This window comes from Pseudomonas sp. NCHU5216 (assembly GCF_052156495.1).
In the GTDB taxonomy this organism is placed as follows: Bacteria; Pseudomonadota; Gammaproteobacteria; order Pseudomonadales; family Pseudomonadaceae; genus Aquipseudomonas.
This window is the reverse complement of the sequence record NZ_JBQLIX010000002.1, coordinates 54,675-161,804: the sequence shown is the minus strand read 5'-3', so window position 1 is coordinate 161,804 and position 107,130 is coordinate 54,675. Positions and strand designations below refer to the sequence as shown.

Genomic DNA, 107,130 nt, shown 5'->3' with positions numbered 1-107,130 from the left:
GACAATCGCCATAGCCCCCATCTGTTCATGCAGGGTGATGTCCTTCATTAGCCCGCCTTGGCCACGATGGCGGCGAATGCGCGCTCATTGGCGATGGTCGCAGATTCGATCTCGTTAACGGTGCTGGTGGCGGACTCACGGGCAGAACGGATCAGTCCGACCATGTCGCTTTGCAGCTGAACGACAGCTTCACCGAGCATTTTGACAGGATGAGCGCTGAGTGCCGCGCCGTAGCCTGCGCTGATAGCGTCACGTACGGCTACCTGGGAGGTCGTTGCGAGAGACTCGATTGCTGCTTCGGTACCGGCCTTCTGTGCTTCCAGAACCTTAGTTGCAGCGGCAAGGCCGTTGCCTGCAGTGAAGGCCACCGAAAGAGCAGTGAGCACGCTTTCTTGCCCGGCGAAGAAAGAGATCATGCGGGCGTGAAGGCGGTCTTTTGCAGTGGCGACCTGCTCGAGGTGGGCCATGATGACGCGCGTGGTGCTCTGCCCAACCTTGAGGTCTTCAGAGATGTCCTTGCAGATCTGGTAGGACTTGTCCTCCACCTGGTAGGCACGCAGCGCTTCTTGAGCCACAAGCTCCAGCTGGGCGATGGCTACACCGTTCTGACCAGAGGCCTGGGCTGCTTCCAGGGCCTTGTTTGCATCGTCCAAGGCCGCACGACGACTGTCGAGTTGCGCTGTCGCGATCTGCAGCAGCTCTTCAGCAGCGACCTTTACCTGCCCCATGGCGAGATCGAAATCCTGATAAGCAGTTCGGATCACTTGCTCCCGTTCGATTTCTTTACCTACCGTGGTAGTCGCCTGCAGGTAGTTGAGTCGGATAGTGTCGAATCGCTCCGGGATAGACCCCCGGCGCAGCTTCATGAACCCGATGGCCAGTTTCTCCTTCCAGTCGAGTTGGCCATCAGCGACGTAGCCCGCCATCTTCTTTGCGTCTTCGCCGATCGAGCCGAAGGAATCAGTGATCGCCTGGTAGTGGCGACTGACATCCAGGCCGCCGAGTTGCTCGCGAACGGTCTTATGGAACGCAGAGCTTTGCTGCATGGCAATCGCGATCTGTGTGACCTTGGTTTCGTCGTACTGACGCAGCTTTTCAAGCAGGGCCAGAACGGGCGCCGGCTCAGCTTTGCGGTCAAAGTTGATGCCGATCGCGCTGAGCGCGGCGGTAGCGCGCTCCAGGTAGTTGATAGTGATCTGCTGCTGTTGCGCCATTTGGGGTGTCCTCTACGAAGTGGAGTGGCGTTAGAGGTGGCCAATATAACGACGTCGCAGGGGGTGACCAGTCAAAATGAAGGCCGCAATTTCAGTAGTAGAAGGCTTCCGCTGCACTTCCTCCCACCAGTTCTGGTTGCAAGCTCAGCTCGGGTTTGTACGCTGTAACACCGGCCGATTACGGAATGACCTGCATGCTTCCTCGATTCCGCTCCATCTCGATCATGAGCTTTTCCCCGATCAAAGGGGTGCGTAGAGCAGTCTCAACCACCCAAGCAATGCTGGATCTCATTGATCGCAAGGGACACGAATACCGTGACCAGGTTGAGCAACTGACAAAACTGACCCGCCAGCCTGACACTCAGCTTCGGTTAGTTTTCGGCCTGTGGGCGATCGATCAGGCACCGAGCAAAGACCTCGCGGAGATGGTTCCACTGGAGCTGATGATTCTGCATCGAGCCCGGGAGCTATCTGCATGGGAGCAGATCAAACAGGCGCCGGCGCTGAATATCGTGCTTCTGGATTGGCCGGTGCCTGACAGCTACGAGACCCGCATATTCTTGGTTGGAGCTGATGATTCGATGCCGGTTGAATCACTCCCGTACTTCTATGAAGCCCGCCGTGATGAAGCCGCTAAAGCTGGGCGAATTTCTATGCCGGCAATCTCAACTCCGGCCTGGGAAGCTAAAGGCTCCAGTGCCCAGTAGTGGCCAACTCTTGATGAGGCGTTATCTGTTCTTTTGAAGTTCTGTGCCGACAGCTCACTGTCGGCCAGCCGATAGCGGCTCAGGTGCGGAGTGTGTGATGAAGACAAACCTTAACGTTGGCTTGCTGATCGGGCTGCTACTCATGGTTGGCGGCTGTACTGGGATTCAAACAACTCAACCAGGGGTCGTCGGAGTTGACCGAACCCAGTACATGTTCGATCCCCTCCCAGCCCGGGAGCTGAATGGCTCGTATGCGATTGCCTACCGCAACGCCATACGCAGCGCTGAAAAGCAGGGCAAGCTGGTAACCGAAACCCCGGCCGGGCAACGAGTCATGCGTATTGCCGGCGATCTAGTCGCGCAGGTTCCGGCGTTTCGGCCAGGCGCTGAGCGCTGGGGTTGGTTTGTGAATCTTATCGACGTCGACATGGTGAATGCCAACTGTGGCCCGGGCGGGAAGATCATCGTTTATACCGGCCTTCTGAACAGACTGAGGCTGACTGACGATGAACTGGCGATTGTTCTGTCGCACGAGATCGCGCATGGAATCCGAGAGCATTCTCGAGAGCAGCTCTCGAGCAAGGCTGGATTTGAAATTGCGGGCACGCTTGGGGCTGCAGCGCTTGGCGCAGGGTCAGTTGGGAAGACAGTCATAAGCAAGGGCTTGGATGCTGGAGTGGGCCTGGCATTTTCTCGCCGTGACGAGAGTGAAGCGGACCTTATTGGGCTGGAATTGTCCGCTAGAGCGGGATATGACCCGAGGGCGGCACTCGTGCTCTGGAGAAAAATGGCTGAAGAAGGAAATGGTAATGGCAGTGACCTCCCCCAGTTCCTCAGCACGCATCCGTCTGACGAATCGCGGAGCAAGAGAATCCAGGAGGCGCTCCCGAAGGTGCTCCCTTTGTACGATGCTGCCAGGCTAGCTGCGCTAAGGGCGCAGCAGTAGCCAGCCACTCCCTTCATCGCACTTCAAGAGGCCCGGACTAAACCGGGCCTCTGTGTATCAACGACATCCACCTTGTAGGCAAGCCGTCTGACCGGTTTGCACTTCCTTCAGCCCTAGTCTTACCTCTCTTACTGGGTGGCACTCTGCCACCTAGCCAGCACTCCAGGGATGGTGTGAAAGCCGCCTTGGTATGAAACCGGCCAGCATGGAGCTGGTATATGGAGGTGGTTCGTATGAGCGTCATCAGGTTGATGTTTGGATTGATAATTGCGGTTGTACTTTCTGGCTGTTCTTACAACGTCAAGGTCATAAATAGCTTTAAAGACAGTTCGACTAGCTTTGCTAAGAGCTATGGTGAACTTGTGACCAAGACAAACGAGTATTGCTATGAAGGTATGCGGTACCACTATTACGCAGATGACAAGTACACCGGGGAGGAAGGTGTAAAGGATCAGCTAGCAAGGTGCGATAAATATAGTGAGGGGCTAAAGAGTGTTGCGATAAGCAAGACGATCGTTAGTGGATATGCTGAAGCTCTCGCCCTTACTGTCGGAATAGATCCTGCCTACCTTGATAGTGATTTATCCAAAATGGGCGATGTCGTCAAAAAGCTTCAAGGCCGCGACGGTACTTCATTGTTCACTGATGCCGAGGTGAATCTAACTACTCTGCTTGCACAAAACCTTGCGCAGATTTACGTCAGTCATGAAGTAAAGGAAAAGACATTAAAAATCATTCGGGACAATAAATCACTTATTGCTCGGCATATCGCAATAATGACCAGTTTTGCCGATGATTATTATGCGAAGGAGAACTCATTTGTTGACGGCGCATATCAGGCTGTTGAGTCAGAGTTGGTTTTTGCGGCCGTAACACATGGTCCGACCTCCGAAAGGACTGTCTGCAAGCTCAAGGGATCAAAGCCAGACGTGTGCAAGAATGAGAAGCTACCACTTTCGTACTTCATACCCCACCGTCTTCTGCTGCACGATATCGTAGAAAAAAGGAAAGGTCTGAAATCAGGCGCCAATGCAATTAAAGAGTTGAAAACAGCGGGCTCAGCGCTTCTGGTTGCCAATGCTGAGCTTGACGACAAGTTTGAAGACCTCGATAAGGACGCAACGCTTCAGAGTATCGAAGAGTTTGCAAGCAAAGCTAAAGCTTTGGCTGACGCCGTTGATAATGTGAAGGGAGAAGAATGAGATGGCAAGTCAAACCATGGTTTCAGAATTGCAGGCAGCTCAAGCAAACCTTGCCGACACCTGCTTAGAACAAATCGCAGATATCAATGTTGCGCTTCGGACGCACCCTGAGGGTAATGAAAAGGACGCTTTAAGAGAGAAGCGCCGTCAGTTGATCAATGAATTTCGTCAGTTCCAGGAAGACCGTATTGTCATCATAGGTGCCAAGAACGCCCAAGATCTGGAAACAATCAATGCTGTCAGTAAAGATGTTCAGGAGTTCATCCGGCGAACAAAGCAGGTGGCCAAGACCATCAAGGTCGTGACGGCGTTGATCGTGTTCATTGGCGCATGCATGGCCAAGAACCCCAAGACAATCGCGGATGCAGCAGCTGCCCTCTATAAAGCGGTCAACGAGAAGATCGCCACAGAAGCCAAGAAGGGAGACAAAGCTGCAGTGGTCATGCAGCCGGTCAAGCCGCCGGCTCATATCGGAGCTCTTCTGGCGCCACCCAAGAAACCAGGTGGTAAGGCCAAGACCGCCGCGAAGAAACCGCCGAAGAAGGCGGCGAAACCCTAACAGGCGACTGTCCAACCCATCCCCGCTCCGGCGGGGATTTTTCTTCCTCGCAATCTCGCCAGGCTACCCGAGTTTGACAACGTTCCCAGGCCTACACGGCTGGATTTGGTTGCATGGTTTTGGCTCGCAGCGTTGCTTTAGGCGCGAGAGAATGTCGGCTTGTTATGCGCCAGGCCTGTCCTGGTCCTGATCATCTCCTCGAGCAGAGCCGCCAATGAACACTGCAACCTTGAGCGTGGATTCGTCCGACAGATCGACTGTCAATATCAAGCGCACCACCCTGACCGCGGTTTTGGCCATGGTCATTATTGTGCTGGCCGCCCTGACGACCATCGCCCTGTATGCGTCGCATCTTGCGCTTGATGCTGCAACGGACGTGGACAGCAAGTGGCAGGTTCAGGAGGCTCGCTTGCTCGACATCGAAGCGAAAGCCGTGCACGCAGCAAGCCTGTCGGAGAACGCGAAAGAGCAGCAGGGCACTATCCAGCAGGAGTTGCTGGCAATGCGAAAGGACGTCCAGACGATGAGCAATGCACTCGCCCAGGCCAATTCCTACAAGGCTGCCCGTGAGTCGCTGGATGCTGAGCAGGCCGCCAAGGATGCGCGCATAGCTGAGCAACAGTCAGAGCTCATGAAGCAAAACGCCGAGCTTGAACTGAAGGGCGTCGCGAACTTTGATCGTGTCGTGACTGAGCGCTTGATGCGTGTTTGGGAGCCGCCGGTTGAACTGCTCAGCGGTGAGGTTGCTCAGCTGCAGCTTACCTTCTCTCAGGATGGGGTCATCACCAACGCCGCAATCGTGAAGGGCTCTGGTGATGACGCGGTCGACAACTCTGTGTTGAAGGCCGCGTCTGATCTACGGCAGATCCCCGAGATGGTTACTGTGCACCCCGGCATCTATCAGAAGTACCTGAAGCAAAGAGTGCTGACCCTTCGTGCCGAATAGCACGCCCAGGCTTTGACTTCCCGCCATAGTTTGCGGGCCTAGCTAGGCCCGCAATCAGCCAGCTCACCGGCTCTCTACTGAGGGCGGTTCGGCAAAGAGTGATACGCCATCGTTAGCGGTTACCCCGGTAGGTAACTCCCACCTCAGCGATTGATAAAGGCGTTCAGCCTTTGATGGGCCGATTCCGTGAACTTCCTGGAGCTGGTCAGGTTCAGCGTTGACCACCGCATGCACTGAACGGAAGTGTTGAAGGAGCTTTCGGCTGGTGCTGGGGCTGACTGCCGAGAACCCTTCAAGCGCATAGAGCGCATGCCCCAACCCTGAATCGACCTTGCCCCGCCGGAATGTTGATTCAGCAGGTTTGCCCTCCTGGGCGTGCTTGGCCATCCGGAAGATCAGGGCCGCAGTACGGTGTGGTGATCGAGTGTGGAATACACTGCAGCCAAGCAGAACGGTGAGGCGACTCATGGCGCTGTCGAGCATTTCGGGCATCACGGCCTGCGAGGTGCTGTAGATATCACCGTCAACCACGAGAATCACGACCCGACCAAACTGGAGCCTGGCCTTGCTCGCTTGATTGAACAGGCGTTCCTGCAGCACTCCCTCTACAAACTCGTTCGCCGTCCGCCGCAAGACCACCGTGTCATGTGAAAGGACATAGTCGCCTACCTCCAGGTTGGCGAGCTCAATTGAGGCAGACTCTTTCAGCACCTCGGTGACGCGCGAAGAAGCCTCGCGCGCATCCACATAGATCTTGATCATCGCTTTCTTACCATCGCACCAGTAGCTCATTCACTATAACGGCGGTGCAGCTGCTGCCCATTCGAAACGCCGTAACGGAATTTGGTTGCGCCGTTTTCAGTGGCCAGCTGGCCCCAGGTCGTTACCCTATCGACCACCAACCAAGGGGGACGACATGAGTGAAAAACAGGTAGCGTTGCTGGCATCCGTAGTGGCGCTGGTGTTGGCAGCAGTCGCTGCGCTGGCGCTGGTAGTAGCCTTTGCAGCTCAGGAAGCTGCGACAAAGGCGGTAACTGACGTTCAGGTGCAAAAAGACCGTGCGGATCGGATTGAACGCCAGCTCGCCCAGCTGACCACCAATCTGATTGCGCTTGGGCCAATCCTGGAGGTGGCGACTGGTACCGGGCCGGCTAAAGCAGAGAGCGCTGAAGATCCCGCGTCGGTCCTATCGGTAGGTGCGCCTGCCACAGAGGCACCAGCGAGTGTCGGCCCCGAGGAGTCTGTGCCTGCCGAGATTGCGCCTGGTGGAGCTGAGCCGGTCAAGCCGAATGCCGATATCCACAACCAAACACCTGCTCCTCAGGTCGAGCAAGCAAGTCCAGCCGCGCCGGCGGCAGAATCACCGGCCGTGTCCAAGCCGGTCGCACAGGGAAATCTTGATGAGGTCCTTGCACAACGCATCATGGCCAACTGGCAGAAGCCGACTTCAGCAAAACCTGGGATGTCTGTAGATATCCTGATCAAGATTGGGCGTGACGGTACCGTCAACGAAGCAACCGTGGTCAAGTCGAGTGGCGATGTGCCGTTCGATAGCTCAGCTACGGACGCTATCCTGGGCGTTAAGTCGCTGCCAGAAATGTCGCAGGTAAGCGATAAAACCTACAACGAGTTGTACAAGGAGCGCCGTGTCAGCTTCGCTCCGCTTCCTGGCTGATGCCAGTTAGCCCGGGGAGCTCTTGCTTCCTGGGCTGCCTCTTGGCTGTGGCGAGTTTAATCAAACGACTCGCGAGCATTGCCCACTTGAGGTAGGCGTCTAAACGAAGACGGTACTGTTGGCCTGGCCTAGGGTGTGTTCGATCAACTGCGGCGATCGAGCAGTCAAGTGAGCATAGGTCTAGTCGGAGCGTTAGGCTTTCGCGGATACCCCGGACTCTTGCCTTTGCTGCCTCTTGATCGAGGCAGGCTAAATCGAACAGTGGAAGGTCCTGATAGCGTTGGCTCCTCAGGTTGTTAGCGTTCCACATAAGCGACGCCATCCAAGGCTCTCGCTGCCCTTCCCCACTCACATGACCACATTTACAGCTTACGACCCACCAGGTTCGGTTTCTCACTCGAGCTGTTACGTGAGGCGATTCGGGGGTGTGCCCGCAGCGGTCACAGTTGGCCAAGGCCACAAGGAACGGGTTGTGGTCACCGTAGTTAAACGCCTCGGACGGACGCCGGCGATCGGTGCTGGAGAGTTGAGTGAGGATTTCGGTACGACGTTGAATGAGTGAAGCTAAAGAAGCTTCCTGGTTTCTGATAGACATCCATGACTTCCTGAACCTGCCGGCATCCACCAGCGACGACTTGAATTGCCCCTCCTGCGCTCACCCTTTCGCACGTTTGCGAGCCCTCTACGGGGCGTGACTTGCGTCACATTCTCTGAGGGCGACCGAAGCTTTAACACACGCGCCGTTGGTCGACAAACGGACGTTTCATTTCCTCAGTCGGGCTGTGATGCTTTTCTCAGACGTGACGGCGATGTAATATCACCGCCGAAGCCAAGAATTTGGCTCATAAAGTCTGGCGTGCAGGGAACTATCCCGCGGCCGGGCACAGTGTAGAGGGGGAGACTAGGTCTCTCTGCCCAAGCAGTAGCTGGCATTGAAGTGGACCGGGATCTCTCCCGCGCTACTCATCTTGCAGCTCGCTCGCCTTCCACGGGGTGCAGCGCCTGCAATAGAAGCCTTCCACTGCGCAGTCCGAACTCGGGCCCCCCTCTCAAACCACAGTAGAGGGGTGTGTTCATGTGCAGTTCACTGGTCGTGAGCCCTGAGCTCGCAGAAAAGGCAAAGCAAGCTGAGAATGCTGCTTTGCAAGATTTCTATCGCAAGATCGAACCGCTATGCGGGCGCTATACGATGAAGGAAGCAGCCCGGATTGTCGGCATCAGTGCCGGGCGACTGCGGGATATCTCTGTCGAGCAGGGCTTCCACTTTCTTGCTGCAAGTGAACGTGATGACGCCGATCGCCGGCGGATTCGTAAAGACTTTGCAGTTGCACGCCAGACCCGAACAGTTCGTAAGGTTGAGCGTCCTGCACCAGTCATACAACCAGGCCAACTTCGTGTGACACCGCGTCAGGAGCTGGAAGGACGCAAGCTGCTTTGGCAGCGACAGAACGCCTTCTACGAGAAGGTCTGTGCGTTGAGTGAAGTGTTGACCCTCAAGGAAACAGCAGAGCGTGTCGGCGTCTCCGTCCGGTTTTTGAAGAATTTCGCCTATGACTGGGATGTCGACTTCAAAGACGAGCCACGGACCTATTCAGTAGGCAAGGCTGATCAAATTTCACCGGATTCTGAATTCTTCACCCTGGACAGTGGAGATCATCCGGTAAAAAAGCGTAATTCCGCCGGTGGCGAAGAGGTCACTTTCGCTACCCTCGCGAATACATGGCCAGGCCCGTTTCAATCCACGCTGAAAACTGCACCCGCTGCGCGAGACAACCGCGTCAGCCACTAAACGGCGCCCCTATTCCGCCCCTTTATAGACGCTCTTGGCGTCAGGGGGCGGAGGCCTCATCTGGCACCCTTACCTCCCTTCCAAGCTGGCCGTTACTAGAACCTGACTCTGCCGAAGCGCATTACGGCGATTGCGGAGCATTGACAGTCGGTGTTCTCACTGAGAATTTGCCTTCACATTTCTCACGGTGAGCCCACATGTCGCGCAAGGATCTCGAGGCTAAGAAGCGGCATCACTATGTCTGGGCCCACTACCTGGCCCGGTGGGGGCGCGGCACCAAGAACGTGTTCTACAGCACGAAGAATGGGCGGATAGCTCACGACAGCGTTCGAGCGCTCGTGGTCGAGGACTACCTGTACAAGGTAACGCCGCTGACCAAAACCCAGATTGAGGTGATCCGAGGATTCTCACGGCAGAGCCCTAGCGATCTGCATCAGCTCCACATGTCCTACCTGAACGACTTTCTGAAGCTGCAGCAGGTAGAGACCCTCTACTTGAACTCGGGAACTAGGAATCGGGAGGCAGAGGAACGCATCCACGCCCTGAAATGCAACCTGGTCGAGAACCTTCACTCTGTGCACGAGCGAAGCGCTCGTGACGTTCTGGACGCATTGGCAAATGAAGATATCAGTGTGCTGCAGAGCGATCGGAACATGATTGAGTTCATGATCTTCTTCGGCCACCAGATCTCCAGGACGAAGACCTTCAGGGACAGTATTCGGCGAGTCTTCCCGCGCGGGAACCCGACTGAGATCGCCATTGCAGATACCGTTGAGCACGGCTGGTGGTTCATCAGCTACATGTTTGGCATGAGCATCGGCCGCAACCTTTATGCGAGCCGCCGGCATGAAAGGTATGCCCTCCTAATCAACAACACCCAACAGCCATTCATCACTGCGGATCAACCGGTAGTGAACGTGCACGCCTGTGTTTCTGAGACTGAGTTTGTTGCACCTGAGCATGCAGACTTCTTCTACCCGATATCGCCTCGGGTGGCTTTGATGATCTGTGAGTCAGAGAGATTCAAGCCCGGGAAGGTCGAGGTCGACGAGGCGACGGTCATTGAGCTCAATGCTAAGTTAGCGTCCCAGGCCATGGTGCATCTTATTGGCGACAGCGAAGAGGCGATTCGTCCCTACATGAAGCATCTTGGACGTAGACACCAGAAGCCTGTTAAGTGCTAACGATCGCTGCTGTCTTCACAATCCGTACGCCGGCGGCGCTTGGTCACGATCTTCACTGCGGGCTTACTGTCGGCTGCGCCTGCAGGTACAGGAGCAGACTTCGGCTTGGCCGGTTTTGGAGCGCGCGGCTTGGCCGCACGAGGTTGTCTCACTACGCCGGTACCGGCCTCAGCATCCTTTCTGGCTTGTGCTGCCTCGCGCCTGCCGCGCTTTCTGGTGAGATGAGTTCCCTTGCCGCGGTACTCGAGGAAGAGCGGAAGGATCTCTTCGGCGCGGATCAGACTGATATATGACTTGGCGATGAAGCGCACGTCCTTGTTCGAGCGCTTAGGCCCGAGCATGAGCGCCTTTCTATCGTGCTCAACCACCATACCCTGCAGGGCCAGGCCGGATTCCAGGATCACGGTAACCAGGCACTTGTTGCGCTGACAATAATCGAGAAAACGGTCTTGTTCGTTCGTCGATCTGTCGTACTGCGGAGTATATGGCCGCACCTTAGGCGGTTCTGTTGTCATGCGACCGTCCTTGGCGCTGGTCTCATCTGGCATTGTGATAGCTGTGGCTGCGTATTTAGTGGTGAGCGCTATTGCACACATTCTACGGACGAACGCGGTGCCTATGTAGTGCTCGGCGGCGTATCAAGCTGAGCGGTGCCATAAGGATCACGTTGTCAGCAGCCCACGCGGCGACGTTATAGGGGCGCGTGTCGGTCAGGCCAATCCCTTGAGCGAGTCAGATATCCGTCAATATACCCCTAATTGTTGCGCACTTGGTGCAGGGGTCATTGTGGTGTTACGGGAGACATCTGGCAATTTGCCTGTATTGATTTCATATCAGGCAAAGGCAGGATTCGTGCCCGAAGAAGGCAGATATATATCAACCACCGTCAATTGCCGGTCGGTTTCTGCCGACGAGGACACCTGCCGCTGGTAAACCGTCGCAAGTGCTGAAGGATGCCCAGGGCCATTGTCGCATCGGCCAGTGAGCGATGTGCACCTGGTTGGTCGACGCCACAGGCCTTGGCTGCGTCCTTGAGCTTGAGCCAGCGCCAAGACTGCCGGTCTCTGTCCCATTCACCATGCCAGCTCGCGTACAACAACATGGCGCAGGCCGTAGAAAGCTGTGGAGCACGCAAACCGTGCAAGGCATGCGTCTGCTCGATAAGGCGTTTGTCGAATGCCACGTTGTAGGTGACGACTGTGCGATCGGCGACGGCCGCGGCGTAGCGTGCAGCCACCTCTTCCCAAGTGGGCGCCGAGGCGACCATGTCATCGGTGATGCCGTGAATAGCGCTGGCTTCTGCAGGAATCGGCCGGGATGGGCGCACCAGGGTGTCGAGCAGGACGCGCCCGGAAGCATCGAGGACTGTGATCTCGCAGATTTCGTCGCCGGCGCCGAGACCTGTGCTCTCGACGTCGAGTACGGCGCAGTCGGCCTCGAGCAGCTGCAGCGCCTGCGTGGCCACCGCCTGGCGGCGAAGCTGAGCTGGACCAGGCTGCCAACGCCACGGCACGCACTCGGCGGGGTCGTAGACCTGATAAGCGCCCTGCCCTTGCCAGACGCTGCCGGCGGGCTTGGTGTGCGGGCCCGGCATCAATCTATCGGCCTTCAGGCTGCTCCTGCAGAGCAAGCCTTTCGCGGCAGCCTCTGCCGGCGTCAGGTGAATCCTGGTTCGCGCCACGGTGCCTCCTTCTGGCCGATGCCTTCCCTTACCCGGGGATGAGTTTGCATGCACCCTGCGGCCGCTGGCCAGAGCAACAGCCCTTGGTCGAACCGACTTCATTCCTAAACATCAGGCCGGGACCTACCGTCTACAGCATCCTCAGGGGTCATACACACATCATAACGAAGGGTGTCCCGAAGACCTCGCACCCCTCCTGATACCCCCTCGCCCTGATCAACCCCTTTAAGAGCGGCCCCGCTGCCCTGGCCAGCCGCCCGCGCTTGGAAAAGATGGGGAAAAGAAAAGCAAAAGAGGTTGAACAAGGTGTCCGTGCGGGTTTTCAGGTCAACGCAGATCCAACTCGGGCGGTTCGGTGGGTAGGGAGTTTCAGGGGGGAGGAGTCGAGTCCAGATAGTGCTTGGTTATGATGTGTGTATCGCTGGTGGACGTCGTCCGCCGGTGCCGCCCCGTCCATCTTTCGCCTACCCTGTGATTCGGGTTGGCTGATCACGGTGGTCAGCCTCGAACGCGCGCTGCGCGAAAGACGAGGGAACGTTTCCATGTATAGAGTCGCAATAGCCCTGTTCGGACTGGCCCTGATGCAACTGTGGGGCCTGGCCGCGGCATCGACACACTCAGAGCAGGACAGCAAAGAAATAATCGCCGACAACGTCGGACAGTGCGGAAATCGCCCCAGCTTCGGTTGTGAAAGGGGCGCCTGGTCCCTGAACAACAATCGGGAGGCTACGATCGCTTCGTTGAAAGAGGTCGCCACCTATCGTGTGTGCGCCTGGGACGCGAAGAGCACAAATGATATTGCTCTGAACGTACTGGTAGATGGTGAGGTAGCCACCATTGGCGCCCCCAAACGGCCTCTTGTGCTTATGCCGGTGCTGGACACGGTGGCCGAGCCAAACAATGGGGCATCGTGTGTGCTGCTGACCGGGAAGAAGATCGTCTTGCGCGCTGCCGATGGATCTAATCCTTCTCGCACCCCGCGGGGATTTTATGAGCGACTGGGTCCTCAGCCCTTCACCGGTCAGCAACGGCTTGAGGCCCAACCGCCCGAGAGCGGAAGCATTCTATTCCCCATCGCCGTTGCACAATCTACCGGTACCGAAGGCCACCGCCTCTACCGTGTCTGCATAGGTCGATTTATTGGGCCCGCTGATGACACCACAAAGTTTGTTCGCTCTCAGATCGTGGTCGACCAGACCACCATCCAGATGACTACGTCCAGTTGTGTCGATGTGGAAGGCACAACAGTTTCGGGCGAGGCCTGGGGCCCTGGTGGCTCATCACGTGAGCCCGCTGTATCCGGCTTACTTGTCTACTGAAGCACCGGCGGTTGCCAGGCGCCTTCCGCTGCAGACTCGGAACTTCGCGTGGATGTTTTGGCGCAACCGCAGTAATGGTATGTGGGAAACTAGCGGCCTGGTCTAGAGGCAAGCTGCAAACCCGTTATCCTCGCTGAGCACTCAGAAGCTGTTCCGTTCGGAACAGCTCTGCCCAGCAGCTACGGCCAATGCCAAGCCGTCATTAAGGTAGAGAGAATGTCTTTGAAGCGATTGTTCATTACTGCGGCCTGCGCGCTGCTGTTAAGCGGATGTGGTTCCGAGGAGCATGCGGAACGAATTGACACCTTCACGGCCCTGGTTGATGAGGGCAACAGCCTCATCCAGCTGGTTGGAGAATTCCGCGAACAAGCGGCGGGCACTGATGACTTCAGCGCTGCTCACGAAGCTCTGAGCCAAGCAATAGTGCGCAGTGAACACTGGAGGCGCAAACTTGAAGGTCCGCTTTTTGCGGGGGTGAGCCCTCAGGCGATGGCCCCTCTCAAGAACGTGGCCATCTCTCTGCAAGAACAAGTGGACGCTGCAGCAGAGCAGCGAACAGCCTTAGTAGTGGATTCAGCTAAGGCGGGTAACGAGCAAGCGCTGGTGCATCTATTTGGCGATACCTCGCCTCGCGGTTTGTTCGAGTTTGATCTCGATCGCTCGCGCGAAGTGGTTGCTCCAGTTCTCTTGCAGCTTGCACAGAAACCCGGTGCTTCAGCCCAGGTACTTTACCTAGCCGGCAGCCTGGCCCTTGAGGGCAAGTTCGTGCAGCAGGACTTTGGCCTTGCCTCCGCAGCTCTTGAACAGGCATGGAGCACCGGCAGCCTTGCAGCACCTGCGAAACTCGCACAAATATACCTGGCTACGGGCGACGCCCAGAATGCATATCTCTGGGCGATTCGTTGCGTGTCACCCTGTGAAAATGAGCCAAAACTCGACGGCTATCTGAAGCAGGTGAAGCCCGGTGAAATCTTATCTGTGCAAGAACACGCTAATGACAAGGCTTTCCTTCGCTTCTAACCTGAGACCAGCAGCATGCCCATAAGAAAGCTCATCAGCCCTGAGCGAGCCCAGGCTCTTAGCGACCCCGTTGTGATCGGCCTGGCTTTGAGCCTTGCCGTTGTATGCCTCGCGCTGATTTGGACCGTCTTCAGCACCCTCGTGGATTCGGGCCACATTGTGACCTCGATCCTTGTCATGCTGCCCCTGGCAAAAGGCCTCAGCCACTACAGCGAGGTGACCCTTCGCTATTTCCGGCCAGGCTGGTTTATCCCAATTCCCGGCGATGCGCCATCCTCTGATATTCGCGATGAGGGTCCTGCTGCCGGCGCCTGAGAGGCAGCCAGCACTGACGTCCATTGACCCAAGTAAAAGACCTACAACACCTAAGGAGCCCAGGATGAATACCGCCCAAACATTGGCAGGAGACCTGTTCAACCAGCTGAAGGCTGCGATCGACCAGGCAGTTGAACAGGGTAATTTTGCGGTGGCCACCGGCGTAGCAGAGCGCGCCGGTATGCAGGGCGGTCGTAAAGACCCCAGCATCATGGCCTTGGGCTTCACCTACGAGTTTTCAGACGCCACTGACGCCACTGTTACGTTGGTGGTGAAGTCCTGGGATACCAGCTCTCCGTTCCAAATTAAGCCTGACCGGAACAAGATGACTGTCGAACTTGTTAAGAACGGCCAGAAGGTCGACTCCTACACCAACTCTTACGAGGACTGAACAGTCTCTGACTAGCTTCAAGGCTGCACTTGCAGCCTTGTACACACATCTACCAGGGCAACTCTTCAGTCACGCCATCACAACTAAGCTATATACAGCATATATAAGCGACGCCGGCCTCCTCTCCCTGGCTCTGAACTCTAACGAGCCCTTCAAATTCTCTCCATTTTGCTCTATCACTGATACTCTAATTTCCTATCTCAAACGGGCCTCGGAGGCCAGCATGACCCATGAACCCTTTGTAATGAGTGGTGTCGACCGGGCTCAGACATGGGTGAGCATTTGCTCAGCGTCGTGCCAACTATCCGCGGAAGAGTCTGCTGAAATTCTGGTTTCGCTCTGCGGCTTTGGGTCCTGGGAAGTGATGGTCTATGCCATCAACAACCTCCCGCGCTCTCGCTTCGACGACGAGTTACCTCCACAGCAGTTGCAAGCCAGGCTGCAGCGCTACGTCAATATCCTGATCCAGGATTTTGAAATCATTCCACCGGTTGCTCTAGTCATACTCCAGTGCTTGTCCCCATCAAGTCGTGGGGCGTTTAATGAATTCGACCTGAGCGAGCTTGGAAGTGAGGAAGAGCAAGATGATGACTTTGAAGATGAAGTTGACGTGGATGCGTTTGCACAAAATGAAATGTCAGTTGCTCTAGCATTAGGTGCTGAATGTTCAAACGATAGAGTTGCTATTGCGGCCTCACTAACATTACAGGCCAATTGGGAAGGCTGGCTTAAGGTCTTGGACTACTTGGGGTGGAATGCTCAAGAGATCGACTACGAAGATGTACCCATTGGCGAGCCATCTTTGTTAATCCAGGATCACTCTGCATCATTCCCATGGGTGCCTGTATATCTGACAAACAACATCCATGTTCCAGATTTTTCTGGAGAAGTATGCGGGCATCCAACACACCGCCTTGTTCAGTTTGCGTGTCTTGGAAACTTCATGACTGACTGGGCTCCAAAGGGCGCCACAACGTTCTTGATGCTCGCAAGCTGGCCTCAGCTGATCACTGTTCGGAACAAAACCTATTGCTACATCGGGGTAGCGTTTAATTCAGTGAATGGCACTTGGACAGATTTGCTTTTGAATCGAAAGTGTCAAAGCGTCTATGACATGCTCCGCATGAATCAGAAAGTAACCTCTCTCCGCAAAGGTGCTGCTCCGCTTTCAGAGCCAGATGTCTCGTTCTGCAAGCAGTTGGCATTGCGACTGGGTGGTTACGACCCTGAATGTGATGAGCCCGAAGGCTGGGAGTTCTTCGGTATCCCAGTGGACGACGGGCTACTGGTGGCCGCTCTCCCAGTAGGACAGGCCGATGAACGTCTTGAAGGTGACCGCCTGCCGGAGCTGAATGAATACCTCGAGCCAGAGTTCAAGATTCGCCGCTAGCTCCCGGGCCTGGCCACTCTTGATTCGCAACCAGATCCTCACTTAACCTCTAGCCTGGGCCCCTCGGTAGGTCCTGCCGTCCACACTGGCAAAGCCTCGCGCACTATCGTGACTTCACCCGTGGTACCAACCCTTCCAGGGTTCTCCCAGTGGACACAGAATCTGCCTGTCAGAGGCTACCCCCATGCAACAAGCTCCTACCTTCGCTGACGTCCAGAACGTCAAGCACCACGCAAAGCGCATCAAACAAGCCCACCCGGATCTCTCGTACAACAAGCGTCTTGATCGGGCGGCCGCCGAGTTGCTCGGACTGCGCAACTATCACGAGTTGAACCGCAGGTTCCAAGCAGTGATCGATCAGCACCTGGATTCACCAGGTGGCCCCAATGCCATCACGCATTGCCTCTACTGCGACTTCCGCTTCGCCGCTGACCTCAAAGAGGACCAGCAGAAGCATCGCCAGATCCACGAACGGTTCCTGGAGGTTGAGGAACAGACTGGCTATCGGCCGCGCACCTATGTTCAACGGGAGAAGCTGAAGCAGGAAGGCCACACCATCGCTCATGCGGCCGGCACCCTGGATGAACGCGTTGAAGGCGTCCTTATGGTCGTGCAGGGCTGGTTCGAGCGCTCCTACCATGGGCTTATCGCCGACGGGAACGGGGACAAGCATCCTCAATTCGATTCATACGTAGCCATGCTGGCGCCCACCATCGAGGAGCTTTTCCCGGAACTGGCGCCAACGATTGCCGATCGCTACGGTAGGACGCCAGGGGTAATCGCCCGCGGCCAGACCAACTGGCCAGCGCCCATCCGCTAATCCAACTGAGCCCGGCTTTTGCCGGGCTTTTTTCTTCGCCGGCGGCAATCTGCAGTGCTAGGATTGCACGGTGCCAGCCGGCCTAAGGTTGGCCCGGCTGGACATCACAATACGAGGTGGTATCCACATGAACCAGACGGAACTAGCACAAGCACTCAGAGACGCACCCCCTCAGGTACTGGAGGCCCTGCAGGAAAGCCCGGGACTTATGCACCCATCGCTCGTAGGTCAGGAAGAAGCGCTTAGCAAACTGATCGAGAGCAAACACACCGTAAATGAACTTGAACAGACCCTGCGTAAGGTGCAGGCGCGCGATTCCGGATTGACCCTTGATGAGCAAATCCAACTGACTGACGAAGCACGTGAAGAGGCGAACGAGGTAAAAGCCAAAGCCCAACAAGCCGTGCAGAACTTCAACCCGGCCGGTCATGATGAAGATGACGCCGAGTTCATTACCAACGAGATTTACCGCGCCGCCGAGGAAGAAGCAGAAGACATCCTGCTCGCTTCGCCGATGGCCGATGGCCTTACCGAATGTAGGATTGAGGAAGAAGCTGATCTGCAGGAGGACATCATCCGCAAGCTGACCTCTCCCAAGAAGTAACCCTCTCAACATCTCGGGCCGGTGAGACCGGCCCGTTCCGAAAGCTCTCCGTCACACTCTCAACTCAAATCCACCCGGCAATGACGCCGGGTGGTCATAGAATTTGGTGTCGCCACTTTGGCTAGCACCGTTCGCTACCCTGGATATGCTGGCCTCCTCAATCCCAAGGAGGCTTCACCAATGATTTTGAAAGCCCTGTTCTCCACTGCACTGCTATCTGGTCTTGCCTGCGCACTACTCATCGGCATTCATGACGGCGTGGTTTATGACGGCGACCGTCTGCAGGCAATGATGATCGCGGCCGGCCGAGACGCACCTGTCAATGCATACTTGATGGCCCTGCTCGGCGGCCTTGTAGGCGGCGTCCTCACGATGTGCAATCAGCCCAAGCTCGCCGTAGCAGCCGTAGCAGCTTTTGGGGTTCCTTTCTACCTGGGTATCTGTGTGCTACTGACGGGCCCTCTGCTGAACAGCCCAAGCCTATTGGGTGCGCAAACTGCCATCGCCCTCTGTGTGCTTTCTACGGTCTCCTTCCTGGCCGTGTATGCCCTTTTCTTCGTCAACCTGTTCTCAGGACTGTGGAAGCTCCTTCCTGGTGTGCTGGCGGGATTCCGTCGCTAATCAGTGACTAGCGCGGTAGTTGAACGCCCCGGAAGGGGCGTTAATCTGGGCTCACCATATTCAGTCCTCACCCCTGGTCGGGTGGCTGGAGCAACCGTCCAACGGATCTAGCCTTGCAGCAGGTTTCCGGTTGGCGCCAATGAGAACAACTGCTTGATCGATCAACAGCTGAAACCCGTTCAGATTCCAAATCAAACCTATGCGAACGAATGGATAGACCTCTTCCGCAAAGGCATCCCTGAGTTCAAAGACGTCGCTCGAGATACGTTCGTGCGACTCTGTGGTCATCGTTCATGGGGCGAGCTACTGGAAGCCGCGCAGCCCAACGCCACTCTCTTCGACTTCGACCAGCTGCCCGTCGACCAGCGCCTTAGCATGGCCACATCGATGCGGACGATCCTTTCTGACGAGTTTGGAATCAGGGCGGACGTCGCCAATCACCTGGTGTGGACAAATCCACCTGGCAGCAGCTCGCTTTGGCAGATCTACCCGGCTGAGTTCAGCCCAAGAAGACAACGACCCGATGAGCCGGTGGAGGCAAACGTGCACGCGGCGCTCGATCAACTCAACCGGAGCCGCTGCCTGGAAACAACTGAGGGGCAGTCGCGGTTGTTATCCACCGTTCCGAGCGCCCCACATCTTGCTCTTCTCAGGTTTCTTCAGTGGGAAATTGAACCGCTGCCGTCTCCGATGAGGCAGATCGCCCAGCTGCAGTCCGTGGATCAGTTCTACGCTGAGCCAGCTGCCTTTGTTGTGGACAAAGACCTGGGCCGCGTGCCGGTGTTCGTTGCTGGCTTTACCGCCACGCCAGGTACCGCACACGACTCGGTGATGCTGCACTACCTCTCCAGTGCCCTGGCAACCGCCGAGCTCCTCGCAGGCGCTGGTGCGCCAGCACTGGTGCTCTACGAGCGAAGCACCAGCCGCAGGCACAAAGGCAACCACCTCACCTGTTTCGGAGCAGTGGTCTACGACGATACGGTCAAGGATCTGCTGCTCAACCAGTCTTGCCAGCGCCTGAGCGACGTCTTCGTCAACCTGGTGGCCACGTCCATCGACAGCCCACAGATTGCAGACTTCGCCGATAACCAACTTTCACTGCAGTGCATGTTCGAGCGGGCCCGACAGAAGCACCTGTTTCCGGACGGTACAAAGGCCAAGCTTTACCGCGTCGAGGGCGCTTCAGGCTGGAGCGAGATGGTCCTTCGAGCAGATAACGAGTGACGACGCTGGAGCATCAATCTAGTGTGCAATGCGTGGCCAGCGGCCACGACGCCAATCGACCGCTGAGAGGAAATGGTCTTGAACGAAGTCATGATGAAGGACGCAGCTGGTAATGAGCTGCTCGTGGTCCTGGCAGAGAACGCCGGCGCTGGTAAGGGAAAGCGATTCCTGCCACTAGATACCTCGACGATGGTGGTGGATATCGGCTCCTCTACTGCTGATGCAGTACTTCAGGCCGACGGTAGCTGGGAAGTCGATGGACTGGCCAGTGCTGATCTTATTTCTGAGATGGCCGTATCCGCCGAACGATTGTCGCGGAAGGTCTCTTTTCTACCAAGGCAGGTCGAGCGCAAGGTTGCTCGCTCAGTTCACCTGGCGCTCGCACGCACCGGCCAAGTAATCCTGGGCGACGGAACCGTTATTCGCCGCTCCCGCCAACATTGAGTGCGGGAGAGAATTCACATGGGATGGGGATGTCATCCAGACACGCTTTCGATGGCCTCGGCACATCACCAAGCAAAAGACGCTGCAGGTGAAGCGGGAACCCTCAAATACCTGCGCGCCTATCGAGACGCCTATCAGGAAGAGGTTTCCAGAAACCCGATGCGGGGCGGAAGCGAATACATCGCGCGCATCGATGCTGCTATTCATCAATGGTCGGCGGGTGAACAGCCCGATTTCAGCGAAGTGCTGATTCCAGGCATGGTCGGCGCCAGGTCATCTGCGAAGACCTCCAACTGAGCTAGGCCACGCTATCAGCGTGGCCGATCGGCTACCTGCAGGCGATCCGCTGGATACTGCCGCATGAACTCCATGCTGTTCGCCGCCGGCGCCGCCAGCCAGTCTCGATACAATCCCCGCGGCAGGATTACCACCATCCTCTTTTCATCCGTGGGCTTGTGATAGTTGCGCATCAGCGGATGGTCATCTGCGTTGATCGTCAGCATCGTGTAGGAATGCACAACCTCTCCGCTGGGCCCAACCCAGCGCTCCCACAACCCGGCAATCCCCATTGGCTCACCATCTACGCGGCAGATGCGTGTCGGGACGGCTTTACCGCTCCTCCAGTCTGGCTCGTATATCGCAGAGGCCGGAATGATGCAGCGCCGACCATCTCTCCATGCGGCGCGAAACGAGGGCTTTTCAGCCACCGTCTCCGAGCGGGCGTTGTAGGTTCGCCGGGCCAGTTTCTGATCCTTGGCCCAGAAAGGAAGAAGACCGAATACCCCTGCCTGCGCCTCCAGGTCTGGCTGATCCTCCTCCCCAGCGCCTACCTGCAGGCGGCGGATGAAAGGCCCCACATACCCGGGCCATAACTCTGTCTGCACCGGCTCAATCAACTCGGTACCGAACGCAGCCACCAGTTCTGCCGGCGCCGGCGCTTCATATCGACTGCACATAGGTACTTCCTCTCTCGATCCTTCGGTCACTCTGACAGGTCTGCCTGTTGCCTTTAGCTGGCGCCCTTGCTATCTGTATAAATATACAGTTACGAGCAATACCCCATGACCTCTTTTCTTGAGCTTGGGCGCATCGTGCCGTCTGGCATTTGCGTACCACTCTATAGCACCCACATCAGCGCTGGATTTCCGAGCCCGGCCGATGACTATGCCGAAGCATCGCTTTCGCTCGATGAGCTCGCCAACGTTCGGGCTCCTCATACCTACATCCTGCTGGTGACCGATGAGAGCATGTCGGGCAAAGGGATTTCCTGCGGCGACCTACTGATTGTTGACCGTGCGATGACAGCGCAAGCAGGCGACGTCGTAGTCACTGAATCAAGAGATTCAGCGATCCGAACCCTGGCCTTCGACAAAGCTGGTCGCCCCAAACTGCTGTCATCCAACCCTCATTACCCGCCGATCGTTTTCGGTGAAGCAGAGGAGTTGGTGGTCTATGGCGTGGTGACGTTCAGCCTCCACCGGCTTAGGACAACGGGCCTGGCCGCAGAGCCTGCTGACCTCCCTCGCTCGCTAGACGCTCTAGTGAACATCCGAGCCCCTAGCACCTACCTGGTTCGAGCCGCAGGCGACAGCATGGTGGGCGTTGGCATCTATCCAGGTGACATCTTAGTGATCTGCCGCGCCTGCGAGGCACAGCCAGGTGATGTTGTGATCGCCTGCGTACAAGGCGATTTCACAGTGAAGACTCTCACCGTGCAACACGACAAACGCCCTGTGCTGCAGCCCGCTAATCCGCGGTACCCAACTATTGAGTTCGCCGCCGGCGACGAGCTCAGGCTGTTCGGGGTGGCAACGTTCAGCCTCCACAAACACTGCGCGAGGGTGAAGTGATGTTCGCCCTGGTCGACGGAAAGAACTTCTATGTCAGTGTCGAGTGCCTGTTTCGGCCGTCGCTGATCGGTAAGCCCGTTGTAGTACTCAGCGGGAACGATGGCTGTGTTGTCAGCCGCAGTGATGAAGCCAAGCAGCTGGGAATCAAGATGGGGCAACCATACTTCCAGCTACGTGAGCACGTTCGCCGCCACGGACTGCTGATGTGCAGCTCCAACTTTACTCTCTATGCCGATATGTCGCAGCGAGTGGCGGAAATCCTCCGTGATACGGCCAGCCGCGCTGAGGCCTACTCGATTGATGAGTCATTTCTGTGCTGGGATGGCGTGGACTCAGACCTCGATGCCTACGGTCGCAGGGTAAGAGCCCGAGTACTCAAGGAGACAGGCCTGCAGGTTGGGGTTGGAATCGGCCCGACCAAGACACTGGCCAAGGCTGCCAGCTTCGCTTCGAAGAAGTGGCCGAAAACAGGAGGTGTTGTGGATCTGAGTGACCCAGCCAGGCAACGGCGACTGCTAAGCCTGCCGGAACTCACAGTGGATGAAATCTGGGGGATCGGCCCCAGCATCAGCGAGCGCCTCAAGAAAATGGGAATTTCACACGCCATTCAGCTGGCCGACTATGACCACAAGACGCTCAGACGAATGTTTAGCATCAATGTCGAACGCACTGCGCGTGAGTTACGCGGGGAGCGTTGCTTTGATCTGGAAGAAGGGCCCGAGCCGAAGCAGATGATCGCTTGCACACGATCGTTCGGAGAAAGGGTACATGACCTGCCCCCATTGGCCGAAGCGGTAGCTAGCTATGCCAGCAGAGCCGCGGAGAAACTAAGAGCCCAGCGCCACTTGTGCCAGGTTGTGCAGGTGTACATCCGCACCGGCGCATTCACCACTGGGGCCGACCACTACAGCCGCGGCGCAACGGTACCGCTTCCCTACCCCAGCTCGGACACCCGCGACATCGTTGCTGCTGCACAGGCCGGATTGCGGGCAATCTACATACCTGGTCCGGCCTACGCGAAAGCGGGCGTGATCCTGATGGAGTTCGTCGGTGCCGGCGAGCACACCTCCGATCTTTTCGCGCCAGCCGCAAGGCCAAACAGCGATCGGGTGATGGCCGTCGTCGACGCGATCAATCGCCGGGAGGGTCGCAATACGATCAGCACAGCTCGCGTAGTAGGAGAGAAACCCTGGTCCATGAAGCGCGATCGATTGAGCCAGCGGTTTACCACCTCTTGGTCAGAGTTGCTGACGGTCAGCTGAACCGAAACGGCTACCACACAAACAGAAAGACCCGCTTCGAGGCGGGTCTTTCAATGTCATAGCGGGTCTATGCAGCGACGGTTTGCAGCAGCTCAGAGAGTGCGCCACGTTGTTCCAGCAGGAACTGCTCCACTCTCCCCGTTCCACCCTCGGCCAGGTCCAACTTACTGTTCCAAACCACTTGGCGCTCGACGACAGCACGGGGACCAATCCTTGGGATGGCCATCCAGGCTTCGTGGCGCTCAGACTCGCCAACTGCAGCGCTGTATGCAGCCATTAAGCCTTCATCGAAATAGAACCAGTTGTCACTGATCGAGTAGATCGGATGGAGATAGGCGCCAGACGTGATCCCACCGAGCGGAGGCCTAGCCTTCAGGTAGGGGACATCCTGAATCGCCGCTTCGAGGATGATCTCTAGGGAGCTTTCAGGGCCAACCGCATACGCCTTGCACAGCTGAATCGCGTCGCCGACCCCGGCTTCCAGGCCAGACAGAAAGCGCGGGTGGTCGCAGAACCTGGGCCCATCCTTCAGAAGCCTGCCACCATGTCGAAAGAAGATCTCGGCCGTGGGCTCACGCACCCAGCAAATTTCTTGCTGAAAGCGAATCCAGTCCGAGGGGCCAACACCCGACAGGCTGCCCCATCGTGCAAGGTCAGCAGGGCTCACCTCGACAATCGGCCCGCTGTGATGAATAGGCTCACCGAGGCGCGCCATCAGTACGCACTTCCTGCCGCCAAGTGGCGATTTTGCCGCTCAATGATTGCCTGAGCATCGAAGCTGCGCATGGCGGTAGGGTTGTGAATGAGGCGCTCCAAGCCGATTTCGACTCCAGAGGTCTCGCACCAACCAAACGACCCGTCCTCGATCCGGGCCAGCGCAGCGGATGTCTGCTTCAACTCATCCTGCTCACGGGCAATAAGCCGAAGGTTCAGAGAGCGTTCCTCCTCGAGTGTGCTCATGTCAGCCTGGTCTGGCGCAACTACGAGGGTACTGATAGCCAATTGGCGATCCTTGATGCGGTCCAGAAGATCCTGCCGGCGCGTACTCAACACCGATCGGAAAGCCTCCAGCTGGCGGTCGTTCATGTAGTTTTCTTCCGGATCATCCAGAAGGATTTTCAGATCCTGCATCAGCGATCTCCTCGCTTGTATTGGATTGCTCGAGGATAACGGCCGAGCGAGCACCGGCAAGTTGAAACCATCAACGCAATTTCCACGACCTTGTCAGGCTGTAGGCACTCGTTATGTTGTCCCTCCTCAAGAGGAGAGCAACCCATGCAATACGAATCCCTGCCGAATGGAATGGATCTGTTCAACGCCACCTATGGCCACGCTGCAGTCCCGCTATTGGAGTGCCTGAAGCTTCAATACGAAGCAGCGACGAAGAAGGCCCCAGACACCTGGGCCGTTCGCCGCTATGAGAATGGGCTGGTGCTGCTGAGCGCCCAGGCCGACGATCAAGCCCAACAACGACAGCTGGATCGCCTAGACTGCGGTAGCATGTTCATGAAGGCCGCCGCCAATGTGTACTCAGGTCTGAGCGAGCACGAGGAAGAGTCCGAAACCCTCGAAGCACTGCAACTGGCGGTTGAGCGTGCTAGTGAAATCCCGACCCGAGGAGGCTCTGTGAACAAACAACACCACGAGGCATCCGGCCTGATTGAGGTTGGGCCGCTGGCATTCACGCACAACCGACTTCTACTGGTTTTGGCATCCCTGGCAGCGCTTGCAATGGCGATTGCCTCCTACCTGAGCCCGATTATCTCTCCGGCCTCCAAGGCTCTGGAGCCTCAGCTGCTCTGGGCATACCAGTTACTGTTGATCGGCGCCGGCGGAGCTGTCCTCTTTCATAGAGCCGGGTTTAAAGCATCCTCGCGCAACTGCCTGCTGGTTGCTGGAGGCGTGCTGGTCGGGGCAGCACTAAAAGCATTCCTGGCTTAAGCACCAGCTCAAGCCAGGCTGGAAATGCTCACTAGCTTTCGACTTTGCTACACGCAGTGCGTCGTTATACTTCGCCTGTGCTGAAACCCGCACCAGCGGCAGCGATTGGGTAGCGCAGCTACTCAAAGCAGACCTCGAAGGACAATACTCATTGCCCCTCGCAAATAGTTAAATTGCCCAAAAATCAATAAGTTGGAGTCTACCTGTGAACAAATCGGAGCTAATCGAATCCATCGCCGCAGCCGCTGACATCCCGAAGGCAACTGCCGGTCGCGCGCTCGACGCAGTGATCGAATCGGTAACCAATGCGCTGGCAGCCGGCGATACGGTTACGTTAGTGGGGTTCGGCACTTTCGCTAGCAAAGAGCGCGCTGCTCGCACCGGCCGCAACCCGCAGACCGGCAAAGCGATCAATATCGCCGCCGCCAAAATTCCTGGCTTCAAGGCCGGCAAAGCGTTGAAAGATGCGGTGAACTAATCTGCAGAATGTCCGCATGCTGTGGATAGGTCTCTAGAAGCCCCGCCAGCCGGGGCTTTTTTTTGCCCTCAGAAATGATCAAGTTCTGAAACGCGTTTCATTTTTCACCCAGCAGGCCCCCGCAATTGCGGGGCTTTTTTTTGCCCGTCGTGTTTAGCTTCTGCCGATTTGGGGCAGTCGCCCTCCACTATTAGCTTCAGAGTCATGAGGTTTGACATGGACTACATCTACACCGACGAAGCCAAATCGTTGCTGAGCGAAGACTACCCAGCGGCATACCCCAAGTATGCACGCGGCACCTTGCGTAAGTTTCTGCACGACGGATCGAGCAACGTCTTCGCATGCCGGCCAAATGAGCGCAGCGCGGCAGCAACTCTCTACAGCAGCGGCGTCGACGCAGGCATCAAGAAACTCCAGGCGATGCTGGTGCCCTACGAGAACCTATCGTTGGACGGGCTCTTTGAAGGTTGGAGTCCGGTCTTGGCCCACCCTGAGGGGATGATCTACTGGGACACTCTTCGTCGCGCAGTCACCCTTGTTGTCCTCTACGACATCCTGGTCGCCCTCACCTACCGCTATCCAGATCTGCAAGAAACGCCTCCGGCGGAGATCCGTCGCACAGGTATGGTCGTGGCCATGCGCCCTTTATTTCGCGTACTGAAAGCCACACGAATCCTCAACTCCGGCAGAGCATTTGACCGAGCATGACAGCTGAGCGCATTCCCGCGGCCGCAGACGGGTTGGAGCGTGAACACGCTACCCTCGTCAGCATCGATTACCAGGACCGAAACGGGCCATGGTCAATCTGCGCTTTCCGCCGCGAGGATGGCAGCGTCTTCAAGGCCACTGGCAACTTCGGGAAGGTGATCCTCTATGAGGACTTCATCCTTTACGGAAAGTGGTCTCCCGACGTAGTTGGCGGTGACTTCGACACCTCTTCATTCAACTCAATGCCGCCCCGGGCACTCGGTAACCTGGCGCGCTACCTAACGAGCCTGTCTCACGTGTCGGTGGCCAGCACCAACCTGGTGGTTCAGCACTTCGGCGACAACCTGATCGACATCCTCGATGGGTCCCCTCAGCGCCTTGTGGAGGCTGGGATACGTGAGGAAGAGGCCGCGACACTTGGCAAAGTGTGGGAGACAGAGCGAGCGCAGCAGCTGGCGCTGGCGCAGATCGACCTTGAGGGTATCCCTCCTCAGAAACTCGCCACACTCCAGCGCCGCCTTGGCTATATGACGGACCTGAACCTGGTACTTCGCGAAGATCCATACCTGCTGTACGTGCACTTCGACGACATGACCTTCCAGACGGCTCAGAACTTGGCCCGCCGCTTCCGGGTAGCCAATGACACCCTCTCGGCCGTTAAGGGAGCAGTCATCGCCATCCTGCGGCGCGAGGCCTGGCTCGGACACAGCTACATCACGGGTAAACCGCTCATGGAGGCTGTCGAGAAGCTGCTGCACCTCAACCGGCAGACGCTTTCTCCACTAATCCGAGAAGCGGTCACGCAGTTGTCCGTGAACAAGGTCACTCACATCCATGAGGGATGCCTTCAGCTTCACCATGTCTACGAGATCGAGAAATCACTCATTGAGAAGGCGATCCGGTGGACGAAGCTCAATGCTGACGATTTGGATGATCTAGTGCCGTCATCGGCCATGGCTACAAAGCTCCTCAAGCCCCTCGACCTACCTGCCGCAGCCAGCAAGACACTTGCGGCAGGCCTCTGTTCGCTCATGGCCGAGCGCCTTGGCCTGGTGCAGTGTGAAACGCTTGCCGACCAGCTAACGATCGCCCAGGGTATCGATCAGTTCCTTAACGGCTTCGGTACCGACGTTCTCTATGCGGCCCCCAGCCTGGAAATGGTTGCGGAGCTGCACTCAACCCTCGGTGAAGATGCCCCCATCGTGGCGTACTCAGAACTGGTCGGGCTTGATCCTCTGACAGGAGTACCGCTTCAGCACCAGCGCAGCCCAATCGAGGCCGACGTTGTCGTTTTTGTCGCATCTGACGCCCTCGGCGTCGAAGAGATGCATTTCTTGCTCGAGGCTATGCCCGATAGCGGACGACTGTTCCTGCTTGGGGTTCCCAAAGACCTTCCCTCACAGACCATTGGCCAGCCGTTCGATGAGATGGCGAAGGTTCCGGAGATACGCGCCTTCATGGCCAGCTTCTGGTTGCCGGCCCGCTCTGAACCGAGACTGTTCGCAAACAAGATCTGGTCAGGTGCCATACGACCAGACGACAACTTTGACCCGGCGAAGCCCATCAGTTGGATCAACGCATCACGTGAGGACTTGCCTGAAGCGGTGTGCCTACTGATGCGCCAGCTGGGCCAGGCCTGCGACGTCGACCCGCTCCTCGACATCAAACCGGTGGTGCCCAAGCAACAAGCCGATGTCCCTGGTGGCGATGTCACGAGTTGGCTGAGCGCAGCGATTGCCAAGGAGTTCGTGGGTAGTACTTCCCCGGTCGATTTCCACAGTAAGCAGCTCTTCAAGGGTCTGCCGGTAGTGATCCGCCAGCCGCTTTCACTCGCGATTCCAGGGTTCTCACTGCTCACCCCTACCGAGCTCACGAGTGAGCGCATGATTGCGCACCCGATCGGCCAGCCCGCCGTGGAACTGGGCCTGAAGGACAACGTCACGCTTTTCCACGGCGGTGTCTTGATCCCCAAATTTATCCGCGGCCGGGTCTTCGAGGTGGTGATCCTGGTGGTGCTCAGGGAGCACTTGCCAAGCATCAACGCCGAGCTTCTGGCAACGCTGCTGAACAGCACTCGACGCACCGTTGTTCTGGTTGGAGAGATCGACCAGATCGGCGACACATTCCCTATCCGCGAGCCTTCACGGGCTCGCTCGATGATCCCGTTCTGGACTGCCCCGCATGGCGACTCAATCAGCTCGAATTAAGGCCCGGGAGGCGAAACTTGCCGACCTACAGCGCCGCCGCAACATTGCGCTCAGCCTGCCCTTCATAGGGGCGGCCATTCCTTTCGTCCCGGTACCGGTTGCGCTCGCCGTTGCAGCTGCCTGTGCTTACTGGTCGTTGCTGCTTGACCGCGAAGAAGGTGAAAGCGAGAAGCCGCTCGTTTGGGATCGCAACTACACGCAAGCCGAACTGGATGACTGCGACTTCCAGCGGAGCACCTTCCTAGGCAAAACACTGCCGTGGACGCAGTGGCGTGAAAAGCTGACTGAGGTAACCAACAAGAAGGGCATCGTTTCTGCCGACGATGCCCGGCAAAGCCTGCTTGAGGCTTATCCAGGGATGATCCCCTTCCTGCTCTCGGACGACCAGATGACGCGCCATGTAGCGCTTCTGGCGGCGACCGGGACCGGCAAAACGGAGCTAATACTGGCGATCATCCAGCAGCAAATTAAGAAAAATGCTGGCTTAATTCTGGTCGAGGCCAAATCCGACTCGGACTTCGCAGGCGCCATCTACAGCATGATGAAAGCCGCAGGCAGGCTAGATCAGTTCAAGCTGATCAACTTCGAGTTCCCGCGGCAATCGCACACCTACAACCCCGTCTTCTCCGGCGGTGTTCGTGCAACCCTCTCCACTGCCATGAAGATGCAGGCCAACTCGAAGGAAGAGTTCTGGACTGACGTAAACCGCTACTCGCTAACAGCAGCGATCCTGTGCATGAAGCTGCAGCCAGGCTCCCCCGCGTTCCACCTCAAAGACCTGATCGCGATGCTGTCTAGCTTCACCCTGCTGCGGACGTATGTGGAGAACATCCGCGAGACAGACTCCCAGGATCACGCCGACGGGAAGGAGTTCCTCTACTCCTACCTGCGCTACTGGTACAACGAAGAGAAGGAAACGTGGGACACCACGAAGTACAAGAACTTCCTGCAGGGTGCGATCTCCAAGCTCTCTGCGTTTGCCCACTCCGAATACGGCCAGATCGTTAACACCTACAACCCCGACGTCGACCTCAAGGAGTCGATCCTCAACGGCGATGTAGTGGTTCTCTCGATGTCCTCCCTCGCCGACACGGATGGTGTGTCCCTCTTCGGCAAGCTCTTTATCTCTGACCTGGCCCGCGCTGTTGGTGAGATCCAGCTTGAGAAGAAAAAGCCCCTGATGATCTGCCCTGCCATCTTTGACGAATACCCGTCATTCATGGACGCCGGCCAGGTCATCCTGTTCCAGCTCGCACGTAGCGCAAACGTGCCGATCATCATCGCCTTCCAGGGGATTGGCTTCCTGCAGCGAATTGATCCGGCATTCGTGGAAATGGTGCTGGGTAACTGTTGGACGCACCTCTACTGCGACATCAGGGATGCTGCGACGAGAGAGTTTGCCTGCAAGCTGGCAGGTACATGTATCACCAACTACGCCCAGGAAACGGAAGGCGTCAGCCTCGGAAGCAGCCACAGCACCGAGCAGTCAGGAGTCATCGCCAATGAGAGTTCAGGCACGAGCAGCTCGAAAGGCTCGAAAGCTACAAGGGAGGATCTGCTCCAGCCTGAGGACTTCCAGACCCTCGACCAGGGCGACGGCATCCTGATTGCCAAGTCCGGTACCTATCGAATCCGGATGCCGCTTGTTCGCAACACCTTCCCCAACGTCCACTTCAGCCAAATGCAGCTGGTGAGGCGCCATAGACGAGCACGGGAAGGAATAAACGCCTGGAAGCGCTTCTCAGACGAGAACCGTGCCCTGATCAACCGCGCTTAAAACTTTCTGCATGCAGAAATTTTCCCTAGAGGACTGAACTCGTGACCTGGCTCGAAAGCATTAACCAATGGGATTACACCCTTGACCCAATCCTCAACTGGTTTGAGAACACCGTAGGCTTCCACCTCGCCGTGTGGGGATGGCCTGCATATCTGGTTATCGGGTTTCTGATCATTGCCGCCGGGCTCCGCTTCCCCGCGACTCGTGGAATGACGTCGCTACTCGTGAACAGCATCGTCCGCATGGTGCAGAACATCATCCAGCTGGTCGTTTCGTTGTTGCTGGTTCAGTTCACGGGCTTTGTCGCCAAGCTGCTCCTCGCGCAGTTCCACCGTGCCAGACGTTGGCTGGCTCAGGTTCTGGATAGAGCCAAGGGCTAACCCAAGATTTCTGCATCCCCCCCGCTGTAAACCGTCCGAAAAGGGGCAGTGCCTTTCCACTATTCAGGGAAAGGAGCACTCCCCAATGAAAAACCAATTCTTGGCACTCTGCTTGTCGATGGCTGCCGCAGTAGCGGCGGCACCGGCGTGCGCGGACGATCCCTACGTCATTGATCAGCGCGACCCGCGCTACCAGATCGCGCTCGAGCATCTCTCCAGTGCAGCTCAAGCCCTGAGTCTCGCTCAGGCCGAGCTGAAGAAGGCAGAGGCCAATCACCCCCTTCCTGGACTGGACCTCGTTCGGATGCTGAGCCAGATCCGGCCCGTGGAAGAAACCATCAACGTGATTCTTGCGCCGGAGCGGAAACGCCAGCGGTACCAGGAGCTCACGCCTGATGGCCAGTTCTTCTTCACCCCAACCCGAATCGGAGAATGAGACGATGACCGTCCAAGGATTCAGTACCAACATTCGACGGGAGGACGTACAGCGGTTCATGGTCGGCATTCTCTTGCTGGCCGTAATCGCGGTCCTCCTCGCCTACCCCGACATCGCCAATGCCGCCTGGGACGGCAAGTTCGGCCCCAGCGACGACCTCAAGAAAAACACCAACGACAGCCTTGAAGGCTGGTTCCAGGCCTTCGCGGGTTGGGGCCTGTGGATCTCGATCGGTGCCCTGGCACTGTCGATCATCTTCTTCGGCGGCAAGCTGTGGTGGATTCCGGTCTGCTTCTGCATCGTCTGCCTCTTCGGCGGTCCTTTCGTGAACACGATTGGCCAATGGGCTGGGTTTAGCGTGGCCACCAAGTAGAGCGCCGACGATGCACTTCAGAATCACAAGCGAAGACGAGCGAGATACTTTCGCGTACGCCACGTCCCCCCTGAACTTCGGCGGCCTCGACAAAGAGGACCTGTTCTTCTGGATGGTGCCGATGGCAATCACCCACAACGTAACTGGTGACAGCTTGCTGTCTTTCGGCGTGGGTTGTTTTTGCTTGTGGTTCTACAAACGCCTCACTTGGGGTTTGCCACAAGGGCACCTTCTTCTGCGACTCAATTTGCTCGCCGGCAGCTGGGAACACAGTGAGCTCGCAAACCAAGTCCCTCCACTCAAGTCGCTTTTCCGTTGGCTGAACAGGAAGGTTTCAAACGCCTGGATTGATATCGGCCTTCTTCCCGCCCCCACTTACTGCAACCGTTACGAGCCATAACATGAGCGAGCAATACGGACCACCATTGCAATTTTTCAACATTATGGGCAAGGGCGAGTTGCGCGCGGGCAAATTAATGGTCGCCTGCATTGCACTTGGCGTAATTCTTGGCACCGTCATCGTTGCTCTCGTTAACCAGAACAGCAAACTTCACAGCGCCAATCTTCAACTACAGCAAGAGCGGATCATGTACGGATTCCCTAATGCTGAAGGCGTCTTTGTGAGTGAGCGACAAATTCCGCAACGCCATATCGCGGGATTTGTCACTGAGTTCCTCAACAACTTCTACAACTTCGCTCCAGAGTCGGCCGTAACCAACGGCAATGAGGCTCTTCGCATGATGTCTCCACGCATGCGCGCTGAGCAGGAAGACCTTCTCAAGGCCAGTGCCAAACAGTCCGTTGATCAGCAGATCACTCAGGTTCTGGTTCGCACTTCGCCATACGAGTTCGAAGTTGATAACAAAGCTGGAGGCTACGTCGTTTCATTCAAAGCAGCGCGGTATCGCGCCACTCTGAACACCGTGTTCGACCGCAAACGCTACGACATCAAGTTGCTCATCAAAGCAATCAAACCTTCGAAACACTTCGAATGGGCTGTCGTTGCAGACAACATGGATTCACAGGAGATCTTGCAGTGAAATTGAAATACCTGGCTGCAATGGTTGCTGCAGTCTGTGCGTCATCCGTTTTTGCTAATGAGGAATGCAACCGTTCCCCACGCACTGTCGTCTATCAAAATTCGCCTGTTGACGTGTATATCTCGAATGACACGCAGCGCGCGGAAGTCATCTTCCCTGAAGAATATCTCGAAGGTATCTACCAGGAAGTTCCTGAAGGCATGGAGTTCTTCCCCACGCCCATTCGGAACAAGCTGGCCTTTCGCAGCACCGACCCTCAATACGTGGGGTTGGTCACCGTCGATGGACCTTCAAAGCAGTCGTACCTTGTCAATCTGATCACACGCCCTGGCTGTGCAGACAGCCAAGTCACTATTACGTCCCAAGGCCCCGTGGATCGCTCCAGCCTTGCCCGCGACAGCAAAGGTCGCGTGAAAGGCCTGATGAACTATCTCTTCAGCGGCGAAACGCCCAATGGCTATCGCCGCAACGACTTCAAGAATCTGAGCCGCGATCAGCGTGTAGTTTTCCGCCAGGGCTCCGTTGAATTTCTCCTGCAGTCCCAGGTCACCGGCCCCACCTACGTTGGTACCACCTACGAGGTGGTCAACCACGGTCGTACGTCCTTCAAGCTCGCTATCGATCAGATCGACTACTCGAACAACGCTGTTCGCAAGTCACTCGGCATCGCCCGCCAGGCGGCCATGCTGCCTACCTCTCGAGTCCTCGGCCCGTCGCCTGAATTCGTCTCTGAGATCTACGGAGACTCTCACCGCGGCCTCCTGTTCATCGTCTCGGAGAAGGCCAAATGACTACGGAAGCAGAAAGCAAGGTACAGAAAGGGCCCGGCGCCAAGCTGGTCATCATCTTCGCCGTCGTTGGCCTGGCACTTTTGCTGTTCAGCAAATTGTCCGGCAACAGCAGTGAGACCCAAAGCAACGTCGAAAAAGCACCAGCCCCGATTGACGCCGGTACCGGCAAGATCAATGACATCGGTGGACAGGACAAAGACGCAGCCCTCGTTCAGTTCTCCAAGAAACTGGAGGCTATGACTGCTCGCATGGACCGGGAGAGTAAGTCCCGGGAAGAGGAGCGAAAGAACGAAGAGCGCGAACGTCGCAAGCTGCAGCAGGAAAACGAGGCCAGCAGCCGTGCACTGGCTGAGGCCTTAGCAAAGCTGCAAACCGACCTGGTAGATAAAACCTACCGCGGCGTTCTAGATGCCGACACCGTGGCGCCGCAACTGCCAGCAACACCGAGCCTGATCCCGCCCACCGATGGTCTGAACTTTGATGGGGATTTCAACCTAGGGCCAGCTACGCCGCCAACCAGCGGCCAGGGTCTCGCTGCAAGCCCGTACGGTCCGAACTACACCGTTCTTCGTCCTCAAATGCAGCAGGCAAGCTTCCAGGGCAAGAGCGGTGGCGGTGCTGGAAGTCAGGCTGAAAGTGACCTCTTCAATGAGATGTCGGCCCCTGATGTAAATGCATTCGACCGCGCTGCGACCCGAACCAGCAATAACACCCAGGCCACCCTGGATCAGATGAATGGCAGGGGGCAATCGGTTCCGCAGCAAGAGCCTGGCGTAAAACCGGCCGTACAACCTGCTGATGCCCAAGCTAGCGCTGAAGAGTACGTGATCGAGGCCTTCTCCTTCGTCGAGGTCACTACGCTCCATGGCCAGGCATGCCCGATTGGCGCCAACTCGCCAAGCTCGAGCAATGAAGATCAGGCCCAAGCGAAGCCAATTGTGCTCCCCGCACGTGGTATCTGGCATGGGCCCAATGGTGTAGAGCGTGATCTTGGCACCATTCACCTTATGGGCCTTTGCTCCGGCCGCCGCACCTCCTCCTCGAACACTGGCCGGGCACTGATCCGTGTTGAGCAGATGAGCTACTGGGATGCAGCTGGTGGTGCGCAGATGGTGCCGGCCGTGGGCTACATCGTGGATACCCGGGACAACGAGGCTGATGTCTACGGCAAGCTCGACAAGGCTTCAGGAAGAACTCTTGCACTTCAGTCCGCCGCCGCCGCTGCAGCTGCCTACGCGTCCACCTTGAGCGCCGCCGAGTTCACAAACTCCAGCTCCGTTCAAAACGGCACCTCGACTGTCACCAGCCAACTTACCGGCAGTGAAGCACAGGCCGCCCTAGCAACGGGGATCGGTGCTGCATTCAAGGACATCTCCGACCGCTTCAAGGCCGAAGCCAACGCAATCATGGACACGATCCTGGTCGAGCCGGGCATCAAGCTTCAGTTCATCACCGAACAACCCATCCGCGTGAAGAAGGCCATGGAGCCTCTGGATATCGACGCGAAGATGTACGACATCCTGATCTGAGGACCCTTAATGAACAAGCTGATCATCACCACTGTGTTGCTGGGTTTGCTCAGCGGTTGCGCATCCAATGACGAGCCGTTTCGCAACAAGCCGAACATGAATCAGATCTACGAAGCCGTTAACCCTGGTGGCGCCCAGGACACTGTCCGTCTGCTGCGTGAGGGGCTACGCGCCCGTCCAGAGCTGGGTTCGAGCGAGCCCTACTATCCGATCCGCAATCCGGATGTTGTTGCCCCCGTGTGGGTAATCCCCTACGCCGACCCCAAGTCCGGGGTTAAACACGGCGGCCGCTGGGACTACATCATCGTGGAGGAAGCAGATTGGGCAAATTGATACTGTCCCTCGCGTTCCTACTGGCAGGCCCTGTCTATGCAGAGGGCATCTCTCAGTATCACAAGGACGCCATCAGGGAGCACTACGAGAAGCAAATCCTCGGTACCGGCAAGGACATCACTCTGCGCCAGCCCGACGTGGATCTGTACCGCCGCATCTTCGCCAAGCCCAACGTGCTTGATGAGCGCCCTCTCCCACCGCCGGCGGAAATTCCATGGCCACAGATCTTCAAGGGTCAGGAACTGACCTTAGGCGAGATCGTGACGCTCGCATCTGCTGCAAGCGGCTATGACGCAGTTTTTGACCCAGCAGTAGACCAGAGCCAACTGATCAAGCTGAACAGCGAAGCCAACTCCTTACGTGACATTGCTGAGTACCTCTCCCGAGTCAGCAATGCCCGCATCACCGTCTATCCGGAGTCGCGCAACATCATCGCGACTAAGAAGGTATCTCTCTGATGGGTAAGCCCGAAGATCTCCACCTCTACGACTCCGAGCTCGCCGGCCTGGCCCGTCGAAACTACCAGGGTGGCATGCCAATCCAGCTGCTCGCTGATGCGTTTGTCTACGAACCAGCAGGTCGCTACTTCCACACCAAAGACGGACGTTTCGCCAAGGTATGGACCGTTTCAGCCGCTGACATTTCGCTTTTTGAGGCGAACGACCTCTTTGGAGTCGGCAACAACTTCAAGGACGTGCTCAACAAGTTTCCTGCAGGCAGCACTGGGCAATTTATTCGCCACACCCACCGGGATATTCGGCCGCTGCTGCATGAGTACGAGTCCATCATTCATCCAGAAGCTGGCGAATTCGCTACCGAGATTGCTCGCTCGATCATCAGTCGCCAAGAGCGCGCCGCGGTAAGTCCTCGAGGTTTCTTCGGCGGTACAAGCCAGAGCATGCTGGATCGGATGCGGGCCGAAGAGTTGGCAGCAATGGGCGGTGACGCAACCTCTGACGAGGATGATGGGTATGCACCTGCGCGCATCTCCGTTGAGCGGGAAATCCGTGAGGGACGCTTCCCTTTCGTGACCGACTGCTACCTGGTGTTTCAGTGGTCGCCTTCTTACCTCTTCGGCCGGTTCATCGATTCGGCCGCTAAGTCGGCTCTAGCTGCAGTTGGCCTGGTTGATCCAAACAAGCTGGCTCACGAAGCAGCTTCACATCACGCCAAGCAGTTCGGTTCGATCTGTCACGACATCGAACAGACCCTGTCGGCTCACAGCTTCAACCCGAGCGTTGTCACCGGCCAGGGCTACATCGACCTGCACTATCAGCTGCTGAACCCTGTGCGTTGCTTTGAGATTCCACCGCCGCGCTATCGCGCTGACATTCCAATCGTCGAAGCCCTGCAGAACCCATCATCGGTACCGAACCGTGCAAGCTTGATGGATGCGGCCAGCTTCGCATGGGTGGAGTCTGAGCCCGAAGGGATGACGATCCATGACCACGGTGTGCCCTACTACATCCGGCCTGTGTCGGTACTGGGCAAGCCCGGCCGCAGCTTTCCTGGAATGCTCCAACAGCGCCTGACCGGCATCGAGTGCGAAAGCTTGATCACTCTGAACTGGTCGATTCCCGGCCCGGCAGTGGTGGGTACTCGACTCGCGATGCGTGGCCGGATGATTGCCAGTAAGGAGTCGATGCGTATTGGTGACGCGGAAACTCGTGCTCAGCAACGACGCGACCTGGACAGCGTAAAGTCGAAGATCACGTCGGAGAACATCTCGACCAAAGAGCAGTTCTTTGATCTGTCGCTGCACGTCAATCTGATGGGCTTCAACAAAGAGACCATCGACGACCAGGCCCACCAGCTTGAAACGCTCCTCTGGAACATCGGGCACAAAGAGGTTCTGCGTGGCGATGCCGTTGTGCGCAACAGCCTTCCCATGAACTTCCGCTCTACGAGCATGCGCTTGCTTAAGCGCAGCTTCCCGCATCTGACCGAGAGCGTCTCGCACATGGCGCCCTTGTACGTGGAGTACCAGGGTGTTCGCGATGCCGCGATCATGATGAACAACCGCTCCGGCCAACCGATCTTCCTCGACCTCTGGGGAGACGCGGTCAACACCGCACACTCTCTGATTTGTGGAGGCACCGGTACCGGGAAGTCATTCACCTTCAACAATCTCCTGATTGCGTTGCGGGTGAAGTACAAGCCCAAGGTTTGGATCATCGACAAGGGTGACTCGTACGAAAGCCTCTGCCTGGTGCTCGCAGGGAACTACGTACGTCTCGCGACCGAGCCGTTCGAAGAGCCGACCTCGAAACGGATCATTCACCCCATCTGCGTAAACCCATTTGCGCTGCAGCGAAACAGCAAGGGGGCATTCGAGCCGCTATCGCTTGACGACAAGCTGTTCATCGCTCGCATGCTGATCATGATGATGGAGGCTGGTGACGGCACTAACAGCGGCACATCGACACTGCCGAAGGTGACCGTCTCACTGCTCTATGAAGCACTGACCACTTTCTACAACGATTGGCTAGAAACCCGGCCGAACGATGAGCCGAGATTCAGCGATTTCATCCCGGTTCTCCAAGCCACAGACATGACCGAATTGAAAGGTCAGGTCTTGGTCGACCACCTGCGCCTGTACTACGGGCACGGTCCTTTCGCAGCACTCTTCGATGGCTATCTGCAGGTTGACTGGGATAACGATTTCACTGTGCTGGAAACACAGCGCATGGCGAAGTCCCCTGCACTGGGCGTCGTCACTCTGGCGCTGTTCCGCCAGATTGACCTGTATTGCAAGTTCAAGCTTTCGCGCGACAGGAAGAAAATCATCGCTGTCGACGAGGCCTGGTCAACGCTGTCCGACCCTAACGCAGCAAGCGCCCTCTCAAGCTTCTACCGCGAACTCCGCCGCTATGGGGCCGGCTGCCTGCTAATCAGCCAGACCGTTAAGGACTTTGCCAATCTCATCAGTGCTGAGTCCAGCAGTGGTGGTGACGCTGAAGACGGCATTCTGGAAAACACATCTCACTACTTCTTCCTGGCCTGCAGCGAATCTGACTACGAGATTGCTGGAAAGGTACTGAGCTTCAAGCCAGTTGAGATTGACCTCTGGCGTTCGCTCGCATCGCTGCCCCCGATGTACTCCGAAGTGTTCTATCGGATGCGTACGAAGCAGGGTCAGTACTACAGCGGTGTATTCCGCCTCTTCGCGACGCCCATGACCTTGTGGATCGCCAGCTCGCACCCCGACGACTACCGCATGCGCGAACTCAAAACCACAGAGATCGTTGAGCGCGATCGGATCGAGGAATCAGCGGCAAGGCAGCAAGCCGTCGTTGAGCTATCCAAAACCCACCCTTTCGGAGCCCGCTATGGCCAAGTCGTTTAACGCTTTCGTCATGGCCGCCCTTTTGGCGGCCACTGCCGGTTGCTCATCGAAGTACGAGCCCCGGGAAACAATTCTGGACGAGCAGAACGCTCGCCCGACAAAGGAAATCTACGCGCCCAAAACAGAGCTCGAGCGCATCGCCTACCAGGAAGGCGTTCAGCAGGTACTCGTAGACATGAAGGGCAAGATGCGCGCCCGCGATCGATTTACCTGGGATGCACCGCATATGGAATGTGGCGTGCGTATACCCGCCAGGGTCGTCAACGGAATGCTCCAGCCGTCCCACGAAGAGTGCGTACAGATCGCCCCCGGCCGTTGGACCGAAGAAGCCCCAACCTTCCTTCCGGAACTAGGACAGTAAGAGATGAGCAACGAAGATCAAACCAACCCGAGTGAAGTGAAAAAAACCGGCCCTCTGCGCGATTTCATGCAGAAGCTGGAGCAGGGCGCGCGTGGCCTGTCTGGGGTTAAAGCATCTCGCACTCCTGACAGTGACCCACCTCTCAGCGAAGCTCAGAACCAGGAAGAGGCAGACCCCTCCACGCATCATAGCGATCGCCAGAGCGCTCACACCGACGACGAGCCGTTACTCGTTGAAGCACAGGAGGAACCAACCACTGCCAAGAGCCAGAACAAGCCAGCGCTCACCCGCAAGCACGGTCTCATCCTCTTGGGCGTAGTGGTTGTCATCGCGCTCATTTTCAAACCTAGCCCCAAAGGTCCTGAACAAGCACCGCCAGTACAGGAATCCCCTGTCGCCGAGCAACCTGAGTCGGGCCTGCCTATTCCTGCAGATGAAGACTTCGCAATGCCGTCTGGAGATCCTGGTGCCAGCTTTGGTAACGGTGGAGTGAACATCAACCCCATTGGTGCTTCGTTGGAAGATCTGGGCCTGGCTGGCCCGTTGAATGTCCCGAAATCCGAGAACGCTCAACTACCAGCTCCACCTGCAGAGGAAAGCCCCTTCGGCTTTCCAGTTGAGCCAGCAGGCGCACAGTCTCTGACCGAGTCGGCTACTCCAAATACCATCGGCGCAACAGGTTCGCCGTTTGGAGATCTTCCGGTGGAACCAGGTATGCCCGCACCTCAGACGTCTCCAAGCAAGGCGCCGCCGGAAGCGCAGCTTGGCCAAACAGACGGAACTGCAGCGCCGGGAAAAGGTGACACCATTTTGGCTGGCGAGCCCAAACAGAATCCGGATAGTGGTCAGCAGCCGATTCTGCAAGCTGAGACATCTGTGGAGATGTCGGAGTTGAAAGCAAAGCTGGCGCTACAAGAGCGGAAGATTGAAGACCTGACGAAGGCTCTCGATGCAAAGAGCAAAGCCCCGAGCCAGCCATCTAAATCACCCGCACAAGCCCCAGCAAAGCCTCGCTCCTATGCCACTACCCAAGCGAAACCAAAGGTAGGGCCCAGGCCGAAGATCTGTGTGAAAGCCGTTGCACCTCCAGCTAGGAACTGCAGTACCTGTGTAGCTCATGCCTTCGTTGTGGATACAAACCGCGAAGACACGATGGTTGGGCAAGGGGACTACATCGCTGGATACCGTGTAGCCATCACCGGAGATCGTATCGACCTGCAGAACACGGCTGGTGAAGTCGTTCATAAGTTCTGGAGCCAACCGAATGGGTGCCCGTCGATTTAACATCCATGAAACCGTAAGCACTGCCGATGAGGCAGTGCTTGCGCGCCTCGCCGCCGAAGTTTCCAGGAACTACTTCAGAACAGAATGCCCCATTGACGTGCTGTGGGGCATTCCAAGCGCGAGCGAAGCATCTGAGCCCAAGCCCAATCTGGGTTCGCTAAACCCTACGCAACTCCAGGATCTGGAGAGCGCGATACGGGCTTTTCACTCTGGTGACTACAGCTCGGCCAGAGACATGCTGAAGCCCTTCGTCGATATTCGCCACGTTGAAGCTTCGAAGCTCTACGTGAAAACACTGCAGAAACTTCGTGCACCGGACTGGGATCAGGTTGCCAAACAGATAAATCGAGTCAGCACCGATACCCTGTACGTGGCCGCCGGCAGCACCGAAATGCGTGACGGCAAGGCAGTCATCCTGATCCATCAGAACCTCAGTTCCTCACTGGGTCAAAGTGCGCCTAAGTCGGTTCTCCGCTACGTAATCCACCACGAGTTCCTGCACATCCACCTCGGCACCTGCGCGGAAGACCCCCATCCCCAACTGTTCAGACGGTTCGATAAGTGCTTCCCAGGCCGCGCCAAGGCCATCGCATGGCTTCAAGCGCACAACTACTCAACAATCGAAGACGCCATGCAATGAAGCGACTAGGAATAGCGCTATTGCTGGCGCTGTCTGCACATGCAGAAGCATCGAATTTCGATCCGATGATCGATGCCGCGGCTGCACGGCATGGCGTAGATAAGATCGTGCTACGCGCAATCGCACAGCATGAGTCCAGGAAGTATCCATGGATCTTCAACGCAGACGGCGAGCCTTTCCGCTTCAACGATAAGAACTCAACGGTTCAGGCGCTTTGGGGGCTCACCCAGGCACCCTGGATGGTTAAACACCGCCCCCTCACAGGGAAAGGGGCTCGACGCTTCTTCCGCTCGCAGCCGGCCGCGCAAGCCTATGCGAGCAAGATGGCTCGATCGTTCGGACTGTCCCTGCGTACAGATGACTCGAAAGAGATCCTGCGTGGGGAGATTCGTGTGCGGAAGCTGAGGATGAACAACACAGATCTCGGGATCGCACAAATCAACTACCGATCGCACGACACCGGACTAGCCTCGGTTCAACGGTGGTTGGACCCGGCCTTCAACCTCAACTACGCAGCCTCATATCTCGCCAAGCTCAAACGGAAACACGGTTCTGACCTGGCTGCTGTTGGTTTCTACCACGACCGAAGACCAGCGATTCAGAAAGTTTACATGAGCCATTTCATGCCCAAGTACGAGCAGGAGAAGCGCAATGCGCGCATATCACTGGCTGCTAGTCGCTAGCCTATCGCTGGCAATGCCCATGGCTCACTCAGCCAATGGGCAAACCACCCAGGACCAGCGTGTTGGCGAAGGCCTGATGTTGATGTTGAAGGGTGACAAAACCAGTGCCTGGAAGGTCCTTTTCCCAGAGGCAAAGGCTGGCAACGTCATCGCGATGTACCACCTCGGCATGATGATGGCCAAGTCACCTGAATACCCTGATCACCTCGAAAGGGCCAAGAAGTTCTTCGCTGCAGCATCAGAGCGTGGACACCGTGGTAGCCAGGCAATGCTCGCCCAGGTCGAAAAGATGTTGGATCAGGCTGGTAAGCCGCCATCGATAGCAGGCTCGAGTGGAACACCACTGCCGCAAGAACTGGCAGCGGCAAAACAAGCCTATGCAGAGGCAAAGGCCAAAATCGGCCGCTTCGTTGGCGACCTACCAACAGCTACACCTCAGGTCACTATTAAGGCGTTTATCAACGAAAACGCCCCGTCGATGAAAAGTGTGGTGGCAGCTGCACAACAGGTTCAAGCCAGATTTGGCGACAAGGTGGACTTCCAGTTCTTTGTTGTTATTGACCAGTCGGGGTGGGACCCAAGGAAGGTTTTCACGCCAGAACTCGGCAGCATGCCAATTACCGGGTTTCGCCCTGATATGAATGGGCAAGAAGCCGCTAAGTACGGCGTTAGAAATATGCCGGCAATCGTATTCATTCCTGAGAACGGTAAGCCAAAGTTGCTTGCTAGTGCTCAGGATGTCATCTCTCAAATTTCATCAGTCCTAAGGTAGCGATACGGATGAACAATACGCTGAAGGTAGCACTGGCTTTCGTTACTGGGGGACTGGTGTTCAACGCACCGACTGTATTCTCAACGGTAACTGACCCAAACGATCTACTTGCATCTGCGGTAGCGAGCGCACTGGTAAAAGTCGATCGCTATAAAGAAGATCAGGAAAATGCCGAGCTGGATAAGCTGCCGAACATTCTGGACTGCCAGAATATGAAGTGGCTGCAGAACTGCACAACCATGAACCGCAACGCAAAGAAAAACCCTAATGCACCCATGCGGTTTACCAATAAAGAAGGTATTGAGTTCAACTTTGTTCCTGGTACGCCAAGTGCCGTAATTCGCCTGCAACTTGAGCAAAGTCCCGAGGCCGCAAAAGCCCTGCTCTCCTACTACGACAAAACCTGGGGTGAATACCACAAGTCTGCAGAACTTTACAAAATGGCTAAATGGCAGGCTGGTGAACTTCAGAACATGAAGGGCCTGGACTATGCACAAAGCCAAAACACCGCTATCAAGAACATCAACACTGACGCTTTGAGTGTGTCCGTATTCGTGGAGTCGACCTGTTCAGTTTGTGAGCGTCAGCTGGAGATCCTTTCTCAGGTTCAACGTCGTTATCCAAAACTCAAAATCAAGGTATTCCAACTTGACCAGGATAAAGCGGCGTTTCGGCGAAATATCACTGAGCGGGGCCTGACTGGTCGTGTCGTGAAACCGGAAGAACGCCAGTATTTGGCTCAAAACCAAGGAATCGTCGCCTGGCCGGTTACTTGGGTAGACAACATGTCCGCTTCACGCCGGCAGAAGCTTACTGGCTACAAAACCTTGCTTCAGCTAGAAGACCGCCTCCAAGCAATGACTTACATCCAATCGGCCAAGGCAGGGCAATAACGATGACATTCGCAAAAACTGGTTTTCTTCGTTGGCCACTGGTTATCGCATCGCTGGTGTGTGCCCTCCCCGTCTTAGCCGATACCTCGTCGGAAGATACGCCCTGGACTCGCCGTATGGCGGACGCAACCGACCTGTTCGGCGTAAAGATCGACGGCAAGGCAGTAACCTCCACTGGTGCCGGCTTCAACCCAAAAGGATTCGATACCTTCGCTCCGTTCCAGGACAACCAACAGAACATGGTGCAAGCGTACGGTGCCACAGAAGTCGGGGTGGGCTGTAACGGCTTGAACTTGGGAACAGTGCTGGATGGTCAGATCTCCCAGTACGGGGCAATGGTTGAGCAGTTCATCAGCGATGCCCCGGCCCTTGCGATCATGTACCTGGCCTACAGCCAACCCACCGTCAAGTCCGTCATCGATGAACTCAACATGGTTGGGCAGTTTGGCCTCGATCTCTCGAACATGACCTGTAGCGGTGTGCGCCAACTCGCAGACAAGTCCTACGAGGAAAAGAAACAGGTATTGGCCGAAGCAGACTGCACGACAGAAGCTGGCTACAAGAGTACCGAGTGTATGGCCGGCGAAGGCTTAACCGGGTCCTTGATCAAGGGCGCACAAGAGATGAAGGATAAGGCAACATCTCGCGCTGGCGCTCTTATGGGTACCGTTTCGAATGCCACCGGTGGGCTCGTTGGGGTCAAAGGATCTGCGAGCGGATCTGGCGGTACCGGGAACGAGAACGGATCTACTGGTAACTCGAATGCCCTAACTCCAACAAAACACTGCTCGGGTGTATCAACTGAAGGAACTACCGCTCTTCTGCTCGCTGCGTCTGAAATGAGCTGTGACGACATCAAGGACTATGGCGGCCTCCTTCCTTCGTATAGCACTGAGGAAGGCGCAACAACCGTGACTCCGCGGACTGAGACCATCGAGGTTGTGGCTAAGAAGCTGACTCAGGAATACGTTGACCTCTATAAAGGTGTATATGTATCCAGTGCGTCAAACTATCAAGATAGCGACGCCTACAAACAACTGGTTAACCGTGCGGACATTGTTATCACCGACACTGAATTCAAGTTCATGAGAACACTGGCCTCTACCAACCCCGCAGTGTTCGAAAACACACAGCGCAATCTCGCATCCTTGGCCACTCTGAAAGAACTTGAAACTTTGGTAGCGAAGCTTGAGCTTGGAGTGCTGACAGGTCTTTCAAATCAAGCGGAATCTGAACTTATCAGCAGTGATGTTGTGAAACGTTACCACTTGTCCGCTGAAGCTCTCCGCAAAGAACTGGAAATCATGAAAGCCAGAATCAATGCGGACCGTGAGCGCAACGACCTGTTGCAGGCGACTTACCGGAGCATTCGTTGATGGCGACTACTGACTCGACAGTTGATGTAACAACTGACATTGCTTCGTACGATTTCCTAAAGCTGGTTAATCAGCATTTTGGTGAACTGGCGGGCCATTACATCAACATGTTTCAGGCTTACCATGCCGCGTTCGCGGTTACAGCTCTGAACATTGTATTGCTTGGCGGCGCAGCCTGGGTTTTAGTCCTAATGACCAAGGCACCCGTTGATAAAATGCGTACGGCTGCCGGTGCACTTGGTGTCTTAACTCTAAGCGGAATACTTCTATCCGATGACGTATTCACGATACCTGGCGCATATGATGATGTTCAGCTTGCGAATGGCGCTGGCTGGTCCGTTCAGATAGTTGGCAACATATATCAACTATTCAAAGAAGGACTAGACTCGGTCAAAGACGAAGAGGCTTTCCAAATCGCCTTTGATAACGCGTACCATATTACCGACGAAGAGACTCTGAAGCGCTTTGTAGATAGCCCTATGGCCGATATGTACAAAGACTATATCAATCTCTGCCAACCGGCCTATGAGTCTATAGCTGGCAAGAACCCAGAAGCTCGGGCCGCAGGACGATATATAGGCTTTTATGGGTCCGCAGGTATCGGTCAGGCCGAAGTCCAATGGGACAATGCCAATAGCCTCCTCGAAAAGGCCACTGGCAAAGATCCAAACATGAACAAGCTTGTGAATTCTACTGCCTGGTTTAACCGCGATGGCGGTGACAAGATTCGAGAAGGCGTTGAATCAGGCGTAGCGCTCTTACAAGCAATACCTGAAGAGCAAAACCCCTTCGATGGAGCCACAGTTCCATTCACAGGCTACAAAATCCCTACAAAGGAATACTGGGAGCAAGAGTTATTTCAAAAGGACATCGGTACAAGCGAAGTTTATTATGATTCGTCAGACGTTGAGGGCATGAATTATCGTAACTCTGCGTACACTGATGAATCCGAATCAAATGCATATATGGACCCGGCTGCTGCATATCCGAAGAATTGCTATGAACTATACCGGATGCTGGATCAAGGGCAGAGGGCTTGGCAAGCTGCTATAAGTGACAATACCAGAATTGGTCAGGCTACAGCCCTTGGCCGAGATGGTAGGGACGCGACTATGATGATGTACACGGATATCGAGAATCAAATTCGTGCACAGGATCGAACCGCTGACACCCCACTTCATACCTTGGCAGGGTATGGTGCAGTAAATTTGCTTGATCATGATGGAGGAATGAGACTCGGCGACATGCTGAAAGATGCAAGTTATACGACTTTTGCAGACATAGGATCAACTTTCAGAGAATGGATGCTTAAGTACGCCATACCCATGTCGATTAATGGGTGCGCAATGCTGGTTGGGCTACTCGTTGTTATGTTCCCGCTCGTTTGCGTCATGGCTGTATTCATCAGCCCCAAGATACTTGTTTCGTTTATAAAGCTAATGGCTTTCGCGTTTCTTGTTCCTTTTACAAATGACGCCTGTTTGTCGATGGCAGCAACGCTGCTCTCTGTAAATGGCGAATTAATTGAAGGGTACAATGCGGGCAACTTCGCCAGAAACAACACACTACTTATCTCAGCTGGTACAGCTCAGTATGTTGTCTTCATTGCAATCTGTGCGATTGAAGTCATTTTTGCAAAAATGCTCATCTGGGATGATGTTAAAGGTATGAGCAACTTTAACCCTGGTGGTGGCGCTCTGGGGCTTGCTGCGACAGGTGCTGCTGTCGTAGGAACTGTTCTTAAACTCGCTTCGTTTGGCCGCGGCGCGTTTGCCGCCCGGGCAAGTGCAGGCGCTGGCGCGCCTACCGGAAACGGAGGACCTACTGGTGCTGCTACTAAGATGGCACAACAACAGATGCTATCCGGTGGTGGGCGAACAACGAACGGCGGTCGCTCTCAGAATGGGGCACAATCAGCACCAATCATAAGCCGCATGAGTAACGGAAAGGACTCGGGCGAGGCACCAATCAAGACACCTAGCCCAGGATTCTTAAAGAACCCCGCTCCGACGGGGATGACGAAAAGCCCCCTCTCCCGGCCAGAGTAACCTTTCGTCCACATGCTCGCTCAGGAAGCCCACCGATCGTGGGCTTTCTTTTTCTAGTGATCTTTTGGCTTTCGCACTCAAATCTTGTTGAAATGCTTTAGGCGGGCGTTATAGAGAGATCACGCCCTACAAGGAGAATCCTAATGAAATCCCGACTGATCGCACCTCTTCTGGTCGCCCTGCTCACTTCTGGCTGTGGAGGTGAGTCCGTCGAACTTCCTAAACCGCTCGGCGAGGTTGAGTCAGGCCTGCCGTTCAAACTGCCAGGCTCGCTACATCGTCTTGCCTCGCATCCAAACCCAGTCCCGAACACTAGCCCGCGTACTGTGTGGGGCTTCAGTGACGCAACGTGGAAACCCAACGGCTGGTCTCTCTGGGTAGCTGCAAACGTCTACTCGGCTACCAAGAGGCCTGGCGATGCCAAGAACTGGGATTCGTCGTGGAAGAAAGCTGAAAGTGCGAAGGATCGAGCTGAAGCAGATGGTCGCTTTCTTAACGTGATCAACGAATTCGTTCGATCCAACGGAGTTCCAGTAGAGATCAACTATCTGGGCTACGACATGGTCCCTACCTCTATCTCAGGTTCCTGGGGCTCTAGCGGGATGTTCTATTCGTGGTCGAGTGGCGGTTGCGAGTTCGCATTCAATCGTTGCGTAAACAACTATTTCGTATCGCCAGTATCGCGTTACTCAGGCGGGGATAGTCTTGCCTTCAAGGAATGGGTCTCTCCGTTTTTCAACTTCAACGAAAGTAAAATTGGAGAATGGCACAAGGAGCTTTTCACCAAGAAAGGTGGTGATGGCGACGAATCCTCCGAGTTCTACGACTGGTGGCCGACCATGGTGTTCTTGGTGAATGCTGATGGAGAAGTGGTGCGCGCCTGGCTGCCTCAGACTGGTAACACAGCGAGTGCTGGTCGAGTTATCGCTGGCATGGTTGAGGAAATTGGCGTAGATGACCCTATCGTCAACAAAGAGCGCTTGCTCTCGCAGCCCACCACGTACGCTTACTACGGCGAGTACTACATCGAGAAGGGTGTTAAGCGCTTGGTGAAATCCCTGAACAGGATTTCCGAGTGATGATTGGTGACCTGGTTTTCGTCCATGGAACCAAGCCGAAGCCGGCGTACCTTTTGGACTGCTTTGGGAATCTGGTGCGGTGCAGTGCTGAGGGTAACCCTGAAGCACTGCTGCCCTACTCAGTTGACCTAGTCTCGACATCATCTGAACTACTGAACCCTAACCCATGGACGATCACTGTTGAGTCGTTAGTATCTCGCATCAGATTTGTGGCAGAAGCCTCGGGTGAAATTCTTGATGCCTATCCTGGCGTTGAGATTCCAAGGATTAACTACCCGTTCGTCCCAAGAGCAATGCGGCATGAGGATGACGAGGTGGTCGAGCAAGCCCTTGATCTACTGCCGACTTTGAGCGGTCAAGATGAACAAGGGCTACTGGCGATGCTTCGTGAAGTTGGGGTTCATCAAATTCCGCATGCAGAACGTTTCGTCTCGACGATTCATGAAGCTGCAGGCGGTTCTCTGACAGCACCACCGCTCGAGGAGATCTCGGCCGGCTGGATTTCCAATTCCAAGGTCTACCGCAAGGCCGTTGTTCGCTCTGCCCAGGTTGGGCAAAACCAGTAGCCCAGCATTCGAGAGAGCCGCAATGATTTTTCAGCTTAAGGATCTACAGATGAACCGCCCGTTCAGCGTGGACTGTGGCTACCTCCAGGAAGATGATGCGTTTGAGGTCAACCATCTGCTTTCTGACTGGCCTGCAGCCGATAACGTGTTTCTGGCACAACGAGCACGTTCCTTGCTGCCGGGTTCGACACTTCAATTACAGGTCTCCGACCTTGTGACCGTTATCGGGCATTTCGGGCTCAACATGGCTGATGGAGTTGCAGCCGAGTTTGAGCTGAACCTGGAAATGACTGGAACCGGCTCCAAGGTTGAAGCTATTTATGTTGCTGACCATTCCGGTGTGATTCCTCCGATCGAGGCTGATAATCCTGGCTTTGCAGTCTATGCCCTGAACTGGTTTGGTGTACGGCGCCGGAACGTACGGATGTACGTGATGCGAGGCCTGTTCTGGGTTGCGGCTGAGCAGGCATGACCTACGATAAGTTCGCTCACGTGGCTGTGGATTTGCTCGCGCATCTCGAGCGGCTTCCGGACGGAGTCTACTTCTTCAACTTCGTGCCAAGCACTGGTGCTCTATCCCATCCGGATGCTTCAACTGTGATGCCGCCGGTCCAGGTAGAAATCGCGACTGCAAAGAGCCTTTCTAAGTGCCTCAGTGCTTTTGAGCACTGGGAGGGGAGCGTCAGAATCGGGACCCTCCGCGGTAGCGAAGGGCTTCCGATCGACTTCTGGATCGCCTAGTCGAAGCTCAAAGGCCCGACGTTGGAGAGCGGATCGTGTATGACACTTGCGGCTTCGACCTGCTTGTCCGCCATCGATTCCGATATCGCTACATTGTCTGGCTCCCGCTCAACCCGAGGTGACGGGCCAGAAATCACCTTCTCCTCCACCTCTTCTTGTTTGGCGACTGCTGGCGAATCGAGCCACGAGTTATGCAGCTTGTTCAGCGCAGCGTTTGCCGCAGCAGGGTCTGCTTCCTTCATGAACTGATGCCGGTTTAGAAGGTTGACTAGCGTCTGACCTTTGGCACCGGCACCCAGCCGGTTGTAGATTGCATAGAGCCTGGGGTAACGGTCTCTGTTTAGAGCAATCTTCACCTGCTGCTGCTCGCCCGGGCCGGGCTGATCATAGTCGCTGATCTCCATGGGCCATATGTCGATGCAGGCTTCAGAGATGGTCAACGCCAAGCTATTGGCCATTCGGCGATTGTCACCGCCCAGCAGGGTCAGAAGTGCGTCATGGTACCCGGACACCAGCACAGCCTGGATATGAACAACGCCGTCCTTAGCCTTAGCCACGGTTAATCCTCAAAACAGCATGCTCTTTGAAGTTTTGGGTGATGTAGAAACGACGCAGCCCGCGCACGATCGAGTTGCCCGGATCTTCTGCAGCGTAGATTGGGCACTTCACATGCTTCTTCAACAGCTCGTTACCCAACACCGTTGCTCCGCCGCCGGCGAAGATCATTCCAGTCAGGAAATCGGTGGTACCCCAGAGCTTGTCGACCACACGCGGGATGACGTCGTCGGCATAGGCCTGACGGGCAGGCAAACTGATTTGCTCGATCGGCAGCTGCTCGCCACGCCAGGGGATGTATCCCTGACGCAGCCAAATGTCCATTGTGTACTCGGTCGTTTGCTTCTCCATCGCAAAACCATTGGGTAAACGATGCTTCACCGGCAATGTCTTGTTCAGTGCCTCGGGGTCACGCAGAGCAGTGAAGAGCTGCTTATGGATGTTGGATACCCCAGATGACTCGCCGTAACGGTGATCCTGGTGAGTGGAAACGTTTCCGTTGAGGAATTGCCCGGCGTCAACGGTTCCATGACCAATGTCGATGATGCCCCACTTACCTCGCATCACCGACGATGGGTCGAATGGCTTCCCAGAGATGTCCTTCAGTTCCGGATCGAACCACGGACCTACGAACTGGGGCAGGATCTGTACCTTCGCCGGCTGGTACCCCTCTTCAAGAGCCCAACGCTTGATGTCTTTAGCGAAGTCGTCGCGATGGGTATGGAAAAACTCAGTCGGTAGTCCGGTCACGATGATCGGCTGCTTGTGGCCGAACTCTTTAAGCGCGCGAAGCATGAGAACGCGAATGGTGTCAGAGGAATAGAAGGAAGAGTCCGTGCTTCGAGTTACAGCACCATCCTCGCGGCAGTCGTCGCCAACGTAGTAGGAGCCACTTTTCGTCTTGAACGTCTCGCGGCTGAAGCCGTTCCCAAGTCCTTGGCTCGATCTGGACTCCGTGACCAGTGAGGCATATCCCCCTACTTTTTCCCCAGTACCGGACATATAACTCGTGTAGCCGTTACCAAGGTCGATAGCGAGCAGCTGCTCGATAGTTTCCGACATCATTCACTCCCTCTACGTTGACTACAGCAGCGACTGGATCGTGGACCTCAGCAGGCTCCACCTCTCCATGACCGCTACCATTTTTTTCTGCCGGCTTAGCAACCCAGACGAATGTTTCCCAAGCCAACAATGCTGAATCAGTTCTGCCGTGAGCCGCGGGCTGGGCGTTCGTGATCGCTGAGCAGATCGTGCCTCGACAATTTCATCCGCCGAAGGCTCCCTACCTAAATCCCGCCTCAGCGCAGCAGCAAGACGTTCAACTGCGAGATCAGCCTTATACAGCTGCACATCACGGCTGCTTCGCCTGCCCGTTTTCCGGTTCAAGGACACCACTACTCTGAACTTCGGCTCTGCTGGAGCGAGCACGTCTAAAGACGGGCAATCTCTCCTGCAGATGATGGAGTGGAATCTTACCGGCTGCAGAGCTGCGTTGAACTCGAAAACCAGGTCATCTAATTCCGCATCCAGTTCTAGGAACTGCTCGATGGTTCCCGCTAGGGTCAGGGCTGCCCTTTCGCAAATACCACCAACGTGACCGATCCACTTCGTGAGCCCATACGACCACTGGGCATCATTGAGCAAATGCGCTTCGTGGGCCGCCAATGCGTTGACCCAGACAACCACGGTATTCGCCAGGATTAGAAATCGGTCCATGTCCTTGGAGAACGCCTTGGCACTTCGATGACCGAGGTACTTCTCAAGACGGGCTACCCGCTCATCACGAATACGCAATGAGCGCCTGCTCTGCTTTGCCCCGTCACTTCCACGGCCATCAGTAACCAGGTAGACCTCAATAGGCATGATCTTCATCGGGTTCCGATGGGCACGCCATGTCCATTGAACAAACCAGGTCGACTTTGATGAGTCCCGAGATGAGTGATCGATTCGCTCCTGCATCCGAGCTGCAAGGTCAGATAACTCGCTCTCGACGAAAGTCATTCTGGCGACCAACTCATCAAGGACAGATCCACGCCTCGCCCTTGCGACCTCGAGCTTTCGTGTGAAGCTCTCGAGGAGCTCCTTGTTTCTGACGTTTGACCGCATTTAGATCCTTTCCAACTCCAAAGAGGTGTTTGCGGGCTGTTTGGGTGCTTTCGATATGCCAGCATCGCTAGATGGAGCTAGATATCTCGTGCCACCGTCATATGAGCTTATGCAATCGTTGAACTCCCTCTGGCCACCTCGAACAATCGCTATCAAGCAGGCCAGACTTTGCATCCGCAGGAAGCACCGGCATCCCTTCGCACCTTGCGGCAACACTTCTGTATCACCTGTTATCGCTATTTATCCTGAGCCGGAGCGTGAGCGCACCCCAAAATCGCGTAACTAAATTCGGCACCAATACGTGCACCCTTTTTCGGTTGCAATAGCGCCCATTCAGCACCCAAAATCCACACAGGGCTACGTTATTCAGCAATGGCCATTGGCGTACGCCCCTACGCACATTTCGATGTAAATCACCGTCTAATGTAATCATGCGATGCATCTAGGATTAAGTCGCCTCCTTCCTTTTCGGCGTCATCTTCTTTTACGCACCCAAAGATGCAAAACCTAGGAGCCGCCAAACAGCGCGCTCAGCCAAGGAGAACGGACAAAAGTGGAAAAATTGGGGACGACTAAAGCGGCACGCTATATAGGAGCGCACAGATCAACTCTTCGCCGACTCCATGAACGAGGGGAGCTCCCTGCAGATGGTCGAAGCCCTAGCGGAAGGCCGTTTTGGTTCAGGTCGACTCTCGACAGACACCGGCTCGGCCAATCCTCGGCCGGCAGCTATTGCCACGTGCGCGACAACCTGCTCGATGAGATCAGTCTTGCTAACGCTCCTGACCGGCAGGTTCTCGGACGCTCAACAACGCCCCTGTTGCTCAGCGGTGAAACACGCACCCTCAGAATCAGCGACCTACTAAGGCAACTCTCACAGCAGCGCCCTATGGCCATCATCCTCCCGGCCAGTTCAGGCGAGATGCCATTGCACAGAGTGGTATGTGACGTTTGCTCGAATGAAGGTATTGCGGTGGTTCTGCTGCCGGATTGAATGAAGGCCCGGGCACCGCCACGCCAGATACTCCGCATTCACTTCCAACCACAGCGCCTTGGCGTGGCGGGGCCTAACCCGAGCAGCATGCCGCACGCAGTAGGTGAGTGAAGGATATCTAGGGACTAACTAACCGACTGCGTGCCAGGGATCAGGCGCCAAGGCCACGCGCACCGATCTTGCAACCAACGGTGAAGGGTCCGAGGGATCAGTCGGCAGACTATCGCCTCTTGTCTCTCCTGCTTTGCAGCGCCCCATGAATGTGGCCAGGAAGCATTGCACCAGTTTGTAGATGCCAGCACTTGCTGACGCTCTGCAAAGCACAGCTACCAGAAATCCTGTTGCCTGCAGCCGTACGGCCAACTAGCGATGGCCAGGCTCTGTTTAGGTTCAGCCGTACCCTCACACACGGTATTAGTGGCCGGCCTACGATGCAGCCAACTTCATCAGATACCGCGTGAAGCTCTGCATGCGACATAGAACTGCGCTGGCGATTGGAGCTTCGTCTGCACCGGCAGACGTGAGGAACCCTCCTTCTGAAGAGATGCACCCTTGTGCTGGATCACGCACCGAAGCCTGTAGAGCTGACTGGAATAGCGAGCAGGTCAACTGGAGTAGCCTTGGGCGACAACCGCCGGCCACTGGAAGGGGCAGCCATCAGCGGCGCCAGTAAAAGGAACGGTATGGGGACACGAGGCCGGGCGCCCACATGATTGGCACTTCCTGCTTGCAACCATCTGCCGTGTTACCAACCAGGCAAGCGCCACCTATATATAAGAGGAAGGAACGCGGCCATTAGTGGATGGCAGCCGACACAGCATGCGGATCAACCTTGCGTAGGAAGGCCGGTCCAGCGTGGCTCGTGTACTTGTTCTTCATAGCCTCGACCAACGCCGTACCTGCGCCCGATTGTGCGTTGAAATAATCCACGACGAAGTCGGCTTCCGCCGGAGCAACAGCACCACGCCAGATGACAGTTGCCTCTACCTGCGAGCCCACCATCGAAAGGGCGGTTATGGAGGACTCACCCGACTCCCGATGTAGGACCCAGCAGCGGATGCGGCCATGAGTTGTTTCGGTAGACGCACGCAGGGCTCTCATGATCTGTTGGTATTGACTGAACACAGGTAACTCCTCCACTTCAGTCCCCCACCATAACGGCCGAAAAAAAATCGACCACCTCCCGACAGGCGGTATTAGAACGCCATCACCACATCGCAGTGGCCACTATCGTGCCACTAGCGTCGGATTTTAGGCGTCAAATTCCTTGCGGCCTGCGGCTTTCGGCTGTTTTTTGACTGAGCGCCATTGCACACAGTCAAGTCCCTTGTGTCTCAGTTTCATCCCCCTCCCCCCCTGGAATCGCGGATTTCCGTGCGGTTTTTTGGGTTGCCTGTCACAGGAACCACAAATAGAATCGCCCGCACTACCGGTGCTGGACCTGCGGGGCAGCACTGGAGACCAGTTGAGCACTGCTCACTGAAAACACGTAGAGAGGGGTCGGTCGCTGTCGTGGTGGCCGAGAAAGCGAGAGCACTTAGTGCCCTTGCGCTTAGGAGCCGGCGTTTGCCGGAGGAGGGAGGCTATGAGCCTCATGAGCAAGCGGAATGACTGGCTGGCCGGTTTGTCGTGCCAGCAGTTTCTACGGCTTGATCCCTGGGCTTTTGTTTGCCACGAAGAATCACGCCCCCAGTGGATAGCCGAAGTTCGGAAGAAGATTCGTAGTCGTCTAGCAGACGATGAAATTCTATCCGTCCTTTATTCGGACCTACACGACACAACCAAGGCCGCCATCCGCAACTATGCGGATCAACCGGCCGCCGGGCGTGGCACGGCCCTGATTGGTTATGCCCTGAGCTACATTCGGCTCCACGGACTGGCCAAGATCTTCGACGAAATCCCCGATGTCCATCGGGGTAATGTCGTTGCCATCGACACTATCGGTTCGACCCCGAGAGCACATGCACTCGAACACGAGTACGCCCTGGCTGCGTCCGATTACACCGACGGGCTGTCTGTTCTCCCTCAGTTTCTATCCGACGGTGTTGTTCTTGGCGATGAAGGGCTTCAGGCCCGACACCAGAACATCGAACGTCTGCGCCGCTTCCTGACCACACGCGAATACCAATTGCTTCGCCTGTCCGTCCTGGAGCAACACACCTCGATCGATATCAGCGAAATGCTTGAGCTATCGACGAAGCAGGTCTGGAAGATCCGCCGCACACTGCGCGACAAGCTCGGCGAAATAGCGCTAGACCAAGGTGTGTGTCCCCACCTCGTGAGTAGCCTAAGCCCTCGCGTGACCGCGGCAGCCAGCAAATGAGCAGCGCTAAAGGGATCGGTGAGTTCATCCGAGATAAGGTCTATCCAGAGCTCAATGCTGTAGAGGCTGGGCTGCTAGACCACCTCAGGCCTAGTCACCGTAAGGGCACCGGCGCATATGAGATGAACTGCCCGCAATGCGGGCAGCGGCGAGCCTACTACTACGAAGGCCACAGTGTCGTGCAGTGCAATCGGAGAGATGGCTGCAAGAGCTCACCTACCTCTCTCTGGGATGTGCTGGCAAAACAGCAGAAGACAAATGCTGAGATTGTAAAGCTCCTCTGCGCAGCCGCCGGCGTAACCCCACCTGAACGTGAACCACGCACCGGAAGTCCCTCCTCCGAACCGGCTGCAAACTCAGCTCCCTCAATGAGCCCTGGCAAGGCCATCGTCAAAGTCACCCAACAGCTAGCACAGACCAACAAGCAGCTATTGGACGAGTTCCAGGCTGCCCGCGGTTACACAGCAGATGACATGGCCGCTATGCGGCTAGGCGTGTTCACCACAGCTAAGGAGGTTCTAACCCTCCTCGAGGGCCTTGGCGTATCCAAGGAAACCGCACGGGAAAAGGGATACATCGGTTACGACGACAGCAAGCCCGACTTCTTGTGGAACGTCATGGATGGACGTGTCGTGGGTTATTGGCCCCACGAAGATGGCGACGTGCGTATTTGGGGGCGGATTCCTGTTGGCAGCGGGACTGACAAGGTCAAGAAGTACCGGTTCTCAAATAGCCTTATCAAAGACATCCCATACCTCTTTAACCGTCGGCATGGTCGGTTCCCTATTTGTGTTGAGGGCACCCTGGACGCTTGGGCTCTGCAGCTCCTGGATCACTGGGGTAACGCCATTGGACAAGCGCACATCAATGACGCCCAGGCCGCCTACCTCCTTAGCAAAGGCGTAACCGAAGCAGCCCACATGGTTGATGGGGATGGTGCTGGCTATACAGGTGCCCTCCAGTCCATTCGCGCCTGTGAAAGCATTGGCATAACCCTGAGCATCATCGTCCTCGGTGCTGGTATGGATGATGCTGACGCCATGCGCCGAGCGGGCCGCGGCAAACAACTTGCTGACCTCATTGATTCGCGAATGAATGCCGGCGAGTACCTGGCTCGCTACTGCCAAGCAGCGATGATGCAGACCCCGCCGAACCTACGTGCCATCACCCAGGCCCGCGCTATTGCCACGTCACTGACACCGATCTCCGCACGCTGCTGGGAGGATTGGTCTCGCAGCCTGGGCATTCATGTCAACGAGCAAGAGGAGGCCATCCGAGTCCTGGGCGGCCTGGTTAATGGTGGCACTCCGGTCAGCCAGAGCCTTGAGCTTGTAAGGCGGTTGACTGGCTTTTCAATCAGCATTCAAAAGGAGGAGACCGTTGGCTGAATCTGAATCGAGCGACAAAAGCCCCATCGCAGGCTCACTCAAGATTGTGCTTGTAGTCCTGCTGCTCATCTACGTCGTAAAGGTTTACCTGCGGGCCCCCGAGTATCGCTATGTCGAGGTCTGCTATCTGCCCCACAAACTGGTTCAGCTTGTGTGGGTAGACGTTTGGGGCGCATTCGTCACCTCGGATAACGCTAGTTATCTCGAGCACGCCCGCGACTCACAAAAGCTTTTCTTCAGCTGCACCAACTACACGGCCAAGTTCAATTGGCTGAAATCATTCCCCGCACCTCGCTAGGAGCAACCATGGCCGAAAACAATAACCCCCCAGTGCATAACAGCATGGAACGCACCCTTCGCATTGAAGGTGAACGTTCCGCATCGATGTTTGGTCTGGCAGTGCGCGTCGCACGTATCGATACGCGCTTGCGCGATCTTGCGGTACGGCAAGGCGAGGCACCGCGCAAAGCGTATCGAAACGCCAGCAGCGCCTATGAGCAAGCAGTCGGAACGTTCGAGGACGCGCTCGCACGCATTGAGCGTGAGGTCGACATCCTCCCCCGCCGCAGCGCAGAAGCCGCCAAGAAGCGTGACCGCAATACCAACCAGGCGCCAAAGCAACTGCCAGCCAAACCGGTACAACAGAAAGCCGGCGAAGCGTCCGCAGCTTCCAAGCAGTCCACTGAACCGGCACAAGAAGGTCAAAAGCCCTCTAAGAGCCAACGCCGTCGCCTCAAGCAGCGGCAGAAAAACGCCGAGGCATCCCCCGCGACGCCTATTGGCCAGAATCAAGAGCAACGCGAGGAGCAACAACAAGAGCCGGCCCCTGCACCGGTGAAACCCGCTGCTGTTTCTGCACCCGAAGCACCAGCAGCGCCTGCTGCAGGGGCCTTGGTAAAAGCGGAAACGCCAGGAGCGGAAACGCCAGAAGCGGGAAAAGCAGAAGCGGTAAAGCCAGCAACGAAAAAGCCGGCCACTAAGCCGGCCGCTGCAGCTCCCACTGCTGAACCTGCACCAGCCGAGATGTAAAGGAGATCAACGATGAGCAGTTGGCAAAACCTCAAAGACGCCGGGCGACTGCTGCCCGGCTGGGTCACACCGTTCTTTCTGTCGGCTGCTGTCGTTGGGCTTTATGTTCTTGCCCGCTATAGCAGTACTGAGAAGCCGCATGACCTCATTGCATTCGGTTCCCTGGTCACTATCGTCGCATCGATGGTTGTTGGCTTCGGCCTACTGATCCAGGCCATCTACACGGCGAAGGCCGGCACTGTCCTCACCGCCATCGGTGATGGTTTTCAGCGTGGGCTCACCTACGTTTGGGTAACGGCGGCAATCAGCCTGTTTGCTTACGTTGGTGCTGCCCCGGTCTGGAGGCTGATGACTGAAAACCTCTACTACACGCTGACCTCGGTCGTTGTGATGGCCCTGCTCGGCAGTGGGTATTGGGCTTCCGGCGTCCGCCAGAAGCCTGAAGAGGCCAGCAGTAGCATAGGTACTGCCAGCACTGCGCTGGCACTGCCGCCGGGCTTCATGCCCACCGTGGAGCAACGTCCCGCATTTCAGATCACGATGGCGGATGAAACCCGCCTCATGATCCACCAGGCCGCGAGGATCATTGCCTATCACGGCAGTGATTGCCTGATCTCGGACTCTTTCAGCGCGACCCTGGATCTCAACGCCCGCACGGCGAAAATCTTCACCGAGATGAATCTGTTGTCGACGCCAGCAATGTTGTACTGGCGGATGCACATGCTGCTGATCGGTAGCGCCGCGGAGCACGTAATCCGCAACACCAACTCCGAAGCAGCAATGGACGACATGCAGAACTTCGAAGAGGTCGCCGTCCGTTATCTGCTGCTCGAGGGCAAAGGGAATCTGATGCGGCCGGTCAGCGACGCCGAAAGCATGCTCAAAGCCAATCGCGTACAGATGCTGCACCGCAGCGTTATGGGGCGCTGTGTCGAAGCTGTACAGCGCAACAAAGCCGTGATTCTCGATCTGATCAAGCTGATGCGGGCTCGGCCCTGGCTGACCCATGCTGACATCAAGCACCTGATGACGCGGGTCGACCTACCAGGCGACTTCCCACGCGCAGAGTTCGATTCAAATGAGCAGATGGAACAGGTACTGGCACAGATCGGCCACGATCGACCTTCCGCGCTGGTGGAGATGGCTGACGAGGCACCTCAGCCCGATGCCCCCCTCGACAACAACGTTGTTGAAGGCAAGTTTCGAGCGTAGGCCTGGCGCCAACAAAAAGCCCCGCTAATGCGGGGCTTTTCATTTCGGTTAGGCTAACCCTTCACCACTACCTGGTTACGCCCACGGCTCTTGGCCAGATACAGGCATTCGTCCGACTCCCTCAAACAGTCACCGACCACCTTACTAAGTGGCGCGACGCCGGCACTGAACGTACAGGTAAACCACACCTCCCCTCCTCCGGCATCACTCCCGTCAAACTGGAGAGCAGCGAAAGCTACCCGAAGGCGATCAATCACGGCCTTTGCCTCACTTACTCCCGCCCCAAGCATCACCACAGCGAACTCTTCCCCACCAATTCTTCCTACCAGGTCAGTGGCTCGAAGGTTGTCGGCCAGGATCTCTGCCAAGCCGACAATGACACGATCGCCAATGGGGTGCCCAAAGGTATCGTTCACGCTCTTGAAGTGGTCGATGTCTAACATCACCAGACAAGCGGGCGTTTCGGATTGTGATGCACAGGCTCTGGCGGCCGAGGTGAGGAATTGTGCATGGTTCAGAAGCCCAGTCAGGGGATCGCGACGCATCAGGGTTTCTGCAGCCTTTGACCGTGAGATCAATGCTTTCAGTGCGGTTATGAATGCGCCCCGTTTGAGAGGCTTCTGCACAAATGCGTCACCACCCTTAGAGAGCGCCAGCAGCTGCGTTTCTGCATTGCGCTCTGAGGACAGGTAGACGATAGGCATGGTTGCCTCATGATCCTGGCGAATTACGCTCGCCACCTGGTCGCCGTTAACACCTGGCATGTAGAAGTCAGTCACGACCACATCCGGCCTGAACCTCTCAATGGCCTCCAGAACGTCACCTGGGTTTTGAATGTGCTCGACTAGCAACCCTTCGGCCTGCATGAACTTCTGAGCGACGTAAGCGTCTGTGCGCGAGTCATCGAGCAGCAGCACGCGAAACCCATTGAGCTCCGAGTCCCGAGCGCGACTTCGAATGAGGGTGCGGAGCGCCTTAGGTTCCGTATCCAGCCCGAGAATCCGAACAGCCCCAAACTCAGTTGCGCGCACTCGCTGCTCAAAGCTCAAGGCTCTGTCCGCAACGATCACCACCAGCATGTCAGACTCATGCTTGGCAGCTAGTGTCGATAACGCATTGGACACGGTCGGATCTTCCAGCACCCCGTCGCCAACAAGGACAGTCCCTGAAGCTGGAATTCGTTCCCCCAGTGAGGGTTCAAGCGCTGGGCTCGCACCCGGTTCCAGACTGAGGAGCTGGAATCCCGATGAGACAAGGGACTCGGCAAACGCCCCAGCTCGCTCACCAAAACCTGGGATGTATATGGCTGCCGGGCTACGGGATTCATTGAAGCCATCATCAGCCCTGCGTGCTGCTGCCTGTAGTACTTCCATCTGATGTCCTATGCCACTGATGCAGTCTGCGGAAAGCGTGGCCACACCGATCAGTCGGGCCAGGCCGATAAGGGCTTCTCTGAACTCAACGCACTCGACCATGCCTGCACCTTCTTGAGCCTTGAACACTGCGTCACGGAATGCGCTAAGCCCGAAAAGGGTCGGCCGGTACAGTACGAGCGCTTGCCACGATCGCTGCAGCACCAGGTTGGTTGTCTTTGGGTTCATGAATGGAGCCTCCAACACTAATAGTGGGTTAGGAGTGCCCCAAAACAGCTCGCCCTACGCCGACGATTGAAGTGCTTCTGCCACTGACTGTCCAAGAGAACCATTGGAGCACCAGCAGACCGCGCCTAGGAGTAGCTTCAGTGACGTTGGACACCGAGCAGATTGACGTATCAGCCCTTGGGAACATGGATGCCATGCCCTACGCCAGGAGAGTGGCTAGAGATCTAGGCGCTGGCATGCCGATCGCCAACTCGCTAGCAAAGCGAAAGGTCCCTACCGACCTCGCATTGGCTGTTAGGTGCATTCTGAGCGCCGTCTCAGAGGGCTGGTTCATACTTCCAGATGGGCGTGATCTGACCTACAGCAAGCGGCAGTTCGGGCTGCTGTGGCGTTGTGCTGAGCGCTCGCCCTGGCTGCGGAGTGTGGTAACGAGGGCCCGCGACTTTGAAACGGCCATACAGCCGCTGAGAGCCCCTTACCCGGGTTTCGGAGTCGAAAGGCTACCTAACTGGCTCGTCCTCGCATCGAATGCCTGCCACAGGCTCCAGCGCTTGCCGATCGAGCACCAGGCTGGGGCAGTAACAGTGGCGCTGTTCATTCAGTGCCTTCGAGACAGTCAGTCGTATGCTGAACTACTGCTCACGGAGATGGAGTGCTTTGCTCCAGCCTGGATGTGGGATGAAAGCCATTCCTTGGCCGACCAGGTATCCCGCCTATCCCAAATGGGCTGTCTGCACCATCTCACAGCGTACGTATCGACCTCTCGGAACCGCAGCCTGACCTCATTCGAGAGGCGCCTCCTCGACCAGGTCAAGTACCGCAGTCTGGCAATCGAGTCCTACCTGTCCCAGGTCAACGCCGAAGAAGAGCGCAAGCGACGTGAGGCCGAGGAGTCTTGGCTACTCAATTACAGCCTGATCAGGCGACTAGCAGCGATTCTTGACGAGGCGACCTCCTATCATCACGGGACTTTAACCCGCAGGCTCAGGGGGGAATCGAACGGTGCCTTCAGGCTGATTCGTAGCATGAATGGGGAGATGACGGTGGAGGTAAGGCACCAGTACGAGGTCGGACGCGGCATGGGTTATCAAACCCCATTCCAGCTGGTGAACTTCTGTCTGGCCCTGGCGGATGAACTGGAGACAGCGCAGCCGACCTTCAGTGCTTACCTGGATGCCTGCGACAAAGCCTGCCGGCGGATCAAGAACGCAGAGTGTGAGGCATCCTGAAAGCCCACACTCCATCTGCGCCAACTCAGTCCACTGGTTTTGACCACCCGTCACACACTGATTCGATGCCTCAGTGAGGGTACAAGCTCCAACTGAGGAAGTGACTTGCTGCCCTTCCTTGATCACATTCCCATGGTTCTGCCACTACAAAGCCGGATTGATGATTGCCTCATCGTTGAAGACCTTCACAGGAACCTCCATGAGCGCTATCACCATTCAGATACTCCAAGCACGCTCTAGCGGTAGCGGAAACCACCCCAGCCTATACATCCCGGGGGCCGGCAGCGATCGAGCGTGTTTCCAGGTGCAAGGCAACTCTGCCCCGTATCCCGATCTGGTAACCATCTGCAGCGCTCTAGACCGTTGGGATCGTGAATCCATGCTGACGGACTACGACCAGGTATCTGGCATGGGCTCCTTCACCATCGTTGACGGCAGAGCACCGGCAAGCGGAACGGTTGTGGAGCTCCCCGCTGATCCCTTTCTCGACGACTGGTGTAACGAGGATGACGACATCTGGCTGGCCGAGCAGATCGAAGACCCGAACGCCTACCCCGTAGACCGCATTGAAGACCGTATAGAGCGCATCACCCTCACTGCCCGCCTTGAGAAATGGCAGATGCGTAACGAGGCCCTGCAACGCGTTGAGAGCCTTCACCAACGCTTTATGGGTGAACTCCAGGCCCACGCCTAATCCCACTTTCCCCAGGAGAACGACATGACCCAGCCACTACCCCAGGCAAACTTCTACGTTGAGCAGTGCATCCGCGTTGTCTTTGAGTCTTGCGAAGCGCTGTACCCGGTCGATGCACGTCAGAACCAGGACGTGCTGGCTGCCAATCTGGACTGCTTGCACGACGCAGGCCTCGAGATCATCGAAACCGACCTCGGAGAGGACACCATTGCCATGCTTGCCGGCAGGGAGAGCAAGGCCTACGAGATCGCCCAGGAGTGTGTCGATGGCACCAGCAGGCTCTCTACTGGTGAATATGGCGGCGTGCACTGGCGAGTCATGGCTACCACCCTCGGTGACATGGAGCATATCCAGCTGGCCAGCGGAGACCACGAGGAGGGTGTGCGAACGGTAGCCCGTGAGCTGGAAGCCTTGTGGCTACTGCGCCAGCAGATTCACCAGTACAACGACCAGCTCAACGCACGCCAGCAGGCGCCTGATGGCAACGACTACAACGCCCTGCTTGATCTGGCAGAGGTATCCGGTACCGGCAAGACCGATCGGAGTCCGGAGAAGGCCCTGCGCGCACTGGCCACTGCGCTCGGGCATGCTGAGGAGTGTGGGGCTCTGGTGCACCTCATGCCCCATCTCGACAACGCAAATAGCGTCCAAGACCTGGCCGAAGCTCTGAACAGCGCATTGCCTGACTGATAACGAGCCTACCGAACAGCCAGTGCCGCTATATGTTCGGTTTGCTGGCTGTAGGTGGTGGCACGCTCGGTTCGAAAGGAATATGAGCCTGTGCTTTGGAAGCAAGGCACCTGAGCCCTACTGAAAACCAAGGAAACACGATGACTACCTTCTCCCCTGAGTTCGTTGCAGCAAAGATCAAGTTCGGCGCCTTGCTTGAGCAGTACGGATGGACATCAGTGGAGGAGCATAAGCAAGACTGGGCCATCGGCACTGCCACCAAAGAAGTGGCGACCATCGTCGCACCCAATACGGCAGTCGCCTATTTCTCACCGTCCAGTGAGTACCTGGCTATGCTCGGCGGTACCTTCGTCAGCAAAGGCGAGGATGCTTACAGCGCCATGTGGATGCCGGTAGCGCATGGCATCACTGATGAGGAGCTGGCCGAACTGGCCAAGAAGTACGCTGAAGAGTCTGAGCGCCGTATTGGCAATGCCTGGAGTGTCCGTCTTCTGCGCCAGCGCCAAGAGGCCGAAAGAGATCCGGAATGAGTACGCCCTATTGCCCTTCCCAAGGTTGCCCGAAGTGCGGCGGGCAGACCGGCTATGAGTTCACTATGACCGAAGAGCACACGATGGGAGGTGGCTGGGGCGAGCCCCCCACGTCTGGTGACAGTGGACGCAATGCGCGTGACAGCCTGGTTACGTGCCTGGACTGCCGTCACCGATTCCAACCGCGCAAGCTGGCGGCCTTAGGCGCGATGGGATGAGCGATTTCGCCGACAAGTCCCGCGCTTGGATCAAAGGCCGGTCTGCAGCAATTATCTGGGGAGATGACTGGGAGGCCGAGGCTGGTTGCCCCTATGAGGTCGGCACCCTTGAGGCGTCAGAGTGGGATGCTGGCCTGCAGGCAGGGCTAGATGAGATGGCAGCCGAGGTTTAGCGGCCAGCTGTATATCCCAAGAGCAAAGCGGCTTTTCGGGTAGGAATCCTATTCAACCTCTCCTGCAGTACCACCTTGCGCCGTCGTGACAGCACGATCTCCTCACCCCCAGGAGGAGACACACCGATGCCACCACGCGCCAAGAACCACCACTGCACACTCGCTTCAGAGCCAATCACGCTCAGCTGGGTCTCATTGCCCACCTCAGGCATTGGGGACACTGGCTGTCTGCCTAGCACTGACGTGTCCTGCAGCTCAGAGGGCAGCTGTCCACACCAGGGGGCAAGGCAATGCCCAAGACGCGTGCTCGATCTGCACCTCAACCAGGCCCTGAATCGTATCCGCACTGAGACCCCGTAGGGCCAAGGCGGTAAACCGAATGGGCGCCCCAGGTCGGAGGCGAAGCAACACAGTAGAGAGTGGTGAATCTTCTCCCTCGAGGGTTCTGCCACACACAGACCAGTCTGATCATTGATCCCACACAACGAACTGAGGATCAGTGCCATGACCTTTACCGCCGCCGCCCATCAACCTGTCGTCGCCCTCTCCACCATGATCTTCGCCGCCGGCGACGAGGTGAAGGCAAAGAACCAGGCCCTGCCCTTCTGGATGACGGTCGTATCGGTCAATGAGCGCACTGGCTTCTGCCGCTGCAACTTCGGCAGCACTGGGAACTACGCCGGCAACTTCCATCAGAACGAGCTGACCTTCCACGGTGGCGAAGAGATTCGCATGGCCTCTCACTGACGGAAACCGGACATTCAGCGCCGCATAACGTCGCTTTCACTGACTTGAATTTCGTGCGCAGGTTTTGACCAGGGCACAGCAAAAACCCATTGCACAATGAGCCTACACAGATAAACCGAGGCTGCCATGTCGACACCACTCAATGAAGGCCAAGAGATCACCCAGGGCCAGGCCGTTCAGATAGGCCAAGCCCTCGCAGAGTGTGGGGTTGCGGCTGGCATCGTGGCGCCAGGCACAGCGCTAACTGGCCCGGCATTACTGATGCTGGCGCAAGACCTCAAGTCGCATCTGCAGGCTCACTCAGCCACACCGGCGCCTTGTGTGTGGACGCGCGATGAAGACACCGGCGCCTATGACACTCATTGCGGCCGCACCTGGCACCTGTCGGATGGTGGAACTCCAAGCGAGCACGGGCAGTACTACTGCCACCACTGCGGTAAGCCGATCGACGACGGCGAGGTCTGAGCCATGCGGGTCGATTACCCAGGCCGCACCAGCTGCGGATGTCCGTACATCAATCAGCCAGAGCCAGGTAAGCACTGGGCGGAATGTCACTTCCGACTCAACGCTGAAGCCCAGGCGGCACAGCAAAGCATCAGTGAAACCCCTTCGACTGCCACCGAGATCAGCTCGTGCCCGTTCTGCCAGGGCCAGGCCAGCCCGCTGGTGCTGCTCAACTCGAACACTGCCATCGGCCGTGTAGAGCGCCAGGAAAGCTACGGTTGCGATGGCGTTGACGTAATCGCGCTGGTGCAGTGCGGGTACTGCGATGCGAAAGGCCCCGAGCATGTCGACGTGCTCTTCACTGCCGAGGGCTACGACGAGGCAGTGAAGCAAGCTATTGCGCTCTGGACCTGCCGGGACAGCCGAGGGTTGCCAGCGTGAGTCACCTGCTTCTGCCACGGGTCGGCGAGCCAGACCATAGCCCCATCACCTACCCGGAGAAAGCCCAGTGAACATGACCAAAGCCCAGATCATCGCCGCAATCAAGGCGCTGGCCAATGACATTACTGCAGCACCGGGCCAGCGCCAGTCTGACTTGGAGGACATCGAGTTCGCCGCCCAAGAGCAACGCGAGCAGCTCGAAGGCCGCTACATGCAGGACTGACCTGCGCTGCACCCAATCGGTCGTACAGGCCGCTCCCATTCACGCCGAGGTTTACCACATGTCCAAGATCGACGAGTTCCACTGCAAGAAAGGATGCGGCGGTTGGTTCGATGTCTTCAAGAAAGGCGCGCAGAAGGGCTACTGCATCACCTGCAAGCCGCGCCAGCCAGCTACCCCCAAGCGAAAGTAAGGAGTGCTTATGAGCCAGCACATCGCCCGACTGGAGTGTGAAAAGGTCGGTGGCCAGGTCCAGGTTCAACTCGGTTGGGACAAGCCCTTGCGCGAGTTCTACCTGGTGATCTTCGCTGAGCCAGGGACTCAGTGCGACAACGACGAGGGCATCGTCTACTCCAACCTCGACGACAGCCGAAGCCGCGGTAAGGAACTGGACTACTTCAAGACCATCACCCGCGACCTGGGCCTGCCTGTTCCCGATGTCATGTGGCGCGCGGCCTACCACGACCGAGAAATCAATGCGGTCAACAAGATCGTCTACTACTCCCCCGCCGGTGAGGTGGTCGAGCCGTACTAACGGCCACGACTGCCCAAGGCCAGCTATCCACACAAGTACGTGAGGAATCATCAATGTCCATCCCACCGCTACATGAGTTGCCAATGCCCAAGTACGACGGCGCCGAGCCGTCTGAGATCGAGATCCAGCGTATCCGACAGTATCTGGCTGACGGCCGGTTCGATGACCTGGGTAAAGACCTGCAGCGCTGGGTTTGCCATCGCCTGATGCCTTCGCTGACCCGCTATGGCGTCTATCCACCGCCCAGCGAAACGGCTTCGCCCAAGAACCCCGGCTACTGCGAAACCATGCAGCGGCCCAAGTCAGAGTGTGGGTGCCCCGACTGCGGCCCCTCTCTGATTGATTGGCCTACTGAGGAAGCGAACAAGCCTGCTCGCCTCGATCTGCACCTGGTGTGGAACCCGGAACGGGAGAACGGCGTTGTGTTCCTGGACAAGGCAGACGCGATCTACGCCAGTACAGGCCGTTACCCGAGCACTCTCGCGAACTTCCCTGGCATCGACTCGCTGGCCGACTACTTCCGCGACGACTTCGAAGATGACCACGGCGAGGCTGCCCAGTTGCCGCTGGTGCAGGTTACCGCCGAGATCGACCCGAAGTTCCTGGCCAAGGCTGATCCAGCCGTAGCGGTAGCGCCAGCCAGCACGGAGGGTGAAGCCAATGCCAGCTGCTAAGGCCTTCATCGTCGAGACCGACGATCCGGACGATTCGGTAGTGAAATTTGCCACCACCAACGTGGCCGCACGCCGCAATGGCGCCGACGAGATTGGTGCTGACTTCGGGAATGTGACGTGCAAGCGCCTGCCCTGGGCCGATCAGTACGCCGGTAAAGGCATTCCCCCAACCGCCTTCATCGAGAACGGCTGGCACTACGAGTGTTCTACCTGTGGCGACAAGGTCGGCAAAGAGACGCCGGCGCCGGTGTTCGCCCTGGACCTGTCTTTCTGCTCGGCCAAGTGCCATGCCGTCGAGGTTGCCGATCGGCAAGCGGCTGCAGACAGAAAGCAGGAGGTCATTGACGCACTGTTGGCGAAGTTCCCCGGCGTTGAAGTGGCCTTCGCCAGCGACCACGATGAACGCCGCAGTGCGCGATTCAGGTTCCCAGGCGGGCAGGACACCGTGGAATGGAAGCTGGGCGAAGACACCGTGATGGTCAGCAAGCGCGATATCGAGGCCTGGAACGCATGGCGCGACCAGGTGAAGAAGGCGGACTGCCACGCAGAGGGTGCCACCGATGTCGGCTGATCATCCCCTCCTACGCGCAATCACGATGCTGCAGGACTACAAAGGCGACCTGGCCGGGCGGGATTTCCCCGCCACCGGTGAAGGCATGCACCAGCAGACCATCAACGAGAACAAGCGCGCCAGCATTGACGCAGCCATTGCGGAGCTGCACCAGCTGCGCACCAGCACCGCCGGCACGACCCTGGCTATCCCAGACGAATGTCCGCTGTTGATCACGTTCGACGACACCGAGCGCCAACCGCTGGTGTTCGCTGGCACTGGCGCCCGCAGTGCGGCGTTGAAAGCCTGGGCTCAGATCTCTCAGAGCTGGAATGCCCACCTGTTTGCCCGCATCGAGCGCAACAGCCGCGATGATCGCTACCCGAGTGCGACGGTCGCGATTCAAGACCTTGCTGCGGGTCTGGAGCAGCCAACCAACCAGGGTTGGGTCAACGCTGCAGAGCAGCAGCCGCTCAATAGCGAGCCTGTCTGGTGCTTCGGCACCTACGATGGCCAGCTGGCGCCCTGTGGCTTCGAGGGATATTTCCGCGACAACCGCTGGTACTGCCTGAACAACGGCGACTACATCGACGGTGGCTACGGCGATGACTACCCCGCCGAGGTCATGCTTTGGCGACCACTGCCGGAGGTTTCGGCCCAGTTGCTTGCCTCATTGAGCGCCAGCAGCTAGCGCCCGGGTGGTGGGGTTCTGGCACAACCAGGCGGGAGGGATCATGTCCCCATCTTCTCAAGGATCGAACACGCCATGACCCTCATCAACTGCACACTCATCTCCCAAGAGCTTCGCGAGCACATCCTGCACATGCGCCGGGAGATGACCCGCCTTCACCAGAGCCCGCTCCCTGTACGTCAGCGCCTCTCTCAGCGCGTGACTGAACTGCTCAACCTGTCCCCCGTTGTCGTCGCTGAGACCGGTTTCCGCCGGCGCGAGAAAGATGCCGAGCCCAACGAGCAAAGCACCATCGTTCATCACCGCGCGCCCAACGAATGGGAACTGCGTGAGTTCATCATCCAGCCCCTGGTGGCGATCGGCATGCCCGGGCAGCACCAGCAAGACGCTGGCGAGGCCAAGCAGCAGAACAACCCAGAAGGTGCCCAGGACCTCGACCAACTGCGTGACGCCCTAGCACTGGCGAATGCTCGAGTCGTAGAGCTCACACGCGAGCGCGACCAGGCGCAGGCCGAGCTGGCATCTCTGAAGGTGCCCGGTGCACAGCCCGCCGAGGTTGTCGCGACCCTGGAGATTGGCGACTACCAGGACGACAACTCGGTCTACGTCACGCTAACCAAGAAGATCGGGATCAACGACGCCTGCGAAGACGATCGCCTCATGCGGGTGTCGCAGCACGAGCGCATCCTGGCCGACCAGTTCGCCCGCCTTCAGCCAGTCGCAACCATCGCCGTGCTGGGCAGAGAGCGGGAACCGGACGAAGGCCCGTACTTGAGCGGTTATGCCTGGAGCCATCTGCGCAAGCTGCCGGATGGCACCAAGCTCTTCACTGCTCCCCCGGTAACACAACTCCAGCTCGGTCTGCTGGAGAGCGGCAACCCGCTGTCGAACGCCGCCTACAGCCTGGCACAGAAGCCCGGCCATACCCTCACCGAATACGACTGCGCGCTGCTCACTGAGCTGCGCAAGAAATGGGACGCCGCCGTAGTTGCGTGCGGCCCGGCCCTGGAGAACTGAGATGACCGACAAGTACGCCTCACTGCGCGCTGACCTGCCCAAGCTGCTCGAGGAAGCCCGCCGACAAGGTGCAGAGAACCCCCGGGCCCAGCTGATCACCGAGCTACTGGCCGACTACGATGCGCTCTGCACGGCGCTGACCGCCAGCCCGCTGTCCTGGCAGTCCCGATTCATTTCCTCAGGTGACGCCTGGGATGCCTGGCAACCCTGCACCAAAGAGCATCACGAACTGGTCACCCGTACCCCTGACGAATGGGTCGGCTACGAAACGCGGGCTGTCATCACCTACCCCGCTCATCTCCTGCACCCAAGCAGCACCAGCAACACCGCCCCGGCCTTCGACCTGAAGGAGCTGCAGCCGGCAGTTATCCAGCTGCTGGAGTTCATCTTTGCCCGGTACCGCAGTCCGGAAGCGGCCGCAACGCTGCCTGACCGGGTGGTTACGGCTGTTCGGTCGTTGGAGCCCTTCGCAGAAGCTGATCTCGACAACAAATCCCCAGCCGGCGCCAAGGCCTCGAACTGACAGGAGTGTGACCCATGAAATACAAGCCATACGACCTGCGTCCGCGCCAGATCGAGTTCAACCAACGCCGGGCCACCTCCTTTGCGCGCAAGCAGCAGCGCGAGGCCAACGCCCTGCCGCTGTTCGCTGAGCAGATCCGCGAGGAGCAACACGACTGGGAGACAGAGAAGGAGATCCGCCAGACAAAAGGCGACGCAACCTTGATCAAGTGGCGGGCCCAGCACGCCGCGCTCTGGCGCAAGGCCCGCGGCATGTACTTTGCCCTGCCTGATCAAGATCGCGCTGCGGCTATGAACGACTGGCGCACCATCTGGCGCGGCGCCTGGACGCCGACCAACCTGATCTACCTGGTCGAGAAGTACAACGGTGTCGGCGCCGCGCGTGAGGCGAGGATGGCCGAAGAGCGCCAGCAGATGGATGCCCGCATCCGGGCCCGGCTGGCGAGCCAACCGGCCCTCATGTGAGCCGGTGCTGGTGGATGGTGGCACGCGTGAGGTCGCTCGATCATGGCCTCACATTCAACAGGGAGGTCAACACCTCATGAGCGCACCAATTGAACTGAACGAAGTCGACCAGCACATCAAGGCGATGATGCTGAACTACCCGACCCTGTTTCAAAGTCGCTTGGCAGCACTGCAGCACCTCTTCATGACGAACGGCACCGGTTATATGTGGAGCGCTGAAGGCAAGCTTTGCCGCATGTTCGACACACACCACCGAGAGACGATGGACTACTCCGACCTGGAAGCTCGCCAGCAGGAGGTAGACCAGGAGCTGGCCACCAAGCCTGAAGGCAGCATCTACCGCCTCTACGCTGGCCGCGCGGCTGCACTGAAGCGCGATTTTGCAGCGCGCCGCTTGATCGAAGCAGAAATCGACCTGTACGCCACAGAGCACGTCATGGGCGAGAACAATCAGAACGGCGTGGAGTGGATGAGGCACTTCGACCCGCGCTGGTGCCCGATGCGCGATGCGCCCTTTGGCGCCCTCGACCCCGTTTGGGCCCTGGCTGCCGAGGAGACCATGGAGATTGCCCGCTCTGCGATCTATCGCCACCTGGGCATGTATCACGAGAGCTTCGACCGGGAGAAGGCCGACCCCAAGTGGCTGGGCATCTATGACCAGCTCGGGCAGATCCTCTACAAGCTGGACCTCAACACCGGCACCAAGGCGCGAATGGCCAGACAGAATGAGTTGGCCATGAAGATCATCGACGAGATTCTGGCCGAAGAGAAGCAGAGCGCAGCGCATGGATAACGCAATGACCCTACTCAAGAAGGCGTTCGATCACCGCAACGGGAAAATCTACCGTCGCACCAATGAGAGCATCGGCCCTTTCCAGAAGGCGTTCTTCTTCGACCGTCTGCTGGAGAAAGACGCGGACTACTTCCCCGGTGGCCGCCAGGCCCAGGAAGAAGCACACGCGGCCGCCCGGTTCCTCCTAGCCCACGAGGAGGAAGCATTGCTGCCGTTCCTGGTGGACATCAAGGCACCAGCCGCCGGCGCCGAGGCGGCGGAGGGTTGGAAAAAGTTCCCAGTCAGCCGGCCACTGCACCAGGAAGTCTTCGTAGTGCATGAGGGGGTACTCAAGGTCGGTACCGGCTGCACCTGCCCACGCACTGGCGGCGCGATCAAAGTTGACCTGACCCTGATCGACTCCAACCAGATCGCCTGGTGGAAGTACGCCTAGGAGCCCGCATGGCTGTCTACGTCGACGATGAGCGCATGCCCTACGGGCGCATGAAGATGTGCCACATGCTGGCCGACGAGCCAGCGGAGCTGCTGGCCATGGCAGACAAGATCGGCGTGGCGCGCAAGTGGCTCCAGCACCCCGGCTCACCCAAAGAGCACTTCGATATCTGCCTGAGCAAACGAGCGCTTGCCCTGAAGCATGGCGCCCTGGAGGCAGATCGCGAAAAGGTCGTTGAGATCGTCAGGCGAAAGCGCCAGCAGCAAGGCGCCCGCCAATAGCAGCGAACTTGGTGCAAGCACTATGGATGGTGGCACGCACCGGCCAGGGGGATCATTTCCAACATCCAAACCCCCGAGGACATACCCATGGCCCAACAGACAGTCGCCCCAGTGAAAAAGTTGGATCAAGTATTCGCTGGCCTGACCGCCCCTTGCTGCAACCCCAACGATAGCTGCGCCTGCAGCGCCACTGAGCGCGTCTTGCGCGGCTACGCCTACGGCCAGCCAGGCCTGCTGCCGGCAATGACCGCAGAGCAGCAGTCAGCTTGCCTGGACGAGATCACCTCGGTCGAGGGTTACGAGCGACCGGATTGGGAAGGCTCCTCCGATACCCAGCTTGCCGGCGGCGTGCTTTCCGCATGGCAGGACTACTGCCAAGACCTCGGTCTGATTTGAGCCAGGAGGATGAAACGCATGAAAGCCCGGATCGAGAAGAAGCTCAGCAAGAAGCTGGTGACGTTGGCGCCCAGTGTGTTCAAGGGCGTCTGGATCGACAGTTCCGAGCCCAGCGAGCTGGCCTACAAGCAGCGCACCAGCGTGTCGCATGTCTGGAGTGTGGGCGGCGGTACCGATTACTTCGGTGAGGGGATGGACGCTTACACCGCCTGGGAATGGTGGCGCATGAACTGGGAGTGGCACGGCGACTTCCCTTCCTACCCGGAAGAGCACCAGCACCACGGCTACCCGGATGTCTCCGGCTTCCACCGTACCACCCGGAACCTGCTGAAGCTGGCTGTTCGGGCTGAGCAGCATGCCCAGGCCGAGCAGGAGCGCATCCGCCAGTCGCGCCTCGACTTCGCGGCCCGATTCCCTGTCATCCACTCCCACGCTGAGAAAACGGAATCCGCATGAACCACCGCACTCAGATCGCGATCCCCACCACACTCACCGACCTGCTGATCGCCCGCGAAAAAGCGCTCAAGCTGATGTCTGACGCCCGCCGCACCCTGGGCATGGCCGAGGAACTCCTGACACAGTACGGGCAATTGCTGATGCCGCATTCTGGGCAAATCCGGGACTGTGAAGAGACCGTGCGCCGCGAACTAGACCGCAGAATGTGGTCGCGCGCCATTGACCTCACCGGCTTCCGTCAGTTGATGGACGCTGAAGAGGTCGAATCGTTCGATAGGAGCCTTGAGCGCACGCCTCCCGAGTTCAACGAGAACAACATCCGCGCAACGCTGATCGATCTGCAGATCCGCTCGGAGGAGATGTTCCGCCGTGGCGTGTTCAAGGTCTTCCGCTCACTGTCGGATGACTACCGGACGAACGAATCCGAACCGTTCCGTATCGGCAGCAAAGTGGTGATGGGGGGAATGGTGCGGCCAGCCTACTCCCGTGGCCTTTGTATCAATGATGGCCACCGGAACTACGCCGCCGACAAGCTCAACGACATCGACCGGGTTATCAAGACCCTCGACCAGCAGCTGTTTCACGCCCGCAGCCTGGAAACGGCCATGAATGGCGTGTTCCAGGATCGCGGCGTGTACGAGGACGACTACTACCGAGCCAAGGCTTTCAAGAACGGCAACTTGCACCTGGAGTTCAAGCGGCCCGACCTGCTGGACAAGCTCAACGAGCAGATCGCGGACTACTACCACTACAACGCCCTGGCCGACGGTCGCAATGCCTAAGGGCAGTAGGCCCGCTGCACACTTCCCCAACGAGGAACCCGCCGATGAGTACTGAGCAAACTACGCAGCCGACCTATGACGCATACGGGCGCATGAACTACCACCCGGATTTCCACCCCAATCAGGGCATGCCGTGGACAACGACAGATCAGCAATACCTGATCGAGTTTTACGAGAAGCTCGGGCCAGAGCAGGTCAGTCTCGAGCTGGGGCGCACAATTCACACGGTGATGACACGGGCGTATGAACTCAGAAAGCGCGGCGATATGCCCAAGCCAGCGACGAAGACGTATCACCGCCGGATGCGAATGACCGCCTGAACCAGTACCGGCGTTGAGCTTCTGGCACACGACCAGGCCCGGAGAATACCCACATCGAATCCCAACCGAAGAGGTATCTCCATGTCCCAGCGGCTCAAAGCACACTTCACCTGCACCGAAGGTAGCAGTGACAAAGAGTACGAAATCCACCTGATCGCCGAGGGTGACGGGTATGTCCTGCACACCTACCACGGCGCACGTGGCAAGAGCCTGAAGCTCACCGTAAAGACCAAGGCGCCGGTGCCTTACGAGGTCGCCAAGAAGGCCTATGACAAGGCTTACAAGGAACGCCTCGCCAAGCACTACAAACCCTCCGACGCCGCCGGCGACATGTCTGCCCCGGCCTGCCGTGAGTTGGTGGCCACCTCGATGATGCCGCAGCTGCTCAACCCGATCGATGAGTGTGATGTCGAGCAGTACCTGGAATCGCCGGAGTGGATCGCCCAGGAAAAGCACGACGGCGATCGCCGCGGCTTCGAGCTGGCCAGTGGCTCGGTGGTTAGCGCGAATCGCAAGGGCTTCTCGGTTGCCTATCCTCAGAGTGTGGTGGACTCCATCCTACAGAGCTGCACCCAGTACCTCCCGCTCACGGTAGACGGCGAGTTGATTGGCACCGATTACGTGATCTTCGACGTGCGGGTGTACCAGGGCGTCAATGTCGAGCATTTGCCGTTGAAGGAGCGCATCGACCTACTCCATCACCTCGACACCTGCCTGGTGCTCGACGGGGTGTCCAACGTGAAGGTCGTGCGAACCGCAGTGACCAGCGAGGCCAAGCGCGCGTTGCTGGCGCGGATGAAGGAACAGCGCCGCGAAGGCTTGGTGTTCAAGCGTGTTGACGCGCCTTACGTGCCGGGCAAACCGAATTCGGGTGGCACCCAGCTCAAGTTCCCGTTCCGCAAGAACGCCACCGGCATCGTGATTTCCCATCACACCACCAAGGCGAGTGTGGGCATCGGCATGCTTGATGAACTGGGCAACGTCATCCCGGTCGGCAACTGCACGATCCCGCCGAACAAGAGCACGCCTGAGCTGGGTGCGCTGGTGGATATCCAGTACCTGTACGCCTACCAGGGCGGGAGCCTGTTCCAGCCGGTCTACCTGCGCGAGCGCGACGACGTGAGCCGCGAGGAATGCACGCCAAGGCCGAAGCTGCATTCGCAGACGAGGCCGACGCAGCCTGATAGGTCGCGGTGGTGCTGGTGCCAGGTCTGCTGGCACCAGCATCACCGTAGATCGACTCTCCACCCGGTATAGGATCGCTAAATGACCAACTACCAGCGAGTTACGCCTGACCGGCCCTATGTGGCGTCATGGACGGCGCTTGGCGGACACTCTATGTTCGTCGGTGCCATTCAAAGCGCACATGGGGGAACGGTTCTGCTGGCCACCAACGTTGCCTCCGACGCAGCCGGTTTCGACTCCCCCGAAAGCTGCGCCGCCGCCATGCTGGCGCACGGATACACCGAAGAGAGCTTTTCCTATTTGGAGATCGGGCCGATGAAGGGTCAGCTTGCTCTCTTCTGATTAGCTGGTGCCCTGACCATCATTGGGGCGACTACAACACAGGATATGGGTACTGATGAGCCACTGGATGACCACTAGCGCCAGCTCCCGCTACGCGCCACTTCGTTACGAGGCCACTCGACCGTTCGCTGTTCGGCTGGGGGCACGGTTCATGGCGCACGCTCGGCAGGGGGTCAATGAACGTATGCGGTTCCTTCGGCAGGAACTACTGGCTGACATCCGCCGAGAACTGAACAAGCTGGGCCAGCAACGCGGCCCCGGCCCGGGCCAGGCTGAGATTGCCAATACCCAAGTGTTTGGCTGCTACCACGGCGCCGGCAAGATCATCTTTGATTTCCACAAGAGTTTGACCGCAGCCCTACTGGAAACCGACGTCGAGAGCATTCCACTGTCGGCTATCCCGATTCCGGCTGATTCGCTGTACCTCCATTTCGGGCCAGGATCTGGTTTGACCCTTGAGGGTGATGCGATCGAGGGTGCATTCGTTTCCTGGACCCGCTACGCCGGCGAAACCCCGCACCTTGTCATCGACTTCGTGAGCGCCGGCCAGTTCGGCGATCCCTATTTCTGGCTCAGCGAGGCTGGCGAGCCGATGACTGGATGCTCCATTGCCCTGACAGACATGACTCAGGGGGTGATTCAGGCTCTTGAAACCACCGCGGCTGAGATCATCGAGCGCAACAGCGCAGTTCTTGCCAGGGTCGAAGAAACCGAGCGCCAGCTCGCGGAGCAGTACGGCGAGGTTGTTTCGGTACCGAACCCGATAACCCGGCTCGGCCAGAACCTACCGCTACTGAAAAAGGGCCTAGCCCTGGTGGTCAACTGCCTGCTCTATCTCGGGGTGGCGCCTGAAGACCAGGAAGAGGGATGGTCTGACACCGCTGACCCGCACCTGGTTGAACAGGCCAAGTCCGGACTGAAGCCCGGAACTCGCAAGACAGCCGAAAGAACCTTGGTCAACAAGGGCTACATCAAAATCAAGTTCATCGGCCACCAGTTTGCTTCCAGCACTGAGGGCATGGAGTTCGGGCACTCCGGCCGCACCGTGGCCACCCACTTCCGCCGTGGGCACTTCCGCAATCAGGCCTACGGGCCGGAGCGCGCCATGCGCAAGGTGATCTTCATTCCACCAGTCGTGGTGAACCCAGGGCACAGCGAGGCACCAGGCCGCATCTACGAGGTCTAGCCAGGCAGCACCAGCAGCGCGAACTATAAAAGCTCTATAGTCGCTTTATAATTACCACTAAATGGCTGTAGGTGCTGCTGTACCTGGCCTTCGCTCAAATTCTATAATTGCTCTATAATCGAATTATAGTTACCCATATTGCCGGTTCTCAGCCGGTACAGCGAATCGTGAAGGAGCCGTCTACATGGCCCAGCAAGTCGAACTCTATAGCCGCAAAGACCTGGCCGAACGGGTCGCCAAGCAAGTTCTCCAGGTGGGCGTCGGATCGGCGGCCGGCTCGGGGATTTTCCTTGCCGCGCCGCGCCGCCAGGGCAAGTCCACCTTCGTTCGCGAGGATCTGCGCCCCGCCATCGAGGCTGCTGGCGCCATCGTCGTCTACGCCGACCTATGGCAAGACACCAGCAAAGACCCTGGCCTGGTCATCATCAATGCCATCCGCGAGGCGCTGGTGCCGCACGCTGGCGTCATCACCCGCTTGGCCAAGGCGGCGGGAATGGAGAAGGCAGCCGTGGGCGGCATAACCTTCAGCCTGGATCGTGTTGGCCTCGGAAAGGACATCGACCTGACGACCGCCCTGGTCGCGCTGTCCGATGAAACCGGCCGCATGATCGTGCTGATGATCGACGAAGCCCAGCACGCCATCACCACCGAGGCCGGCAACGCCACTCTCTTCGCCCTCAAAGCCGCCCGGGACGAACTGAACAGCTCCAAGCACAACGGACTGCGCCTGGTGTGCACGGGCTCCAACCGTTCGAAGCTGGCCATGCTGCGCAACAGCAAGGATCAGGCGTTCTTCGGCGCAATGATGGTGAACTTCCCTCCCCTGGATCGAGGCTATACCGACTGGTTCTGCCAGCACGTGGATCTGCCGGCCGCCCTCGACCCTGATGCGGTGTTCGCTCTGTTCCAGGAAGCTGGTTACCGGCCTGAGCTGCTGAATGCTGCAGCCGCCAAGATCGGCTTTGACCTGATGATGGACCCAGATGATGTTCCCCAGCAGTTTGCCGCCGGCGTGCGGGCCGAGGCGGCAGAGATCAACGCCCAACTCCTACGGGCCATCCACAGCCTGACGCCCCTGCAGTCAGCCGTGCTGCGCGTGATGTGCGCGAAGGGCGACAAGTACGCCCCGTTTGAGGCCCCGACCCTCGACCTATACGTCAAGGCGATGGCCATGGCCGGCGTCGAGGAGAAAGACCGTAAAGCCGACGTGCCCAACGTCCAGCAGGCGCTGATCGCCCTGCAGGAGACCAAGAAGCTCGTCTGGCGCGCGTCGCGCGGGGTCTATGCCGTCGACGAAGAGGTGATTGTCGATATCCTGCGTGAGGAAGGCCTGCTCGAAGGGCTGAACGAATAGCTGGTGCCACCCACCGTGGGGCCTGAGCATGGCCCTGAGTATTGGTTTACCAAGGAATGCGACCATGACAGCCCAAACACATCGCCTGGCAGCCCGCGGCTTCACAGAAGCTAACATCGGAGCACTGGCCACGGATCTGCTTATCTGGCGCCAGCAGAGCGCCGGCTTACCTGAGACCAGCACGTTTCATGAGCTGGCCAGGCTCTGCGCCGCCTACGCGAGCGAAGGCGACGAGTACCAGGAGGCAGAACGGCTTGTAACCCTGCGGGCACTGGAGTGCGCGGCCCAGGACTTCATGAACAGCGGCGGTTCGGGGCGGACGGCAGATGAAGCGGCAGGCATGACCTGGTGGAACGCCCTCACCGAAGATGAGCGCCGACACTGGATGGCCACAGCAGGCAATACCGGCGTAGTGGCCGATGCCTGGACGGCCTACAAACGGAACTCCAACTGAGGAAACCAGCTTGGCCAGATCACTGTTCCCCAAGCTTGCTGACGGCGAGTACATCGCCAAGTGCAAGGAGAAGACTGCTCTCTCAGCCGCCGTAAATGGCCACTCCCAGGTTTGGCCAGAGGCCAAAGTCGTGGTGAAAAACGGCACTGCCCGTTTCTACAAGGACGGCAGCTTGGTATGGGAGTGCAATGCCACCTATGCAAAAGGCAACTTTGAGGTGTCCTCGGCGCCAGCAAAGGGCAAATGAGCACTGAGGATAGTGGCACCTGCAATCCAACAGGATGATTGCACTACAGCCAGGCCGTACCAGAGAGCCTGAGCACCCACCAGGTTGATGAAGGACATTCGCGATGCAAGCAAGACGTTGGACAGTTGGGCGCTTCCCTGCAGGCGTATGGAGCGGCGGCGGCAGCAAGGACGATCCAGACTACGCGGAGTGCGAGGTGTACCTGATCACCGCTGACAGCCTGGACAAGGCAAAGAAAAAGGCCCAGGCCATTCGTGGTCGGCTGGTGAAGAAAGGTGCCGACCTGCCCACCCAAGCTGCACCGTATATCGCGGACTGACTGGGGGAAGCTATCCATGCCACGCAAAAGCAAGTACGGGAACATGCCCCCGGCACAAGCCTACCTGGCCAAGGTCAAGGGTGATGCCGGCACCTACAAGGTGTGGGGCATCGACTGGATGCACCAGCGAGTCCTGATCGACCGCGCAGGCCTGGAGTGGACACCGATTGCCAAGGTGGCGCTCGAACCAGCTCCAGATGCTGAAGATGACTGAGCAAGGACATCAACAATGAGCCGGTACCGTGAACTCCTGAGCTTCCACCAGAAGCACGCGAAACAGCATGAAGGCACCTGGGCTGCTGAGCAGTTCCATCAGCGCGCTGCGGAAACCGTCGAGTCCATGCGTGCAGCACTAGAGTTGATCGCTGCTGGTGCATCTGCGGACGATGCGCGAGAGACTGCCAAAGCGGCGATCAACAAAGCTGACGCACCGGTGTGACGGGAAACAAGGCATGACCAGCCATAAAGACGCAGACGCTGACAAACAGGCTCAAGCTGATCGCATCGCTGGTCAGTACGACACGCTTCGCGATCGGGTAGTTACTGCCGGCTACAGCGACAAATTCAGCGACGAAGAGGTAGCGGACATGCGTACCGAGATGGCAGTGCTGTCGAGTCAGTATTTCGACCTGACCGGCCTCAACCTGAAATAACGACGAGATCGAGCATGAGCAAGCATCCAGAGGCAGGAATTGCCAAATTTCAGTGGGCAAGCTTGGCAGTCGGGCTAATTTTGCTAGCCCTTGGTTTGCTGTTCACAATCCAAGAAAACGCAGGCATAGGCGCTGCGGTGAGTGTCGGATCTCTTGGCTGGTTAGCCCTTGGGCTGGTTCTCAGCCCCCAGGTTCGGAAAGACCTGTTTGGTGATCGTTTCGAGCGTTCTGACACCCAAGTTGATTGAGGGAAAATAACTGATGGAACGCAAGCCTGTATTTGATCGCGTCGAACACCAGATAGCCTGCGTAGCTGGTTGGCTGGTCTTCGCCATCGGTTGCGCATATCCGTTGTGGGCTGTCCTTTGGGCTGTCCTCGGGATGGCGGCTCTCAAGGTCGCTCTCAATACCACCACGTCCGAGAGCGGTCGTTACGGGTTTCTGGCCTGGGTCGGGTTTTGGTCTGCCTGGCCATACGTGTTGTATGCCAGTTCGGCTTGGCGCAAACCTGAACTGGCAGATACGGTGCAGGTTGTAGAAGCTGCTATCCGAAAGGCACAAAGTTGATGGATACCGTAAAGGAAAACGCTATGGCTCTCTCCGCCTTCCAGCAGGCCCACGTTGATGGAGCCTTCCCCGAATGCCGAACGCTAATGGCCGATTACCTGGTTCGTGGCGTGGAAGTGGTTGTGTTCCGCCAGACAGAATGCGGTGCCGATGTTCCCCCGTATGCCGTGGCTCCTAAAGAAGACCCAGAGTTCTGGATCGGTTGCTGGGACACGGCTGAACTGGCAGCCGCAGAAGCTGTATCGCTTGGCCTCCGTGTCTCACAGAACTGATTGAGGAGAACCTATGGTTACTCATTACACCGTTGCCAGCGGCCAGGTAGCTTGCGGTCGCAACAATCACGACCTCACTGCGACCTCGAATCGTGATCAGGTAACGTGCAAAACCTGCCAGCGATCGGAGAAGTTCACAGTCACCGAATCCCCAGCTTCTAGCCGGTGGGAGTGTGGCAAAACGAGCGTGGCGCTGACGGCAGTTAAGGAATTGACTCGGCCCAAGGGTATGTGGCGTGAGTACTGGACAGCTCACATCCGCAGCATCTCTCCTTTGAACAAGCTTCCGCGGGGCTTCAAAGAGCCACAGCCACTTCTGAGTATCGATGCCAGGAAATGACAGCATGAGAATCGCAGACCCGATGGAAGCTCTGGTCGGACTTCAAAAGGAAGTGCGTCGGGGCATGCCTACCAACCCAACTGACCTGAGTCCGGGGGTCAGAGTTGTCCTGGACTCCCCGAATGGCATTACGCGCTACACATACGCCCGGATCGAGCACGGACGCGTCAAGTCGATAGCACTTTTCGTTCACCATGAACCCATCAACGGGGTGCCGTGTTTCAACCTGGGGTATGCCGTTCCCGAAGCGTACCGAAACCGTGGCTGGGCCACCGAGATCGTTGAGCAAGGTATTCAGGAGTTGCGCCGAGGGCTTGGTCGCCATGGAGTAACGTCCTTCTACGTCGAAGCCGTTGTCGGCACGGAAAACCTCCCCTCCCAGCGCGTTGCATCCAAGGTCATCTCTGATGCTCCGGTTACAGGCACCGACTCCGAGTCAGGCGAGCCGATTCTCGCCTACACCCGCCTTGTAGAATGCTGATCCCGGAGATATTGCATGGATCACAAGACAACGACTGTCGGTAGGGCGAAGGCTGCTCCGAAGCTCAGTCCAGCTCAAAAGAGAGTTATGCAGTGGCTGAGCCAGGGCTGGGGCGCTCGGGTGTCGCATGGAAACTCCGTGGAGATCAACGGTGACCGCGTGTGCAATGTCGACACTATGGCGACGCTGGTTCGCCTTGGGCTTGCAGAGCGCGAATCTCGTCCACCCTACTGGATGGCCACCGCCGAAGGTCGCAAGTTGAGCCCTAACTACAGACCTGAGCAAACAGAGTGAACACCAGGGAACCCGGCATGCCCTGTCGTGCCATCCACGTTGCATGACAATCTCACCCGATCACTGACGGTAACGCAGGCTAGGGAGCCATCGAACATGGGCAATCTCTCCGAGATCAAACAGCGCGTAGACCAGCTCTACAGCACCGCTGGTGCTCGCTTCCCCACCTATGAGACGGTCGTGCACAGAGCCTTCTGTGAAGCCATGCTTCAGGCGTTCCCTGAGCAGGAGAGTGAAACTGGTGCACCTGCATTTGCCTATGCCAGGGAGGCCTACGGCTATCTCACGCCTGAAGAGATCGCCGCGGAGGACGAAAGCAACGATGCAGAGGGCATCTGCTCTCACGGGCTCGATTATTGGACCTGCCCATGCGGGTGCTTTGGTTAGGTCTGCTCGCACCGCTTTAACACCTGCCCAGGCAACCTGCTGCCATTGATCCCCTCACTGCGAATTTGGTGAGCCCATTTTGGGTGGCTCACCGGATTCACCGTAGATACCCTCTCGCCAGTTAATCCTTGCTGTGCCCGGTTCTGGCACGCCCAGGCCGCCCACACACTGGCCCCATCTAATCCAGATGAAGAGGGCTTTCCCCATGATCAGTCAGTACATTGCCGCCGCACTCTCCCCGGGCCAGATCGCCGCAGGCCAGGACGCTCGCTTTCAAGTGACGGCCCGCGTTTCGCTCGGCATCGCTGTCATTGCTGTTGCCCTGCTCATTGCAGCGGTTTGCCTCATCAACCTTGCCTGCTTGAACGCCGGCATGCGCTCTTTCATGAGCCACTACCACGACCTGGTAGTGGTGTCACAAGGGCAGCGGCTCACCTACACCGGCAAAGACTGGCTGAGCATCGTCGGCCTGATCGGTAACACCTTGCTCTTGATGTACCTCTGCACCAAGGCCGTGCCGTTCGTTGAGCGCTACATGGCCGATCGCATGACGGCAAAGAACTTGAACCAATGGCTCGCCGACATCACTGCGCCAAGCGGCATCCACGTCCCTGGCATGCCTTGCCGTGCCGGCCTGCAGGTGATCGCGATGTCTTGCTCGCTCAATGCCGGTCGCGGTGTGCTGGACGCCGTTTGCCTGGATGAGATGTGCCGCCCCGTACTGATCACCGGCGTGGCCGGCGAACGGGGCGCAGTCGAAACCAAGCGGACACACGACCATTACCTGATCCAGACAGCCCTCAACTGTCACTTCGCTAACAGCCGTCATGCCCTCGGCCAGGCGCTCAACCTGCAGCCAGACGGCAACTTCCCTGACTCCTACGGGAATCAGCTCAGTGGAGCCTTCCAATGACCCGCAGCAACGAATGCATTCACACACTCCTGCAGGATTGCCGCACTTTTGTGGAACAGGCCTGCACCAGCGATCAGGCCGGCAGTGAAAAGGCGCCGCTTGTGCTGGCGCAGATCGATGAAATTCTGAATGCGCCAGCAGATGAACAGCACCAGCCGGCCAGCGCCAGCGTTCAGTTCACCTTTCGCCACCCGGTCTCCGGCGAGACAGCCACGGTGGCCATGTCCCTCAAAGAGATCCAGGAGAACCTGTCCAGCGAGCTATACGACAAGCTGGCTGAACAGGTTTGCAGCTGCGAGCCCGTGGGTGAAACCAACGTGGTGGACTGCAACTGCGGCGACCACGTGGATGAGTACAAACTGCTGCCTGAACCGACAATTGCAGCCGGCCCTGAGCGGCTGCGCAATCGCTACGGCATCGACGGCGACTACTTCGGTAAGAACCTGGCCCGGACGATCCGTGACTTCGACAGCTTCACGCCAGACGAACTGGCGCGACATCTGTTCCGCCTGGGCATGGTGGCTGACAGCTCGGTGCTCACAGAACAGGAGTTTGCCGGCTGGGCGGCAGTTGCGCTGGAGTTCCTGAACAGCCTGCTGTGGGATGAGGTCGGCGTCGATACCCTGGACAAGCTCCGCGCCGGCCAGGGCACCAACACCGACAGCGGCAGGCTCTGGCTGGCTGCCCTTGATTTCGTTGAGAACACCCCACGTACCGCCCCGCTGCCCTTCCAGTCCCGTGTTCGCACCTGGATGTTGGAGTGCTTCGGCATGCACATTGCGGCCGATCGCAATGAGCGCAACCATCGTTTCCTCGAAGAGGCGCTGGAGTACGTGCAGTCCTGCGGCTGCACAGAGAGTGAAGCGCTGAAGCTGATGCGGTATGTATTCGGACGCCCAGTTGGTGAGCAAGCCCAGGAACTGGGCGGCGTCATGGTCACTCTGGCGGCCTTGGCCTCTGCGCACGACCTCAACATGCACCGCGCCGGTGAGGCTGAGCTGGCGCGCATTCAACAACCCGAGGTCATGGAGCGTATCCGCCAGAAACAGCTCTCCAAGCCTGCAATGTCTCCCCTGCCGGGCGTGTATCCCGATCGGGTTCCCTTCCCGCCTGCAGCCCACAGTGAGCACCATCAATGAGCGCAACCATTCTCGATCTGCACCATCTCGAGCGACTGCTACAGACCCTCGGCAAACTTGGCTGGGAGCCGTTTGATGTCATGCAGGCTGGTGCCTGGCAGAGCAGCACCAGCATCCCCGCCATGCTCAAGGACATCGTGCAGTGCGATCCGCCAGTGCTCCGCATGCTCAAGGACGGCACTCAAACTGGCCTGGTGAAACTGGCTTGGGGCTTGGGCCCTACCCAGCTGGTGCAGGATCACTCGGAGTCGTCGGGATTCGATGAGGCGATCGCCAAGGCCCGGGATGAGGTAGAGCACAGCGCCACTGCCGATCTGCTTGACCGGTTGCTCATGCAAATCGATGCCTCTGGATCTGAGCACTATCAGGAGTCGACGTTTGGCGTGCAGTTCAGCTCTGTTGAACTGGACGCTGTAGTCACGCTGCAGCGCCGTGATCAGCCGACGCCGCACCAGCTGCGCATGCTGGCCGAGGCCGACCGTGACCGGCTACGAGGTGAGCTGGAGGCCCTGCAGGGCGTCATCCGCGCGGTGAACGAACAGTTCCGGCGGTTCGGTGAGCGGTTCCCGGATGGTTTCGATAAGCGAGTCTTCAGTTGGGTCGAAGACGCAGCGGCTGCTAGCCATGAGCCCGAGGAGCAGTCTGAGATCAGCACGGTTCACTGATCCCGGTCACCGGCCAACCGGCAGCGCGTACAATTCCCGTCCTCAGTACCACTTCAAGCCTAAGCAATGACTGACAACATCCGCACCCTCAGTGCCGCAGTACCCTTTCAGGACACCTGCGGCAAACCCCTATCCGAGGTCCCAGGCTGGCAAGCCTGCGCTGATCGCCTCGGCGAAGCCTACGGTCTGCCCCCCAACTCCATCCGGACCCAGAGCCAGCTTATGGCGGCACTGCACGGCATTGACCGCATCGTAGAGCGCGCTAAAGACCTCGAGGACCCCAAGCTGGCGGGTGCTGTGTTGAAAGCCATTGAAGCCGTTGGCGACGCTACGACCCTGTTTGCGCAAGGTGCCGCCAGCATCCTGGTCAAGACGACTGCCGGCCGTGACGACCTCGCTAACAAGCAGGCCACCCGCCTGCTGACAGGCCTGGCCGCAGGCAAAGGCGACGCTTCGGTGGAAGACTGGGAGCAGCTGACCCGCCTGATGACCCACGCAAACGCCAACAAGGAGAAGCCATGAGTCAGATGCAGTTCATGGGAGAACGCCCTGCAGGATGGATCGAGGAGCAGGAAGCGCGGAAAGCTCAGCGCCGGCGGCAAAAGCAACGGCGCATCGGCCTGGCCGTGAGTGCAGCTGTGCTGTTGATCGGCGCGGCGTGGCTGGTGCTGTCCTGAGAAACGGACAGTACTCGGCGCGAAATGTCGGGTTCGCTTCGTTGCACTCCCCAGTGCAGCACTGAATAGACTGCCTTACCCCAAGCCAGAGGAGAAAGGTCGTGGCAGAGAAAACGTTCACCCAGTGGCTGTATGAGAATGGTCGCGACGAAGCCCTTCAGGATGCGTACTTCGAAGAACAGATTGGCCCCGGTAGCGAGTACCTGGATTGGGCTGAATCAGTCTACAAAGCGATGCAGCGACCACCGAGCGCGAACGAACCTCGATCCCGCATCTGGCCCTTCTCCAAGTGACCCCGGCGCCCAAGGAAGCACCCCTGGTCACCAACCCAAGCACTACTAGAGAGCTGTTTGCGCCTGCATTCCTGAAGTAACCGATCAATTAGAGGTGTAAATAATGAGTACCGAACCTGGTATGGAGCAAAAGAGCAAAGAATTTCATGACTTTACTAACGGCTTCGCAAAGGCAATAGCAGGCGGTATTGCCGGTCTAATTGTCGGCTTTATTGCTGGGGGTGAAGACGGGGCTGTAGTTGGCGGGTTATATGGGAGTTTCGTTACCTTTCTTATAATCCTCATTTTCTCGATAGAAGCTAAAGGAACACAGTCCATGCCGATGATTGACAGCGACAAGTTTAAGGCAGAGCTAGAGGAAGTTGACCGCGCTCGCAAAGCCTATTCGGAAATTAACGCGAGGCATACACCGGAAAATACAACAGAAGAGCTCCAGTTCCAAACCAAGCAATTGCTGGCGGATTATTACGAGGCCAATGAGAAACTGGCCTATAAGGTGAGAAAGCAAGTGGAGCTTGCAGGTGGCGGGCCCATTGGCGACCTCTGATCAGTGAGTATTGCCCGGCTCTATTTGTCGGCTTCGCTAAGTTGCCCCAGCGGATCGCTGAACAAACCGCCTTAGCCGGTGAGTTTCAGGATGGTGGCACAGGGTTAAACGCTCAATGATGAGTGCGAATCCCGGCCAGGCAAGCGGCCACTACACACTTCCGAGGAAGGACATCATGGATCAGGCAGTAATCGACAACCTTCAGCAAATGGGCTTCACCCTGACCCACTACCAGGGCCAGGAAGGCGACTTCTACACCAAGAAGATGAAGGCCAGCGAGGTTCCCTATCTGGTACATAACGTCATCGATGATGACGTGCTGTGCAGCGATGACGAAGTCACCTACTGCGTCTGCCCCGATGGCGAGGTTCAGCTGGTCTACAGCGACCAGTTCGAGAAAGCATCCATGCAATCTGCCGAGGGCCGCGCCCTGTTGACCGACATCGGCTACCCCTCCTACGAACTGGCAGATCCGCAATGAACAAGCACCAGGTACGTGACTCAGGCCAGGCCCTGGCCTACATCACTGACTGCACCCTGGCGACCGTGACCGACCTCGCCTCCCTTGCTCGCCCGCCGAAGCATGAGCTCAATCGTCAGATCGGCATCGCGCAACAGGCGATCGACTGGATGAACACCTTCAAGGTGGACTACGCGGGAACTCGCGCAGAGGACGTGAAAGCGCTCGGCGGGAAGGTCGAAGTGTGGGCCGCCCAGTTCAAGCGAAAACCCTAAGGACGCCCTTCGCATGGAAACTCGCACCCCCAAGCCCCCCATCAAACCCTTTCGCTTTGTTGTGCCCCTGCTGTGCGCTGCAGCTCTAGGCTGGGTGGCCTGCACCGCATATCTGAACGATCGCGATGAAATCTCTCTCAGCGAGTTCTGCAAGGGGCCAAGCGAGCGCCCGCGGCTGGCTTGCATGAATGTGCGCCCGGCGGACGCCTCACCGATGCCACCTCAAGGGTAGGAAATCTCATGCAGCAACTGGATGATCAGCTTCTGGCCGCGTGGAATACCCTGAACCGCGCAGCTCACCGAATTCGCCTCGTACGGGCCCTGGAGATGGCTGGCGCCCTAGAGGAGCTTGAGGAGGCTCGACTGGAGTTCGGGAAGATCGTCAACGACCGACGCCCCGTTCCTCCCGTAGAAAAACATCCTGAGCACGCCACTGACTATGTAGGCGCCCCCGATTGGGCAACGTGCATTCTTGAGGGTGTGCCGAGCGATGGAATGTTTGTCTACGCCTGGCATGACGAGGATGGAAAAGGCTATCGAGGGACACCACACGATCCTGTAACTGCACATTCCTTCTTTGCCATCGTTGGGGAGAGCGATGACGACGAGGGATGCGGCTGGCAAGTCGTCTCCACCCGAGGCGATACAACAACCCAAGTAGTTGAGGCATGAATCTAACAATGGGCAACGAACAAGCAGATGTTGAAGGTTTTGAGCTTGCTTACAGTGTGCAGATCGACAGCAGCCAGGTGTTTGAGCTGCTGGTGGACGAAGCTGAGACTGGTGACAGCATCTGGCAGACCGTCAACGCTAGCGGACAGGTACTGAGCCGATCCGAGCGCTATAAAGACCAAGCTCTATGCATGCGTGACGGACTGGTAACGGCTTTGCCCGTGAAAGACTACTATGAACAAGTGAACGATGAAGTTCGCCTTTCTGCTGTCGCATCAGCCTGGGATTCCACTGACTCGCTCTCTCCAGAGAACATCAAGAGCACCGTCATGCGGGCAATGCATCAAGCATTTAGCCGCATCCGCATGTTTGCGCAGGACGATCCAGCCCTCTCGGGCATGATCGCAGACCTATTCCATAACTTGCCTGATGCGCTGGAGAACTGGAGTCATGATGATCTCCGTCAGGAAGCAATTCGTGCACTCCACGCTCTCACGATCAAGCCACACCTGAAAGGCAAGTAATCGGCCCTGGTGGCGGTTCTGGCACGCGCAACGTCGGGGCACTATGAGATCAACTGATCCTTACCAGTGACAGAGATCCCCATGCCTGATGTTGCACCCCAGCGCCGCCAGCGCTTCACCTGGACAGCCGAGGCCCTGGCCCTTCTCGGCACCGTTACCGACCGCACAGTGGCTCAGCGCTTCGATATCCTGCGTACGTCAGTCGCCAATAAGCGGGTAGAGCTGGGTATCCCTGCGTTTGTCAGTCAACAGCGCCCGGATAAATGCCATGTGTGGAAGCCCGCGGAGCTGAAACAGTTGGGCACCAAGTCAGACACTGACCTCGCAGCCGAACTCGGCCTTGGCATCACGGCTGTTCGGAATAAGCGGATGTCTCTCGGGATACAGACCTTCGAGAAATGGGGCAGTGTCGCAGCCCTGCTCGGGGTCATTCCTGACACCGAGATCAACGCCATCCATGGCGTGCCACTCAGCACCCTAGTTCGGATGCGAAAGGCGCGTGACGTGGCAAGTGTCGGCAAAGCCGGCCGTCCCACTGTCCCGCTGCCGGACCAGGCGCAGCAGCTACTCGGCAAGGTGAGTGATGTGGAAATAGCCAAACGTTTCCAGGTTCCGCTGAAACGCGTCAGCAAGGCGCGGCAGCGGGCCGGCATCGATGCTTTCGCTGTGAAGGCATGATGGGCCGGACATCGGGTTCTGGCACAGCCCCGCCGCTGTGACCATGGCTCCATCACGATTGGAGCCGTCCCATGCACCAGCAAACCCTTCCCGCCCAGACATCCCTCGACCTCTTCCCGCCGGCGCCACAATGCTCAGCGCTGTCTTTGTGTCCTGCTCATCTCCTACCTGGGGCTGTAGTCGCGGAGGATGATCCCCTGCTGTCTGTCCCTGACCTGCAGATCCGCGAGCTGATGCGGGAGCACCGCAGTTTCGTTGAGATGAACGCCGAGATGTCGGCAATCACCACCCTGGCCGAGCAGCGCCAGCAATACGGTATCCGGGGCCTGCTTGGCCTTGGCGGCCCGCGCACCTACCAGGACGTCGGCACGCAAGAGTCGGTTATGGACTGGATGCATGATCACGAGCTCAAGCGGATCAACCAGATCAAGCTCTCCCTCCCCAGCACCGGTGAGGAAATGCTCGCTGCCCGTGAACGAATCCAGCAGCGAATAGCCGCTCGCCGGCGGGGCGCGAAGGGCATCGAAGCACTGCCTGCAGCTGATTAACCTCACTCCCGCTCGAAGTCCCCAGTGCGGGCGTGACCTGTGCTTGCACAGGTTTGCGCGGGGACGCCCAACGAAATGCGGCGCATCAAACCTACAACTGATTGCGCCGATTCTGGCACAAGCAAATTGGCTGGAAACTGGCTCCATCTTGAAGACAGCCGGAACGCAAACATGAACCAAGCCAACATCCTCAACGCTGACCAGGTAGCAGATCTTAAAGCCGCCCTCGATGGCCGATTGCTGGCGCTCTGCTTTGGAGCTGGCGTCGACTCCACGGCGATGATTGTTGCCCTGCGCGCCGCCGGCATAACACCTGACATCCTGACCCTGGCCGACACCGGTGCGGAGAAACCTGAGACCCTGCGCCACGTCGATGCCATGAATCGCGTGCTGGCGACCTGGGGCTGGCCGCTGATCGATATCGTCAAGAAGGTGCCCATGGAATCGACCGGGTACGTCGATCTGTACGGCAACTGCTTCAAGAACGAGACACTGCCCAGCCTGGCCTTCGGCCTCAAAAGCTGCTCCATCAAATGGAAGCAAGACCCGCAAGATCAGTTCCTCAAGGGTGCGAAGCGCGGCCCGAACGCCCGTGACCCGCACCCGGTGTGGCTGAAGGCGCAAGAGACCGGCCAGCGCATCGTCAAACTGATCGGCTACGACTGCGGCAAAGCGGATCTGCGCCGCTCCAAGAACCTCAAGCCGAGCGATGACGACTTCGACTACGTCTATCCGTTGCAGATCATCCGCTGGGCTCGGCGCGACTGTGTGCGGGCCATCACCCAGATGCTGGGTGAGGAATTGGTACCCATCAAGTCTGCGTGCTTCTTCTGCCCGGCGTCCAAGCAGTGGGAGCTGTATTGGCTGGCGGCCAATCACCCTGAACTGATGGAGAGAGCGCTGCTGCTCGAGCGCAACGCACTGACTGGCCGGCACAGCCGCTTCGACGAAGTGGAGTTTGGCGCGACCTGGGAAGAGATGGTGCGCAATGCCGACAGCTTCCCCAGCTCGAACACCACCGTGGGCCTGGGCCGCTCTTTTGCCTGGAACCAGTGGGCTCGGGTCAACGAGGTGGTCGACGCAGACTTCGTGGTCAAGCGTGATCCGGCAAGCCAGGAGCGCTTCGCGATCCTCTCCAACAGCTTGCGCGACGCGGACAACGCCCTGGACTCCCGCTCACCAGGAATCATTCCAAGCGTGGACGTCACCGCCCACGAGCAGCTTGAGCTGTGGTGATTCCGTGCCGATGCCTGGCAACGCATGCACCCGCCATAAGTCCGGTCGGATGGGTGTTGGCACGCACCGAAGCGGCTGACTATGGCCTTGCTTCCTGAATTAGCTATCGCGCAGACCGGCTGCGAAGCACGGCCTTAACCACAGTTGCTGAAGCCTGAATGCTTCAGCATCTCACCGGAATATTGAACACCATGTCGATGATTCAAGCTCAAGCCTGTGACCTAGAAGGGCCCGCCCTGGATTGGGCAATTGCCACCATTGAAGCCCTGCCTATCCGCTTCGATCCCATGGGATTCATCATGGGTTCTGAGGCCGGCTACTGGGTTTGGGATAGCGGCCCCAATGCCCGCTATCAACTTATCGGTCGCGAGTACAGCCCATCCAAGCATCCTGTGCAGGGCACACCGCTCATGGAGCGTGAGCGCTTGCACATGCAGCCAGCCACCTACAACAACGAACCGGGATGGGAGTTCTGGGCCGGCTATGACCAAGAGGGCGCCAAGATCGCCCAGGTGTTCGGCCCAACGATGCTGACTGCGGCAATGCGCTGCATCGTGATCAAGAACCTAGGTGCAACCGTGCCAATCCCGAACCTGCTCAAGTGACATAGCGGCTTGGAATTTCGTGCGCCCGTTTGCGCTTGCGAAGCGCCCTACCCCACGTACCCTGCTGACATTCATGCCCGACCTACGACTCTGAAAGGGACATCAACCATGCTCCGACCTTCGCTGCTCATCGGGATAGCCCTGGTTATCTACCTCGGTCAGGCCAAGAGCACTTGGCTGTATGCCTGGATCGGGATGGACACCAGCACTGACCCTGCGCGTCTGTGCGGCATGGGCTTCTTCGCAGTGATCTCCCTGACCCTGGCCCTGCTGTACAGGCTGTTGCCGTTGAACGATCTGTTCTTCCGGTTCCTACCGCGAGTGTGGGGCCGGTGGTGGTCGGCAAGGCTGATCGCGACAACGGCCTGCTCCGGGCAGCTACACGCCGGCAACCCTGAGTTCACGACCTGGCAGAGCTACAAGCGCAATGCGCTCTGCCTTGTCCTGTTCATTCTCCCAGGCCGGCTGCCTGTATCTATCAACAAGCAATCCATCGCCCCGCTGGAGAACCGTCAATGAGAAACCTGAGCCTGCAGCCGGACCTCTACAAGAACCAGAGCAGCGCTATTCGGCTGTTTGAGGAGGACGGAGAGCCCTATTGCGTGCTGAGCGTCTTCATCGAGAACGCGGACATCCGCGATGACGAGATTTGTGTTCCGAGCTGGAGTATCCCCCAGGCCGTGCTGCAGGAGCTGATCGCCACCGGCCGCTTTGTGGATACCCGGCGCCGGGTACCAACCGGCTTTGTCGAAGCCTCAGTGTGGCGGGTGACTTGTCCTGAGCTGCTGGCGCAGCTCGCAGAGTTGCGCGCCCAGGCCAACGGCAAAGCGACTGCTGAGCTGCGGGACTGAAGTCATGAAATCACGCGCATTGGTATCGGGAGAGCCGTCGAGTCATCACATGGAGCTGAGTGCTATCACCAGACTGCTTGCTGGCTACGCGTATCGCTATGGAAGCGAGACGCAGCTACAGGGCGGCTTGCAGCGAGTACTCGAAGAAGCTGGTTATACGGTGGAGCGTGAGCGGGTCCTCGATGCCAAGAGCCGCGTAGACCTGTGGGTCGGCGGCATCGTGATCGAGGTGAAGGTTGGCGGATCATTTTCGTCGGCGCTTCATCAGGTAGGCCGCTATATCAGTCACCCGGACGTGCGCGGTGTTGTGCTGGCCAGCACGGAGCGTTGGGCATCGGAACCGCTCGTAGAGCGTCCAGCATGGGGCGGAAAGGCATTCCAGATGCTGCGAGTACGGAGGCAGACCCTATGACCGCGCTGAGCTTCGGCAGCATTGAACACAGCTCCAGACACTGGCACATCCGCTGCGAGCCCCACGTTCGGGCTCGGCTCAAGCGTGTTTTCCCACGAATGCCCCAGCACGCCGCTGACTGCATCAGCCTGGCGGCGACGCCGGAGAATAGCCGCGAGTTGCGGTGGTTCCTCGACCGCTACCCCATGGACATGTCGACCGAGATCCGCGCGGAACTGGATCGCCAGTCGGCTCAGCACGTTGAGATGGAGCAGAACCTGCAGGAACTGAAGGCCGGTAGGCTGGAGCTGCCTCCTTTTGAATTGGCACTCCCACCGAGGGAATACCAGCGCTACGCAGCCGCCCAGCTGGATATCCGTGGCGGCCTACTGCTGGCCGATGACCTTGGGCTCGGCAAGACGGTAAGCGGGATCGGGCCAATGGCTATTCCTGGCCGGTTGCCGGCTGTGGTGGTTTACCCGGCCCACATGCCGAACCATTGGCCTCAGAAGCTCAAGGAGTTCGCGCCGAACCTGCGCGTACACCACATCCGCACATCGAAAACGTACGACCTCATCAAGCAGCCTCGACAGCGAATCGCCGACCTGTGGGACACCCTGCCGGACGTGATCCTAATCAGCTATCACAAGCTGCGCGGTTGGGCTGACGTACTGGGTGAGATCGTTGAGTACGCGATCTTTGAGGAAGCCCAGCAGCTCCGTAACCCAGGAAGCGAAATCTACCGTGCATGCCGCCACCTGGCGTCGAAGGCCAGGTGGCGGCTGGGGCTGACCGCAACACCGATCTACAACTACGGCAGCGAGTTCTTCCATGTCGTGGACGTGCTGATACCAGGTTGTCTCGGTACCAACGAAGAGTTCCAACGCGAATGGTGCATTGCGGCACCAGGTGAGAAATCGAAGCTCAAAGACGCCGAGCAGTTCGGGGCTTACCTACGCCGTGAGGGCATCATGCTGCGACGCACCCGGGCCGAGGTCGGCCGGGAGCTGCCTGGGCTGTCAAAGATTCCCCACGAGATTGAGGCGGACGCCAGCGTGCTCAACCGGATCACCGGTGATGCGGCGGCACTCGCCAGAACGATCCTGAAGAAGAACGAGGCCTACCGCGGCGAGAAGATGCGGGCATCGGGCGACCTCGACGCGCTGGTGCGGCAGGCCACTGGTGTGGCGAAAGCACCATACGTTGCTGAGTTCGTCCGTCTGCTGCTGGAGAGTGGCGAAAAGGTTGTTCTGTTCGGGTGGCACCGCGAGGTTTACTCGATCTGGCTTGAAAAGCTCAAGGAGTTCAATCCGGTGATGTACACCGGCTCCGAATCTCCAAAGCAGAAGCAAGCCGCCATGGATGCCTTCATCTCCGGCGACAGCCAACTCATCATCCTGAGCTTGCGCTCCGGCGCAGGCCTCGATGGGCTGCAGCATGTGGCAAGCACCGTGGTGTTTGGTGAGTTGGACTGGTCTCCAGGCGTCCACGAACAGTGCATCGGCCGCGTGTACCGTGACGGGCAGTGGTTGCCAGTGATGGCGTACTTCCTCATCTCCGAAGAGGGAAGCGACCCAATCGTTTCGGACGTCCTGGGCGTCAAGCGGGAGCAGATCGAAGGCGTGCGCAACCCAGGAGAGAACCTGGTGGAGCGAATCGATATCGGAGAGAACCAGCTGCGTGCCCTGGCCAAGATGTTCCTCGCAAAGGTGGGCGAAACCGTACCGGACGATTCGAACGTGGTTCCGATGCACGTACCGGCGTCGAACAGCGGTGCACAGGGCCAGCTACAGCTGTAGGTGCGACCTGAGTTGACTGAAAGTGCCCGTCCCTGGCCTGCTCTGCGGCCAGGAAGGCGGCTTCTGCCACCCCATAGCTGCCCTGACGATGGCGCCATCCACATCGCAAGGGCAGTCACCATGGCAAGCAGCACCAGCACCCCTGAAGCCTCCAGCAACCAGGTTGAGTTCAGCCAGTATCCGACACCGGCATGGGCCGCAGCGGCGATCGTTCGCAAGAACTTCCCCACACTCAGCGCCAACGACTTCGTTCTGGAACCTACCTGCGGCCCTGGCCGTTTCCTCCAGGCTCTGCCTGAATTCGTTCCCGCGCTGGGGGTTGAGATTGACCCTCACCTCGCCCAGATCGCCCGCGACCTCACCGGCCGCCGAGTCATCACCGGTGACTTCTTTGAGGTAGAGATCGATGAGCGGCCCACGCTGGTGCTGGGTAACCCACCGTTCGATACCAAGTTCATTGATCGACTTCTGGACCGATCCTACGACCTGCTGGTCGATGAAGGTCGCTGCGCCCTGATCCTCCCCTGCTACGCCCTGCAAACCGCTTCCCGGGTTTGCCGCTACAACGAGCGCTGGTCCCTTGAGCAGGAGATGATCCCCCGCAACATCTACGCGGGCCTGCAGTGCCCCCTGGCCTTTGTGACCTTCACAAAGGACAAGCAACGACTGATGGTCGGCTTCAGCCTCTACCAAGAACTGGCCTACCTGCAGACGCTTTCTCGTGACGTCCAAGAGGCCATGCGTCAGGGGCCTGCCACCTGGCGCTCGGTTGTTGAGGACGCCCTCGATCTTTTCGGCGGGGTCGCTGACCTCAAGCAAATTTACGAGTTCGTTGCCGATCGGCGTCCCACTGCGAACCCCAACTGGAAGCAACAAGTGCGCAAGGTGTGCCAGAAGTCCGCTCGCCACGTCGGACCGGCCCGCTACGCCAAGCCTGAGCAACTGGACATGTTAGCGGCCTAAAACATTTCACCCCGGGGCTTCTGACACACGAAGCCCCGGTTGAACATGGCCCCATCACTTCGCCAGTCCAAGCAAGGAGTCAGGCATGCAGCAAATCCGCATCCCCAACGTAGCGCAGCCCATCAACGGCGCCTTGTGCACCATTGGCCACCTCTACCGGCCGGAAATGCGTGGCGGTCAGCTGATCCAAGAGGTCTGGCTCTACGAGGATGACCTCGAGGCGCAGACCCGCCGAGTCTTCAAGGTGTTCGCGCCGGTCACCCCCAAGGGGCGCGTTCGCCGCAGTGTGCCAAGCACCCTCAAGCTGCTGACAGCGAAGGGCTTCAACAAGCACCGCTACATGTGGGGTCACGAAGGTGAGACGCGCGAGGAGCTGTCCCTGGACGGTAACGAGGCGAGCCTGCTGATCAACCAAGCGACCAAGCTGATCAAGACCAGCTTGAAGCGGTACCGCGATTCCACCACCTGGTACCGCCACTCCTGAGGAAGGACACTCCTATGCAAGCTGCCACACAACCACGCTTTCAGAGCTATACCGATGTCGTCAAAGCTATCGATGCTGCAGCGGCGAAGGCAGACCTCGAGCAGCTCTCTGAATCGGTGAACCAGGAGTACGAGCTCGGGCGCCTGGACATGACCGCCAACGACTGGGGCGACTTCGCCGCTCGGCTGGTCATGCGCGATGACGCGATTGAGCGCGGCCCAACTCAAGTGGTTTGCGCAACGCAATCCAAGGGCCAAAACGCTGCAGTGCTGATCGACCGCGTGGACCCTATCAAAGCGGCGATCGCGGTGCTGCGTAATGGACACCCTGCTCTGGCAGCGGCTGTAGAGCAACTGGCAGGCAGGCCGACCGGCCTGGTGCCAGAGGCCAGCGTTGTGCACGTCGAGAACGAGGACGGGAGCCTGTACGTTGTATCCTGTCGCCTGAGCGGAGATGACGATGATTCCGTCTTCTACATCCGCTGCAGCACTGAAGGCGATGCACAGGCCGTAGCCTTGCGCGAGCTCTATGCCGAAAGCTGTTCCGACCAGGACCCGGCTAGCCCCGACTACCGGGAGCATTTCATCATTAGCAGCCAACTCGTCGCCGCCCCGGCGCGAGTTTGAACAGCATCCACGAGAGGTTTGAAGATGGAATTTCCGCAGCTGGCGCCCCATGTCTGGCGTACTGACCGCCCGTATATTGTCACCCTTGTTGACGGTGACCGCATGCCTGCCTACCCCGTGATCGGTAAGGTCGAAGACGAAACCTTCTACTTCGGCGATGCCTGCAAAGAGAAAATGTGGATGGTAAACGACCGCATGATCGAAAGCCCCCTGATCCTCGAGTGCGGCCATAGCCGCATTATCCAGGCGGATAAGGTTGTGAAGTGGGAGCCCATTACCCCTGTTGTAGACCAGGCCCAGGAGTCCTAGAAATGGCGCATTGGCTTAGGAAAGTTCTCCCGTCGAACGAGCTCGCTGACACTATCGCCGGCAAGATCGAGGACGCGGATGAGCGGATTGAGAACCTCAAGGAGCAAATCCTGGCAGTCCAGGCCAGGCGTGCTGAGCTTGAGGAGGAAGCCCGCACCATTGCTGCTGACAGCGTGGATGAACCGACGCTGGAGCATGCTGTTTCCAGTGGTGAGTCCCAGGTCCTGGCCGCATGCCAGGCCAGCGCCACGATCCTGCTGGGGGAGATCCGCAGACTCTTTGTTGAGGCCAGCCCCTTCCTGAGCGAGCTTGCACAGCATGAAATGGAGAAGGCTCAGTCCATCCATGACAATATGGAGCGCTGGGCATCTCGCGTCTGAATACACGGGGATCGATTGCATGACTCATCAGCGACGAGTGATCATTTTCGGCCGGGCAAGCCTGCTCGCAGGAATCAGCGCTTTCGGGCTGATGTCCATGTTTGGTCCTATGTGGGGGCTATTACCCGTGTCTCTGTTCGCTGTTTTCGCGCTCTGCTACTGACCTGTTGGAATGCCGTCTCGATCCCTCAGCAATGCCCTGGATAGAACATCGTTTCTGGGGCAGCCTGACATTTTGGCGTTCACCTGTTGGCTGGCATCTAACCTTCCGTCCCTACCAGTGCATCTCAAGGTGCGCAGAAGTCAGTTTGTCTCCCAGGCGATCGATGTCCGCTTGACCGGTATTGAACAGGTTCGTGACCACTACCAGTGGAAAGGCACCTGGCCGATCGTTCAGCGCAATCTTTCCACCCTGAGAACCGACCTGCAGGCCGCAGTAAAGGCTGGTGATGATGACGCTGCCTACCGCGCCAGCGCTGCAATCCTCGACTGGGGAAACGTACCCAGGTCTTCGAGCTTTCTTGACGCACTCCGGCGGCAGCGGCAGCTGGTGCCGTATCTGACGGCCAGGGCCACCCTGCTATCGCCAACAGGCCCTCAGCGGCTAACTGACCTCACGAAAGCAGTCTTCTACAAGTTCAACTCGGGCCTGACCAAGGTGCATGCCCTTCTGGATGGCGACGGCTCGCCGATCTATGACGGTCGCGTTGGGGCTGCCATTGCGATGCTGTACCACCTCTACCGGCAATCAGACCTCGCCGCCGGCCCGGCAGACCACCATGTGTTTGCCTGGGGCCCTGGTATGGAGTCACCGCAGACGCCTGGACAGCGACAGATCCGCAACCCTCGGTTACTAGGCTACGCAGGAACACCCCAGCTGCTCAGTCATCAGAGCCCGCATCTGTGGGCCAGGCGCCAGCTCATCCTGAGCTGGATCATGCGCGAAGTGCTGCAGAAGAGCCGGCTGTTTGAGAGTGATCAGTTAGACCTGGCCGGGCGCTGTCATGCCTTTGAGGCATCGCTATTCGTTTTGGGATACGACCTAAGGTCACTGGCACCAGGAGGATGGTCCGTGCCGGTACCAGTCAATTGCAGCAGCTCCTAACCCTCGGAGCTTCTGGCACAAGTTCAAAGCCGTGAATATGGCGCATCTAACCTACAACCCAGAGGGCGCCAGCATGCAAGTATCCTATCCCGGCCACACAGCAGTCTTTCAGAGCTGGGAAACCTCTGACCGTACCACCCTGATCGTCATGCACCTGGACAACACCGTACGCCTGCAGCACCTGGCGCCCGGATTCGGTAGCAAAGAGGCCACCATTATCGACCTATCTTCCAGCGAAGCGGCTGACGTAGCGCAGCGCATTGTGCTGGTGCTGCGTGGTGAGCAGGGAGAGAATCCTCCCCTCTCCGAGGAAGCCTCAAACGGCGCACGCCTGGTGATCACCTACACGAACGACGGGGAACCCTTCCGCGAAGGTGTTTCTCTGGCGATCGATACAGGGAGCTGGCAAAAGGACTTCGGCTTTTCGATGAGCCAAGCCACTGCTCGTGAGCTGGTTTCGGCATTGCAGCACTCTCCAACGAGTTGACCGAACGATCCTTTATCATTGACCCCTGAATATGACTGCAAGGGCACTGACATGAAAACTCCAACGGCGGTACAAACCAGTAAGCTGGTGCGGAGCAAGATGAGTCCAAAAGCTTCCAGCCAGGCCCAGGTCGACGCTATGGCTGAGAGCATCAAAAGTTTCGGAATCATGGAGCCCATTCTGGTTACCCGTCTTGGTGACCACTATGAGATCACCCCGGGCGGTGGCCAGGTTCGCTGGCTTGCGGCGCAGAAACTAGGGATGGACATTGTTCCCATCAGGATTGTGCAACTCGACGATCACTCCAAAGCTGCGGCTGCATTGATCGTCAATACGACGCGAGAAGAAATAGCACCCGAAGAAAGGATCTCCAGCCTAGAACGGCTGGTCGCTGAGTTTGGGGTGAATGCCGCAGACATCATTAAAGAGCAGCAGAGCGAACTTGAACAAGCAGCTGTAGAGCACCCAGATCTGCACGACAGAGTTCAGTCTTTGCTCGCCATTGGCTCCGATAATCCGTAGTGCTTGATCTCATTTCAAACCTCGAAGGACGTTTCGTTGCATGACCAACGCTGGACGTAACATCGAATCCCTCATTGCGGTCGCCAAACGTCTGCACAACTCGCCGCATACCGGCTCAGAGCGCGCCTGTATCGTCCGCTTGCAGGATGGTACAGAGCGCCTTGCTGTCACCAAGCTGGTGAACACCAAGCAGCATGGGACGGAGCACAACGGCGCCAGCTTCTACCGGGTGTCGTTCAAGTTCGCTGGCGAGAGCGAGGCCGACTACAGCCAGGAGCAGGACGTGGTCTGGTGCATCGTTGACCACAAGGAGGCCAACATTGTGTTTGGCCCCACTGAGGGCATTCAGGTTAGCGTCAAAGGTATCGGTATCGGCTCGTACCTGCTGGCGCAGGTCATTCGCCTAGTGTCTCAGGCCGAACTGCGCGGGAACTACCAGGTGCACGCAGTGCAGCTGCCTTTGCCAGCACAGAGGTCAGTCCCTGACGACGATGTCAAAGCGAACAACGGGCGCATTGAGGCCTTCCTGACCCGCGCAGGCTTCTACGTTTCGCCGGCCGGTGGCGCTGTAACTGTCGGGGTGCGACGCCAGAAGGATCTGAAATCCTGGTGGAACCAAGAAAAGGTCAGGTTCCTCGGGTTCCCACAGTTCGTGGAACTTGCCAGCCGTTGGCAGGCCGAAAAGCTCAAGGCGGATCTGCAGCTGGCCGCAGCTCTGCAAACAAACGCTGCGCAGGCTCAGCAGATAGCCACGCTGACGGCTGAACGGAGAGCATCCGCGGAGCAGCAAACGGCCCTGGATGAGCAGCACACCAACACAGTGCAGCAGCTATCGCGGCGAATTTCAGAGTTGGAGTTGGAAGCTGAAGCCCTCGCAAAGTCGCCGGCAGCGACTCCAGCAAACGATTGTCCGCCCCCAGCTCTGCGCACTGACCTACCCCTGATGCCGACTGCCCAGCAGAACGTCACGATTGGCCTATCCCGGGGTTTGATGCGACTGCTGTGGACTGGCCTGGCACTGGCTGGTGCTGGACTACTGCTCTCGGCCATGACCATCATGCTGCCCAGCGTGGGATAACCAAAGGAGCGGCAGAATGGGTTCACGTCACCAGCGAGGGCCAGCAATGGGCAGTTGCCCGGATCAATGCTCAGGCGGCAACCCCGATCGCCAGATGAACATGACACCGGGGATTTTGGAGCAGATCAGTGGGAATGCCCGGGCTGAGCTGGAAGCCAGCGGCCGAGGTAAGCGGTGCACCTATTGCGGCCTGGTCTATTTGCCTTCGAGCGGCATTGCGATTCGCCTTGGGTTTTACAATAGCGGCGTGCTCGGCGATGGCTGGAAGCCACTCCGGCACTGAGCAGTAACCTGGTTGACGGCTTTCGGTGGGCGAGCAGCCCCAAAGTTTTTTCACCAGGCTTTATGCGGGTTTCAGCGTTGTATACCCAACTTCTGGAAAGTCGTCGCCTTGAACGATGCCAGACAGCTCGGCAGCATTACGGGTGTGAAGCAATCAAGCCCACACTTCGGTACCAACTAAAATGATAAATCCGGACCTGTATCCTCTCTGCGCCGCCGGCGTGACCTTCGTACTCTTTCTTCTCTTCATGCTCATCCAGTGGTGGCGATTTCGACGCAACCAGAAGGCACCTGGTGAATGGCCGGACGACATCGAGTACCGCTGATTCAGTGAGCAGCTAAGCCCCGCTATGCCCTGCCAATTTGGACGGGGCTTCTGTTCTCTGTCCGGCTTGAGTTCGACTTTCCGGTGTAGCGCCCCATCATTCACACTTCGTATTGGCATAACAGCAAAACACGATGCTGGTGGCACGCTTTGACCAGCCCGATGATGGCCTTGGGTTCAGGGCAAATCGTGCGACTGAGCCCATAACGAATACCGAGGATAACGACCATGGCTATCGCAGGCTTTTTTGTTGACTGGAATGGCGACACCCGGAGGACTGAGCAGCCTGGAGATTGCTTCGAGTGCATCGTTGATGTGCAGGCTGCTCACGTCGATGTGGTCGATAGCCAGGGCTTCGTAGTTCACGAGTGCAGCTACTTCCCGACCCTCGAAGCCGTTGCGGCTGCCGGTGTGTCGGTCAATCTGATTCAGTAAGGAAAATCAGCCATGTGCCTTCATGAGCTTTTCAAGCTTGCCCAGCAGGCCGGTAATGCGCCGGAAGGCGTGGTGCCAGACAAGCGGGAGGCGCTCGTCTACATGGACGTTACATCGTCCGAGTACCGCAAGCAGGCGGCAAAGCTTGCTCGCCAAAAACGCTAGGAAATTTCCATGGAACTCCCCATTTCTCTCCCTGATGGTTGGTCTGCTGAAGCGGACGACACGCTCGGAGTGATCATCACGGCCGTGTCCCCGGAAGGGCACAAAGGATTTGTCACCGTCAACGAGGCGAAACGGTCGTTTGAGCTGGGTATGAGCGTGGTTAGGGAGCGCAAGCATTACTCCGGTCGCTACTGGCGAAAGGAGTTATACGAGGAAGCTGTATCCACCCTCAAGAACGCAATCAGTTAATGGAAAACAGCCATGGCCGACGAAATCGAGTTTCTACGAAATCAGAATCTGTCATTGAAGGCGAAGATTGCAGGTCTTGAGCATCGAATGGCTGAGATGGCTCGTAAACACAGCGCGACCTACGAGTTGAATGAAATTCTCCAGAACCGGCTCCGCGAGAATGGGCTGTCACCCTACATCGCGGCTTCTGATCTGAAGGTAGAGCCTCAGAGCGTCCCTGCGAGCACCAAACAGCATAAGCCTGCGCCGTTGACCGCCAACATGCTCCAAGTTCTGCGAGAGCTTGTAGACGGCACGGCTGTCGATCATGGGCGGAACGTGGCTCCCCGTGAAAGAGCAGGGCGTGGCAGAACGCTGGACAAACTCTTAGAGCGCGGCCTCTTGGACTCTTCATATCAGCCCACCGAACAAGCTAGGGCCTATTTGTCCTCAGCCAACTGCTGAAAAGATCAAGGAAGCTGCCATGCCCATGATGTTGCCCTGGAGTGACCACGAACTGCCTGACGGCAGCATTGAAGTTCGCTGTGGAGGCATTGCCCAATTCACGCTCACCAGGGGTTCCGACTTCGGTATGTGGGAGTTGCGCCGGGCCGGCGAGTATGAAGTCATCGAGCGCGACCAGTACCGCAACGATCTGTTCTCCGCTATTCAGTCTGGCCGGATCACTTAAAAGGAAACCAACTCTGTCCATTGAATCCAATGATTCTGCCGTCAGTTATACAGAGCCAAATTGGGCATCACAGCAGGCTTATTTGTCGTACTCTAGAGGTAGCAATGGGTATAAACAATCATTCCTGCCTGGCGTATCAACTCATCAATAGCAAGAGGCAAGAATGACTGACATTAGACGCTACACCTTCCCTTCAGGCGATGGTAATACAACCAGCGAGTACATTCTTTCTTCAGACTACGACAAGCTGGCATTCGAGAATCGGAAATTGCAGAAATCGATATCACTGCTGCGTCAATTTAATATTGAGTCTCTCAAGAGACACAATTGCCAAATGAGTGCAGAAAATATTGAGCAAGATTTCTTGATTTGGCTGATCACCAAGACGCTACCAAGCGTCAAGGTACTTTTCGCAACGAATAGTAGCCTTGTCTTACCGCCACGCGTTGTAGATGCACTCAACTATCTCGACTCTGTTGGTCAGCCTGGAAGTCAAACTTGATTGACGTCGAGGAAACGGACCTACATGGATTGAGCTTTAATCGCTTTGGTTCAAACACTAAACCTGGCTTATATAGACGACCTGTTATCACTGCTGGTGGCACATAAGCACCCGCATGACTATGGCGATGCACCTCAGCAAAGGAGCTACACCATGCCAGTACAGCAAGTCACCCTCCTTCTTCAGATCGTCGAACGGTTCACTCTCGCAGCCCTCGCACCGATCGAAGAAATGACTATTGATCGGCGCGAGCACGAGCCTGACTACATGCTCGAGGACCGAGCGAAGCGCGTCTATCTCGCAGAGGTCGAGACTAAGATCAAACACATGCCAGTCATGCGCAAAAAACTGACCGGTCGTGACTGGTGCATTGACTGCACTCTCGTTTAAGCCTGAAGGAACATCCCATGCCCCTCTCCCTCACCAGCGTTGTTTGCCCCGGCTGTGCCGAAACACTCCCGAAACGCAACCGCGGCTGCACTGAGTGCGGCTACGAAGATCCGGATCATGGAAAGATTCTGCCGATTGGCGAACTCGCCAAGCTGACCAGCTTCCCGGAGAAGGGCTGTGCGACCTTCCACAATGTCAGCCCGAAGTTCATCGCGGCCGTTATCGAAGCTGCTCAGAACGATGCTGCCCGCCTTCACCAAGAACTCATGGGCTGAGCCCAAGACAGTGTTAGGGGGCAGAATGCCTGTAGTACTGCGCCTTCTACTGATGCCGTTGGCGCTGGCGCTGGAATTGGTATTGCTCGCCAGTGCTTGGCCATTGGCCTGGATTAGCCCGCAGACTGCGGCCCTGCTGGCAAGGTGGGCTGATAAGCACCTACCAGGGCTGAATTGGTATCTTGGCCGGGAATAGTCCCTGTTGAGGGGGCACCTGACCAGGGCGCAATCGGCCAGTTAGCGCCCAGAGCCAATGATGATGAAGCCAGGCACCTCCCGGACAGATACGAGTAGTGCAGACACTCCCTTAGTCGGGCAGGATACGACCCATCAGCAATCTGACCACATGATTGGAAGCTATGGGCGAACTGAACCTCTCACGTCTCGAAATTGACGCGATCACCGCAATCCAACCCGATGACCTGGATCGAAAGCTCGAAGAGTGCTTCCAGGATGGCGATACGCAGCGCCTGCACACCCTCGGTCTCCTGCGTTGTGGACCGTATTTGTCAACTCAGCTTCGGGCATTTGAACGCGCGCTAAGCGAGTTCATGCACGCCAAGGCCCCCAGAAAGCTAGAGGAGACAGAGGAGCGAGCTCGCCGCGCTGCAAGCAATCTGGAGCATGCTGTCCTGCAGATGAAACACCGCGCAGAGACTGAGCAGAAAGAAGAGCAGCTCTTCCACGTCGACGACAACATCATCCCCCCGAGCTACCTCACCGAGCAGCTATCAGTCGACATCGGATACCGCTGGCGACCGGCGCCGGATGCCCAGTGGATCTTCGGACACTTGACCATCACCCATCGAGCACAGCTGGAGCCGGATTTCGCCCTAACTGGAACCAGGCGCAACGCGAAGCGTGAACAAGATAGGCATGATCAGCTCTACCGGGAGTGGGAACACCTGATGAGAGTCTCGCTGCATTCGTTGAAAGAGTTCTTTCGCGAGGGCGGCGATGGTGCGCAGGTACCCAAGACCTTCCAGGCCCGGGTTGACTCGCATACCCGTCGGCTTAACAACCACAGCGCCCAGTTCTGGAGTGAGCAGCCGGACAATCCTAAGGGGCAACCATGATCAGATCCTGGATTCAACGCGCAGAAAGCAATTCTATGGCCCTGCAGGACGGTGCAACCATCTTCAACACCTACGCGGCTCTACTGGCTGTCGTTTGGAAGGAAGGTTGGGATGGCGCCTGCCATGACTCCTCGGCGATTCTCTATATGCTGCTCAGCGAACAGGGCATCTCGCCTACCCTAGTGATAGGGGAAGTAGGTGCCGACGCCGGCATCTTCGATCACTCCTGGGTCGAGGTAGATGGGAAGATCTACGATGTCGCTGTGGGGTTTCCAGACGAGGCTGGGCTCGATGTTGGGCCTCCCGTGTTTGCTTCACTGAACCTCGATACAGCCGAACCAACAGAGCTAGCTTTCGGGATTAGATCTCCGAACGGACTCGATGATGTAGGCCGCTTTGTTGCCGACGCCACCCTTGAGCAATATTCGCGTGCACAGAACCCTCAAGCGTCCATTTGGGCACTGACACCTTTTGTCGGCCAGTACTGCGGGCTTTCGCTCTCGAGCGAAGAACTTCGCATGAAGTACGGGGCTGTTACCCGCGAGCTTCGCGGACAGGATGGCTGCCATGACTGAATCGCCCTTCGCAAAATACCGATCGATCCTGGTCGACGGCGACTATTCGGCAGCTGGCTTCCTACAGTCTTTCGCCATGGCCATGTACGCCGGCGCAGCCTTCCCGCTTGATGCCAGTGGACTTCGCAACCTGGACGACCAACATCTGACAGCCTTCCAGGAGATGGCGGCCTGGTACCGCCGGCACGGCGAGAACGATCCGGACTTCGTCGACGTCTGCAAGGCGATCAAGGCTAACCGGGCAGCCTACGCGCTTCGGATAAAGTCACACCTGGATGACCTACTGGCCAGCGATCCCGACAGCTATGAGGGCGGGCGAAGCGAACATGCCTCATCTGTGCGGTTCTATCGGCTTGAGCATGAGAAAAATATCGGCCGTCGGTGGATCGCCTGAGGGTTCGACGTCAGTAGCGGGAGATGCAGCACCAGCAACCGCCCAGTTGCGCCCACATCACTCAGAACGCCCCACGAGGGGCCGGATAGGAGCCAACCGCATGTCATTCAACACGGACTACCAGGCGAAAGCACGGACTCGGCTTGCGGAGATAGGTGTCCACATTCTGCCCACCGGGCAGTTCGCCTTCACCGACGTCGAAACGGCGTCTCACAGCTACGTCCACCACTCAACAGTTCCAGCTGCACTGGCGGCCTACTCTGCGATCAATACCACCTTCGCGGCCGGGCGCTTCCCGGGCCTGACGCTGATCGAGATCCTGCATAAAGTGCCCTGCATGGACTACGAGGAATACACAGCTTTGGCGCTGGCCTGCGGGGCCGAAGAACCGAACCTCGCCAGCTCTTCCCAGCGCCTGCAGGTTTTCGGTGAGACGCTTCTGCGTATCTTGGAGACCTACCAGCTCTACGGATGCTTTGAGCGTGTTCAGCCATACGGAAGCGAAGGCCTGCACTTTACGGTAAGACCCATCGGCTTCGATTGGGCAGGCACCTGGGACGTTGTAGATGACCGCATGAAGGCCATGCGCAAGTGCTACCGCTCAATGACGCCGCTGCAACAAGTGATGACCCTTACGGTTCTGCACCTCTACAAGCCCGAGAAGGACCGCCTTTTCCTGGTAGGTGGCTGCCCGACCAAGATCCTTGCCGCTGACGCAATGCGAATTCTGCATGCGGACGGCCAAGCCGCCGCTGATTGGGGCCGCCTGGTATCGCACTACGCTGGTTGGTAGCCACTTTGGCTCCAAACGCGAGGTAGCCTGATTGATTCCCCCTTTGCACCGCCCTGGCCCGCCAGCGCGGTGCTTTCTTTTGGACGAGAACTTTCTGCGGGTGTTTTGGGGCGTCGTGGCTTGAGGCTATGTGAGAATGCCGGCCTGCCTAACCGCGGTACCGGGCTGCTGCCACACCTCAAGTGAGCAGACCATGTCGGTAGCTCAACCAACCACAGGTGCAAGCGCACATGAACACACTGGAACAGGACAAGCCCATTGCAGCACCACGCTGGAGTTTCGCTTGCACGCGATGCGTCTGGACTGGCAACACACCTGACTGGACTGGCTTTGGCTCGTTCGCAGACTGCCCTTACTGCGGCCATTCCTGCACCACTGACGAACCTAGCTTCGAACCGGCCGCCGGCCAGCTCGACGGCCTCTGCTAACTGAGGAGCTCACCCGCATGGCTGCCACCCAGTTTGTGCCAAGCAAGATTCGCTGGTATCCGATTGATGTAAACGGCCTACCACCCAAGCAACTGCGCAAAACAGAGCACGGTATCGACCGGATCTTCCTCGTGAAAACCGACGAGGGACTCAAAGCGTCGTCAATGTTCGAGGACGGCTCGGGGTTCTCCGATCTCGGCGTCGCTTCAGCAATCGCCTGGGCCTTCGAATAAACCGGAACCTGCACCACTGGCAAGGAACATGAAATGACCGAAAAAGTCTTCGAACTGAACAAGGCACCGCTGACCACAGAGCAACTCGAGAAAGTGGCGACCGCCAGCAAGCGTGATGCTTGTGAGTGGCTGTTCTACCTCGCCATCCCGCTCGTGCCCTGGATTACGTTTTCGCTTCTCCCAATCGATGACGTTGTGAATAAAGGTCTCATAGCGATGTTCATCGCCTTCGTTGTGCTTAGCCCATTGACTTTGCGTAGCCTGAAGCGAACAGAAATCCGGGCTGATCTGATCGAGGCGACTGAGGACGACCTGGTCCTCTTGGCTGAAAGAATCAGTGAAACCAAAGAGCATCGGTCGCCGGCGGTTGACGGCTATCTAGCCGCTGTACGTGCTTTGGGGCGTGAGTTGCGCTTTGGCGAGGTCATCATGCTGATCGGGGAAACAGGGGCCTACGTTGAGAAAGCCAAGCATGCTGCAACAGTCTCCGACGCCCGCTCTGTTCTCTACGGGAAGCAAGAGCAATCGTGATAGTGCCCGGCCGCGCGGTACCGGGTGATTCGATAGCTGGTGGCA

The 107,130-nt window shown here is 57.7% G+C and carries 148 protein-coding genes (1 of these 148 cut by a window edge); 135 read left to right on the top strand and 13 right to left on the bottom strand.

Features of this window, described 5'->3' with window-relative positions:
- Positions 1-48, bottom strand: partial view of a DUF6384 family protein gene (locus ACSVIK_RS02520; RefSeq protein ID WP_442442803.1) — the 5' end (the start) only. It extends 1,398 nt beyond the left edge of the window; 48 of the gene's 1,446 nt are visible here — the first part of the coding sequence; the start codon lies at positions 46-48; its stop codon lies beyond the left edge, outside the window.
- A complete protein-coding gene (locus ACSVIK_RS02515; RefSeq protein ID WP_442442802.1) occupies positions 48-1,214 on the bottom strand; it encodes a merozoite surface protein 3b in 1,167 nt (388 codons plus the stop codon). Before ACSVIK_RS02515 ends, ACSVIK_RS02520 begins: the two co-directional genes overlap by 1 nt.
- Positions 1,215-1,408: 194 nt before the next feature.
- Between ACSVIK_RS02515 and ACSVIK_RS02510 the strand changes: the two genes are divergently transcribed.
- The 5 genes from ACSVIK_RS02510 (at position 1,409) to ACSVIK_RS02490 (ending at position 5,574) form a co-directional block, all read left to right on the top strand.
- Entirely contained in the window at positions 1,409-1,921 is a 513-nt protein-coding gene (locus ACSVIK_RS02510) for a hypothetical protein (RefSeq protein ID WP_442442801.1), read from the top strand.
- Positions 1,922-2,018: 97 nt separating this feature from the next.
- Positions 2,019-2,867, top strand: a complete 849-nt coding sequence (locus tag ACSVIK_RS02505) for a M48 family metallopeptidase (protein ID WP_442442800.1) — start codon at positions 2,019-2,021, stop codon at positions 2,865-2,867.
- Between the two features lie 233 nt (positions 2,868-3,100).
- Positions 3,101-4,069 (top strand): hypothetical protein, encoded by a 969-nt coding sequence (locus ACSVIK_RS02500; protein WP_442442799.1) that lies wholly within the window; start codon positions 3,101-3,103, stop codon positions 4,067-4,069.
- 1 nt (position 4,070) lies between these two features.
- On the top strand, positions 4,071-4,628 hold the full coding sequence (locus ACSVIK_RS02495) for a hypothetical protein (protein ID WP_442442798.1): 558 nt from the start codon (positions 4,071-4,073) through the stop codon (positions 4,626-4,628).
- Between the two features lie 214 nt (positions 4,629-4,842).
- Positions 4,843-5,574, top strand: a complete 732-nt coding sequence (locus ACSVIK_RS02490) for a TonB family protein (RefSeq protein ID WP_442442797.1) — start codon at positions 4,843-4,845, stop codon at positions 5,572-5,574.
- Between the two features lie 63 nt (positions 5,575-5,637).
- Here the strand turns inward: ACSVIK_RS02490 and ACSVIK_RS02485 are convergent, their stop codons facing one another.
- Positions 5,638-6,336, bottom strand: coding sequence for an ERCC4 domain-containing protein (locus tag ACSVIK_RS02485; protein ID WP_442442796.1), 699 nt, complete (start codon positions 6,334-6,336; stop codon positions 5,638-5,640).
- A gap of 154 nt (positions 6,337-6,490) precedes the next feature.
- On the opposite strand from ACSVIK_RS02485, the gene ACSVIK_RS02480 reads away from it, so the two are divergent.
- From ACSVIK_RS02480 to ACSVIK_RS02470, 3 genes are all read left to right on the top strand, one after another.
- Positions 6,491-7,249, top strand: a complete 759-nt coding sequence (locus ACSVIK_RS02480; protein WP_442442795.1) for a TonB family protein — start codon at positions 6,491-6,493, stop codon at positions 7,247-7,249.
- A gap of 1,075 nt (positions 7,250-8,324) precedes the next feature.
- Complete coding sequence (locus ACSVIK_RS02475; RefSeq protein WP_442442794.1) at positions 8,325-9,038, top strand: hypothetical protein; 714 nt, start codon at positions 8,325-8,327, stop codon at positions 9,036-9,038.
- Positions 9,039-9,235: 197 nt separating this feature from the next.
- Positions 9,236-10,222, top strand: coding sequence for a DUF4238 domain-containing protein (locus tag ACSVIK_RS02470; protein WP_442442793.1), 987 nt, complete (start codon positions 9,236-9,238; stop codon positions 10,220-10,222).
- Here ACSVIK_RS02470 and ACSVIK_RS02465 read toward each other — a convergent pair.
- Together ACSVIK_RS02465 and ACSVIK_RS02460 are read right to left on the bottom strand one after the other, a co-directional pair.
- The gene (locus tag ACSVIK_RS02465) at positions 10,219-10,737 is read right to left on the bottom strand and encodes an RNA chaperone Hfq (protein WP_442442792.1); all 519 of its coding nucleotides are present in this window, start codon (positions 10,735-10,737) and stop codon (positions 10,219-10,221) included. The genes ACSVIK_RS02470 and ACSVIK_RS02465 overlap by 4 nt on opposite strands.
- A gap of 371 nt (positions 10,738-11,108) precedes the next feature.
- Positions 11,109-11,903 (bottom strand): 3'-5' exonuclease, encoded by a 795-nt coding sequence (locus tag ACSVIK_RS02460; protein WP_442442791.1) that lies wholly within the window; start codon positions 11,901-11,903, stop codon positions 11,109-11,111.
- A 542-nt stretch (positions 11,904-12,445) separates the two neighbouring features.
- Between ACSVIK_RS02460 and ACSVIK_RS02455 the strand changes: the two genes are divergently transcribed.
- The 11 genes from ACSVIK_RS02455 (at position 12,446) to ACSVIK_RS02405 (ending at position 20,348) form a co-directional block, all read left to right on the top strand.
- Positions 12,446-13,222, top strand: coding sequence for a hypothetical protein (locus ACSVIK_RS02455; RefSeq protein WP_442442790.1), 777 nt, complete (start codon positions 12,446-12,448; stop codon positions 13,220-13,222).
- A gap of 216 nt (positions 13,223-13,438) precedes the next feature.
- Complete coding sequence (locus ACSVIK_RS02450) at positions 13,439-14,242, top strand: hypothetical protein (protein WP_442442789.1); 804 nt, start codon at positions 13,439-13,441, stop codon at positions 14,240-14,242.
- 15 nt (positions 14,243-14,257) lie between these two features.
- Positions 14,258-14,557 (top strand): hypothetical protein, encoded by a 300-nt coding sequence (locus ACSVIK_RS02445; RefSeq protein WP_442442788.1) that lies wholly within the window; start codon positions 14,258-14,260, stop codon positions 14,555-14,557.
- Between the two features lie 64 nt (positions 14,558-14,621).
- Positions 14,622-14,948, top strand: coding sequence for a hypothetical protein (locus ACSVIK_RS02440; protein ID WP_442442787.1), 327 nt, complete (start codon positions 14,622-14,624; stop codon positions 14,946-14,948).
- 223 nt (positions 14,949-15,171) lie between these two features.
- The gene (locus ACSVIK_RS02435; RefSeq protein WP_442442786.1) at positions 15,172-16,338 is read left to right on the top strand and encodes a hypothetical protein; all 1,167 of its coding nucleotides are present in this window, start codon (positions 15,172-15,174) and stop codon (positions 16,336-16,338) included.
- Between the two features lie 184 nt (positions 16,339-16,522).
- Positions 16,523-17,158, top strand: coding sequence for a hypothetical protein (locus tag ACSVIK_RS02430; protein WP_442442785.1), 636 nt, complete (start codon positions 16,523-16,525; stop codon positions 17,156-17,158).
- 127 nt (positions 17,159-17,285) lie between these two features.
- Positions 17,286-17,762 carry a hypothetical protein gene (locus ACSVIK_RS02425; RefSeq protein ID WP_442442784.1) on the top strand — a complete coding sequence of 159 codons (477 nt, stop codon included), beginning with the start codon at positions 17,286-17,288 and terminating at the stop codon, positions 17,760-17,762.
- Between the two features lie 180 nt (positions 17,763-17,942).
- Positions 17,943-18,383: a hypothetical protein gene (locus ACSVIK_RS02420; RefSeq protein WP_442442783.1), complete on the top strand. Its 441-nt coding sequence runs from the start codon at positions 17,943-17,945 to the stop codon at positions 18,381-18,383.
- Between the two features lie 153 nt (positions 18,384-18,536).
- The gene (locus ACSVIK_RS02415) at positions 18,537-19,607 is read left to right on the top strand and encodes a hypothetical protein (protein ID WP_442442782.1); all 1,071 of its coding nucleotides are present in this window, start codon (positions 18,537-18,539) and stop codon (positions 19,605-19,607) included.
- A gap of 78 nt (positions 19,608-19,685) precedes the next feature.
- Positions 19,686-20,051 carry a hypothetical protein gene (locus ACSVIK_RS02410; RefSeq protein ID WP_442442781.1) on the top strand — a complete coding sequence of 122 codons (366 nt, stop codon included), beginning with the start codon at positions 19,686-19,688 and terminating at the stop codon, positions 20,049-20,051.
- An 18-nt stretch (positions 20,052-20,069) separates the two neighbouring features.
- Entirely contained in the window at positions 20,070-20,348 is a 279-nt protein-coding gene (locus tag ACSVIK_RS02405; protein WP_442442780.1) for a hypothetical protein, read from the top strand.
- Between the two features lie 14 nt (positions 20,349-20,362).
- On the opposite strand, the gene ACSVIK_RS02400 is transcribed toward ACSVIK_RS02405, so the two are convergent.
- Positions 20,363-21,007 (bottom strand): SOS response-associated peptidase, encoded by a 645-nt coding sequence (locus tag ACSVIK_RS02400; protein ID WP_442442779.1) that lies wholly within the window; start codon positions 21,005-21,007, stop codon positions 20,363-20,365.
- A 105-nt stretch (positions 21,008-21,112) separates the two neighbouring features.
- Here ACSVIK_RS02400 and ACSVIK_RS02395 point away from each other — a divergent pair, with 105 nt between their 5' ends.
- The gene (locus tag ACSVIK_RS02395) at positions 21,113-21,901 is read left to right on the top strand and encodes a LexA family protein (RefSeq protein ID WP_442442778.1); all 789 of its coding nucleotides are present in this window, start codon (positions 21,113-21,115) and stop codon (positions 21,899-21,901) included.
- On the top strand, positions 21,901-23,163 hold the full coding sequence (umuC, locus tag ACSVIK_RS02390) for a translesion error-prone DNA polymerase V subunit UmuC (protein WP_442442777.1): 1,263 nt from the start codon (positions 21,901-21,903) through the stop codon (positions 23,161-23,163). The genes ACSVIK_RS02395 and umuC overlap by 1 nt, the downstream gene beginning before the upstream one ends.
- Positions 23,164-23,230: 67 nt before the next feature.
- Here the strand turns inward: umuC and ACSVIK_RS02385 are convergent, their stop codons facing one another.
- On the bottom strand, positions 23,231-23,878 hold the full coding sequence (locus ACSVIK_RS02385; protein WP_442442776.1) for a hypothetical protein: 648 nt from the start codon (positions 23,876-23,878) through the stop codon (positions 23,231-23,233).
- Complete coding sequence (locus ACSVIK_RS02380) at positions 23,878-24,294, bottom strand: TraR/DksA family transcriptional regulator (protein WP_442442775.1); 417 nt, start codon at positions 24,292-24,294, stop codon at positions 23,878-23,880. The genes ACSVIK_RS02385 and ACSVIK_RS02380 overlap by 1 nt, the downstream gene beginning before the upstream one ends.
- Positions 24,295-24,438: 144 nt before the next feature.
- Here ACSVIK_RS02380 and ACSVIK_RS02375 point away from each other — a divergent pair, with 144 nt between their 5' ends.
- From ACSVIK_RS02375 to ACSVIK_RS02245, 27 genes are all read left to right on the top strand, one after another.
- Positions 24,439-25,104: a hypothetical protein gene (locus ACSVIK_RS02375; protein ID WP_442442774.1), complete on the top strand. Its 666-nt coding sequence runs from the start codon at positions 24,439-24,441 to the stop codon at positions 25,102-25,104.
- Positions 25,105-25,309: 205 nt separating this feature from the next.
- Positions 25,310-25,582: an HU family DNA-binding protein gene (locus tag ACSVIK_RS02370; RefSeq protein WP_442442773.1), complete on the top strand. Its 273-nt coding sequence runs from the start codon at positions 25,310-25,312 to the stop codon at positions 25,580-25,582.
- Positions 25,583-25,798: 216 nt separating this feature from the next.
- On the top strand, positions 25,799-26,290 hold the full coding sequence (locus ACSVIK_RS02365; protein WP_442442772.1) for a hypothetical protein: 492 nt from the start codon (positions 25,799-25,801) through the stop codon (positions 26,288-26,290).
- The gene (locus tag ACSVIK_RS02360; RefSeq protein WP_442442771.1) at positions 26,287-28,497 is read left to right on the top strand and encodes a helix-hairpin-helix domain-containing protein; all 2,211 of its coding nucleotides are present in this window, start codon (positions 26,287-26,289) and stop codon (positions 28,495-28,497) included. The genes ACSVIK_RS02365 and ACSVIK_RS02360 overlap by 4 nt, the downstream gene beginning before the upstream one ends.
- On the top strand, positions 28,472-30,274 hold the full coding sequence (locus tag ACSVIK_RS02355) for a type IV secretory system conjugative DNA transfer family protein (protein WP_442442770.1): 1,803 nt from the start codon (positions 28,472-28,474) through the stop codon (positions 30,272-30,274). The genes ACSVIK_RS02360 and ACSVIK_RS02355 overlap by 26 nt, the downstream gene beginning before the upstream one ends.
- A gap of 41 nt (positions 30,275-30,315) precedes the next feature.
- The gene (locus ACSVIK_RS02350; protein ID WP_442442769.1) at positions 30,316-30,654 is read left to right on the top strand and encodes a hypothetical protein; all 339 of its coding nucleotides are present in this window, start codon (positions 30,316-30,318) and stop codon (positions 30,652-30,654) included.
- 85 nt (positions 30,655-30,739) lie between these two features.
- Entirely contained in the window at positions 30,740-31,090 is a 351-nt protein-coding gene (locus tag ACSVIK_RS02345) for a hypothetical protein (RefSeq protein ID WP_442442768.1), read from the top strand.
- Positions 31,091-31,094: 4 nt separating this feature from the next.
- Complete coding sequence (locus tag ACSVIK_RS02340; protein WP_442442767.1) at positions 31,095-31,463, top strand: hypothetical protein; 369 nt, start codon at positions 31,095-31,097, stop codon at positions 31,461-31,463.
- A 10-nt stretch (positions 31,464-31,473) separates the two neighbouring features.
- Positions 31,474-31,863: a hypothetical protein gene (locus tag ACSVIK_RS02335; protein WP_442442766.1), complete on the top strand. Its 390-nt coding sequence runs from the start codon at positions 31,474-31,476 to the stop codon at positions 31,861-31,863.
- Position 31,864: 1 nt separating this feature from the next.
- A complete protein-coding gene (locus ACSVIK_RS02330; RefSeq protein WP_442442765.1) occupies positions 31,865-32,503 on the top strand; it encodes a hypothetical protein in 639 nt (212 codons plus the stop codon).
- On the top strand, positions 32,500-33,294 hold the full coding sequence (locus tag ACSVIK_RS02325) for a hypothetical protein (protein WP_442442764.1): 795 nt from the start codon (positions 32,500-32,502) through the stop codon (positions 33,292-33,294). Before ACSVIK_RS02330 ends, ACSVIK_RS02325 begins: the two co-directional genes overlap by 4 nt.
- Positions 33,291-34,823, top strand: coding sequence for a conjugal transfer protein TraB (locus tag ACSVIK_RS02320; protein WP_442442763.1), 1,533 nt, complete (start codon positions 33,291-33,293; stop codon positions 34,821-34,823). Before ACSVIK_RS02325 ends, ACSVIK_RS02320 begins: the two co-directional genes overlap by 4 nt.
- 9 nt (positions 34,824-34,832) lie before the next feature.
- The gene (locus tag ACSVIK_RS02315) at positions 34,833-35,156 is read left to right on the top strand and encodes a TraV family lipoprotein (protein ID WP_442442762.1); all 324 of its coding nucleotides are present in this window, start codon (positions 34,833-34,835) and stop codon (positions 35,154-35,156) included.
- The gene (locus ACSVIK_RS02310) at positions 35,144-35,614 is read left to right on the top strand and encodes a hypothetical protein (RefSeq protein WP_442442761.1); all 471 of its coding nucleotides are present in this window, start codon (positions 35,144-35,146) and stop codon (positions 35,612-35,614) included. The genes ACSVIK_RS02315 and ACSVIK_RS02310 overlap by 13 nt, the downstream gene beginning before the upstream one ends.
- Positions 35,614-38,502 (top strand): TraG/VirB4 family ATPase, encoded by a 2,889-nt coding sequence (locus ACSVIK_RS02305; protein ID WP_442442760.1) that lies wholly within the window; start codon positions 35,614-35,616, stop codon positions 38,500-38,502. The genes ACSVIK_RS02310 and ACSVIK_RS02305 overlap by 1 nt, the downstream gene beginning before the upstream one ends.
- Positions 38,486-38,863, top strand: coding sequence for a hypothetical protein (locus ACSVIK_RS02300; protein WP_442442759.1), 378 nt, complete (start codon positions 38,486-38,488; stop codon positions 38,861-38,863). Before ACSVIK_RS02305 ends, ACSVIK_RS02300 begins: the two co-directional genes overlap by 17 nt.
- A 3-nt stretch (positions 38,864-38,866) precedes the next feature.
- Entirely contained in the window at positions 38,867-40,147 is a 1,281-nt protein-coding gene (locus ACSVIK_RS02295) for a hypothetical protein (RefSeq protein WP_442442758.1), read from the top strand.
- Positions 40,128-40,787: a hypothetical protein gene (locus tag ACSVIK_RS02290; protein ID WP_442442757.1), complete on the top strand. Its 660-nt coding sequence runs from the start codon at positions 40,128-40,130 to the stop codon at positions 40,785-40,787. The genes ACSVIK_RS02295 and ACSVIK_RS02290 overlap by 20 nt, the downstream gene beginning before the upstream one ends.
- A complete protein-coding gene (locus ACSVIK_RS02285; protein WP_442442756.1) occupies positions 40,784-41,470 on the top strand; it encodes a hypothetical protein in 687 nt (228 codons plus the stop codon). Before ACSVIK_RS02290 ends, ACSVIK_RS02285 begins: the two co-directional genes overlap by 4 nt.
- Positions 41,439-42,242 carry a sel1 repeat family protein gene (locus tag ACSVIK_RS02280; protein WP_442442755.1) on the top strand — a complete coding sequence of 268 codons (804 nt, stop codon included), beginning with the start codon at positions 41,439-41,441 and terminating at the stop codon, positions 42,240-42,242. The genes ACSVIK_RS02285 and ACSVIK_RS02280 overlap by 32 nt, the downstream gene beginning before the upstream one ends.
- Before the next feature lie 8 nt (positions 42,243-42,250).
- A complete protein-coding gene (locus ACSVIK_RS02275) occupies positions 42,251-43,135 on the top strand; it encodes a TlpA family protein disulfide reductase (protein WP_442442754.1) in 885 nt (294 codons plus the stop codon).
- Between the two features lie 116 nt (positions 43,136-43,251).
- Positions 43,252-44,511, top strand: a complete 1,260-nt coding sequence (locus tag ACSVIK_RS02270) for a hypothetical protein (protein WP_442442753.1) — start codon at positions 43,252-43,254, stop codon at positions 44,509-44,511.
- Positions 44,511-46,559, top strand: a complete 2,049-nt coding sequence (locus tag ACSVIK_RS02265) for a hypothetical protein (RefSeq protein WP_442442752.1) — start codon at positions 44,511-44,513, stop codon at positions 46,557-46,559. The genes ACSVIK_RS02270 and ACSVIK_RS02265 overlap by 1 nt, the downstream gene beginning before the upstream one ends.
- Before the next feature lie 143 nt (positions 46,560-46,702).
- The gene (locus ACSVIK_RS02260; protein WP_442442751.1) at positions 46,703-47,638 is read left to right on the top strand and encodes a hypothetical protein; all 936 of its coding nucleotides are present in this window, start codon (positions 46,703-46,705) and stop codon (positions 47,636-47,638) included.
- Complete coding sequence (locus tag ACSVIK_RS02255) at positions 47,638-48,204, top strand: hypothetical protein (protein ID WP_442442750.1); 567 nt, start codon at positions 47,638-47,640, stop codon at positions 48,202-48,204. Before ACSVIK_RS02260 ends, ACSVIK_RS02255 begins: the two co-directional genes overlap by 1 nt.
- 49 nt (positions 48,205-48,253) lie before the next feature.
- On the top strand, positions 48,254-48,676 hold the full coding sequence (locus ACSVIK_RS02250; RefSeq protein WP_442442749.1) for a hypothetical protein: 423 nt from the start codon (positions 48,254-48,256) through the stop codon (positions 48,674-48,676).
- A complete protein-coding gene (locus ACSVIK_RS02245) occupies positions 48,673-48,945 on the top strand; it encodes a hypothetical protein (RefSeq protein ID WP_442442748.1) in 273 nt (90 codons plus the stop codon). The genes ACSVIK_RS02250 and ACSVIK_RS02245 overlap by 4 nt, the downstream gene beginning before the upstream one ends.
- On the opposite strand, the gene ACSVIK_RS02240 is transcribed toward ACSVIK_RS02245, so the two are convergent.
- The 4 genes from ACSVIK_RS02240 to ACSVIK_RS02225 form a co-directional block, all read right to left on the bottom strand.
- Positions 48,942-49,502 carry a hypothetical protein gene (locus ACSVIK_RS02240; protein ID WP_442442747.1) on the bottom strand — a complete coding sequence of 187 codons (561 nt, stop codon included), beginning with the start codon at positions 49,500-49,502 and terminating at the stop codon, positions 48,942-48,944. The two genes, ACSVIK_RS02245 and ACSVIK_RS02240, sit on opposite strands and share 4 nt — an antisense overlap.
- A complete protein-coding gene (locus ACSVIK_RS02235; RefSeq protein WP_442442746.1) occupies positions 49,495-50,562 on the bottom strand; it encodes a hypothetical protein in 1,068 nt (355 codons plus the stop codon). The genes ACSVIK_RS02240 and ACSVIK_RS02235 overlap by 8 nt, the downstream gene beginning before the upstream one ends.
- A gap of 21 nt (positions 50,563-50,583) precedes the next feature.
- Positions 50,584-51,372: a hypothetical protein gene (locus ACSVIK_RS02230; RefSeq protein WP_442442745.1), complete on the bottom strand. Its 789-nt coding sequence runs from the start codon at positions 51,370-51,372 to the stop codon at positions 50,584-50,586.
- A 2,023-nt stretch (positions 51,373-53,395) separates the two neighbouring features.
- On the bottom strand, positions 53,396-53,725 hold the full coding sequence (locus ACSVIK_RS02225; protein ID WP_442442744.1) for a hypothetical protein: 330 nt from the start codon (positions 53,723-53,725) through the stop codon (positions 53,396-53,398).
- 460 nt (positions 53,726-54,185) lie between these two features.
- On the opposite strand from ACSVIK_RS02225, the gene ACSVIK_RS02220 reads away from it, so the two are divergent.
- Genes ACSVIK_RS02220 through ACSVIK_RS02200 form a run of 5 tightly spaced genes read left to right on the top strand, consistent with a single transcriptional unit; the run spans position 54,186 to position 58,552 of the window.
- Positions 54,186-54,923: a hypothetical protein gene (locus ACSVIK_RS02220; RefSeq protein WP_442442743.1), complete on the top strand. Its 738-nt coding sequence runs from the start codon at positions 54,186-54,188 to the stop codon at positions 54,921-54,923.
- A complete protein-coding gene (locus ACSVIK_RS02215) occupies positions 54,920-56,311 on the top strand; it encodes a hypothetical protein (RefSeq protein WP_442442742.1) in 1,392 nt (463 codons plus the stop codon). The genes ACSVIK_RS02220 and ACSVIK_RS02215 overlap by 4 nt, the downstream gene beginning before the upstream one ends.
- A complete protein-coding gene (locus tag ACSVIK_RS02210; protein ID WP_442442741.1) occupies positions 56,304-56,609 on the top strand; it encodes a hypothetical protein in 306 nt (101 codons plus the stop codon). Before ACSVIK_RS02215 ends, ACSVIK_RS02210 begins: the two co-directional genes overlap by 8 nt.
- 8 nt (positions 56,610-56,617) lie before the next feature.
- Positions 56,618-57,340 (top strand): hypothetical protein, encoded by a 723-nt coding sequence (locus ACSVIK_RS02205; protein ID WP_442442740.1) that lies wholly within the window; start codon positions 56,618-56,620, stop codon positions 57,338-57,340.
- 12 nt (positions 57,341-57,352) lie between these two features.
- On the top strand, positions 57,353-58,552 hold the full coding sequence (locus ACSVIK_RS02200; protein WP_442442739.1) for a hypothetical protein: 1,200 nt from the start codon (positions 57,353-57,355) through the stop codon (positions 58,550-58,552).
- Positions 58,553-58,605: 53 nt separating this feature from the next.
- Here the strand turns inward: ACSVIK_RS02200 and ACSVIK_RS02195 are convergent, their stop codons facing one another.
- Positions 58,606-60,153: a diguanylate cyclase gene (locus ACSVIK_RS02195; protein WP_442442738.1), complete on the bottom strand. Its 1,548-nt coding sequence runs from the start codon at positions 60,151-60,153 to the stop codon at positions 58,606-58,608.
- A gap of 140 nt (positions 60,154-60,293) precedes the next feature.
- Here ACSVIK_RS02195 and ACSVIK_RS02190 point away from each other — a divergent pair, with 140 nt between their 5' ends.
- The 82 genes from ACSVIK_RS02190 (at position 60,294) to ACSVIK_RS01785 (ending at position 107,085) form a co-directional block, all read left to right on the top strand.
- Positions 60,294-61,382 (top strand): hypothetical protein, encoded by a 1,089-nt coding sequence (locus tag ACSVIK_RS02190; RefSeq protein ID WP_442442737.1) that lies wholly within the window; start codon positions 60,294-60,296, stop codon positions 61,380-61,382.
- A gap of 199 nt (positions 61,383-61,581) precedes the next feature.
- Positions 61,582-62,076, top strand: a complete 495-nt coding sequence (locus ACSVIK_RS02185; protein WP_442442736.1) for a hypothetical protein — start codon at positions 61,582-61,584, stop codon at positions 62,074-62,076.
- A 24-nt stretch (positions 62,077-62,100) separates the two neighbouring features.
- Positions 62,101-62,766 carry a hypothetical protein gene (locus tag ACSVIK_RS02180; protein WP_442442735.1) on the top strand — a complete coding sequence of 222 codons (666 nt, stop codon included), beginning with the start codon at positions 62,101-62,103 and terminating at the stop codon, positions 62,764-62,766.
- Positions 62,767-62,906: 140 nt separating this feature from the next.
- Positions 62,907-63,296: a hypothetical protein gene (locus ACSVIK_RS02175; RefSeq protein ID WP_442442734.1), complete on the top strand. Its 390-nt coding sequence runs from the start codon at positions 62,907-62,909 to the stop codon at positions 63,294-63,296.
- Positions 63,297-63,510: 214 nt separating this feature from the next.
- Positions 63,511-63,687, top strand: a complete 177-nt coding sequence (locus ACSVIK_RS02170; RefSeq protein ID WP_442442733.1) for a hypothetical protein — start codon at positions 63,511-63,513, stop codon at positions 63,685-63,687.
- A gap of 504 nt (positions 63,688-64,191) precedes the next feature.
- Positions 64,192-64,434 (top strand): hypothetical protein, encoded by a 243-nt coding sequence (locus ACSVIK_RS02165; RefSeq protein ID WP_442442732.1) that lies wholly within the window; start codon positions 64,192-64,194, stop codon positions 64,432-64,434.
- 126 nt (positions 64,435-64,560) lie between these two features.
- Entirely contained in the window at positions 64,561-64,899 is a 339-nt protein-coding gene (locus tag ACSVIK_RS02160; protein ID WP_442442731.1) for a hypothetical protein, read from the top strand.
- A 3-nt stretch (positions 64,900-64,902) separates the two neighbouring features.
- Entirely contained in the window at positions 64,903-65,319 is a 417-nt protein-coding gene (locus ACSVIK_RS02155; protein WP_442442730.1) for a hypothetical protein, read from the top strand.
- A 67-nt stretch (positions 65,320-65,386) separates the two neighbouring features.
- Entirely contained in the window at positions 65,387-65,542 is a 156-nt protein-coding gene (locus ACSVIK_RS02150; RefSeq protein ID WP_442442729.1) for a hypothetical protein, read from the top strand.
- A gap of 58 nt (positions 65,543-65,600) precedes the next feature.
- Positions 65,601-65,732, top strand: a complete 132-nt coding sequence (locus ACSVIK_RS02145) for a hypothetical protein (protein ID WP_442442728.1) — start codon at positions 65,601-65,603, stop codon at positions 65,730-65,732.
- A gap of 9 nt (positions 65,733-65,741) precedes the next feature.
- Positions 65,742-66,074: a hypothetical protein gene (locus ACSVIK_RS02140; RefSeq protein ID WP_442442727.1), complete on the top strand. Its 333-nt coding sequence runs from the start codon at positions 65,742-65,744 to the stop codon at positions 66,072-66,074.
- Between the two features lie 83 nt (positions 66,075-66,157).
- Positions 66,158-66,748, top strand: coding sequence for a hypothetical protein (locus ACSVIK_RS02135; RefSeq protein ID WP_442442726.1), 591 nt, complete (start codon positions 66,158-66,160; stop codon positions 66,746-66,748).
- Positions 66,735-67,319, top strand: coding sequence for a hypothetical protein (locus ACSVIK_RS02130; protein ID WP_442442725.1), 585 nt, complete (start codon positions 66,735-66,737; stop codon positions 67,317-67,319). Before ACSVIK_RS02135 ends, ACSVIK_RS02130 begins: the two co-directional genes overlap by 14 nt.
- Positions 67,309-67,989: a hypothetical protein gene (locus ACSVIK_RS02125; RefSeq protein WP_442442724.1), complete on the top strand. Its 681-nt coding sequence runs from the start codon at positions 67,309-67,311 to the stop codon at positions 67,987-67,989. The genes ACSVIK_RS02130 and ACSVIK_RS02125 overlap by 11 nt, the downstream gene beginning before the upstream one ends.
- 75 nt (positions 67,990-68,064) lie before the next feature.
- Positions 68,065-69,006 (top strand): hypothetical protein, encoded by a 942-nt coding sequence (locus ACSVIK_RS02120; RefSeq protein ID WP_442442723.1) that lies wholly within the window; start codon positions 68,065-68,067, stop codon positions 69,004-69,006.
- A gap of 1 nt (position 69,007) precedes the next feature.
- Positions 69,008-69,529, top strand: a complete 522-nt coding sequence (locus tag ACSVIK_RS02115; protein ID WP_442442722.1) for a hypothetical protein — start codon at positions 69,008-69,010, stop codon at positions 69,527-69,529.
- A gap of 14 nt (positions 69,530-69,543) precedes the next feature.
- Positions 69,544-69,993 (top strand): hypothetical protein, encoded by a 450-nt coding sequence (locus ACSVIK_RS02110; RefSeq protein WP_442442721.1) that lies wholly within the window; start codon positions 69,544-69,546, stop codon positions 69,991-69,993.
- A 76-nt stretch (positions 69,994-70,069) separates the two neighbouring features.
- Complete coding sequence (locus ACSVIK_RS02105) at positions 70,070-70,786, top strand: hypothetical protein (RefSeq protein WP_442442720.1); 717 nt, start codon at positions 70,070-70,072, stop codon at positions 70,784-70,786.
- A gap of 4 nt (positions 70,787-70,790) precedes the next feature.
- Positions 70,791-71,219 (top strand): hypothetical protein, encoded by a 429-nt coding sequence (locus tag ACSVIK_RS02100; protein ID WP_442442719.1) that lies wholly within the window; start codon positions 70,791-70,793, stop codon positions 71,217-71,219.
- 8 nt (positions 71,220-71,227) lie between these two features.
- Positions 71,228-71,500: a DUF4031 domain-containing protein gene (locus ACSVIK_RS02095; protein ID WP_442442718.1), complete on the top strand. Its 273-nt coding sequence runs from the start codon at positions 71,228-71,230 to the stop codon at positions 71,498-71,500.
- 87 nt (positions 71,501-71,587) lie between these two features.
- Positions 71,588-71,896: a hypothetical protein gene (locus ACSVIK_RS02090; protein ID WP_442442717.1), complete on the top strand. Its 309-nt coding sequence runs from the start codon at positions 71,588-71,590 to the stop codon at positions 71,894-71,896.
- A gap of 18 nt (positions 71,897-71,914) precedes the next feature.
- A complete protein-coding gene (locus ACSVIK_RS02085) occupies positions 71,915-72,352 on the top strand; it encodes a hypothetical protein (RefSeq protein ID WP_442442716.1) in 438 nt (145 codons plus the stop codon).
- Complete coding sequence (locus ACSVIK_RS02080; protein WP_442442715.1) at positions 72,349-73,134, top strand: DUF4942 domain-containing protein; 786 nt, start codon at positions 72,349-72,351, stop codon at positions 73,132-73,134. The genes ACSVIK_RS02085 and ACSVIK_RS02080 overlap by 4 nt, the downstream gene beginning before the upstream one ends.
- Positions 73,135-73,178: 44 nt before the next feature.
- On the top strand, positions 73,179-73,454 hold the full coding sequence (locus tag ACSVIK_RS02075; protein WP_442442714.1) for a hypothetical protein: 276 nt from the start codon (positions 73,179-73,181) through the stop codon (positions 73,452-73,454).
- A gap of 81 nt (positions 73,455-73,535) precedes the next feature.
- A complete protein-coding gene (locus ACSVIK_RS02070) occupies positions 73,536-74,711 on the top strand; it encodes an RNA ligase family protein (protein WP_442442713.1) in 1,176 nt (391 codons plus the stop codon).
- 9 nt (positions 74,712-74,720) lie between these two features.
- Positions 74,721-74,981, top strand: coding sequence for a hypothetical protein (locus ACSVIK_RS02065; protein ID WP_442442712.1), 261 nt, complete (start codon positions 74,721-74,723; stop codon positions 74,979-74,981).
- A 55-nt stretch (positions 74,982-75,036) separates the two neighbouring features.
- Positions 75,037-76,167, top strand: coding sequence for a hypothetical protein (locus tag ACSVIK_RS02060; protein ID WP_442442711.1), 1,131 nt, complete (start codon positions 75,037-75,039; stop codon positions 76,165-76,167).
- 184 nt (positions 76,168-76,351) lie between these two features.
- Entirely contained in the window at positions 76,352-77,521 is a 1,170-nt protein-coding gene (locus tag ACSVIK_RS02055) for an ATP-binding protein (protein ID WP_442442710.1), read from the top strand.
- 64 nt (positions 77,522-77,585) lie between these two features.
- Positions 77,586-77,975, top strand: a complete 390-nt coding sequence (locus ACSVIK_RS02050) for a hypothetical protein (protein WP_442442709.1) — start codon at positions 77,586-77,588, stop codon at positions 77,973-77,975.
- A 10-nt stretch (positions 77,976-77,985) separates the two neighbouring features.
- Positions 77,986-78,222 carry a hypothetical protein gene (locus ACSVIK_RS02045; RefSeq protein ID WP_442442708.1) on the top strand — a complete coding sequence of 79 codons (237 nt, stop codon included), beginning with the start codon at positions 77,986-77,988 and terminating at the stop codon, positions 78,220-78,222.
- A 103-nt stretch (positions 78,223-78,325) separates the two neighbouring features.
- Positions 78,326-78,541 (top strand): hypothetical protein, encoded by a 216-nt coding sequence (locus ACSVIK_RS02040; RefSeq protein WP_442442707.1) that lies wholly within the window; start codon positions 78,326-78,328, stop codon positions 78,539-78,541.
- A gap of 16 nt (positions 78,542-78,557) precedes the next feature.
- Positions 78,558-78,755 (top strand): hypothetical protein, encoded by a 198-nt coding sequence (locus ACSVIK_RS02035; protein ID WP_442442706.1) that lies wholly within the window; start codon positions 78,558-78,560, stop codon positions 78,753-78,755.
- A gap of 15 nt (positions 78,756-78,770) precedes the next feature.
- Positions 78,771-78,980, top strand: coding sequence for a hypothetical protein (locus tag ACSVIK_RS02030; protein ID WP_442442705.1), 210 nt, complete (start codon positions 78,771-78,773; stop codon positions 78,978-78,980).
- A 13-nt stretch (positions 78,981-78,993) separates the two neighbouring features.
- Positions 78,994-79,194, top strand: coding sequence for a hypothetical protein (locus tag ACSVIK_RS02025; RefSeq protein WP_442442704.1), 201 nt, complete (start codon positions 78,994-78,996; stop codon positions 79,192-79,194).
- Between the two features lie 14 nt (positions 79,195-79,208).
- Entirely contained in the window at positions 79,209-79,442 is a 234-nt protein-coding gene (locus ACSVIK_RS02020) for a hypothetical protein (RefSeq protein ID WP_442442703.1), read from the top strand.
- 13 nt (positions 79,443-79,455) lie between these two features.
- On the top strand, positions 79,456-79,761 hold the full coding sequence (locus tag ACSVIK_RS02015; protein WP_442442702.1) for a hypothetical protein: 306 nt from the start codon (positions 79,456-79,458) through the stop codon (positions 79,759-79,761).
- Positions 79,762-79,784: 23 nt separating this feature from the next.
- Positions 79,785-80,033 carry a hypothetical protein gene (locus tag ACSVIK_RS02010; RefSeq protein WP_442442701.1) on the top strand — a complete coding sequence of 83 codons (249 nt, stop codon included), beginning with the start codon at positions 79,785-79,787 and terminating at the stop codon, positions 80,031-80,033.
- Positions 80,034-80,377: 344 nt separating this feature from the next.
- The gene (locus ACSVIK_RS02005; RefSeq protein ID WP_442442700.1) at positions 80,378-80,854 is read left to right on the top strand and encodes a GNAT family N-acetyltransferase; all 477 of its coding nucleotides are present in this window, start codon (positions 80,378-80,380) and stop codon (positions 80,852-80,854) included.
- Positions 80,855-81,244: 390 nt separating this feature from the next.
- Entirely contained in the window at positions 81,245-81,535 is a 291-nt protein-coding gene (locus tag ACSVIK_RS02000) for a hypothetical protein (RefSeq protein WP_442442699.1), read from the top strand.
- A 205-nt stretch (positions 81,536-81,740) separates the two neighbouring features.
- Complete coding sequence (locus ACSVIK_RS01995) at positions 81,741-82,448, top strand: hypothetical protein (RefSeq protein ID WP_442442698.1); 708 nt, start codon at positions 81,741-81,743, stop codon at positions 82,446-82,448.
- Positions 82,445-83,587: a hypothetical protein gene (locus ACSVIK_RS01990; RefSeq protein WP_442442697.1), complete on the top strand. Its 1,143-nt coding sequence runs from the start codon at positions 82,445-82,447 to the stop codon at positions 83,585-83,587. Before ACSVIK_RS01995 ends, ACSVIK_RS01990 begins: the two co-directional genes overlap by 4 nt.
- A complete protein-coding gene (locus tag ACSVIK_RS01985) occupies positions 83,584-84,252 on the top strand; it encodes a hypothetical protein (RefSeq protein ID WP_442442696.1) in 669 nt (222 codons plus the stop codon). The genes ACSVIK_RS01990 and ACSVIK_RS01985 overlap by 4 nt, the downstream gene beginning before the upstream one ends.
- 66 nt (positions 84,253-84,318) lie before the next feature.
- Complete coding sequence (locus tag ACSVIK_RS01980) at positions 84,319-84,774, top strand: hypothetical protein (RefSeq protein WP_442442695.1); 456 nt, start codon at positions 84,319-84,321, stop codon at positions 84,772-84,774.
- A complete protein-coding gene (locus tag ACSVIK_RS01975; protein ID WP_442442694.1) occupies positions 84,771-84,929 on the top strand; it encodes a hypothetical protein in 159 nt (52 codons plus the stop codon). Before ACSVIK_RS01980 ends, ACSVIK_RS01975 begins: the two co-directional genes overlap by 4 nt.
- 101 nt (positions 84,930-85,030) lie before the next feature.
- Positions 85,031-85,222, top strand: coding sequence for a hypothetical protein (locus ACSVIK_RS01970; RefSeq protein ID WP_442442693.1), 192 nt, complete (start codon positions 85,031-85,033; stop codon positions 85,220-85,222).
- Between the two features lie 103 nt (positions 85,223-85,325).
- Positions 85,326-85,769 (top strand): hypothetical protein, encoded by a 444-nt coding sequence (locus ACSVIK_RS01965; RefSeq protein WP_442442692.1) that lies wholly within the window; start codon positions 85,326-85,328, stop codon positions 85,767-85,769.
- Positions 85,770-85,944: 175 nt separating this feature from the next.
- On the top strand, positions 85,945-86,250 hold the full coding sequence (locus ACSVIK_RS01960) for a hypothetical protein (RefSeq protein WP_442442691.1): 306 nt from the start codon (positions 85,945-85,947) through the stop codon (positions 86,248-86,250).
- Positions 86,247-86,504 (top strand): hypothetical protein, encoded by a 258-nt coding sequence (locus tag ACSVIK_RS01955; RefSeq protein ID WP_442442690.1) that lies wholly within the window; start codon positions 86,247-86,249, stop codon positions 86,502-86,504. Before ACSVIK_RS01960 ends, ACSVIK_RS01955 begins: the two co-directional genes overlap by 4 nt.
- Before the next feature lie 240 nt (positions 86,505-86,744).
- Positions 86,745-87,176 carry a hypothetical protein gene (locus tag ACSVIK_RS01950; protein ID WP_442442689.1) on the top strand — a complete coding sequence of 144 codons (432 nt, stop codon included), beginning with the start codon at positions 86,745-86,747 and terminating at the stop codon, positions 87,174-87,176.
- A gap of 8 nt (positions 87,177-87,184) precedes the next feature.
- Complete coding sequence (locus tag ACSVIK_RS01945) at positions 87,185-87,700, top strand: hypothetical protein (protein ID WP_442442688.1); 516 nt, start codon at positions 87,185-87,187, stop codon at positions 87,698-87,700.
- Positions 87,701-87,781: 81 nt separating this feature from the next.
- Complete coding sequence (locus ACSVIK_RS01940; RefSeq protein ID WP_442442687.1) at positions 87,782-88,378, top strand: hypothetical protein; 597 nt, start codon at positions 87,782-87,784, stop codon at positions 88,376-88,378.
- Positions 88,379-88,449: 71 nt separating this feature from the next.
- A complete protein-coding gene (locus ACSVIK_RS01935; RefSeq protein ID WP_442442686.1) occupies positions 88,450-88,926 on the top strand; it encodes a hypothetical protein in 477 nt (158 codons plus the stop codon).
- A 171-nt stretch (positions 88,927-89,097) separates the two neighbouring features.
- The gene (locus ACSVIK_RS01930; protein ID WP_442442685.1) at positions 89,098-90,162 is read left to right on the top strand and encodes a hypothetical protein; all 1,065 of its coding nucleotides are present in this window, start codon (positions 89,098-89,100) and stop codon (positions 90,160-90,162) included.
- Between the two features lie 158 nt (positions 90,163-90,320).
- Positions 90,321-90,767 carry a phage protein NinX family protein gene (locus ACSVIK_RS01925; protein WP_442442684.1) on the top strand — a complete coding sequence of 149 codons (447 nt, stop codon included), beginning with the start codon at positions 90,321-90,323 and terminating at the stop codon, positions 90,765-90,767.
- A gap of 108 nt (positions 90,768-90,875) precedes the next feature.
- Positions 90,876-91,286 (top strand): hypothetical protein, encoded by a 411-nt coding sequence (locus ACSVIK_RS01920; protein ID WP_442442683.1) that lies wholly within the window; start codon positions 90,876-90,878, stop codon positions 91,284-91,286.
- Complete coding sequence (locus ACSVIK_RS01915) at positions 91,283-91,618, top strand: hypothetical protein (protein ID WP_442442682.1); 336 nt, start codon at positions 91,283-91,285, stop codon at positions 91,616-91,618. The genes ACSVIK_RS01920 and ACSVIK_RS01915 overlap by 4 nt, the downstream gene beginning before the upstream one ends.
- Positions 91,619-91,622: 4 nt before the next feature.
- Positions 91,623-92,030, top strand: coding sequence for a hypothetical protein (locus tag ACSVIK_RS01910; protein ID WP_442442681.1), 408 nt, complete (start codon positions 91,623-91,625; stop codon positions 92,028-92,030).
- Positions 92,027-93,808: an SNF2-related protein gene (locus ACSVIK_RS01905; protein ID WP_442442680.1), complete on the top strand. Its 1,782-nt coding sequence runs from the start codon at positions 92,027-92,029 to the stop codon at positions 93,806-93,808. Before ACSVIK_RS01910 ends, ACSVIK_RS01905 begins: the two co-directional genes overlap by 4 nt.
- A gap of 120 nt (positions 93,809-93,928) precedes the next feature.
- Positions 93,929-94,771 (top strand): class I SAM-dependent methyltransferase, encoded by an 843-nt coding sequence (locus ACSVIK_RS01900; protein ID WP_442442679.1) that lies wholly within the window; start codon positions 93,929-93,931, stop codon positions 94,769-94,771.
- 85 nt (positions 94,772-94,856) lie between these two features.
- Positions 94,857-95,255, top strand: a complete 399-nt coding sequence (locus ACSVIK_RS01895; protein WP_442442678.1) for a hypothetical protein — start codon at positions 94,857-94,859, stop codon at positions 95,253-95,255.
- A gap of 14 nt (positions 95,256-95,269) precedes the next feature.
- Positions 95,270-95,881, top strand: a complete 612-nt coding sequence (locus ACSVIK_RS01890) for a hypothetical protein (RefSeq protein WP_442442677.1) — start codon at positions 95,270-95,272, stop codon at positions 95,879-95,881.
- 24 nt (positions 95,882-95,905) lie between these two features.
- Positions 95,906-96,190 (top strand): hypothetical protein, encoded by a 285-nt coding sequence (locus ACSVIK_RS01885; RefSeq protein ID WP_442442676.1) that lies wholly within the window; start codon positions 95,906-95,908, stop codon positions 96,188-96,190.
- Between the two features lie 2 nt (positions 96,191-96,192).
- Entirely contained in the window at positions 96,193-96,570 is a 378-nt protein-coding gene (locus ACSVIK_RS01880) for a hypothetical protein (RefSeq protein ID WP_442442675.1), read from the top strand.
- 334 nt (positions 96,571-96,904) lie between these two features.
- Positions 96,905-97,675, top strand: a complete 771-nt coding sequence (locus ACSVIK_RS01875) for a hypothetical protein (protein ID WP_442442674.1) — start codon at positions 96,905-96,907, stop codon at positions 97,673-97,675.
- Positions 97,676-97,748: 73 nt separating this feature from the next.
- On the top strand, positions 97,749-98,162 hold the full coding sequence (locus tag ACSVIK_RS01870; protein WP_442442673.1) for a hypothetical protein: 414 nt from the start codon (positions 97,749-97,751) through the stop codon (positions 98,160-98,162).
- Positions 98,163-98,213: 51 nt separating this feature from the next.
- The gene (locus tag ACSVIK_RS01865; protein WP_442442672.1) at positions 98,214-98,684 is read left to right on the top strand and encodes a ParB/RepB/Spo0J family partition protein; all 471 of its coding nucleotides are present in this window, start codon (positions 98,214-98,216) and stop codon (positions 98,682-98,684) included.
- 40 nt (positions 98,685-98,724) lie between these two features.
- Positions 98,725-99,762 (top strand): hypothetical protein, encoded by a 1,038-nt coding sequence (locus tag ACSVIK_RS01860; protein WP_442442671.1) that lies wholly within the window; start codon positions 98,725-98,727, stop codon positions 99,760-99,762.
- A gap of 16 nt (positions 99,763-99,778) precedes the next feature.
- Positions 99,779-100,045, top strand: a complete 267-nt coding sequence (locus tag ACSVIK_RS01855; protein ID WP_442442670.1) for a hypothetical protein — start codon at positions 99,779-99,781, stop codon at positions 100,043-100,045.
- A gap of 552 nt (positions 100,046-100,597) precedes the next feature.
- Complete coding sequence (locus ACSVIK_RS01850; protein ID WP_442442669.1) at positions 100,598-100,804, top strand: hypothetical protein; 207 nt, start codon at positions 100,598-100,600, stop codon at positions 100,802-100,804.
- A gap of 12 nt (positions 100,805-100,816) precedes the next feature.
- Positions 100,817-100,969, top strand: a complete 153-nt coding sequence (locus tag ACSVIK_RS01845; protein ID WP_442442668.1) for a hypothetical protein — start codon at positions 100,817-100,819, stop codon at positions 100,967-100,969.
- A 9-nt stretch (positions 100,970-100,978) separates the two neighbouring features.
- A complete protein-coding gene (locus ACSVIK_RS01840; RefSeq protein ID WP_442442667.1) occupies positions 100,979-101,218 on the top strand; it encodes a hypothetical protein in 240 nt (79 codons plus the stop codon).
- A 12-nt stretch (positions 101,219-101,230) separates the two neighbouring features.
- Positions 101,231-101,662: a hypothetical protein gene (locus tag ACSVIK_RS01835; protein ID WP_442442666.1), complete on the top strand. Its 432-nt coding sequence runs from the start codon at positions 101,231-101,233 to the stop codon at positions 101,660-101,662.
- A 19-nt stretch (positions 101,663-101,681) separates the two neighbouring features.
- Entirely contained in the window at positions 101,682-101,888 is a 207-nt protein-coding gene (locus tag ACSVIK_RS01830) for a hypothetical protein (RefSeq protein WP_442442665.1), read from the top strand.
- A 163-nt stretch (positions 101,889-102,051) separates the two neighbouring features.
- The gene (locus ACSVIK_RS01825; protein WP_442442664.1) at positions 102,052-102,390 is read left to right on the top strand and encodes a hypothetical protein; all 339 of its coding nucleotides are present in this window, start codon (positions 102,052-102,054) and stop codon (positions 102,388-102,390) included.
- A 153-nt stretch (positions 102,391-102,543) separates the two neighbouring features.
- The gene (locus ACSVIK_RS01820) at positions 102,544-102,780 is read left to right on the top strand and encodes a hypothetical protein (RefSeq protein WP_442442663.1); all 237 of its coding nucleotides are present in this window, start codon (positions 102,544-102,546) and stop codon (positions 102,778-102,780) included.
- 17 nt (positions 102,781-102,797) lie between these two features.
- On the top strand, positions 102,798-103,055 hold the full coding sequence (locus ACSVIK_RS01815) for a zinc ribbon domain-containing protein (protein WP_442442662.1): 258 nt from the start codon (positions 102,798-102,800) through the stop codon (positions 103,053-103,055).
- 359 nt (positions 103,056-103,414) lie between these two features.
- On the top strand, positions 103,415-104,131 hold the full coding sequence (locus tag ACSVIK_RS01810) for a hypothetical protein (RefSeq protein WP_442442661.1): 717 nt from the start codon (positions 103,415-103,417) through the stop codon (positions 104,129-104,131).
- Positions 104,128-104,706, top strand: a complete 579-nt coding sequence (locus ACSVIK_RS01805; RefSeq protein WP_442442660.1) for a lasso peptide biosynthesis protein — start codon at positions 104,128-104,130, stop codon at positions 104,704-104,706. Before ACSVIK_RS01810 ends, ACSVIK_RS01805 begins: the two co-directional genes overlap by 4 nt.
- A complete protein-coding gene (locus ACSVIK_RS01800) occupies positions 104,699-105,100 on the top strand; it encodes a hypothetical protein (RefSeq protein WP_442442659.1) in 402 nt (133 codons plus the stop codon). The genes ACSVIK_RS01805 and ACSVIK_RS01800 overlap by 8 nt, the downstream gene beginning before the upstream one ends.
- A 100-nt stretch (positions 105,101-105,200) precedes the next feature.
- Positions 105,201-105,893, top strand: a complete 693-nt coding sequence (locus tag ACSVIK_RS01795) for a hypothetical protein (protein ID WP_442442658.1) — start codon at positions 105,201-105,203, stop codon at positions 105,891-105,893.
- Positions 105,894-106,338: 445 nt separating this feature from the next.
- On the top strand, positions 106,339-106,554 hold the full coding sequence (locus ACSVIK_RS01790) for a hypothetical protein (RefSeq protein WP_442442657.1): 216 nt from the start codon (positions 106,339-106,341) through the stop codon (positions 106,552-106,554).
- Positions 106,555-106,587: 33 nt separating this feature from the next.
- The gene (locus tag ACSVIK_RS01785) at positions 106,588-107,085 is read left to right on the top strand and encodes a hypothetical protein (RefSeq protein ID WP_442442656.1); all 498 of its coding nucleotides are present in this window, start codon (positions 106,588-106,590) and stop codon (positions 107,083-107,085) included.
- Positions 107,086-107,130: the final 45 nt, after the last annotated feature.

Bases quoted from the DNA above. Each gene is read 5' to 3' on its own strand.
- ACSVIK_RS01940 (WP_442442687.1), top strand. From the start codon at position 87,782: ATGCCTGATGTTGCACCCCAGCGCCGCCAGCGCTTCACCTGGACAGCC.
- umuC (WP_442442777.1), top strand. From the start codon at position 21,901: ATGTTCGCCCTGGTCGACGGAAAGAACTTCTATGTCAGTGTCGAGTGC.
- ACSVIK_RS02040 (WP_442442707.1), top strand. From the start codon at position 78,326: ATGCAAGCAAGACGTTGGACAGTTGGGCGCTTCCCTGCAGGCGTATGG.
- ACSVIK_RS01810 (WP_442442661.1), top strand. From the start codon at position 103,415: ATGGGCGAACTGAACCTCTCACGTCTCGAAATTGACGCGATCACCGCA.
- ACSVIK_RS01905 (WP_442442680.1), top strand. From the start codon at position 92,027: ATGACCGCGCTGAGCTTCGGCAGCATTGAACACAGCTCCAGACACTGG.
- ACSVIK_RS01825 (WP_442442664.1), top strand. From the start codon at position 102,052: ATGACTGACATTAGACGCTACACCTTCCCTTCAGGCGATGGTAATACA.
- ACSVIK_RS01880 (WP_442442675.1), top strand. From the start codon at position 96,193: ATGGCGCATTGGCTTAGGAAAGTTCTCCCGTCGAACGAGCTCGCTGAC.
- ACSVIK_RS02100 (WP_442442719.1), top strand. From the start codon at position 70,791: ATGACCCTACTCAAGAAGGCGTTCGATCACCGCAACGGGAAAATCTAC.
- ACSVIK_RS01920 (WP_442442683.1), top strand. From the start codon at position 90,876: ATGCTCCGACCTTCGCTGCTCATCGGGATAGCCCTGGTTATCTACCTC.
- ACSVIK_RS02380 (WP_442442775.1), bottom strand. From the start codon at position 24,294: ATGCAGGATCTGAAAATCCTTCTGGATGATCCGGAAGAAAACTACATG.
- ACSVIK_RS01865 (WP_442442672.1), top strand. From the start codon at position 98,214: ATGAAAACTCCAACGGCGGTACAAACCAGTAAGCTGGTGCGGAGCAAG.
- ACSVIK_RS02510 (WP_442442801.1), top strand. From the start codon at position 1,409: ATGCTTCCTCGATTCCGCTCCATCTCGATCATGAGCTTTTCCCCGATC.
- ACSVIK_RS02385 (WP_442442776.1), bottom strand. From the start codon at position 23,878: ATGGCGCGCCTCGGTGAGCCTATTCATCACAGCGGGCCGATTGTCGAG.
- ACSVIK_RS02080 (WP_442442715.1), top strand. From the start codon at position 72,349: ATGAACCACCGCACTCAGATCGCGATCCCCACCACACTCACCGACCTG.
- ACSVIK_RS01990 (WP_442442697.1), top strand. From the start codon at position 82,445: ATGACCCGCAGCAACGAATGCATTCACACACTCCTGCAGGATTGCCGC.
- ACSVIK_RS02450 (WP_442442789.1), top strand. From the start codon at position 13,439: ATGTCTTTGAAGCGATTGTTCATTACTGCGGCCTGCGCGCTGCTGTTA.
- ACSVIK_RS02420 (WP_442442783.1), top strand. From the start codon at position 17,943: ATGATTTTGAAAGCCCTGTTCTCCACTGCACTGCTATCTGGTCTTGCC.
- ACSVIK_RS02425 (WP_442442784.1), top strand. From the start codon at position 17,286: ATGAACCAGACGGAACTAGCACAAGCACTCAGAGACGCACCCCCTCAG.
- ACSVIK_RS02060 (WP_442442711.1), top strand. From the start codon at position 75,037: ATGAGCCACTGGATGACCACTAGCGCCAGCTCCCGCTACGCGCCACTT.
- ACSVIK_RS02175 (WP_442442734.1), top strand. From the start codon at position 62,907: ATGACTACCTTCTCCCCTGAGTTCGTTGCAGCAAAGATCAAGTTCGGC.
- ACSVIK_RS02365 (WP_442442772.1), top strand. From the start codon at position 25,799: ATGGACTACATCTACACCGACGAAGCCAAATCGTTGCTGAGCGAAGAC.
- ACSVIK_RS01925 (WP_442442684.1), top strand. From the start codon at position 90,321: ATGCTTCAGCATCTCACCGGAATATTGAACACCATGTCGATGATTCAA.
- ACSVIK_RS02480 (WP_442442795.1), top strand. From the start codon at position 6,491: ATGAGTGAAAAACAGGTAGCGTTGCTGGCATCCGTAGTGGCGCTGGTG.
- ACSVIK_RS01915 (WP_442442682.1), top strand. From the start codon at position 91,283: ATGAGAAACCTGAGCCTGCAGCCGGACCTCTACAAGAACCAGAGCAGC.
- ACSVIK_RS02000 (WP_442442699.1), top strand. From the start codon at position 81,245: ATGGGCAATCTCTCCGAGATCAAACAGCGCGTAGACCAGCTCTACAGC.
- ACSVIK_RS02250 (WP_442442749.1), top strand. From the start codon at position 48,254: ATGAACCGCCCGTTCAGCGTGGACTGTGGCTACCTCCAGGAAGATGAT.
- ACSVIK_RS02355 (WP_442442770.1), top strand. From the start codon at position 28,472: ATGGCGACTCAATCAGCTCGAATTAAGGCCCGGGAGGCGAAACTTGCC.
- ACSVIK_RS02200 (WP_442442739.1), top strand. From the start codon at position 57,353: ATGAGCAGTTGGCAAAACCTCAAAGACGCCGGGCGACTGCTGCCCGGC.
- ACSVIK_RS02115 (WP_442442722.1), top strand. From the start codon at position 69,008: ATGACCGACAAGTACGCCTCACTGCGCGCTGACCTGCCCAAGCTGCTC.
- ACSVIK_RS01960 (WP_442442691.1), top strand. From the start codon at position 85,945: ATGGATCAGGCAGTAATCGACAACCTTCAGCAAATGGGCTTCACCCTG.
- ACSVIK_RS02360 (WP_442442771.1), top strand. From the start codon at position 26,287: ATGACAGCTGAGCGCATTCCCGCGGCCGCAGACGGGTTGGAGCGTGAA.
- ACSVIK_RS01885 (WP_442442676.1), top strand. From the start codon at position 95,906: ATGGAATTTCCGCAGCTGGCGCCCCATGTCTGGCGTACTGACCGCCCG.
- ACSVIK_RS02330 (WP_442442765.1), top strand. From the start codon at position 31,865: ATGAGCGAGCAATACGGACCACCATTGCAATTTTTCAACATTATGGGC.
- ACSVIK_RS02135 (WP_442442726.1), top strand. From the start codon at position 66,158: ATGCCCAAGTACGACGGCGCCGAGCCGTCTGAGATCGAGATCCAGCGT.
- ACSVIK_RS01870 (WP_442442673.1), top strand. From the start codon at position 97,749: ATGCAAGTATCCTATCCCGGCCACACAGCAGTCTTTCAGAGCTGGGAA.
- ACSVIK_RS02500 (WP_442442799.1), top strand. From the start codon at position 3,101: ATGAGCGTCATCAGGTTGATGTTTGGATTGATAATTGCGGTTGTACTT.
- ACSVIK_RS02120 (WP_442442723.1), top strand. From the start codon at position 68,065: ATGACCCTCATCAACTGCACACTCATCTCCCAAGAGCTTCGCGAGCAC.
- ACSVIK_RS02430 (WP_442442785.1), top strand. From the start codon at position 16,523: ATGCAACAAGCTCCTACCTTCGCTGACGTCCAGAACGTCAAGCACCAC.
- ACSVIK_RS02375 (WP_442442774.1), top strand. From the start codon at position 24,439: ATGCAATACGAATCCCTGCCGAATGGAATGGATCTGTTCAACGCCACC.
- ACSVIK_RS02245 (WP_442442748.1), top strand. From the start codon at position 48,673: ATGACCTACGATAAGTTCGCTCACGTGGCTGTGGATTTGCTCGCGCAT.
- ACSVIK_RS01895 (WP_442442678.1), top strand. From the start codon at position 94,857: ATGCAGCAAATCCGCATCCCCAACGTAGCGCAGCCCATCAACGGCGCC.
- ACSVIK_RS02180 (WP_442442735.1), top strand. From the start codon at position 62,101: ATGACCCAGCCACTACCCCAGGCAAACTTCTACGTTGAGCAGTGCATC.
- ACSVIK_RS02345 (WP_442442768.1), top strand. From the start codon at position 30,740: ATGAAAAACCAATTCTTGGCACTCTGCTTGTCGATGGCTGCCGCAGTA.
- ACSVIK_RS02090 (WP_442442717.1), top strand. From the start codon at position 71,588: ATGGCCCAACAGACAGTCGCCCCAGTGAAAAAGTTGGATCAAGTATTC.
- ACSVIK_RS01955 (WP_442442690.1), top strand. From the start codon at position 86,247: ATGAACAAGCACCAGGTACGTGACTCAGGCCAGGCCCTGGCCTACATC.
- ACSVIK_RS02435 (WP_442442786.1), top strand. From the start codon at position 15,172: ATGACCCATGAACCCTTTGTAATGAGTGGTGTCGACCGGGCTCAGACA.
- ACSVIK_RS02515 (WP_442442802.1), bottom strand. From the start codon at position 1,214: ATGGCGCAACAGCAGCAGATCACTATCAACTACCTGGAGCGCGCTACC.
- ACSVIK_RS02275 (WP_442442754.1), top strand. From the start codon at position 42,251: ATGAACAATACGCTGAAGGTAGCACTGGCTTTCGTTACTGGGGGACTG.
- ACSVIK_RS02400 (WP_442442779.1), bottom strand. From the start codon at position 21,007: ATGTGCAGTCGATATGAAGCGCCGGCGCCGGCAGAACTGGTGGCTGCG.
- ACSVIK_RS02010 (WP_442442701.1), top strand. From the start codon at position 79,785: ATGGCTCTCTCCGCCTTCCAGCAGGCCCACGTTGATGGAGCCTTCCCC.
- ACSVIK_RS02075 (WP_442442714.1), top strand. From the start codon at position 73,179: ATGAGTACTGAGCAAACTACGCAGCCGACCTATGACGCATACGGGCGC.
- ACSVIK_RS01840 (WP_442442667.1), top strand. From the start codon at position 100,979: ATGGAACTCCCCATTTCTCTCCCTGATGGTTGGTCTGCTGAAGCGGAC.
- ACSVIK_RS01965 (WP_442442692.1), top strand. From the start codon at position 85,326: ATGAGTACCGAACCTGGTATGGAGCAAAAGAGCAAAGAATTTCATGAC.
- ACSVIK_RS01850 (WP_442442669.1), top strand. From the start codon at position 100,598: ATGGCTATCGCAGGCTTTTTTGTTGACTGGAATGGCGACACCCGGAGG.
- ACSVIK_RS02235 (WP_442442746.1), bottom strand. From the start codon at position 50,562: ATGTCGGAAACTATCGAGCAGCTGCTCGCTATCGACCTTGGTAACGGC.
- ACSVIK_RS02260 (WP_442442751.1), top strand. From the start codon at position 46,703: ATGAAATCCCGACTGATCGCACCTCTTCTGGTCGCCCTGCTCACTTCT.
- ACSVIK_RS02035 (WP_442442706.1), top strand. From the start codon at position 78,558: ATGCCACGCAAAAGCAAGTACGGGAACATGCCCCCGGCACAAGCCTAC.
- ACSVIK_RS02105 (WP_442442720.1), top strand. From the start codon at position 70,070: ATGAGCGCACCAATTGAACTGAACGAAGTCGACCAGCACATCAAGGCG.
- ACSVIK_RS02155 (WP_442442730.1), top strand. From the start codon at position 64,903: ATGCGGGTCGATTACCCAGGCCGCACCAGCTGCGGATGTCCGTACATC.
- ACSVIK_RS02470 (WP_442442793.1), top strand. From the start codon at position 9,236: ATGTCGCGCAAGGATCTCGAGGCTAAGAAGCGGCATCACTATGTCTGG.
- ACSVIK_RS02165 (WP_442442732.1), top strand. From the start codon at position 64,192: ATGACCTTTACCGCCGCCGCCCATCAACCTGTCGTCGCCCTCTCCACC.
- ACSVIK_RS02020 (WP_442442703.1), top strand. From the start codon at position 79,209: ATGAGCAAGCATCCAGAGGCAGGAATTGCCAAATTTCAGTGGGCAAGC.
- ACSVIK_RS01820 (WP_442442663.1), top strand. From the start codon at position 102,544: ATGCCAGTACAGCAAGTCACCCTCCTTCTTCAGATCGTCGAACGGTTC.
- ACSVIK_RS02490 (WP_442442797.1), top strand. From the start codon at position 4,843: ATGAACACTGCAACCTTGAGCGTGGATTCGTCCGACAGATCGACTGTC.
- ACSVIK_RS02505 (WP_442442800.1), top strand. From the start codon at position 2,019: ATGAAGACAAACCTTAACGTTGGCTTGCTGATCGGGCTGCTACTCATG.
- ACSVIK_RS01950 (WP_442442689.1), top strand. From the start codon at position 86,745: ATGCAGCAACTGGATGATCAGCTTCTGGCCGCGTGGAATACCCTGAAC.
- ACSVIK_RS01785 (WP_442442656.1), top strand. From the start codon at position 106,588: ATGACCGAAAAAGTCTTCGAACTGAACAAGGCACCGCTGACCACAGAG.
- ACSVIK_RS02465 (WP_442442792.1), bottom strand. From the start codon at position 10,737: ATGACAACAGAACCGCCTAAGGTGCGGCCATATACTCCGCAGTACGAC.
- ACSVIK_RS01935 (WP_442442686.1), top strand. From the start codon at position 88,450: ATGCACCAGCAAACCCTTCCCGCCCAGACATCCCTCGACCTCTTCCCG.
- ACSVIK_RS01805 (WP_442442660.1), top strand. From the start codon at position 104,128: ATGATCAGATCCTGGATTCAACGCGCAGAAAGCAATTCTATGGCCCTG.
- ACSVIK_RS01945 (WP_442442688.1), top strand. From the start codon at position 87,185: ATGGGCAACGAACAAGCAGATGTTGAAGGTTTTGAGCTTGCTTACAGT.
- ACSVIK_RS02005 (WP_442442700.1), top strand. From the start codon at position 80,378: ATGAGAATCGCAGACCCGATGGAAGCTCTGGTCGGACTTCAAAAGGAA.
- ACSVIK_RS01975 (WP_442442694.1), top strand. From the start codon at position 84,771: ATGAGTCAGATGCAGTTCATGGGAGAACGCCCTGCAGGATGGATCGAG.
- ACSVIK_RS02085 (WP_442442716.1), top strand. From the start codon at position 71,915: ATGAAAGCCCGGATCGAGAAGAAGCTCAGCAAGAAGCTGGTGACGTTG.
- ACSVIK_RS01910 (WP_442442681.1), top strand. From the start codon at position 91,623: ATGAAATCACGCGCATTGGTATCGGGAGAGCCGTCGAGTCATCACATG.
- ACSVIK_RS02315 (WP_442442762.1), top strand. From the start codon at position 34,833: ATGAACAAGCTGATCATCACCACTGTGTTGCTGGGTTTGCTCAGCGGT.
- ACSVIK_RS02255 (WP_442442750.1), top strand. From the start codon at position 47,638: ATGATTGGTGACCTGGTTTTCGTCCATGGAACCAAGCCGAAGCCGGCG.
- ACSVIK_RS01800 (WP_442442659.1), top strand. From the start codon at position 104,699: ATGACTGAATCGCCCTTCGCAAAATACCGATCGATCCTGGTCGACGGC.
- ACSVIK_RS01930 (WP_442442685.1), top strand. From the start codon at position 89,098: ATGAACCAAGCCAACATCCTCAACGCTGACCAGGTAGCAGATCTTAAA.
- ACSVIK_RS02320 (WP_442442763.1), top strand. From the start codon at position 33,291: ATGACTACGGAAGCAGAAAGCAAGGTACAGAAAGGGCCCGGCGCCAAG.
- ACSVIK_RS02475 (WP_442442794.1), top strand. From the start codon at position 8,325: ATGTGCAGTTCACTGGTCGTGAGCCCTGAGCTCGCAGAAAAGGCAAAG.
- ACSVIK_RS02445 (WP_442442788.1), top strand. From the start codon at position 14,258: ATGCCCATAAGAAAGCTCATCAGCCCTGAGCGAGCCCAGGCTCTTAGC.
- ACSVIK_RS01795 (WP_442442658.1), top strand. From the start codon at position 105,201: ATGTCATTCAACACGGACTACCAGGCGAAAGCACGGACTCGGCTTGCG.
- ACSVIK_RS02095 (WP_442442718.1), top strand. From the start codon at position 71,228: ATGGCTGTCTACGTCGACGATGAGCGCATGCCCTACGGGCGCATGAAG.
- ACSVIK_RS02110 (WP_442442721.1), top strand. From the start codon at position 69,544: ATGAAATACAAGCCATACGACCTGCGTCCGCGCCAGATCGAGTTCAAC.
- ACSVIK_RS01890 (WP_442442677.1), top strand. From the start codon at position 95,270: ATGCAAGCTGCCACACAACCACGCTTTCAGAGCTATACCGATGTCGTC.
- ACSVIK_RS02295 (WP_442442758.1), top strand. From the start codon at position 38,867: ATGAGCAACGAAGATCAAACCAACCCGAGTGAAGTGAAAAAAACCGGC.
- ACSVIK_RS01860 (WP_442442671.1), top strand. From the start codon at position 98,725: ATGACCAACGCTGGACGTAACATCGAATCCCTCATTGCGGTCGCCAAA.
- ACSVIK_RS02015 (WP_442442702.1), top strand. From the start codon at position 79,456: ATGGAACGCAAGCCTGTATTTGATCGCGTCGAACACCAGATAGCCTGC.
- ACSVIK_RS02050 (WP_442442709.1), top strand. From the start codon at position 77,586: ATGACAGCCCAAACACATCGCCTGGCAGCCCGCGGCTTCACAGAAGCT.
- ACSVIK_RS01790 (WP_442442657.1), top strand. From the start codon at position 106,339: ATGGCTGCCACCCAGTTTGTGCCAAGCAAGATTCGCTGGTATCCGATT.
- ACSVIK_RS01830 (WP_442442665.1), top strand. From the start codon at position 101,682: ATGCCCATGATGTTGCCCTGGAGTGACCACGAACTGCCTGACGGCAGC.
- ACSVIK_RS02065 (WP_442442712.1), top strand. From the start codon at position 74,721: ATGACCAACTACCAGCGAGTTACGCCTGACCGGCCCTATGTGGCGTCA.
- ACSVIK_RS02230 (WP_442442745.1), bottom strand. From the start codon at position 51,372: ATGAAGATCATGCCTATTGAGGTCTACCTGGTTACTGATGGCCGTGGA.
- ACSVIK_RS02215 (WP_442442742.1), top strand. From the start codon at position 54,920: ATGAGCAGCGCTAAAGGGATCGGTGAGTTCATCCGAGATAAGGTCTAT.
- ACSVIK_RS01900 (WP_442442679.1), top strand. From the start codon at position 93,929: ATGGCAAGCAGCACCAGCACCCCTGAAGCCTCCAGCAACCAGGTTGAG.
- ACSVIK_RS02030 (WP_442442705.1), top strand. From the start codon at position 78,771: ATGAGCCGGTACCGTGAACTCCTGAGCTTCCACCAGAAGCACGCGAAA.
- ACSVIK_RS02125 (WP_442442724.1), top strand. From the start codon at position 67,309: ATGTCGGCTGATCATCCCCTCCTACGCGCAATCACGATGCTGCAGGAC.
- ACSVIK_RS02270 (WP_442442753.1), top strand. From the start codon at position 43,252: ATGGCGGACGCAACCGACCTGTTCGGCGTAAAGATCGACGGCAAGGCA.
- ACSVIK_RS02070 (WP_442442713.1), top strand. From the start codon at position 73,536: ATGTCCCAGCGGCTCAAAGCACACTTCACCTGCACCGAAGGTAGCAGT.
- ACSVIK_RS02335 (WP_442442766.1), top strand. From the start codon at position 31,474: ATGCACTTCAGAATCACAAGCGAAGACGAGCGAGATACTTTCGCGTAC.
- ACSVIK_RS01815 (WP_442442662.1), top strand. From the start codon at position 102,798: ATGCCCCTCTCCCTCACCAGCGTTGTTTGCCCCGGCTGTGCCGAAACA.
- ACSVIK_RS02185 (WP_442442736.1), top strand. From the start codon at position 61,582: ATGAGCGCTATCACCATTCAGATACTCCAAGCACGCTCTAGCGGTAGC.
- ACSVIK_RS02145 (WP_442442728.1), top strand. From the start codon at position 65,601: ATGTCCAAGATCGACGAGTTCCACTGCAAGAAAGGATGCGGCGGTTGG.
- ACSVIK_RS02455 (WP_442442790.1), top strand. From the start codon at position 12,446: ATGTATAGAGTCGCAATAGCCCTGTTCGGACTGGCCCTGATGCAACTG.
- ACSVIK_RS02220 (WP_442442743.1), top strand. From the start codon at position 54,186: ATGAGCCTCATGAGCAAGCGGAATGACTGGCTGGCCGGTTTGTCGTGC.
- ACSVIK_RS01835 (WP_442442666.1), top strand. From the start codon at position 101,231: ATGGCCGACGAAATCGAGTTTCTACGAAATCAGAATCTGTCATTGAAG.
- ACSVIK_RS01845 (WP_442442668.1), top strand. From the start codon at position 100,817: ATGTGCCTTCATGAGCTTTTCAAGCTTGCCCAGCAGGCCGGTAATGCG.
- ACSVIK_RS01985 (WP_442442696.1), top strand. From the start codon at position 83,584: ATGAGCGCAACCATTCTCGATCTGCACCATCTCGAGCGACTGCTACAG.
- ACSVIK_RS01980 (WP_442442695.1), top strand. From the start codon at position 84,319: ATGACTGACAACATCCGCACCCTCAGTGCCGCAGTACCCTTTCAGGAC.
- ACSVIK_RS02395 (WP_442442778.1), top strand. From the start codon at position 21,113: ATGACCTCTTTTCTTGAGCTTGGGCGCATCGTGCCGTCTGGCATTTGC.
- ACSVIK_RS02265 (WP_442442752.1), top strand. From the start codon at position 44,511: ATGGCGACTACTGACTCGACAGTTGATGTAACAACTGACATTGCTTCG.
- ACSVIK_RS02055 (WP_442442710.1), top strand. From the start codon at position 76,352: ATGGCCCAGCAAGTCGAACTCTATAGCCGCAAAGACCTGGCCGAACGG.
- ACSVIK_RS02170 (WP_442442733.1), top strand. From the start codon at position 63,511: ATGAGCGATTTCGCCGACAAGTCCCGCGCTTGGATCAAAGGCCGGTCT.
- ACSVIK_RS02130 (WP_442442725.1), top strand. From the start codon at position 66,735: ATGCCAGCTGCTAAGGCCTTCATCGTCGAGACCGACGATCCGGACGAT.
- ACSVIK_RS02300 (WP_442442759.1), top strand. From the start codon at position 38,486: ATGGCCAAGTCGTTTAACGCTTTCGTCATGGCCGCCCTTTTGGCGGCC.
- ACSVIK_RS02440 (WP_442442787.1), top strand. From the start codon at position 14,622: ATGAATACCGCCCAAACATTGGCAGGAGACCTGTTCAACCAGCTGAAG.
- ACSVIK_RS02140 (WP_442442727.1), top strand. From the start codon at position 65,742: ATGAGCCAGCACATCGCCCGACTGGAGTGTGAAAAGGTCGGTGGCCAG.
- ACSVIK_RS02305 (WP_442442760.1), top strand. From the start codon at position 35,614: ATGGGTAAGCCCGAAGATCTCCACCTCTACGACTCCGAGCTCGCCGGC.
- ACSVIK_RS02205 (WP_442442740.1), top strand. From the start codon at position 56,618: ATGGCCGAAAACAATAACCCCCCAGTGCATAACAGCATGGAACGCACC.
- ACSVIK_RS02025 (WP_442442704.1), top strand. From the start codon at position 78,994: ATGACCAGCCATAAAGACGCAGACGCTGACAAACAGGCTCAAGCTGAT.
- ACSVIK_RS02290 (WP_442442757.1), top strand. From the start codon at position 40,128: ATGGGTGCCCGTCGATTTAACATCCATGAAACCGTAAGCACTGCCGAT.
- ACSVIK_RS02160 (WP_442442731.1), top strand. From the start codon at position 64,561: ATGTCGACACCACTCAATGAAGGCCAAGAGATCACCCAGGGCCAGGCC.
- ACSVIK_RS01855 (WP_442442670.1), top strand. From the start codon at position 99,779: ATGGGTTCACGTCACCAGCGAGGGCCAGCAATGGGCAGTTGCCCGGAT.
- ACSVIK_RS02495 (WP_442442798.1), top strand. From the start codon at position 4,071: ATGGCAAGTCAAACCATGGTTTCAGAATTGCAGGCAGCTCAAGCAAAC.
- ACSVIK_RS02280 (WP_442442755.1), top strand. From the start codon at position 41,439: ATGCGCGCATATCACTGGCTGCTAGTCGCTAGCCTATCGCTGGCAATG.
- ACSVIK_RS02405 (WP_442442780.1), top strand. From the start codon at position 20,070: ATGGGATGGGGATGTCATCCAGACACGCTTTCGATGGCCTCGGCACAT.
- ACSVIK_RS02285 (WP_442442756.1), top strand. From the start codon at position 40,784: ATGAAGCGACTAGGAATAGCGCTATTGCTGGCGCTGTCTGCACATGCA.
- ACSVIK_RS02195 (WP_442442738.1), bottom strand. From the start codon at position 60,153: ATGAACCCAAAGACAACCAACCTGGTGCTGCAGCGATCGTGGCAAGCG.
- ACSVIK_RS01995 (WP_442442698.1), top strand. From the start codon at position 81,741: ATGATCAGTCAGTACATTGCCGCCGCACTCTCCCCGGGCCAGATCGCC.
- ACSVIK_RS02485 (WP_442442796.1), bottom strand. From the start codon at position 6,336: ATGATCAAGATCTATGTGGATGCGCGCGAGGCTTCTTCGCGCGTCACC.
- ACSVIK_RS02340 (WP_442442767.1), top strand. From the start codon at position 31,095: ATGACCGTCCAAGGATTCAGTACCAACATTCGACGGGAGGACGTACAG.